General features: G+C 45.2%; 93 protein-coding genes, 3 tRNA genes, 3 rRNA genes and 1 pseudogene (2 of these 100 only partly in view). 45 read left to right on the top strand and 55 right to left on the bottom strand.

Annotation, left to right across the window (positions count from 1 at the left end; genetic code table 11):
- Positions 1 to 828, bottom strand: partial view of a methyl-accepting chemotaxis protein gene (locus CEQ32_RS21650; RefSeq protein ID WP_088586843.1) — the 5' portion only. Its footprint begins 660 nt before the window's first position; only the first 828 of its 1,488 coding nucleotides appear in the window; its start codon is at positions 826 to 828; its stop codon lies beyond the left edge, outside the window.
- The gene (locus CEQ32_RS21645) at positions 828 to 1,817 is read right to left on the bottom strand and encodes a substrate-binding periplasmic protein (protein ID WP_088586842.1); all 990 of its coding nucleotides are present in this window, start codon (positions 1,815 to 1,817) and stop codon (positions 828 to 830) included. Before CEQ32_RS21645 ends, CEQ32_RS21650 begins: the two co-directional genes overlap by 1 nt.
- A gap of 490 nt (positions 1,818 to 2,307) precedes the next feature.
- Here CEQ32_RS21645 and CEQ32_RS21640 point away from each other — a divergent pair, with 490 nt between their 5' ends.
- Positions 2,308 to 3,216 (top strand): sulfite exporter TauE/SafE family protein, encoded by a 909-nt coding sequence (locus CEQ32_RS21640; protein ID WP_088586841.1) that lies wholly within the window; start codon positions 2,308 to 2,310, stop codon positions 3,214 to 3,216.
- Positions 3,217 to 3,276: 60 nt separating this feature from the next.
- Here the strand turns inward: CEQ32_RS21640 and CEQ32_RS21635 are convergent, their stop codons facing one another.
- From CEQ32_RS21635 to CEQ32_RS21625, 3 genes are all read right to left on the bottom strand, one after another.
- Positions 3,277 to 3,966: a SapC family protein gene (locus CEQ32_RS21635; RefSeq protein WP_088586840.1), complete on the bottom strand. Its 690-nt coding sequence runs from the start codon at positions 3,964 to 3,966 to the stop codon at positions 3,277 to 3,279.
- Between the two features lie 35 nt (positions 3,967 to 4,001).
- Complete coding sequence (locus CEQ32_RS21630) at positions 4,002 to 5,525, bottom strand: tryptophan halogenase family protein (protein ID WP_088586839.1); 1,524 nt, start codon at positions 5,523 to 5,525, stop codon at positions 4,002 to 4,004.
- A 96-nt stretch (positions 5,526 to 5,621) separates the two neighbouring features.
- Entirely contained in the window at positions 5,622 to 8,240 is a 2,619-nt protein-coding gene (locus CEQ32_RS21625) for a TonB-dependent receptor (protein ID WP_088586838.1), read from the bottom strand.
- Between the two features lie 426 nt (positions 8,241 to 8,666).
- Between CEQ32_RS21625 and CEQ32_RS21620 the strand changes: the two genes are divergently transcribed.
- The gene (locus tag CEQ32_RS21620; protein WP_037421020.1) at positions 8,667 to 9,683 is read left to right on the top strand and encodes a LacI family DNA-binding transcriptional regulator; all 1,017 of its coding nucleotides are present in this window, start codon (positions 8,667 to 8,669) and stop codon (positions 9,681 to 9,683) included.
- Between the two features lie 165 nt (positions 9,684 to 9,848).
- Here CEQ32_RS21620 and CEQ32_RS21615 read toward each other — a convergent pair whose 3' ends face one another.
- Together CEQ32_RS21615 and glnB are read right to left on the bottom strand one after the other, a co-directional pair.
- Entirely contained in the window at positions 9,849 to 11,138 is a 1,290-nt protein-coding gene (locus CEQ32_RS21615; protein WP_037421015.1) for an NAD(P)/FAD-dependent oxidoreductase, read from the bottom strand.
- 192 nt (positions 11,139 to 11,330) lie between these two features.
- Positions 11,331 to 11,669 (bottom strand): nitrogen regulatory protein P-II, encoded by a 339-nt coding sequence (gene glnB / locus CEQ32_RS21610; RefSeq protein ID WP_011073353.1) that lies wholly within the window; start codon positions 11,667 to 11,669, stop codon positions 11,331 to 11,333.
- 246 nt (positions 11,670 to 11,915) lie between these two features.
- Between glnB and CEQ32_RS21605 the strand changes: the two genes are divergently transcribed.
- Both CEQ32_RS21605 and CEQ32_RS21600 read left to right on the top strand, forming a co-directional pair.
- Positions 11,916 to 12,428, top strand: coding sequence for a GspH/FimT family pseudopilin (locus tag CEQ32_RS21605; RefSeq protein ID WP_069454425.1), 513 nt, complete (start codon positions 11,916 to 11,918; stop codon positions 12,426 to 12,428).
- Between the two features lie 153 nt (positions 12,429 to 12,581).
- Positions 12,582 to 13,061 (top strand): GspH/FimT family pseudopilin, encoded by a 480-nt coding sequence (locus CEQ32_RS21600; RefSeq protein WP_088586837.1) that lies wholly within the window; start codon positions 12,582 to 12,584, stop codon positions 13,059 to 13,061.
- A gap of 121 nt (positions 13,062 to 13,182) precedes the next feature.
- On the opposite strand, the pseudogene CEQ32_RS21595 reads toward CEQ32_RS21600, so the two are convergent.
- The 13 genes and pseudogenes from CEQ32_RS21595 to murJ form a co-directional block, all read right to left on the bottom strand.
- A pseudogene (locus CEQ32_RS21595) lies at positions 13,183 to 13,354 on the bottom strand (IS256 family transposase); the annotation flags it as partial.
- A 147-nt stretch (positions 13,355 to 13,501) separates the two neighbouring features.
- A complete protein-coding gene (locus CEQ32_RS21590) occupies positions 13,502 to 13,804 on the bottom strand; it encodes a TapY2 family type IVa secretion system protein (RefSeq protein WP_088586835.1) in 303 nt (100 codons plus the stop codon).
- On the bottom strand, positions 13,801 to 14,199 hold the full coding sequence (locus tag CEQ32_RS21585; protein ID WP_088586834.1) for a type IV pilin protein: 399 nt from the start codon (positions 14,197 to 14,199) through the stop codon (positions 13,801 to 13,803). Before CEQ32_RS21585 ends, CEQ32_RS21590 begins: the two co-directional genes overlap by 4 nt.
- A gap of 8 nt (positions 14,200 to 14,207) precedes the next feature.
- The gene (locus tag CEQ32_RS21580) at positions 14,208 to 17,702 is read right to left on the bottom strand and encodes a pilus assembly protein (protein ID WP_088586833.1); all 3,495 of its coding nucleotides are present in this window, start codon (positions 17,700 to 17,702) and stop codon (positions 14,208 to 14,210) included.
- Positions 17,703 to 17,716: 14 nt separating this feature from the next.
- Positions 17,717 to 18,145 carry a PilX N-terminal domain-containing pilus assembly protein gene (locus tag CEQ32_RS21575; RefSeq protein WP_088586832.1) on the bottom strand — a complete coding sequence of 143 codons (429 nt, stop codon included), beginning with the start codon at positions 18,143 to 18,145 and terminating at the stop codon, positions 17,717 to 17,719.
- Positions 18,146 to 18,161: 16 nt separating this feature from the next.
- Positions 18,162 to 19,136 (bottom strand): PilW family protein, encoded by a 975-nt coding sequence (locus tag CEQ32_RS21570; RefSeq protein ID WP_088586831.1) that lies wholly within the window; start codon positions 19,134 to 19,136, stop codon positions 18,162 to 18,164.
- Positions 19,137 to 19,688 (bottom strand): type IV pilus modification protein PilV, encoded by a 552-nt coding sequence (pilV, locus tag CEQ32_RS21565; protein ID WP_088586830.1) that lies wholly within the window; start codon positions 19,686 to 19,688, stop codon positions 19,137 to 19,139.
- A 216-nt stretch (positions 19,689 to 19,904) separates the two neighbouring features.
- Positions 19,905 to 20,861 (bottom strand): 4-hydroxy-3-methylbut-2-enyl diphosphate reductase, encoded by a 957-nt coding sequence (ispH, locus tag CEQ32_RS21560; RefSeq protein ID WP_037421194.1) that lies wholly within the window; start codon positions 20,859 to 20,861, stop codon positions 19,905 to 19,907.
- A gap of 1 nt (position 20,862) precedes the next feature.
- Positions 20,863 to 21,285, bottom strand: coding sequence for an FKBP-type peptidyl-prolyl cis-trans isomerase (gene fkpB, locus CEQ32_RS21555; protein ID WP_088586829.1), 423 nt, complete (start codon positions 21,283 to 21,285; stop codon positions 20,863 to 20,865).
- Positions 21,285 to 21,797 (bottom strand): signal peptidase II, encoded by a 513-nt coding sequence (gene lspA, locus CEQ32_RS21550; RefSeq protein ID WP_011623704.1) that lies wholly within the window; start codon positions 21,795 to 21,797, stop codon positions 21,285 to 21,287. The genes fkpB and lspA overlap by 1 nt, the downstream gene beginning before the upstream one ends.
- 9 nt (positions 21,798 to 21,806) lie before the next feature.
- Entirely contained in the window at positions 21,807 to 24,629 is a 2,823-nt protein-coding gene (gene ileS / locus CEQ32_RS21545) for an isoleucine--tRNA ligase (protein WP_088586828.1), read from the bottom strand.
- Between the two features lie 32 nt (positions 24,630 to 24,661).
- A complete protein-coding gene (gene ribF, locus CEQ32_RS21540; protein WP_055648482.1) occupies positions 24,662 to 25,597 on the bottom strand; it encodes a bifunctional riboflavin kinase/FAD synthetase in 936 nt (311 codons plus the stop codon).
- Between the two features lie 65 nt (positions 25,598 to 25,662).
- Positions 25,663 to 27,222, bottom strand: coding sequence for a murein biosynthesis integral membrane protein MurJ (gene murJ / locus CEQ32_RS21535; RefSeq protein WP_037421205.1), 1,560 nt, complete (start codon positions 27,220 to 27,222; stop codon positions 25,663 to 25,665).
- A gap of 252 nt (positions 27,223 to 27,474) precedes the next feature.
- On the opposite strand from murJ, the gene rpsT reads away from it, so the two are divergent.
- Positions 27,475 to 27,741 (top strand): 30S ribosomal protein S20, encoded by a 267-nt coding sequence (rpsT, locus tag CEQ32_RS21530; RefSeq protein WP_037421209.1) that lies wholly within the window; start codon positions 27,475 to 27,477, stop codon positions 27,739 to 27,741.
- 60 nt (positions 27,742 to 27,801) lie between these two features.
- Here the strand turns inward: rpsT and CEQ32_RS21525 are convergent, their stop codons facing one another.
- Positions 27,802 to 28,098: an ArsR/SmtB family transcription factor gene (locus CEQ32_RS21525; protein ID WP_006084975.1), complete on the bottom strand. Its 297-nt coding sequence runs from the start codon at positions 28,096 to 28,098 to the stop codon at positions 27,802 to 27,804.
- Between the two features lie 135 nt (positions 28,099 to 28,233).
- Between CEQ32_RS21525 and CEQ32_RS21520 the strand changes: the two genes are divergently transcribed.
- Entirely contained in the window at positions 28,234 to 29,640 is a 1,407-nt protein-coding gene (locus CEQ32_RS21520; protein WP_055648481.1) for a M28 family metallopeptidase, read from the top strand.
- A gap of 101 nt (positions 29,641 to 29,741) precedes the next feature.
- On the opposite strand, the gene yaaA is transcribed toward CEQ32_RS21520, so the two are convergent.
- Together yaaA and CEQ32_RS21510 are read right to left on the bottom strand one after the other, a co-directional pair.
- Positions 29,742 to 30,515, bottom strand: coding sequence for a peroxide stress protein YaaA (yaaA, locus tag CEQ32_RS21515; protein ID WP_055648480.1), 774 nt, complete (start codon positions 30,513 to 30,515; stop codon positions 29,742 to 29,744).
- Between the two features lie 108 nt (positions 30,516 to 30,623).
- The gene (locus CEQ32_RS21510) at positions 30,624 to 32,090 is read right to left on the bottom strand and encodes an alanine/glycine:cation symporter family protein (RefSeq protein WP_037421222.1); all 1,467 of its coding nucleotides are present in this window, start codon (positions 32,088 to 32,090) and stop codon (positions 30,624 to 30,626) included.
- Between the two features lie 430 nt (positions 32,091 to 32,520).
- Between CEQ32_RS21510 and CEQ32_RS21505 the strand changes: the two genes are divergently transcribed.
- The 6 genes from CEQ32_RS21505 to CEQ32_RS21480 all read left to right on the top strand — a co-directional run bounded on the left by CEQ32_RS21505 (position 32,521) and on the right by CEQ32_RS21480 (position 40,839).
- Entirely contained in the window at positions 32,521 to 34,887 is a 2,367-nt protein-coding gene (locus tag CEQ32_RS21505) for a phosphoketolase family protein (protein WP_037421225.1), read from the top strand.
- 239 nt (positions 34,888 to 35,126) lie between these two features.
- A complete protein-coding gene (locus CEQ32_RS21500; protein WP_172587990.1) occupies positions 35,127 to 36,239 on the top strand; it encodes an OmpA family protein in 1,113 nt (370 codons plus the stop codon).
- A 248-nt stretch (positions 36,240 to 36,487) separates the two neighbouring features.
- Positions 36,488 to 37,444 carry a transaldolase gene (tal, locus tag CEQ32_RS21495; RefSeq protein ID WP_037421238.1) on the top strand — a complete coding sequence of 319 codons (957 nt, stop codon included), beginning with the start codon at positions 36,488 to 36,490 and terminating at the stop codon, positions 37,442 to 37,444.
- Positions 37,445 to 37,464: 20 nt separating this feature from the next.
- Positions 37,465 to 39,102 carry a glucose-6-phosphate isomerase gene (gene pgi, locus CEQ32_RS21490; RefSeq protein WP_037429612.1) on the top strand — a complete coding sequence of 546 codons (1,638 nt, stop codon included), beginning with the start codon at positions 37,465 to 37,467 and terminating at the stop codon, positions 39,100 to 39,102.
- A gap of 216 nt (positions 39,103 to 39,318) precedes the next feature.
- Positions 39,319 to 39,504 (top strand): DUF3545 family protein, encoded by a 186-nt coding sequence (locus CEQ32_RS21485; RefSeq protein ID WP_037421244.1) that lies wholly within the window; start codon positions 39,319 to 39,321, stop codon positions 39,502 to 39,504.
- Between the two features lie 132 nt (positions 39,505 to 39,636).
- The gene (locus CEQ32_RS21480) at positions 39,637 to 40,839 is read left to right on the top strand and encodes an IS256-like element ISSod4 family transposase (protein ID WP_032482388.1); all 1,203 of its coding nucleotides are present in this window, start codon (positions 39,637 to 39,639) and stop codon (positions 40,837 to 40,839) included.
- Between the two features lie 52 nt (positions 40,840 to 40,891).
- Here CEQ32_RS21480 and CEQ32_RS21475 read toward each other — a convergent pair whose 3' ends face one another.
- The 4 genes from CEQ32_RS21475 to CEQ32_RS21460 form a co-directional block, all read right to left on the bottom strand.
- Positions 40,892 to 41,428: a hemerythrin domain-containing protein gene (locus CEQ32_RS21475; RefSeq protein WP_037421247.1), complete on the bottom strand. Its 537-nt coding sequence runs from the start codon at positions 41,426 to 41,428 to the stop codon at positions 40,892 to 40,894.
- Positions 41,429 to 41,641: 213 nt separating this feature from the next.
- Entirely contained in the window at positions 41,642 to 42,370 is a 729-nt protein-coding gene (locus CEQ32_RS21470; RefSeq protein ID WP_088586827.1) for a hypothetical protein, read from the bottom strand.
- Positions 42,363 to 42,965 (bottom strand): sigma-70 family RNA polymerase sigma factor, encoded by a 603-nt coding sequence (locus CEQ32_RS21465; protein ID WP_088586826.1) that lies wholly within the window; start codon positions 42,963 to 42,965, stop codon positions 42,363 to 42,365. Before CEQ32_RS21465 ends, CEQ32_RS21470 begins: the two co-directional genes overlap by 8 nt.
- 44 nt (positions 42,966 to 43,009) lie before the next feature.
- Complete coding sequence (locus tag CEQ32_RS21460) at positions 43,010 to 44,905, bottom strand: vWA domain-containing protein (RefSeq protein WP_088586825.1); 1,896 nt, start codon at positions 44,903 to 44,905, stop codon at positions 43,010 to 43,012.
- Between the two features lie 225 nt (positions 44,906 to 45,130).
- On the opposite strand from CEQ32_RS21460, the gene dauA reads away from it, so the two are divergent.
- The 4 genes from dauA (at position 45,131) to CEQ32_RS21440 (ending at position 50,152) form a co-directional block, all read left to right on the top strand.
- Entirely contained in the window at positions 45,131 to 46,891 is a 1,761-nt protein-coding gene (gene dauA, locus CEQ32_RS21455; protein ID WP_037429656.1) for a C4-dicarboxylic acid transporter DauA, read from the top strand.
- 255 nt (positions 46,892 to 47,146) lie between these two features.
- Positions 47,147 to 47,638, top strand: a complete 492-nt coding sequence (gene purE, locus CEQ32_RS21450; RefSeq protein WP_037421257.1) for a 5-(carboxyamino)imidazole ribonucleotide mutase — start codon at positions 47,147 to 47,149, stop codon at positions 47,636 to 47,638.
- Positions 47,638 to 48,735: a 5-(carboxyamino)imidazole ribonucleotide synthase gene (gene purK, locus CEQ32_RS21445; protein WP_055648474.1), complete on the top strand. Its 1,098-nt coding sequence runs from the start codon at positions 47,638 to 47,640 to the stop codon at positions 48,733 to 48,735. The genes purE and purK overlap by 1 nt, the downstream gene beginning before the upstream one ends.
- A gap of 154 nt (positions 48,736 to 48,889) precedes the next feature.
- Positions 48,890 to 50,152: a sensor domain-containing diguanylate cyclase gene (locus CEQ32_RS21440; RefSeq protein WP_055648473.1), complete on the top strand. Its 1,263-nt coding sequence runs from the start codon at positions 48,890 to 48,892 to the stop codon at positions 50,150 to 50,152.
- Between the two features lie 51 nt (positions 50,153 to 50,203).
- On the opposite strand, the gene CEQ32_RS21435 is transcribed toward CEQ32_RS21440, so the two are convergent.
- The 5 genes from CEQ32_RS21435 to CEQ32_RS21415 all read right to left on the bottom strand — a co-directional run bounded on the left by CEQ32_RS21435 (position 50,204) and on the right by CEQ32_RS21415 (position 56,739).
- Positions 50,204 to 50,821: a lipoprotein gene (locus tag CEQ32_RS21435; RefSeq protein WP_037421266.1), complete on the bottom strand. Its 618-nt coding sequence runs from the start codon at positions 50,819 to 50,821 to the stop codon at positions 50,204 to 50,206.
- Positions 50,822 to 50,977: 156 nt separating this feature from the next.
- Positions 50,978 to 51,421: a hypothetical protein gene (locus tag CEQ32_RS21430; RefSeq protein WP_086024063.1), complete on the bottom strand. Its 444-nt coding sequence runs from the start codon at positions 51,419 to 51,421 to the stop codon at positions 50,978 to 50,980.
- Between the two features lie 17 nt (positions 51,422 to 51,438).
- Positions 51,439 to 53,088 (bottom strand): glutamate--cysteine ligase, encoded by a 1,650-nt coding sequence (gshA, locus tag CEQ32_RS21425; RefSeq protein WP_088586824.1) that lies wholly within the window; start codon positions 53,086 to 53,088, stop codon positions 51,439 to 51,441.
- Positions 53,089 to 53,324: 236 nt separating this feature from the next.
- Positions 53,325 to 56,174, bottom strand: a complete 2,850-nt coding sequence (locus CEQ32_RS21420; protein ID WP_109277785.1) for a M16 family metallopeptidase — start codon at positions 56,172 to 56,174, stop codon at positions 53,325 to 53,327.
- A gap of 139 nt (positions 56,175 to 56,313) precedes the next feature.
- Positions 56,314 to 56,739, bottom strand: coding sequence for a YqaA family protein (locus tag CEQ32_RS21415; RefSeq protein ID WP_088586823.1), 426 nt, complete (start codon positions 56,737 to 56,739; stop codon positions 56,314 to 56,316).
- A gap of 288 nt (positions 56,740 to 57,027) precedes the next feature.
- Here CEQ32_RS21415 and CEQ32_RS21410 point away from each other — a divergent pair, with 288 nt between their 5' ends.
- Positions 57,028 to 58,269, top strand: coding sequence for a dicarboxylate/amino acid:cation symporter (locus tag CEQ32_RS21410; protein ID WP_037421282.1), 1,242 nt, complete (start codon positions 57,028 to 57,030; stop codon positions 58,267 to 58,269).
- A 63-nt stretch (positions 58,270 to 58,332) separates the two neighbouring features.
- Here the strand turns inward: CEQ32_RS21410 and CEQ32_RS21405 are convergent, their stop codons facing one another.
- Positions 58,333 to 58,956 carry a 2OG-Fe(II) oxygenase gene (locus tag CEQ32_RS21405; RefSeq protein WP_069454405.1) on the bottom strand — a complete coding sequence of 208 codons (624 nt, stop codon included), beginning with the start codon at positions 58,954 to 58,956 and terminating at the stop codon, positions 58,333 to 58,335.
- Between the two features lie 225 nt (positions 58,957 to 59,181).
- The gene (locus tag CEQ32_RS21400) at positions 59,182 to 61,332 is read right to left on the bottom strand and encodes a M3 family metallopeptidase (protein WP_088586822.1); all 2,151 of its coding nucleotides are present in this window, start codon (positions 61,330 to 61,332) and stop codon (positions 59,182 to 59,184) included.
- A gap of 698 nt (positions 61,333 to 62,030) precedes the next feature.
- On the opposite strand from CEQ32_RS21400, the gene CEQ32_RS21395 reads away from it, so the two are divergent.
- On the top strand, positions 62,031 to 64,088 hold the full coding sequence (locus CEQ32_RS21395; protein WP_088586821.1) for a bifunctional 2',3'-cyclic-nucleotide 2'-phosphodiesterase/3'-nucleotidase: 2,058 nt from the start codon (positions 62,031 to 62,033) through the stop codon (positions 64,086 to 64,088).
- Between the two features lie 227 nt (positions 64,089 to 64,315).
- Complete coding sequence (locus CEQ32_RS21390) at positions 64,316 to 65,032, top strand: DUF2057 domain-containing protein (protein ID WP_088586820.1); 717 nt, start codon at positions 64,316 to 64,318, stop codon at positions 65,030 to 65,032.
- 236 nt (positions 65,033 to 65,268) lie between these two features.
- On the opposite strand, the gene rrf is transcribed toward CEQ32_RS21390, so the two are convergent.
- The 4 genes from rrf to pssA all read right to left on the bottom strand — a co-directional run bounded on the left by rrf (position 65,269) and on the right by pssA (position 71,849).
- Positions 65,269 to 65,384, bottom strand: a 5S ribosomal RNA gene (rrf, locus tag CEQ32_RS21385).
- 173 nt (positions 65,385 to 65,557) lie between these two features.
- A 23S ribosomal RNA gene (locus tag CEQ32_RS21380) occupies positions 65,558 to 68,450 on the bottom strand.
- Between the two features lie 319 nt (positions 68,451 to 68,769).
- A 16S ribosomal RNA gene (locus CEQ32_RS21375) occupies positions 68,770 to 70,312 on the bottom strand.
- The 16S, 23S and 5S rRNA genes sit together here, the layout of an rRNA operon.
- A 718-nt stretch (positions 70,313 to 71,030) precedes the next feature.
- Positions 71,031 to 71,849, bottom strand: coding sequence for a CDP-diacylglycerol--serine O-phosphatidyltransferase (pssA, locus tag CEQ32_RS21370; protein ID WP_088586819.1), 819 nt, complete (start codon positions 71,847 to 71,849; stop codon positions 71,031 to 71,033).
- 91 nt (positions 71,850 to 71,940) lie between these two features.
- Between pssA and CEQ32_RS21365 the strand changes: the two genes are divergently transcribed.
- The gene (locus CEQ32_RS21365) at positions 71,941 to 72,402 is read left to right on the top strand and encodes a DUF4124 domain-containing protein (RefSeq protein WP_088586818.1); all 462 of its coding nucleotides are present in this window, start codon (positions 71,941 to 71,943) and stop codon (positions 72,400 to 72,402) included.
- A 164-nt stretch (positions 72,403 to 72,566) separates the two neighbouring features.
- Here the strand turns inward: CEQ32_RS21365 and clpB are convergent, their stop codons facing one another.
- The 3 genes from clpB to rluD all read right to left on the bottom strand — a co-directional run bounded on the left by clpB (position 72,567) and on the right by rluD (position 77,006).
- The gene (gene clpB, locus CEQ32_RS21360) at positions 72,567 to 75,140 is read right to left on the bottom strand and encodes an ATP-dependent chaperone ClpB (protein WP_088586817.1); all 2,574 of its coding nucleotides are present in this window, start codon (positions 75,138 to 75,140) and stop codon (positions 72,567 to 72,569) included.
- A gap of 117 nt (positions 75,141 to 75,257) precedes the next feature.
- Positions 75,258 to 76,031, bottom strand: a complete 774-nt coding sequence (gene pgeF, locus CEQ32_RS21355) for a peptidoglycan editing factor PgeF (protein WP_088586816.1) — start codon at positions 76,029 to 76,031, stop codon at positions 75,258 to 75,260.
- A 3-nt stretch (positions 76,032 to 76,034) separates the two neighbouring features.
- Entirely contained in the window at positions 76,035 to 77,006 is a 972-nt protein-coding gene (gene rluD / locus CEQ32_RS21350; RefSeq protein WP_088586815.1) for a 23S rRNA pseudouridine(1911/1915/1917) synthase RluD, read from the bottom strand.
- A 122-nt stretch (positions 77,007 to 77,128) separates the two neighbouring features.
- On the opposite strand from rluD, the gene CEQ32_RS21345 reads away from it, so the two are divergent.
- The 5 genes from CEQ32_RS21345 to CEQ32_RS21325 all read left to right on the top strand — a co-directional run bounded on the left by CEQ32_RS21345 (position 77,129) and on the right by CEQ32_RS21325 (position 80,243).
- Positions 77,129 to 77,890, top strand: coding sequence for an outer membrane protein assembly factor BamD (locus CEQ32_RS21345; protein WP_037421317.1), 762 nt, complete (start codon positions 77,129 to 77,131; stop codon positions 77,888 to 77,890).
- 218 nt (positions 77,891 to 78,108) lie between these two features.
- Positions 78,109 to 78,184 (top strand) — tRNA-Phe (locus CEQ32_RS21340).
- Positions 78,185 to 78,240: 56 nt separating this feature from the next.
- Positions 78,241 to 78,327 (top strand) — tRNA-Leu (locus tag CEQ32_RS21335).
- Between the two features lie 42 nt (positions 78,328 to 78,369).
- Positions 78,370 to 78,456 (top strand) — tRNA-Leu (locus CEQ32_RS21330).
- A 161-nt stretch (positions 78,457 to 78,617) separates the two neighbouring features.
- On the top strand, positions 78,618 to 80,243 hold the full coding sequence (locus CEQ32_RS21325) for a methyl-accepting chemotaxis protein (RefSeq protein WP_088586814.1): 1,626 nt from the start codon (positions 78,618 to 78,620) through the stop codon (positions 80,241 to 80,243).
- 285 nt (positions 80,244 to 80,528) lie between these two features.
- On the opposite strand, the gene CEQ32_RS21320 is transcribed toward CEQ32_RS21325, so the two are convergent.
- Together CEQ32_RS21320 and CEQ32_RS21315 are read right to left on the bottom strand one after the other, a co-directional pair.
- On the bottom strand, positions 80,529 to 81,251 hold the full coding sequence (locus CEQ32_RS21320) for a pseudouridine synthase (protein WP_088586813.1): 723 nt from the start codon (positions 81,249 to 81,251) through the stop codon (positions 80,529 to 80,531).
- A gap of 14 nt (positions 81,252 to 81,265) precedes the next feature.
- On the bottom strand, positions 81,266 to 81,886 hold the full coding sequence (locus tag CEQ32_RS21315; RefSeq protein WP_088586812.1) for a helix-turn-helix transcriptional regulator: 621 nt from the start codon (positions 81,884 to 81,886) through the stop codon (positions 81,266 to 81,268).
- 146 nt (positions 81,887 to 82,032) lie between these two features.
- Here CEQ32_RS21315 and CEQ32_RS21310 point away from each other — a divergent pair, with 146 nt between their 5' ends.
- The 3 genes from CEQ32_RS21310 (at position 82,033) to CEQ32_RS21300 (ending at position 83,755) form a co-directional block, all read left to right on the top strand.
- The gene (locus CEQ32_RS21310; protein ID WP_088586811.1) at positions 82,033 to 82,647 is read left to right on the top strand and encodes an NADPH-dependent FMN reductase; all 615 of its coding nucleotides are present in this window, start codon (positions 82,033 to 82,035) and stop codon (positions 82,645 to 82,647) included.
- 50 nt (positions 82,648 to 82,697) lie between these two features.
- Positions 82,698 to 83,114, top strand: a complete 417-nt coding sequence (locus CEQ32_RS21305) for a VOC family protein (RefSeq protein WP_088586810.1) — start codon at positions 82,698 to 82,700, stop codon at positions 83,112 to 83,114.
- 170 nt (positions 83,115 to 83,284) lie between these two features.
- Positions 83,285 to 83,755, top strand: coding sequence for a YcxB family protein (locus CEQ32_RS21300; RefSeq protein ID WP_037429752.1), 471 nt, complete (start codon positions 83,285 to 83,287; stop codon positions 83,753 to 83,755).
- A gap of 82 nt (positions 83,756 to 83,837) precedes the next feature.
- Here CEQ32_RS21300 and CEQ32_RS21295 read toward each other — a convergent pair whose 3' ends face one another.
- Positions 83,838 to 84,407, bottom strand: a complete 570-nt coding sequence (locus tag CEQ32_RS21295; protein WP_037429751.1) for an acetate uptake transporter — start codon at positions 84,405 to 84,407, stop codon at positions 83,838 to 83,840.
- Positions 84,408 to 85,125: 718 nt separating this feature from the next.
- Here CEQ32_RS21295 and CEQ32_RS21290 point away from each other — a divergent pair.
- The 5 genes from CEQ32_RS21290 to CEQ32_RS21270 all read left to right on the top strand — a co-directional run bounded on the left by CEQ32_RS21290 (position 85,126) and on the right by CEQ32_RS21270 (position 88,980).
- A complete protein-coding gene (locus tag CEQ32_RS21290) occupies positions 85,126 to 85,362 on the top strand; it encodes a hypothetical protein (RefSeq protein WP_037421337.1) in 237 nt (78 codons plus the stop codon).
- Between the two features lie 348 nt (positions 85,363 to 85,710).
- Entirely contained in the window at positions 85,711 to 86,574 is an 864-nt protein-coding gene (locus CEQ32_RS21285) for a MipA/OmpV family protein (RefSeq protein ID WP_037421340.1), read from the top strand.
- A 26-nt stretch (positions 86,575 to 86,600) separates the two neighbouring features.
- A complete protein-coding gene (locus CEQ32_RS21280; RefSeq protein WP_192959136.1) occupies positions 86,601 to 86,993 on the top strand; it encodes a DUF3019 domain-containing protein in 393 nt (130 codons plus the stop codon).
- Entirely contained in the window at positions 86,993 to 87,706 is a 714-nt protein-coding gene (locus CEQ32_RS21275; protein ID WP_011073412.1) for a winged helix-turn-helix domain-containing protein, read from the top strand. Before CEQ32_RS21280 ends, CEQ32_RS21275 begins: the two co-directional genes overlap by 1 nt.
- A gap of 8 nt (positions 87,707 to 87,714) precedes the next feature.
- The gene (locus tag CEQ32_RS21270) at positions 87,715 to 88,980 is read left to right on the top strand and encodes an ATP-binding protein (RefSeq protein WP_088586808.1); all 1,266 of its coding nucleotides are present in this window, start codon (positions 87,715 to 87,717) and stop codon (positions 88,978 to 88,980) included.
- 42 nt (positions 88,981 to 89,022) lie between these two features.
- Here CEQ32_RS21270 and CEQ32_RS21265 read toward each other — a convergent pair whose 3' ends face one another.
- Positions 89,023 to 89,331 (bottom strand): DUF1289 domain-containing protein, encoded by a 309-nt coding sequence (locus CEQ32_RS21265; protein ID WP_037429746.1) that lies wholly within the window; start codon positions 89,329 to 89,331, stop codon positions 89,023 to 89,025.
- Positions 89,332 to 89,478: 147 nt separating this feature from the next.
- Here CEQ32_RS21265 and CEQ32_RS21260 point away from each other — a divergent pair, with 147 nt between their 5' ends.
- Positions 89,479 to 90,015: a DUF4136 domain-containing protein gene (locus CEQ32_RS21260; protein ID WP_088586807.1), complete on the top strand. Its 537-nt coding sequence runs from the start codon at positions 89,479 to 89,481 to the stop codon at positions 90,013 to 90,015.
- A 135-nt stretch (positions 90,016 to 90,150) separates the two neighbouring features.
- Here the strand turns inward: CEQ32_RS21260 and cysM are convergent, their stop codons facing one another.
- On the bottom strand, positions 90,151 to 91,029 hold the full coding sequence (gene cysM, locus CEQ32_RS21255; RefSeq protein ID WP_037429742.1) for a cysteine synthase CysM: 879 nt from the start codon (positions 91,027 to 91,029) through the stop codon (positions 90,151 to 90,153).
- Positions 91,030 to 91,238: 209 nt separating this feature from the next.
- On the opposite strand from cysM, the gene cysP reads away from it, so the two are divergent.
- The 4 genes from cysP to CEQ32_RS21235 all read left to right on the top strand — a co-directional run bounded on the left by cysP (position 91,239) and on the right by CEQ32_RS21235 (position 95,272).
- Complete coding sequence (gene cysP, locus CEQ32_RS21250; protein WP_088586806.1) at positions 91,239 to 92,246, top strand: thiosulfate ABC transporter substrate-binding protein CysP; 1,008 nt, start codon at positions 91,239 to 91,241, stop codon at positions 92,244 to 92,246.
- Between the two features lie 174 nt (positions 92,247 to 92,420).
- The gene (gene cysT, locus CEQ32_RS21245; RefSeq protein ID WP_037421358.1) at positions 92,421 to 93,266 is read left to right on the top strand and encodes a sulfate/thiosulfate ABC transporter permease CysT; all 846 of its coding nucleotides are present in this window, start codon (positions 92,421 to 92,423) and stop codon (positions 93,264 to 93,266) included.
- A 9-nt stretch (positions 93,267 to 93,275) separates the two neighbouring features.
- Positions 93,276 to 94,145, top strand: a complete 870-nt coding sequence (gene cysW, locus CEQ32_RS21240; RefSeq protein ID WP_088586805.1) for a sulfate ABC transporter permease subunit CysW — start codon at positions 93,276 to 93,278, stop codon at positions 94,143 to 94,145.
- Entirely contained in the window at positions 94,142 to 95,272 is a 1,131-nt protein-coding gene (locus CEQ32_RS21235) for a sulfate/molybdate ABC transporter ATP-binding protein (RefSeq protein ID WP_088586804.1), read from the top strand. The genes cysW and CEQ32_RS21235 overlap by 4 nt, the downstream gene beginning before the upstream one ends.
- Positions 95,273 to 95,395: 123 nt before the next feature.
- Here the strand turns inward: CEQ32_RS21235 and CEQ32_RS21230 are convergent, their stop codons facing one another.
- From CEQ32_RS21230 to CEQ32_RS21215, 4 genes are all read right to left on the bottom strand, one after another.
- Complete coding sequence (locus CEQ32_RS21230) at positions 95,396 to 96,541, bottom strand: HlyD family secretion protein (protein ID WP_088586803.1); 1,146 nt, start codon at positions 96,539 to 96,541, stop codon at positions 95,396 to 95,398.
- 1 nt (position 96,542) lies between these two features.
- Positions 96,543 to 96,956, bottom strand: coding sequence for a DUF3302 domain-containing protein (locus CEQ32_RS21225; protein ID WP_037429731.1), 414 nt, complete (start codon positions 96,954 to 96,956; stop codon positions 96,543 to 96,545).
- A gap of 522 nt (positions 96,957 to 97,478) precedes the next feature.
- Positions 97,479 to 97,961, bottom strand: coding sequence for a hypothetical protein (locus CEQ32_RS21220; protein ID WP_037429729.1), 483 nt, complete (start codon positions 97,959 to 97,961; stop codon positions 97,479 to 97,481).
- 238 nt (positions 97,962 to 98,199) lie between these two features.
- Complete coding sequence (locus CEQ32_RS21215; protein ID WP_037421380.1) at positions 98,200 to 99,687, bottom strand: AAA family ATPase; 1,488 nt, start codon at positions 99,685 to 99,687, stop codon at positions 98,200 to 98,202.
- Positions 99,688 to 99,903: 216 nt separating this feature from the next.
- On the opposite strand from CEQ32_RS21215, the gene purT reads away from it, so the two are divergent.
- The 5 genes from purT to CEQ32_RS21185 all read left to right on the top strand — a co-directional run bounded on the left by purT (position 99,904) and on the right by CEQ32_RS21185 (position 107,696).
- Positions 99,904 to 101,079, top strand: a complete 1,176-nt coding sequence (gene purT, locus CEQ32_RS21210) for a formate-dependent phosphoribosylglycinamide formyltransferase (protein WP_037429727.1) — start codon at positions 99,904 to 99,906, stop codon at positions 101,077 to 101,079.
- Between the two features lie 220 nt (positions 101,080 to 101,299).
- Positions 101,300 to 102,793, top strand: coding sequence for a DUF3142 domain-containing protein (locus tag CEQ32_RS21205; protein WP_088586802.1), 1,494 nt, complete (start codon positions 101,300 to 101,302; stop codon positions 102,791 to 102,793).
- Positions 102,783 to 105,062 carry a tetratricopeptide repeat protein gene (locus CEQ32_RS21200; protein WP_088586801.1) on the top strand — a complete coding sequence of 760 codons (2,280 nt, stop codon included), beginning with the start codon at positions 102,783 to 102,785 and terminating at the stop codon, positions 105,060 to 105,062. The genes CEQ32_RS21205 and CEQ32_RS21200 overlap by 11 nt, the downstream gene beginning before the upstream one ends.
- Positions 105,063 to 105,744: 682 nt before the next feature.
- Positions 105,745 to 106,305 (top strand): hypothetical protein, encoded by a 561-nt coding sequence (locus CEQ32_RS21190; protein WP_146128728.1) that lies wholly within the window; start codon positions 105,745 to 105,747, stop codon positions 106,303 to 106,305.
- A 356-nt stretch (positions 106,306 to 106,661) separates the two neighbouring features.
- Entirely contained in the window at positions 106,662 to 107,696 is a 1,035-nt protein-coding gene (locus tag CEQ32_RS21185; protein WP_088586798.1) for a transposase, read from the top strand.
- A gap of 348 nt (positions 107,697 to 108,044) precedes the next feature.
- Here CEQ32_RS21185 and CEQ32_RS21180 read toward each other — a convergent pair whose 3' ends face one another.
- From CEQ32_RS21180 to CEQ32_RS21160, 5 genes are all read right to left on the bottom strand, one after another.
- Entirely contained in the window at positions 108,045 to 108,998 is a 954-nt protein-coding gene (locus CEQ32_RS21180; protein WP_088586797.1) for a D-2-hydroxyacid dehydrogenase, read from the bottom strand.
- 46 nt (positions 108,999 to 109,044) lie between these two features.
- Positions 109,045 to 109,689 (bottom strand): outer membrane beta-barrel protein, encoded by a 645-nt coding sequence (locus CEQ32_RS21175; protein ID WP_011718023.1) that lies wholly within the window; start codon positions 109,687 to 109,689, stop codon positions 109,045 to 109,047.
- Between the two features lie 55 nt (positions 109,690 to 109,744).
- On the bottom strand, positions 109,745 to 110,533 hold the full coding sequence (gene djlA, locus CEQ32_RS21170; RefSeq protein WP_037421400.1) for a co-chaperone DjlA: 789 nt from the start codon (positions 110,531 to 110,533) through the stop codon (positions 109,745 to 109,747).
- Between the two features lie 93 nt (positions 110,534 to 110,626).
- The gene (murU, locus tag CEQ32_RS21165; RefSeq protein ID WP_088586796.1) at positions 110,627 to 111,298 is read right to left on the bottom strand and encodes an N-acetylmuramate alpha-1-phosphate uridylyltransferase MurU; all 672 of its coding nucleotides are present in this window, start codon (positions 111,296 to 111,298) and stop codon (positions 110,627 to 110,629) included.
- Complete coding sequence (locus CEQ32_RS21160; protein WP_088586795.1) at positions 111,295 to 112,386, bottom strand: aminoglycoside phosphotransferase family protein; 1,092 nt, start codon at positions 112,384 to 112,386, stop codon at positions 111,295 to 111,297. The genes murU and CEQ32_RS21160 overlap by 4 nt, the downstream gene beginning before the upstream one ends.
- 115 nt (positions 112,387 to 112,501) lie before the next feature.
- Here CEQ32_RS21160 and lptD point away from each other — a divergent pair, with 115 nt between their 5' ends.
- Both lptD and surA read left to right on the top strand, forming a co-directional pair.
- On the top strand, positions 112,502 to 114,799 hold the full coding sequence (gene lptD, locus CEQ32_RS21155) for an LPS assembly protein LptD (RefSeq protein ID WP_088586794.1): 2,298 nt from the start codon (positions 112,502 to 112,504) through the stop codon (positions 114,797 to 114,799).
- Positions 114,800 to 115,020: 221 nt separating this feature from the next.
- Positions 115,021 to 115,343: the 5' end (the start) of a peptidylprolyl isomerase SurA gene (gene surA, locus CEQ32_RS21145; protein WP_037421411.1), read on the top strand. It continues 982 nt past the right edge of the window; the window shows 323 of its 1,305 coding nt (coding positions 1-323); it begins with the start codon at positions 115,021 to 115,023; the stop codon falls past the right edge of the window.

Raw genomic sequence — 115,343 nt, 5'->3', positions numbered from 1 at the left:
GGTACGTTTAGCATTGATGGCCACTTCATTTGCACTGGCACTCAATTGAGTCACGGCCGTGACCGCGGCTTCGGTTTCTTTAAGCTGAGCTTGCACACGCTGGTTGTTGCTTTGCGACAGGGTTCCAAGCGCCTTAGCATCGCCCAATAGCAGAGCAGAGGTTTCATGCACCCTTGAAATCGTGCCGTGAATGTGTTCGACAAAACCGTTGAAAGCATTGGCGAGTTTGCCAATTTCATCTTCAGTTTCAACGGGTAATCGATGACTTAAATCGCCATCACCATTAGCAATCTCTTCTAACGCGGTGACAACCTTATCTAATGGGGTGATCACTAAACGCTTTAAAATAATGAAAATAACGAAGAGGCTGCCCGCTAAAATCAACAAAGCCTGTATAAAGTAGCTCAGCAACAACTCGGATAACTGCGCTTTTACGGGCAAAATGGAAAAAGTAATGGTTAAGCGTCCGGTAGGATTACCTTGGTCGCTGAACTGTAACTCTCTTGTTTGTAGATAGTTGACGGCAACTGCCTCGGCTTGTTTATCCTCTGCGAGCAGCTTACCGCGATGATCCACAACGGTAATTTGATAAATTTGTTTAGACTTTAACATTACGGATAATACAGCCCGGATCTGTTCGTAATCGTAGGTAAAAATAGGTTGCGCCATAGTGACTTGCAGATTAGCGACCGTATTGTCTTCAAAGGCCATTTCACCGCTCATCAGCTTATCGCTCGCCAACCAATAGGACGCCCCAAACAAGGCGCTCACGATCGTAAATATCGCCGCAGCTAGCCCAATTTGTACTTTTAAGGCTAAATTTTTCATTATGTTGCACCTTGCATACTAAATAGATCTAACCACAGCTCTTGGCGTTCAATCGGCGTTAAGGGATGTAAATCTGGCGTATCTAAGCGGATAATCACGCGCCGCTCAAACTGCGCATCACGGTAGAGCTGCTCAATCTTAAGTTCACGATTAAACATTTCATCGAAGCTACCGTCGCTAATCATGTGTTCAAGCCCCGCTAAGATTGCCTCAGCTAACTCGGGGCGTTTTGGTGAGACAAAAAAATAGGCCGGAGAGCGATATTGCAGCAGGATATGGCTATCAATTTTAAGTGCGGGATCAGGGTGGCTAGTAAGTTCATCGCCGATTTCCTGTGCGCCAAGCGCAAGGTAGTCGAACCGGCCACCTTCTAACATCGGGTATAGATTGGTGTACTGATAGCTCGTTACCAACGGCACACCATTAGCTTCGAGAATGCTCGCATCGGGCCAATAACGGTTTTGCCCAGCGGTTAATTGTTTAAAATCCGCCAATGTTTTTACGTTGGCAAACTTAGCCTCATCACTTTTACGGATAATTAATAATCTGTTACCAAGCAATCCCTTAAACAGTGGGATCCGCACGGGCAGCATGGTTTCCTCAAGCTCTTTGGAAGTCATGCTCCAAAATACGTCAACAGTGCCAGCAAGTGCTTCCTCTGCATTGCGTTTTTGGTTCATCTGCGTCGACATTTGTTCAACTTGATACGGCTTGCCGGAGCGGCGCAGCGCCTCTTTTAGCAGATTAAATTGCCATTGCTGTTGGATGGTGGTCACTATCTTGATAGGAGTGGGATTGCTTGCCGAAGAAGTGCCAGCCGCAAAAGCAGCATTAGTAAGCGCAAACGACGTTGACTCCACAGCGGCTATCGCGGTGAAACTCAAAGCACACAGCATAACGCTCGCCCAGAGTCCCAAGACGGACATCAACAAACGCTTAGCAAAAGTCGCCACTACGCTGCAAAGCGGTGTAGCAATATGAATAACCATGAATCGCAGCCTCTTTTATGACTGGAAAATCCAGCGAGTTTTATTTATTAATGCCGCTAACTTGTCTGCTTATCCTAACAAGGTCACTCTACCTAAAAAAATGGCTGGGCACTGTTTACAGTACCCAGCCAACGCTAGTTTCTGGGGAGAGACTATCAAATATTAAAGACAAACGTACCGCCGCCCGACCAGCAATACTTCTGCCAAACACATGAATAAGGAGACCTCATCCTCTTCATGCAGACCTTACTAAACAACGCATCACACAAGCAGATGACAGCGTTGTCATTCATTAAGTTACACAAGAAAGAACAGGATTTCTACATTTTTTTGACAAATAGCTTTACATTTTTAATGTCAGATGAATTTATTCCTTAAATTTCATAAAGTTAAATTAAAATCTATATTTATCAACCTATGTGACAACGCTGTCTTTGACTGATAACATAGGCGCAACAACTCAAACGCCACACTCAGTTATCTTAAAAAGATGCTCACATATATCCCTACCTTTAAGCGTAAAAACACCTTCAGCGGCCAATATTATCGGTCGTTAACGGTACTGCTCACTCTGCTAAGCACATGGATAGTTTGGTTTATCCAATTCGCACAACCATTTGAGTTAATTAAAGAATATGGCAAGTTTATATTTTTAGGGATAACTGGAGCTATCTTTGCTAATTCAACAGGAGCGGGCGGAGGCGTTATTTTCATCCCAGTGTTCTCTAGTTTAGATTTTACAGAAACTCAAAGCGTTTCAACGTCTTTTATGATCCAGTGTTTTGGCATGACTGCTGGCGCAATTTCATGGTCAAGATACTATCAACGGCATCACCATATGGATAAAACTTGGTGTGGTTTTATTCCATGTATCTTGCTTTGTGCATGCTTTTCAGTACTCGGCCTTTGGAGCAGCGAGTTATGGCAACTGACTTCGCCCTCTTCGCTCCACACCAGTTTTAGCCTTTTCTCTATCGCGCTTGGGATAGCAATCATTTTCAGCAGTCAACGCCGCTATTTGCAAAGTAATAGTCTTAAATCCGTAGACTATTTTTGTTTAGCGGTCATTGGTTACTTCGGTGGGATCATCACCGCTTGGTTGTCTGTTGGTGTAGGTGAACTGATTGTAATCTATCTGATGTTACGGGGTATCTGCGCCAAGATGGCCGTCGCGGTTGGCGTTGTGGTATCGGCCATAACCGTTTGGTCGGCAAGCCCAATACACGTGTTCTCCGACCACAGTCACGCTTTATATGAATTAGTGCTATTTGCAGGACCCGGTGCAATTATCGGAGGATTGTTAGCCCGCAAGCTGGCGTTATTTCTCCCAGTCAAAACCTTAAAACTGTTTTTTGCAAGCTGGATTATTTTGACTGGGAGTGTGATGCTAGCAAACTAAATAGCCCCAGTTATAATAGTTCGTTTTAATATTATTAAAACGAACTATATAAAATTGAGTTTATTTTTCCATCACTAAATCAATTAAATTTAATGAGCAAAGATGCGCATAAATAGCCGAATAGAAACCTCGTTTAGCAAAATCAAGCAATGTCGTATCGTCTAGTTGCTGCAGTTTTTCTTCGTCAATGGTATATATTCCATCAATATTGGTTTTAGTGCCATCAAGTGTAGTCACTGTTAATGTACGTGGTTGCAACAGTCCATGATTGAGTAACACTTTGATAAAGTACTTTGTCATCTCATGATAACTAGCCTGTAAACTCGCCAATTCAAGTTTTTTTGATAAATAAACCGTTTGATTGCCTGAATCATCAAATAAACGATGCGCTTCATGTTCTGCCACTGATGAATTATTGACATCAACACCCAAGATAACGTTGTCGTTATCTATATAACTCATTCCAAATGGATACAATTGAACTTGAATAGGTAAATAGCGACATTGCCACTGACCGTTTTTGAGCAACTTATTAGTGTTGGGCTTAAGCGCAGTAATCGCAATGGAGAGGAACTCACCTGTTTGAGCGTTTTTTGTAAACACGATAGGGAAACTGGTCGCTGCAGACATAAACTCTTGAACCTGAAGAGGGAGCATATGCATAGTCTCAAAAAGGCTGTAATCAACCTTATCTCCAATCGCTAAATTTTTATGACTTGCGTCATTTAAAGGTACAAATTGTGTTTTCATTTTATTTTTCCTTTTTACACATTAAAATAAAGCGCTTAGATAGCTTGCAAGCCATAAGTACAAATCTTATCAATCAATTCTCTATGTTCTGGTAACCCCTCAAACATTTGGCGCTTCATATTCGACATGTTACTCATATAAGCATTCAAATTAGCTTTTGCGACTAAACCTCTATCATGCGGTTGAGTCGGATATTTCATCCCATAAAGAACATATAAGTAATTATCTAAGTTAAACACCTCAAACTTTGAGGGGAAATCCTCTGCAATAGGGCTAAATGACTTCCACATCTTAAGCCGCTCTTTTAACGGCTCAGGAATTGTCTCTTCACGCTGATTATCAAGCCAAAATGCCGAGTCAGTTCTATCTGACAAACAATAATGCAATTTGGCAAATTCGACGACCCTTTCCCATGCGTGGTTAACAGTGCGATTAAAACGCATTGATAAGTAATCCACCTCATCTTTATTCGCAGGGAAACGTTCAGCAAGAAATCGAGCAGAAAAGTCCGTTAATAAAATTGAAGTCGCTTCTATGGGTTCTAAAAAGCCCTGTGCCAGCCCTAATGCAACGCAGTTTTTGACCCAAAATTGTTGACGATAGCCGACCGTCATTGGGATTTTGCGATGTGGAATATCGGCGAGTTTACCACCAAGATAACGGTCAAACTTTTGTTCAGCTTCAGTTTGATTCATATGCGCAGATGAATACACAAATCCTGTACCGCGGCGCTGGGTAAGTGCAATATCCCAAATCCATCCCGCTTGATGGGCAGTTGCTTTAGTATAAGGAGGAATAACATCAGCTGGCTGGGTCGGAATTTGCGCAACTAATGCCGTATCAATAAAAAGTTGCTGCGCTTTACTGATAAATGGCACTTTTAATGCCTTAGCTAACAAAATAGATTCAAAGCCACTGCAGTCAATATAGAAATCAAAAGATAGATTCCCCCGCTCAGTCTGCAATGACTCGATAGCGCCATCTACACCTAAACACACGTCGTGTACTGTCGTTAAAATATGCTCTACATTAAATTTCTCAATGGCATTTTTAGCGAGTAATTTGGCAAACTTTGCTGCATTGAGGTGATAGGCATAGCCTAAAACACCAGCATATTCTGGCGTAGTAATGAGCTTTGGTGCTTTAGCCGCTTCGCAAGCTAAATGCTGCGGGGAAATAAAATCGGCAAAATGTCCGCTTTGTTCGGCTAACCAAGCCGACACTGCGTCACCTTGGTGTAAATTAATGATATCGAATAGATGATGATAGAAATTATGCTTACCGTGACGGGGTTGATCTAACCAGTTCACAAATTTAATCGACTGTTTAAACGTGACATCGCATGTTCGAATAAACTCTGACTCACTGATACCAAAACTCTGTAATGATTTTCGAATCGAAGGCACTGTACCTTCCCCGACACCAATAATTGGGATATCAGGAGATTCAATCACTGCAATAGATAACCCAGAACGCCCCTTCAACGCTCGGCCTAAGTGGTTCGCCGCTAACCAACCTGAAGTACCGCCACCTATGATAGCTATTTTTCTGATTGTCATCACGAGCCTCTAAATTGGAGAAACCTAAGTTTATTATTAAATTTATTGATAATAAAAAGCCTAGCGAATGCTAGGCTTTTTCGTGATTAAATTGAATTAGAAGCGTAACGCTACACCAAGCTTGTAGCGAGCTTCACCATCGAAGCTCCATACTGGGTAGTTATCTTTAAATTCACTAATAACACCTTCTGCATCAACAGGTGAAACACCTTTCTGAATACTGTCTTCTTCAAGTAAGTTAACGACTTCAAATGTTACAGATAGATAATCTGTCACATTATAGTTAGCACTTAAATCTACTGTGCCATAAGCTTGATGCTCGCGGTTACCGTAGAAACCAGGTAATTCACGCATCATATACTCTGAACGCCAGTTATATGCTATACGAGCAGAGAAATCATCCATCTCGTAGTAACCGACTAAGTTTACAGTGTGCTTAGATGAGTCTGAGAACACTCCTACACGATCAGCATAATTTTCAGCAGGTGAGGTTGCATAGGCAAAGGTGTAGTTAGCGGAGTAACCAAAACCGTTATCGAATGAATCTAGTAATTGCAGTTCAATACCATCGATTGAACCACCTGTAGCATTATAGTTTTCACTCACTGTCCAACAGTCATATATACCTGCACCACAGGAGCTACCACCTTGACTCACTAAGTTTGGATCTTCAATACCAATTTGTTGATTTAATTTTTCACGGGTTGAAATAAATGAACTAACATCTTTAATAAAGTAAGTTGCTGCAAATAAACCTTCGCCGCTGAAATACCACTCTAAGCTTAAATCTGCTTGAGAGGCTTTAAATGGCAACAGATTCACACTCCCAGTTACTTTCTTTTCGTTACCTGGAGTACCGTCGTTAAAACCAGGTAATTTAGAAGTCGCAAAAAGATCTGCGTAATTAGGGCGAGACATAACTTGTGCTGCTGATGCTCTTAAAATTAAATCGCTTGCTAAATCAAATGCAATGTTTACGCTTGGTAAAACATCATTATAGCTTGCCTTATCTGTACTTAAATCATCGGCATAAGCACCTTTTGTGCTGAATGCGTAATAATCCGATTCAACATCGGTAGAGATATATCTTAAACCGAAATTACCCCGTACACCTTCACCAGCAAATGTGGCCATAGTGTATAGAGCTAAGTTTTTCTCTTGAAGCGTACCGTAACCAGATTTGTCTAAAGTAAAGCCATCAATGGCGGCGTAAGCATCTCTGATCATATTGTCAAAGATAGGCTTAGGTAAGGTAAAACCTGCACCTGATGATATAGTTCCTGAGTAATATTCAGAGGCGTCTTTTGCAGTAATATTTGATGATTGCGCAGCTTCAGTCGTTTGAGTTACGTCATGATCCGCATAGCTAATACCTGATTTAATTGAGGTAATAACACCAAACTCAACTGGAACAGTTATATCAAAGGTCGCAAATGACTCTTCATCAGTATTAGGTTGTTTTTTCAACGCCCAACCCGCAGTTTCCAACTTGCCATTAAAATCACTGGCATCGAAAGCATTATTAGCGATGTCAATTTTGATAACATCACCAGTTGCATCGTAAATACCCGCAAAATCTGCCGCTTTACCAATAGACTGACCATAGTTGGATGTCAAATCGGTACCACCCTCAGCTTTAGTCTTACCGATACGGCCTTCTAACTTATAGGCATCAGCTTGATATGCAAAATCGAGGTCCACTGTATCAGAGGACATGCTTGCCTTACGAGCCCAAGTTTGTGCCCATGCAAAACCACCTTTATCGGTATGCTCAACTAAAGTACAAACACCTGCGGCATTTTTCTTAAGACACTTGTTTTCACCCTGTTGGGTCGGGAATAAGAAAATTGACGTATTGGCATTGTTTGCATCAAGCTGCAAACTCATAACATTTAGACCGAACTCAAGGCTATCAGTTGGTCTGTATTGGAAAGCAGCATTAACAGCAGTGCGTTCACGGTCTTGTTGGAAAGTTGTTGGAACAATTTCCCCCCAACCAAGTAACGACTCAATACCATTACGTTGGTATTCAGTTTTATCTAATGAACCAGCAACTAAAAAGCCAAATTTTTCGTCTTCAGTTTTCCAGCTATATAAACCTGAAGTCTGCGGATCTGTCGCTTCAGAAACAGTACCGTAATCACCTTTCGCACTTAAAAATACAGAATTAGCTTCTAAATCAAGCGGCTTACGAGTCTTAACTAACACTGTGCCGCCAATACCGCCCTCTGCAACATCAGCCTGAGAAGATTTCTTGACCTCTATACCACCAACTAATTCGGGAGGAAGTAAGCTGTAATTAAAACTGCGATCAATGGCTTGTTGATCAAACCATCCTGTTGAGGCGACAGAATGCCCATTTAATAATGTGCTAGTAAGTTGGCTAGAAGCACCTCGAATAGAAACTTGTTGACCTTGGCCAAACTGACGGTTTACCGCAACACCAGGAATACGGCCTAAAGACTCCCCCACGTCACCGTCAGGAAATTTACCAATATCTTCAGCGGTCACAGCATCAACAACAGCGTCAGAAAAACGTTTGTCGTTAACAGAAGCTTTCATTGAAGCTCTCATACCACGCACTTCAATTTTTTCAATATTTTCAGGAGCGGCAGCAGTTGCTTCTGCAGCGACAGCACTGATTGAAACCGCGCTGCCGAGGAGGATAGCAATGTTTGTAGCTAGTACACTTTTCTTAAAGGATGATGGTCGCATCTCGTTTCCCTTCCATAACTTTATTATCGTTTTAGTATTCATAACCATTCCGATGGAATGACAACGCTGTCATGTCTAGAGCAAACATTACACAATAATTAACAGCCTTGCCACAACAAAATAACTCTGGACGAAAAAAAATGTCATAACACTGACTTTGGCAGGATAGAATCTGAATATATTTAAGCAAAAATAATCACTTAAATAATTTGATGTAAAATTACAACTTATAACGGAGTGTTAACAGTTGAAAAATGCCGCAGTTTGTAACAAATGAGCATTGCTATACGGCATAAATGCTCGCACTATAAGCAACATAATAAAAAGTTAACTGACAACGCTGTCGGCTTGTAAATTACGCTTAAAGGATTGAGGTTCATCAATCTGCTAGCCCTTCGCAAATTCGAATAAAGAGTTTTTAGATCAATGAAAGTCACTATCAACGACGTCGCTAAATATGCTGGAGTGTCAATCAAGACAGTTTCCCGCGTAACCAATAATGAGCCATCGGTGAAACAAGCCACGATTGATAAAGTGAACGAGGCCATTAAAGCATTAAATTATCAGCCCAATCTTGCCGCAAGAAATCTGGCAGGGACAAAATCCTATGCTATTGGTTTTATTTATGATAATCCTAACGCGTATTACATTATTGATATGCAAAATGGGATTTTATCGGCATGTAAAGATAAAGGCTACGAGCTTGTTATCCACCCTTGTAATGCTAAATCTGACACAATTTGTGATGAGCTGACTCAGCTTGTTAAACATTCGAGGCTTGCAGGTTTAGTGTTAACACCGCCACTTTCAGAAGATCCAAAAGTACTGAAATCTCTCAACGAGATCGATGCAAATTATGTCCGCATTATTGCAGGGGAAGGAGTTAAAGAGCCAGATGGGCTCACCATTTTAGTGAATGACAAGTCGGGGGCGGTTGAAATAACCCAGCATTTGATTGATTTGGGCCATAAAAATATCGCTTTTATAAGTGGTGATTTGCACCACGAATCCACGAAAGAACGATTACTTGGCTATAAACAAGCATTAACAAAAAACCATCTAATTCTGAATGAGGATTACATAATTGAAGGGAAATACTCATTTGAATCGGGGGTCGAAGGTGCAAATATCCTGATTAAACTTAAAAACCGTCCTACTGCGATTGTTGCTTGTAACGACGAAATTGCAGCTGGAGCACTTTTTGCCGCTCGTTTAGCTGGGCTTGATATTCCTGGTGACTTGTCGATTGTAGGATTCGAAGATAGCCCATTTTCACGCCAAACTTGGCCGAAGCTTACCACAGTTCATCAACCCAATTCTGAAATTGCCCAAGTTGCGACAGAACTGTTAATCGATAAACGTCGTGAGCTAGATGCTAAATTTGCAAAAACATTTACCCCAGAGCCGGTTATCCGCGATTCTTCTGCCTCACCTAAACACTAGGATATATTGATGTTTTAGACTTATATTCGTAGTGTGTGATGCAAAAGTGGCGCATTGTCGTCGTAGTACGTAAACGGATTCTCTAGTAGCAGTAATATCAAATCCAATATCGAAAAATGCCATACTAAAAACACGAGAGAGCATAGCTCACTCGTGTTTATACCATTAGTGTAATTTCAGCTTTGGTCTTTGCCACTTGAGTAGCTTTTGTGCGATGCGATAAATAATCGCAGAGAACCAACCATATAGGCTCGCTAAATGCCTTTGATATAAAGAGATGTACATCAGCCTTGCGATATGACCTTCAACGAAGAAAGTACCAGAGCGCAGATTCCCCATTAAATTACCCACGGCCGAAAAGCGGCTTAATGAAACTAAGGAACCATAATCTTTATAGACAAAAGCCTTTTCAGCCTTATTTTGTAGCCGGTTCACAATATTCTCATATAGTGTATCTGCCATCTGAGCAGCGGCTTGAGCGCGTGGCGGAACAGGTTGACCAGACTCCAGAATTAATAGGGCGCAATCCCCAATGGCATAAATATCTTGATGGCCTTTCACCCGCATACAGGCATCAACTTCGACTTGGTTTCGCGGCGTAATAGGCAGTTTAGAAAAATTTCGGAAGGCTTTTGGACCTTTAACACCAGCCGCCCAAACCTTTAGGCCAGCCTCAATCACATCACCATCTTGAGTGATGAAGCCGTCACGCGTCACTTCCTTTACCTGCACCCCGATGTGTAAACGAATACCGATTTTATCAAGCACGGCTTGGGCTCTAGCACTTACACGCTCAGGTAGTTGGGGAAGAATTTTGGGAGAGGCTTCAATAAGATGCACATCAAGATGATGTTTTGAGATATTAAGGTAACCATATTCTTTTACTGATTCAATCACATGATGAAGTTCAGCGGCTAACTCAACGCCTGTTGCGCCTGCGCCAACAATGCCTATACTGACTTTCTCTTGTGTTTCATTGAGTTGTAACAAGGCATCCAAGAGCTTTTGATGAAATAAGTTAGCGTTATCTAAACTATCGAGAAAAATACAATGTTGCTCTGCTCCTAGGGTATTAAAGCTATTGGATACTCCACCTAAGGCCAGAACTAAATAATCATATTCAATCTGACGAGGTTCAAGCAATAATTCTCCTGAATCACTATATACAGCAGCAAGCTGAATAGTCTTTGCATCTGGTTCACACTGCTCAATTTCACCACGAATATAACGATATCCATTTTTAAGGCCATGATCTCTGTAAAGTAATCCCTCAATCGACTGATCGATAACCCCCACAGCAACTTCGTGTAATTTTGGCTTCCAGATATGAATAGGGCTTTTATCAATTAAGCAGACATCGACGACATCACCACCGCCCAACTTACGGCCTAATTTTGAGGCCAGCGCTAAACCTGCAGCTCCACCGCCCACAATCACGATTCGTTTCGTAGCCAAAATAACAACCTCACAAGCTCATTTAAGTGGCTAAGTTATACCATGGAACAGATAAGAGATAACTACTTTAGTCTAACTAAGCAGACCATTTTACATTAAAGATATTTCAGAAATCGAACGACTTAATGAGCTACGTGATAAAATTTAGGCAACAAAAAAGGGCCCTCAGGCCCTAATTTTAAAAGAATAGATTTAAACCGCTTCTTCGTTTTCTTCCCCAGTTCGAATCCGGATAACCCGCTCAACATCTGTCACAAATATTTTGCCATCACCAATCTTACCAGTACGTGCAGTTTCAACAATCACATCTATAGCTTGATCAACGAGATCATCTTGGATCACAAGCTCAATTTTTACTTTTGGCAAAAAATCAACCATATACTCAGCACCACGATAAAGCTCCGTATGTCCTTTCTGACGACCGAAACCTTTGACTTCGAGCACAGTCATTCCCGTGATCCCAATCTCAGCAAGTGACTCGCGCACATCATCTAATTTAAAAGGCTTAATAATGGCTTCAACTTTCTTCATCAAACATTCCTCAGCACTTGCTTACAGATAATCAAACAGAATAACACTAGCTTACACGTGGTTAAGGCATTATTGAAGCATTGGCATCGCTTTACTCATAAAACACAGTTTCTATAAAACGGTTCTTAGCACATAAAAATCTAAAAATTACATCGCAGATCCTAGCCTGACATTTATACTTGGAGTTAGCTGTTGATGTTTAAAACCGCCTGCTGGACGCGGGATACTTATGACAAAGGAACTGTTATGAAAACTCAACAACATGGCTTTAGCTTGATTGAACTCATCACTACGGTGTCCATTTCTACCATTCTTTTATCGATTGGTGCTCCCTCGTTAAGCGATTTCAACACGAGATTCAGAGCTGATAGTAATATCAAAGTCATCCAGCAAACATTGATGCTCGCCCGAAACCATGCCATTTCATTCAATCGTAAAGTGACGGTTTGCGCCTTAAGCAACAATCAGTGCTCATCTAACTGGCAGCTTGGTTTAACGGTATTTATTGATGTTAACAGCAATAGTCAACTCGATGGCAATGAACCGACTATTTTTACCACTAACGCTTTTAATGCCAGTGATACTGTCATCTACAATCGAACCTTAATTCGTTTTCAACCTGATGGCCTTGCATCTGGCACCAATGGAACATTGAAGTATTGCCCATCAAGTCCCACAAGCCCTTATTCGCGAGGTGTAGTGGTAAATCAAGCTGGTAGAACAAGACTATCGACTGATGCCAATATCCGCTGCGGATAAACGGCGCGTATTGATTGAAGGCAATATTAACTGACAACATAAGAGGACTGAGACTATCTTTCAGAAACTAACAGCATAAAGGATGCAACTTAGATACTGAAATCCCGCCTATTCTCGCTTATACTTTAGTTTGTATAAGTGAGGGTTGAGTACATGCTAAATAAATTGCTTGGTTTCACACTGGTTGAACTGATGGTTACTATTGTTGTGGCCGCCATATTATTAACCATCGGAGTACCATCTTTAATATCCGTCTATGAGGGTGTGCGCGTTAATAATAATATCAGCAAAATTCATGACATTATGGTTTTTGCCAGAAATCAAGCAATAAGCTATGGAACGCCCGTAAATGTATGTCCCTTTGTTACTGCAACTACCTGTGGAACTTCAAAAGACTGGAGTAAAGGAATTCGTGTATACATAGGGACTGATAAAGAATTGCGGGCTATTGATGGTTTCCATTCGAGTGACAAAATTACAGGGTCTGTTGATTCGTTAACATTCTCAACTGACGGCCTTTCTTCTGGAGGAACATTAATTTATTGCCCTGGAGGAAAAGCCGCGGAATCAAAGGGCGTTATAGTAAATGTTGGCGGTGTTATTTCGTACGGCGCTAATGGCAGTAGCTGTTAACCACTATGAGAAACTCCTTTACATTGAGCTAAATTCATTATACTAGGAGTATTCAAATTCGGCTGTTAATAATTTTGTATCCAGCTCAACCAGTGCCATTAAGGCCGTATTCAAGACGTTTTTTACAATTAGCCTCTTCAATGCTAGCCAAGTGGCCATCCAACTCTGCGGCTAAGGCCGCTTCAGTGAGTTGCTTCATCAAAGGGGTTAAGATGACATCCTTGCCAGTGAGGTTTTTAACTTTCACGTAGTCCTTGAATGACAGCATTGATATCAAAAGTAGGTGTGGTCATAAATCATCTCTTTTTGGTATAGCTGAAAGAAATGACAAAGAAATTTGAACGCTACTACTTGACAGGATAAAGCGTACTACTTTTCAGCAGTTGATTTCTTCTACACAAAAAAATGTCACAGTTATTGTCTAATTCTGGAATAAATACTTACCTAAGCGTAATCTTATCTAGTTGCTTACTCTCGTCACTGGTAAATTCTTGGCTGAGGGAAACGCATTCAACAACATCTTTAATAAAATACTTCTTACCATCTGAGGCAGTTAATTGCTTACCTGGTAAACTGGCAATATTCAGGTTAACGTCTTTTACCTTCCAATGATAAAAAACCACCTTTTCACCTTTAGATGCCATAATGTGACACTTATAGTCCTGTACCAAGGTGTCGCTCTCGGAGGCAACTGAAATAACAGATAGAATACTTAGAACTGCACTAACAAGATATTTAGTCATTTCCAACACTCCGCTGACGGGCCCTTTACGCCCACAGAAGTTATGGTTATAGTTGCACAAGTGGTGTCTCGGCTCGCTTGACTTCCCTTAGCTGTCGCCGTAATGGTATAGGCATCAGTACCTGTAGATCCAACACTGTAATGCCCGTTTTCCGTTAGAAAGGGGTTTGCAGCTAATCCCAACTTGGTCATATCAGTGGCAAAGGTTCGATTATCAAGGTAATACTGCTCTTGCAAATTAACAACTTTCATCACCGCGGCCACCCCTTCTGAACGAGCACTTTTGGTTATATAGTCAATGTACGAAGGGTAAGCAATCGAAGCTAAAATACCCACAATAACAACAGTTATCATCACTTCTATTAAAGTGAACCCTTGCGGTCTATTTTTTTTCATTAATACTCTTACTCATTAATATGGTAATAAATTTTATTGGTATTTAAGCCACCACCTAACCCGATAGTGCCTGTACATTCACCATTTTGACACTCGCCTTTACCAACGCCAATAATATAGGCATCAGCAGGCTTGCCGTCTTCAGGTTTTGGAATGACGATTTGAGGAGTATCAGGCACCCTCTCACCTACCTCATAATAAACTTGGCTGTACGAACGCGTTCCTTTATGCAAGTCGAACACATATAATCGTCCTTGGCCTGAAAAACCACACACTCCGGCATCTAAATCTACAGCTTGGTTTGTGGGGGGAACAAATGAGGTAAAATATACTTTACCATTAAAAACTAACGAGGCAGATAAACTCTTCTCTCCTGCAGCGGTAAAACTGTAATACCACCCTTTGAGTTTTCCAAATGCAATATCTGCTTCTTCATTACTCGGTGCAGAAGTGGTGACATCATACAAATCCGTCGACGTTAAGGTAGCAGGCTTTATCGCAAAATTTTGCGTAACAACATTACGATCTTGGAAAACATAAAATTTATCTTTAATACTTAACCCAAGCGGATTATCACGATTACCCGAACCAATCGTCACAGCATCATAAGGAATTTTTTGATAACTTAAAGCTGTACCATCTGAATGCACATTATTAAATTCAGTCTGAGCAACCACTGGCCCCGCAAAAAACATACGATTATCCGGTGCAGGCCCAGCAATAGATGCGAACTTAAATACTGTCCACTTATCCTTGTCTGTGCCAAATAAATCTATGCGCCAAACATTGCCTGAAATATCACTGGCGTAAATTCTATCGGTATAACCATCATTGTCGCTGTCTAATACGGCAACTTTAGTCACAATGCTCCCCATACCCGCATCGGTAAATTTAGTGATAAATGCGCCAGTATTGGCATTTACAATATACACTGCTTGCCCCGTGCCTTGGGCTGATGCCATGCCGCCACCAAAAATTAGTACCGGATCAGTTATCCCTTTTAAAAATGTCACAACAGGCTCTGACCAAGTTTGCCCTAAATCGTCAAAATTAGCGGTGTCAGAATTAATCATCCATTTAAAGGAAGGTGAATCAGGGGCTGAAATATCCAAAGCATAGTAAGAAGCGCCACCACTTCGCATGCCTAAATACACCCAAGCTTTATCAATCTCCCCGCCACTTTTGGTTTTTACATAAGCAACAGGAGATAAATCCATGCCATAAACGGAATGTATACCTGTTGCAGGATTATCTCTTAGTTTGGGAATATTGTCCCAAAGCTCATTCGGCATAAATGCCCAAGACTCAGCAACTGAACCCACAGAATAATCAGCACTTCCAGCGTCCGAATCCTTAAACATATGCACTAAGCCTTGATTGGTACCAACAATAATACGCACATCCAATGATGTTGCTGAACCAAAATTAATCGCCAAAGGTTTAGAATGTAAAGGATCGCCCATCACATCTTCCCTAGGGTCTGAAGTACTATTGTCATTATCATCGTCATCGACATCAACGCCATATAACCAATCTAAATCCGACTGGGAATAACTAGAGACGAAGGAAGATGCAGGAAAAGTAACTAAGTTACTGCCACTGTTCGTATAAATCTTGCGATTTTTCAGCTGAGTTCTTAATGTAGGTAATACCCCTCCTGTAAGTACTTTGTTACCATCCTTAGCTCCTGAGCAGGTGTTCCAATAGGTACAAGTATCAATTGAAATATTACCATTAGTATCGATAGCATTGGCAGTGCCCCCAGGGCCAACTATTTCACCCGCAGGATTGACTTTAAGTTTTTTAAGGTTGCCACTCCAGCGCGGACCATTGCCAGGTAAAAACATCGCATAATAGGCAGCATTATAGGTTTGGGTCTTATCGAAATTATTACTGGCGATACTCGGTGAGGTAAATGATGAATCAATCGTCAAAATTGATTTTAAGGCATCATCTAACGCCGACACTAAATCTAGCCCATTTTTAGCGACATAATAACCCTTAGATACCCCATTACTGTTACGTGGATTCCCCCCTCTGAAAGCGGTTTCTTCCAACAAGTCTGCGGCCACATCCGCACCATCGGAAAAACCAATAGTAAACACTCTTAGATTTTGCTTATTATCTACCCCTAGCGAATCTTTATTTCCAGTTACAATATCATTATTGTACATGTAGGCAGCTAGAGCTGGCATGTAACTGGTGTCGTTTTCATTCTTTGAGTCTTTAAAGCTAAACACACTATAATCAGCATTTTTATTTGTTGCGCTGGCAGTTAATCCTGCAATCAATTTGTCCGCAGACTTATCTAGTGTTGGTGCACCATCGGTTATATAAATCACATAAGCAGTATCCGGGCACTTTTTAAAAGGCGTAGTATAACTGCCGCTCATTAATATACCTGGTGGTTTATTTGCAGTATAATTAAGCGTATTATTTTTAGTGTCTTTATTACCAAAAGTAACTGAACCACCACTAAAGTATTGGAAGGCCTCATATAAAGTTTCACACAATGGGGTATTAGTTTGTGCTGGCATACCATTAATTAAACTGGTAAGAGTGGCTTTATTGGCATCATTCATCTGAACTAAGTCATACACCACTCGGCCACCATCTGAATCCCCCTCTTTAGGGTAATTTAAGTTAAAAACAGCAAGGCCTGCATCAATGGGTACAGCCAACCCATCCAAGGCCGATATTAGCGCCGATTTTGCAACATCAAGGCGAGTGCCAACACCGCCACTCTCTTGCCCTTCTTTAGTTGTCGTCACCCATTTGTGCCAAACTAGATAATGAGCAGTGTATAGGGTTACCGGCTGACCAGAACCAAGCTTAGTATTTTTCAAACTAGATTGACGGTCGGCCTCAGAAATTCCCGATGTATACATTGCACTGGTATTAATTGGATAACCATCTGCAAATGATGGATTTTTTTTTGTAGAGCCCGGATTTTCAGGATCCGCATTTAAAATATCCTCATAACAATCGACAACTTGCCCTTCGTTAAAGCCTTCATTTTCAGCTAAAGAAACCCAGCTTCCAGCGCTTCCCTTACTCTTAAACTCTCCAAGGTACCCTGTATAACGCCCTTTTGAAACCAAGGCTTTTGCGGCGGTATTACAATTATTATTACCTAGATAAAAACGACGTGAATCTTTTGGTTTATCTGGCGTTGGCATATTATTGGTATTATCAATTCCGCCAGAGTTCCAGTAAGTTCCCTTTTCATTGATATACCCAGAATAATCAGTGAGAAACTTATCAAATCCAGTAGGGTAACTACATTTACCCGCCGTTTTATCAGCTTCTGAGCAATATGATGTTACCGCATTATCTTCAATGGTCGACATACTGCCAGAGTTATCGAAAATAAATAACACCTGCGGACGCTTACCTGTGCGCACCGTTGAGTCCACTAAATAGAGTTCAGTATCATCGGCAAAGGTAACACCTGCCGCGCAGGTGACAACCGTTAGCATTCCTATGAACCATTTGTTTAGCATGATATTTATTCCTATTAAGGCAACACTTGCTGCTCAACACCTGCGACGACCGTTAATCGACCTAAATTATCTCGGCCAAATACTTTGGTGCTGCTAATTTCGACTCGACGACAATTGACTAAATTTGCCCCGGTGGCATTTGCTGTGCGCTGGCATCCAACATTCATTGGTCCAATTGAGGGGATCGGTGTTAATTGTTGTGTAGCGTTAAACAGTGCTTCAGTTTTAGTAGCATTTAAATTTGCAAAGAGTGCCCCCTGATATTTAACTATTACAGCTTGCAAACCACCATCAGCTACTGCTTTAAACTCTACACGCTCTGAACCAGCTCCAGACATCCGTAGCGACTGCGATGAATTCACGGCTAATGCTACGCCAATAACCGTCATAATAATCAATACAATCAATGCAAAAAAAAGCACTATTCCTTGTTGTTTTTTCATTGACAGCCCCCTTCAATTAACGGCGGTTCAACACGGGATTTTCAAGTACAATGGTGGTCGACATCACCTTTCGACGAAAATTATCCTTAATTTTTATCAGCTTATCTCCTAGACGATACTGACTATCATTAGTGTAACTTGCATCTTTTTGAGCCGAGCGCACCAACACATAAACTTTTAAGGCAACAAGTCGCATACTCCCTTGGTTATCCCACATAACATCTGTCACCTTCTGTGCGGGCAGAAACGCATCTGGTGTACCATCGCCATTATTATCAAAACCATAAAGTACACGTAAATTCTCTATCCCCTCGACCAATTGCTCATCATTACTCATACCATTATCAGTTAATGTTTTACGGCGCAAAATGGGGATACCTGCCGCATCATTAGCAATAAAATACACATGGTGCTGATACTCCCAATAGCGAGCATTCGTCATTGCTGGAGCTGTATTACCACTAAAAAAAATTGCCTCGCTGGCATTAGTAGCAACAAAAATTTGATTGCCACTGAGACTCGTTAATGCAGGACCTATCAAACGTTTAATTTGTACTACATCCGTGTTTTTGTTAACGCTGGTTAAACAAGCTAATACCGTACTACTTTCTTGTTCATATCCCCATAGACGACGAAAATGGGCGGGGGCATTATTTGGTAATGTTTTGTTGTTAAGCCCAGCACCTTCACAATCACTGCTCAGCGCGGGGACGGTAACAGTAGTATTGCTCCCCAATACAAAATCCGTACCTGTCATATCCCCCATAAAAGCAACCTGACTCAAATCGCGCTCTAAAATCGCCAAAGCTATACGGCCATTCTCTTGAAGTTGATTAAATTGACTTGTAGTAGTCACATTTGAAGATGACATGCTAAACATAGTAAACACACCAGCAGTTAAAAAGAGACCAATCACCATAGCAACCATTAGCTCAACTAATGACAATCCATTTTGATACATGGTTAAGGTTTTAATAAGCTTTGGTCTCATTTAAATTACCGTCGTCATTGTAAAGGCTCTCCTTCTTTTACTGGCAGTGCCGCAATCAAAAGTACCTGTTACACCACTGATTTCATTAATGCCAAGCCAAGTTATAGTCACTGTAACTATATTGCCATTGAGTTTGATACAGCCAAGAGCGGTCTCTAATCCTCCAACTTGCTGTGCGCCCACTATTTCGTACTCACCCGAAAATGCACTACGCCACTGGTATAAATCCCATAATGCCAGTTGGCTCGGCGTGCATAAGTTGGCCCCCTCACAGGCGGGAGTAACCGGAGTGATTGGTTCTTTTGAGCCGGAGTGATTACCAACATATTTAGCTAACTCACTGGGATTAAGCTTCATACGGTTAACAATATCGTTAGCGTAATAGGATGCTTGGGTTTGTTGGTATGATTCAAAACTAGCTCGCTTAGCCACTATGTGTAAATTAAAAATACCGATCAGGCCAATCACTAAGATCACTAATGCAACAAGCACTTCTATTAGTGAGAAGCCTCGTTGAAATCCTTGATGTGTCAATCGTTCGAATTTAGTCATATTTTTGACATGCTTTTCAGCTATTTACCCTTTTAAATCTTAATCTTACGATAAAACCATTGCTAACAGTTAATAATAGATGAGTAAAATGTAAGTGGCCAGTAACAATAGCATATAAGCTGCAATCTCATTATGCTTTGTTTGAATTTAGTCATACTTAGACAATAAAAAAGAGGCCATTGGCCTCTTTCAATTGACTACTATTTTCTACATTAATTAGCGTAGTTCAGCGGGTACGGCAAAGACAGTATCTTCTTTTCGTCCTTCGACTTCAGTCACCACACTTGGCGCTAATTTCGCTATAGCTTGAACCACTTGCTGTACAAGAACCTCTGGTGCAGACGCGCCAGCTGTTACAGCAACTTTAGTTACCCCCTCAAACCAAGATGAATCAATATCATCTGCAGTATCAACCAAATAAGACTCTGTACCCGTTTTTAATGCTAATTCACGTAAGCGATTAGAGTTAGAACTGTTTTTCGAACCGACCACAATCAACAAATCAACATCGGCCGATAAGTTACGCACCGCATCTTGACGGTTTTGCGTCGCATAGCAAATATCATCCTTACGAGGGCCTTCAATGGACGGGAAACGCTTTAATAAGGCGCTAATGATATCGAGAGTATCATCTACCGAGAGGGTCGTTTGAGTCACGAAGCAGAGGTTATTAGGATCGCGAACTTCTAAAGTCTCGACATCTGCCGGGGATTCAATCAGATAAACCCCACCATTAGGGTTATCATATTGTCCCATGGTGCCTTCAACTTCAGGATGTCCCGCATGGCCAATCAAAATACATTCAATACCCTTGCGACTTGCTCGAGTGACCTGCAAATGCACTTTGGTGACTAATGGACAAGTTGCATCGAATACTCGCAACCCACGCGCTTTAGCTTCGGCACGTACCGCCTGAGAAACCCCATGAGCACTGAAGATAACAATATTGTTATCAGGCACTTGGTCTAACTCTTCGACAAAAACAGCACCGCGGTCTTTCAAATTTTGCACCACATAGCGGTTATGCACGACCTCATGGCGAACATAAATCGGTGGTGAAAATAACTCGAGCGCACGCTCAACGATGCTAATGGCACGATCCACACCAGCACAAAAGCCGCGAGGATTTGCCAGCATAATATTTAAACTTGGGCTGGTAGGATCTAATTTCATCTTAAAATACCTTCACCACGTCGAGTTCAAATGTCACTTTGCGTCCCGCTAATGGATGATTGAGATCGACCGTAATCGAATCGCCCGCAACCTCACGCACAATTCCGGGGATCTCACTGCCGCCAGGACCAGCAAAACTCACGATAACGCCAACTTCAAGCTCCATATCGGCTGGAAAGCGGGTTCTATCCATATAATGAATCGCATCGGGATTTGACTCACCAAAGGCATCGACCGCTTCAAGCGTAAAGCTGTGCTTATCACCTTCATTTAAGGAAGCAAGCTGCGCTTCGAATGCAGGGCTTAAAGTAGCATCGCCGATATTTAAACGTGCTGGCTTACCCGAGGCTTTAGTGCTATCGGCGGTCGAACCATCTTCAAGCACAATATTCATATGGCACAATAACGAACGTGTCACAGTCACTACTTCACCTCTTCGGTTTTATCTTGTTCTGATTTGCTGTTAAAAAACGAATCCCAAATGATTAGCACTGCGCCGATAAAAATCGCGGAATCTGCGATATTAAAGGCCGGATAATGGCTCTTACCCCAATAAAAATCGATAAAATCCACCACAAAACCATGCATCAATCGATCGATTAAGTTACCTAGGGCGCCACCAATCACTAAGGTGTAAGCCAAATTTAACTTCCATAGGGATGCCGATTGCTTGCGCAGCCACACAGTCAACAAGGTACTGAAACCAACGGCCACTAGGGTAAATAACCAACGTTGCCAACCGCCCGCTTCACTTAAGAAGCTAAATGCGGCGCCATAGTTACGTACATAGGTGAAATTAAAAAAAGGTAATAACTTCACCGATTCGAACAAATCAAAATTGGCTAAGACCCATTGCTTGGATAGTTGATCGGCCAAAAACACCAATACAACTACCCAATACCAACGTAAGCCACTGTCTTTCCAAGTTAATGGCATACAGATCCTTTACGCAAACAGACGAACTTCGCCGTCACCTTCAATATTGGTTACGCAGCGATGGCACAGCGTTGGGTGAGCCTCAATCGTGCCCACTTCTTCCCTATGGTGCCAACAACGTTCGCATTTCTCTGCTGTTGTCGCATTTACCACTAACTTCAATGACACAAGTTCGGTTTCAACGGCATCGCTTGTCGCATCCGCCAATGGCAATACTTTGGCTTCAGAGGTCAACAGGACGAAACGAAGCTCATCACCAATGTGCGTTAACTGTTCAGTTAATGCCGCATCAGCAAACAGTGTGACTTCGGCTTCTAAGGAGCCACCAATACGTTTATCACGGCGCGCTTGCTCGATGACCTTGTTGACTTCGTTACGCACAGTCAGCAGATTTTCCCAGTACGCATCGCTGAGATCTGTATCTAAAGTGATAGATTGCAGACCTTGATACCATTCTTGGGTAAACACGTAAGCATCACGCTGGCCTGGTAGTAATTGCCACACTTCATCGGCAGTAAAGCTTAGGATTGGGGCAATCCAACGCACCATGGCCTCAGCAATGTGGAACAGTGCCGATTGGCAGCTACGGCGGGCATGGCCCTCTTGCTTGGCGGTGTACTGACGGTCTTTGATGATGTCTAAGTAGAAGCTACCTAGCTCAACCGAGCAGAACTGCATCAGCTTTTGCGTCACAATATGGAAGTTATATTGCTCGTAAGCTTCAATGATTTCTTGTTGCAGAGCAGCCGCGCGGCGCACAGCCCAACGATCTAACGCCACCATATCTTCTACTGCCACTAAGTCCTTAGCTGGATCGAAGCCATTAAGGTTCGCTAGTAAGAAGCGAGCGGTGTTACGAATACGGCGATAAGCATCGGCGCTACGGTTTAAGATTTCATCCGATACCGTCATTTCACCGCTGTAGTCGGTCGCAGCAACCCAAAGACGCAGAATGTCCGCACCTAACTTGTTGGTGACTTGCTGCGGCGCAATGACGTTACCGATAGATTTCGACATCTTGCGACCTTTACCATCAACGGTAAAGCCGTGGGTCAGCACTTGCTTGTAAGGAGCTTTGCCAGTCATCGCAGTAGAAATCATCAATGATGACATAAACCAGCCACGGTGTTGGTCGCTACCTTCGAGGTATAAATCGACGCCATGACCATGAAACTCTGGACGCGCCCCAACCACAGAGGCAAAGGTTGAACCTGAGTCGTACCATACGTCCAAGGTATCGGTCACTTTGCGGTATTGTTCGGCTTCTTCACCCAGTAATTCGGCGGCATCGAGATCCCACCAAGCTTGAATGCCTTCCTGCTCAATGCGGTTGGCTACACGTGCCATTAACGACACGCTGTCAGGGTGCAGCTCTTCGGTTTCGCGGTGAACGAATAATGTAATTGGCACGCCCCAAGTACGTTGACGGGAGATACACCAATCAGGGCGATTCTCAACCATCTTTTCGATGCGGCTTTGGCCCCAGTCAGGGATCCACTGAGTCTGCTCAATTTCGCTTAATGCTTGCTTGCGCAGGTTGTGGTTATCCATTGAGATAAACCATTGCGGTGTAGCGCGGAAGATAATGGGCGTTTTATGGCGCCAGCAGTGTGGATAGCTGTGACGGTATGCAACATGGTGTAATAGTGCGCCTTTTTCTTTCAGCAGCGCAACCACATTGTCGTTTGCTTTAAATACATGTTGACCGGCAAAAAACTCAGTGTCTGGTTTGTAAACACCGTTATCGCCAACAGGGTTTGCCACTTCTAAACCGTATTTTTGACCTACCACGAAGTCGTCTTGACCATGGCCAGGTGCCGTGTGAACCACTCCCGTACCCGCGTCAGTCGTCACGTGGTCGCCTAAAATCGCAGGCACGTCAAAGGCTAAGAATGGATGCTTAAAGCGAACCAGCTCAAGCGCTGCGCCTTTAACTTTACCTAACACGCTGTGGTTCTCGGCACCGTAACGCGTCATACAAGCTTCAACTAACACGTGGGCCAGAATAACCGCGTGAGTCGCGCCCTCTTTCACAAATTCAACCAAGCTGTAATCCAGCTCAGGGCTGATAGATAACGCCCGGTTAGCTGGCAGCGTCCAAGGTGTGGTTGTCCAAATCACCATAGCGACTGGATGTGAGTAATCGCTTACACCAAACTGAGCGGCAACGGCTTTGCTGTCAGTTGCAGTAAAGGCCACATCGATAGCGGGAGAGGTTTTATCCTCGTATTCCACTTCGGCTTCAGCAAGGGCAGAACCACAGTCTGTACACCAGTGAACAGGTTTAACACCTTTATGTAAGTGACCGTTTTCAATCACTTTTGATAAAGAGCGAACAATATTGGCTTCAGTGGCAAAATCCATTGTTAGATAAGGTTTTTGCCAATCGCCTAACACGCCTAAACGAATAAAATCTTCGCGTTGGCCATCGACTTGCTCGGCAGCATATTTACGGCATTCTTCACGGAATTCGGCCGCAGAAATTTTTTGACCAGGCTTACCGACTTTTTGCTCAACTTTCAGTTCAATTGGCAGACCGTGGCAATCCCAACCCGGCACATAAGGCGCGTCAAAACCTGACATAGTTTTTGACTTAACAATAATGTCCTTAAGAATTTTGTTGACTGAGTGACCAATATGAATGCTGCCGTTCGCATACGGTGGGCCGTCATGCAAAATAAAAGGTGTGCGGCCAATTCGGCTATCACGGATCTGCTGATACAGACCGTCTTTCGTCCAGCGCTCTAACATCTCTGGCTCGCGATTTGCCAAATTACCACGCATCGGAAACTCAGTTTCAGGCAAATTCAAAGTAAATTTATAGTCGCTCATTGATCCTATACCGTTAATTAAACTGATAAATATCAGCCTGCATCGTTACCAAATAAAGCTCTGGCCTCATTTGCATCATTCAAAATTTGTTGTTTTAGTGCATCCAATGAATCAAAAGGTTGTTCATCGCGAAGTTTTGCCACTAACTCAACCTCAACATGCTTGCCATAAATGTCACCTTCAAAATCAAAAAGATGCACCTCAAGCTGACAAACTTGACCATTTACGGTCGGGCGGAAACCAATGTTGGCAACCCCTTCATAAATATCGCTATCTTCCCAATAGAGTTTCACCGCAAACACCCCGCGCACTGGCACCACATTGCGCTTGAGGGCGATATTGGCGGTGGGAAAACCTATGGTTCGGCCAATTTTTTGGCCATGGGCCACACGGCCGCTTAAGGTAAAGGGGTGACCGAGTAGGCGTCTCGCCTGCTCCAGGTTTCCTTTAGCCAATTGTTCTCTTACCGCGGTCGAGCTCACACGTTGCGAGCCCACCATAAAACTCTGGGTGCTGACCACGGTAAAGCCATAACGAACTCCCGCCTGCATCAGCATTTCGAAATTGCCTTTTCGGCCTTGACCGAAGCAAAAGTCATCGCCAACGACGAGGTATTTAACCCCGAGCTTGCGCACCAGCAGTTCTTCGATGAAATGCTCCGCTGGTTGATCTGCAAAGGCACGGTTGAAGTTAACACACACTAACCGTTCAACGCCTAACTCATCGAGCAGGATGATTTTGTCCCGCAATAAGCTCAGACGCGCGGGCGCATTCTCACCTCGGAATAACTCCTGTGGTTGAGGTTCAAATGTCATCACTGTCGGAGGTAATGAAAGCTGTTTGGCCTTTTGCACCAAATTAGCAATCACCTGTGCATGGCCGCGATGCACGCCATCAAAATTACCTATCGTCAGCACACAGCCATGGTGAGATGACAAAATGTTATGTATACCACGGATTAATTCCATAACTTTAGACAACTGCCAAGCGCAAATCGGCTGATTATATAACAGCTAACGATAAGAATCAGCAATCAAACTCCCCGTTTCATTGACCAAGGACGAATTCCTAACGCCAATAAGCCAAGTAAATACGTCATAGCACCAACAGCAATCAAGCCAATCAAAGCCTTAGCACGTAAAGCTAAATGCCATTCTACCCATTGAGATTGCGTGGGTAATAAATAGTACAAGACTACCACCATCAATGCCGTAGAGACCACGGCTTTAAGGAAAAACACCATAGTTGGTTTGGTAATACGATAAACCCCTGCTTTATGCAGGCCGCGATAAAGTAATGTGGCATTAAGCAAGGCTGACATGGATGTAGCAATCGCCAAACCCACATAACCAAATGGGATTGCAAATATTAAGTTAAAGCCCATATTGGTAATCATAGCGATGATGCCATAGCGTACGGGGGTTTTAGTATCCTGGCGAGAATAATATCCTGGCGCTAAAACTTTGATTAACATAAAACTCAGTAAACCGCTTCCGTAAGCCATCAAACTGTAAGAGGCCATTTGCACGTCATTGATAGTAAAGGCGCCGCGCATAAACAGTACCATTAACATAGGCTGCGCGAGCACTATCAACCCCATCATCGCAGGCAAACCGAGTAATAAAATCGCTTTAATTCCCCAATCCATGGTGTTACCAAAGCCATCTCCTTCTGCATTCACATGATTTCGCGATAACGCGGGTAAAATCACGGTTGCAATAGCAATACCAAATAAACCAAGTGGAAACTCTAATAATCGGTCTGAATAATAGAGCCAACTAATAGAACCAGTCATCAAGAAGCTGGCGATAAAGGTATCAAATAACAAGTTGATTTGTGAGACAGAAACCCCAAACAATGCAGGGATCATCAAAGTTCTAATCTTCACAACCCCGGGATGTTGCCAACCCCACGAAGGTTTTACTAACGCTTTCTCTCGGAGCAGAAACGGAATTTGGAATAAAAACTGAATTAAACCACCGCAAAATACTCCCCATCCCAAGGTAATTTCGGGCTGAGAAGACGTCGGCGCGAAAAACATTGCCGCCGCAATAATGGCCACATTTAGAAACACAGGCGTAAAAGCCGATACAGCAAAGCGTCCTCGAGTATTTAAGATTGAGCCCGCTAAAGCAGTAAAGGTAATAAACCACAGATAAGGAAAAGTGATTTTTAGTACGACCGTTGCTAACTCAAACTTAGCGCCATCAGGTTCGTTATTCAGCCAGGCCATAAACCAGCCGCCACCAAATAAGGCTGACAACACAGGAGATGCAATCACACCGACAAGCGTGACAATCGTCACTAAGAGCCCTAAGGTCCCCGCCACCTTACTGAGTAACTCGCGAGTTTCGTCCGAGGTATGCTTTTCTTGATATTCGGTCAGTACGGGAACAAATGCCTGTGCAAAGGCGCCCTCGGCAAATAATCGACGTAAAAAGTTAGGAATTTTATTCGCGAAGAAAAAAACATCAGCGCTTGTCCCTGCACCCATTAAATTGGCAACGACAACATCTCTAACCAAACCTAAAACACGGGAAATCAATGTCATAGCACTAACAATCATGCCTGACTTCAATAATTTTTTACTCAAACGTCCCCCAGACCTATATCGAATGGATTAGGTGATTCATCTCAAAAAATCGACTCAGGCTCTGTCACACTGCGGTAATAGCTGCTAGAATTGCGCCACATATTACACGAGTTGGGTTGAAGATAGCCAAGGCAGGTTGAATTAATTTATCTTTATGATGATTATTCAATCATAGTCATTGACAAAGTGACTAAATGCAGGCATATTCCTCGGCCTTTAAAAGTATCAAATCCAGTTTTTAGGAGTTGCACCTTGGCTAATAGCAAGTCTGCAAAGAAGCGCGCGCTTCAATCTGAAAAGCGTCGTCAGCATAACGCCAGCCGTCGCTCAATGTTACGTACATACGTTAAAAAAGTTATCGCAGCTATCAAAGCTGGTGATCACAAAACAGCAACCGAAGCTTTCGCTGCTGCACAACCAATCGTTGACCGTATGGCGACTAAAGGCCTTATTCACAAGAATAAAGCTGCTCGTCATAAGGCTCGTTTGAACGCTAAGATCAAAGCGCTTGTTGCTTAATTATCTTAGTAAATAAAAAAAACCGGCAATTGCCGGTTTTTTTATATCTGCTGAAAACCATTAATGACAATAAATATTGTTTAGTAAATGGATCATCTCACGCACTTCATCACTCTTCAGTGAATAAAATACGGTCTGCGCTTCTTTGCGTGTGGTTACTAAATTATCTTTGCGTAACCAAGCAAGGTGTTGTGATAGTGCCGATTGACTTAAGCCTAATTTTTTATTCATTTCGCCAACGCACATTTCTCCTTCATTCAGTAAATAACAAAGGATAAATAAACGGCGTTCGTTTGCGAGTGCCTTTAATAGCACCACGGCATGATCGGCTCGCTCCTGCATTAATTCAATATTCATTACGCACATTTTCTCCTAAAACTAACCCCTGCGCTAATATAGCGTTGCCTTACAGATATAGTCGGGACATAAAGCACACTTTTTGCTAGATTGTTTTCAAAAGTGGGACATGCTTAATAAAAACAAAGGAAACCTATGAAACCCTACCAAACAACGTTGATAACAGGCCTTTTTATTAGTGGTTTGAGCGCTTGCCAAACTCATATCGAAACACCAGTCAAAACAGATACCCCTTCTCAATTACAACAAACCGCTTTAGCCTCTTCGATTGGATATGACATTGTCGAATCTCTTACGGTAGAAGTAGGACCGCGCCTTGCTGGTAGTCCAAAAGACATTATTGCCGTGAACTGGGCAATGAATAAGTTAACCAGCCTCGGGTTTGATAAGGTTTATAAAGAGCCAGTACAGGTTCCTATTTGGGAACGTGGAGAAGCCAAAGCCAAGATTATCTCTCCGGTAGAGCAACCTTTGGTGATTACTGCATTGGGTGGCAGCATTGCAACGCCAGTAACGGGCATTAGGGCTAGAATAGCTCGCTTTGATAGCCTAGAAGCATTACAACAAGCCAACCCTGATGATGTAAAAGGTAAAATTGCCTTTATCGATCAAAAAACGGAGCGTCATATAACTGGTGAAGGTTACGGAAAAAGTGTCGGCGGCCGCTCGAAGGGCGCTGTCGCAGCAGCACAAAAGGGAGCCGTAGCAATCGTCATTCGCTCAATAGGCACCGACCATGACCGCATGGCACACACTGGCGTGATGCGTTATCAAGATGGTGTGACTAAAATCCCTGCTGCGGCGATGTCTAATCCCGATGCAGACTTAGTCGATGCCATGTTAAAACGCGATCCGAATGCGGTGCTCGAGCTGCATATGTCACCGAAGGATTTAGGTACGAATACCTCTTACAACGTTATTGCAGAAGTCACTGGCAGTAGTAAACCTAACGAAATCGTGCTGATTGGTGCCCATTTAGATTCATGGGATGAAGGTACAGGTGCAATTGATGATGGTGCTGGTGTTGCGATTGTGACAGCGGCAGCAAAACATATTCAAGATCTTCCACAAAAGCCCGCTCGTACAGTGCGAGTAGTACTATATGCAGCTGAAGAAATTGGCTTAGTGGGGGGTAAGGCTTATGCTGAAGCACACAAAGCCGAGCTACGTCTGCATTATATTGCTGCCGAATCGGACTTTGGCGCGGGTCCGATTTATCAAATCGATACTAAAGTAAGTGACAACGTTTTCGCCCAAGTTCAAGAGAGCATTAAACCAATGACATACAACGGTGTTGCCCTCGGCAATAACCAAGCATCTGGTGGGCCTGACGTCTCTATGCTACCCGCATTAGGCGTACCTGTTGCATCATTAAGACAGGATGGCCACGATTACTTCGATTATCACCACACACCTAACGATACCTTAGATAAAATTGATCCTAAGGCTCTGGCACAAAATGTGGCGGCATATGCTCAATTTGCTTATATTATGGCAAACTCGAATTCAGTGTTAACCCCCATTAGCACTGAATCGAAATAAGCCTCATAACTAAATCATTCACCCATAAAAAGAAAAATGCCAGTCAGCTTAACTGACTGGCATTAAGCCTAAGCAGCTCTTTTTATTTAAGCCGTAATACGTTATTGCGCTTCACGTAAGAATGTTGGCTCATTCGGTTTACTCAATTCTTCACTGTAGTAATAACCTGCCACATCAAATGCTTTTAATTCATCAATCGAACTCACTTGCTGCTCAATAATATATCTTGCCATCATTCCCCGCGCTTTTTTCGCAAAGAAACTAATGACTTTGTATTGACCATTTTTAAAATCTTTAAAAACAGGAGTGATTAATTGTCCTGCTAATTGCTTTGGCTTTATCGCCTTAAAATATTCATTGGATGCAAGGTTGATAATGATCTCATCCCCCTGCGCAGCGACAGCATTATTGACCGCTTCGGTGAGAGTGTTGCCCCAAAAATCGTAAAGATTCTTACCTTTAGGATTGGCAAGGGCCGTCCCCATTTCTAAGCGATAAGGTAAAATTAAATCCAATGGCCGCAGTAACCCGTATAGCCCAGATAAAATGCGCAACTGCGACTGAGTACGTTCAAGCTGTTCAGGTGTCAGGGTATCAGCATCAAAACCTGTGTAAACATCGCCTCTAAAAGCGAAAATAGCTTGCTTAGCATTATCAATACTGTAATCGGGTGTCCACTCGCCAAAACGTGCCGCATTTAAGCCCGCAATGTTATCGCTGACCTTCATTAATGTTGCTATGTCACTGGGAGTTAACCGTTGGCAAACTTGAATGAGCTCTTGGCTATAAGCTAAAAAATCGGGCCGAGTATGGGTTTGAGTCAAGGGAGGTTGCTCAAAATCTAGGGTTTTCGCCGGTGAAACCAAAATCAACATTAACACACTCCAACAAATAAAATACGCCACTATGATACTGAACAAGCATAAAAAAACCACGTACGGATGACGTGGTTTTTCCGATAGCGCTAATCAGTGAACTTGAGCTTAACGACTAACCGCTGATTCAGTACGCGATTTAGCCAACTCATTGGCACTATTGTCCTGCCAAATGCCATCATCAAGTTGTTCCATCAATTCGGGGAACTTACTGCGGTCAAACTCAGGCATTTTGCCACTCTTTAATTGTTCACAGTAATCGTTGATAACCCGTATCGCCAAGCCAGATAACAGCAACAATGCGACGATATTGACCGTTGCCATTAGCCCCATTGACACATCGGCTAAGTTCCACACTAAGCTGATTTTGGCTACGGCACCAAACATCACCATGCCCAATACGCACAGGCGAAATAGCGGTAACGCCTTAGTACTGTTACCCGTTAAGAACATCACATTGGTTTCGGCGTAGGAATAGTTAGCAATGATAGAAGTAAAGCAGAATAGGAAAATGGCTATCGCAATAAAGGCGCCGCCCCAATCTCCAACGTGGTTTGACATCGCATTGATGGTGAGACGAATGCCGTCATCGCTAGAACCAATATCGCCTGAAAGCAAAATAATTGCCGCAGTTGCAGTACAGATAACGATGGTATCGACAAACACTCCCATCATCTGCACAAAGCCCTGAGACGCTGGATGATTAGGATTAGGTGAGGCACTCGCCGCCACGTTTGCTGCGCTGCCCATCCCCGCCTCATTTGAGAACAAACCACGGGCAATACCTGCTTGCATCGCCTGAGCGACTGTATAAGCAACGCCACCTGCTGCTGCCTCTTGCCAACCGAAAGCACTTTTTACAATCAGGCTAATAACTGCGGGTAATTGCTCTAAATTGAACAACACAATAATGAAAGCGATCAGAATATAAGCCAACGCCATAATTGGCACGATAAACTCAGATACTCGCGCAACTTTACGTAAGCCGCCGACGATAACAAAACCACTGGCTAACACTAAGCCGATACCGACATAGGTCGGATCGAAGCCAAACACGCGCTCCATCGCCCCCGTAATGGTATTAGCTTGCACCGCGTTAAACACCAAACCAAAAGCGATGATCAGGAAGAAAGCGAACAACACCCCCATCCATCTCTGACCAAGTCCCTTCTCCATATAATAAGAAGGGCCACCACGAAATTGGCCGTTGGTATCACGCACCTTATAAACCTGCGCAAGAGTGGACTCTACCATAGCCGTTGCCATACCCAACATGGCAATTAACCACATCCAAAAGACAGCGCCAGGTCCGGCGGAGCCAATGGCCACCGCTACCCCCGCCATGTTTCCAGCACCTACACGGGCCGCCATACTCGTACAGAATACTTGGAATGAAGACAAACCACTTTCACAGCCTTGGCGGCTCATTGTCATGACTTTTAGAGAGTGTTTGAAGTGTGTAAGTTGAATAAATACAAGTCGTAAGGTGAAATAGAGCCCCGCACCCACCAGTCCGTAAACGAGCAATTTGCCCCAGAGCAGTGCGTTCAAAAAGTTTACAATCGTTTCTAACATATTATTTTACTTCTTCCCGTAGCAAATGCCCTCCCCCACCTATACTTAGCGAGGTGCAACATTTGTGGTGAATGAATCCTTCCAAATAAAGGTAAGAATATCGGTAGATTTATTCTTTCAAATTATCCTTCCGTGAATTTACAACATCACGGCTACCGAATTCAACGCAGCAAAATAGCACAGTATTCGAAATTACTCATGTGATCAAGCCTAGGTTTACATTGTTAAATAGCTACAAGCTCACGATCATAAAGCTTAGATAAGTCACTGTTAATATTAAATTAACAATTTAACAAACTTCATTCACATGCGTTAACGACAAACACAAGTTTTAAAATTTGGATGTAGGGCACATTTTTGTAATAAAATTACAAATATAGTAACTCCAAGAAAACATTATTTACTTCCGTCTGCTCTAGTGAGGCTTAATATGACGACAACACATGAGATAAATGCTCTTAAAAAATACGTAAGAGCCACTAACTTCCTAGCCACCTCCCAGATTTACTTAAAGCAAAACGTACTTCATAAGCGCCCACTAGCGCACTCGGACATTAAGCCTCGCTTGCTCGGTCACTGGGGAACGTGTCCTGGTATCAACTTTGTCTACGCGAACGTTAACCGACTCATTGTAAAACATAATCGTCCCTTTATTTACTTAGTTGGTCCAGGACATGGCTTCCCTGCCGTACAAGCTAACTTATTCATTGAAGGCTCTCTAAGCCACTACTATCCAGAAACCATTCCTTATAATGAAACGGGCATTGAGGATATTTGTAAAAAGTTCTCAGCAGCATACGGTTATCCTTCACATGCTAATCCTGAAGCACCAGGACAAATTCTGGAAGGTGGTGAATTAGGTTATTCATTATCCGTTGGCTGGGGCGCAGTGCTTGATAACCCCGATCTTATCGCGACAGTATTAATAGGTGATGGAGAATCAGAAACAGGCCCATTAGCCGCATCTTGGTATGCAAACCGATTGGTATCACCCGCCACCAACGGCGCAGTGTTACCAATCGTGCATATCAACGGCTATAAAATTTCTGGCCCAACCCGTATGGGACGCATGAGCCATGAAGAATTAGATCTTGAATTCCGCGGTCTTGGCTACCACCCCATTATTGTGGACAGCGAAGCGGAAGAAGATATCTACGTTCAAATGGCAACCGCCATGGATACCGCTTATAGCATGATTAATGATATCCAAGCCCGAGCACGTAAAGGCGAAGATATTGTAAAACCTCGCTGGCCAGTGATTTTAATGCGCACAGCCAAAGGTTGGACAGGCGTAAGCGAATATAATGGTAAGAAGTTAGAAGGCAACTGCGAATCACACCAAGTGATTGTCAATAAATGCGCGACCGATAAAGGCCATCTAGCCGCATTGGATAACTGGTTAGCTAGCTACCAGTTCCAAGAGCTCTATCAAATCAATGCTCAAGGTGAACTGATTTTTGATGCGGATATTAGCTCATTGATCCCACCAAAACACTTAGCTTGTGGTCGCCAACATCTCACTTATGGTGGTGAAGTTGTTAGAGCTTTATCCAATCCAGATCTAGAAAAACTCAGTTACGGTCCAGAAGTACCACGCGGACACCGCGGTTACTCCATGCTGAAAATGGGTGAATGGATGCGTGACGCATTCAAACTGAACCGTGATCAACGCAATTTACGCATTTTCAGCCCTGATGAAACCTATTCAAACCAACTGCAAGCGGTATTTGAAGAAACCGACCGTGCATGGCAATGGCCAATTGAAAGCTGGGATGAAGATATGTCTCGCGATGGCCGTGTACTAGAGCTCCTTTCTGAGAACTTACTATTTGGTATGTTACATGGCTACACAGTGACAGGTCGTCATGGCATGTTCCCAACCTACGAGTCATTCTCGCAAGTAGTTTCATCCATGGCCGACCAATATTGTAAGTATGTTTATGCCAGTCAAGGGGTGCATTTCCGTAAACCTTTACCAGCGTGCAACGTAGTACTTTCTTCATTATTAGAGCGTCAGGATCACAACGGTTACTCGCATCAAAACCCATCGTTCCTAGGTGCGATGTTAGAAAAACATCCAAAGATTATCTCTGCTTATTTACCAGCTGATGCAAACAGCACCTTAGTGTATACCGAACGTGCTTTTGCGGATCGTGACAAACTGAACATCCTAGTCGCAGGTAAAAAAGAGCTGCCACAATGGCTAAGCTTAGATGAAGCACGTAAACAAGCCAAAGATGGCGTCATGGTGTGGGATTTTGCTTCAGATGAAAATCCAGATATCGTCCTTGCTGGCTGTGGTGATTATGTCACTCAAGAATGTATGGCGTCTTTAGTGATCATTCGGGAAATGCTGCCTCGAGTCAGAATCCGTTTTGTGAGCGTCACCGAATTAAGCAGTGATGGTTTAGGTAGCCGTAAATTTAAAGAAAAACCATGGATGATGGATGAAATATTTACTCAAGATAAAGGAGTAGTATTTAACTATCACGGTTATCCAAATACAATCAAAAAGTTAATTTTTGATTACAAAGGAAGCCGCCGTTTTAGAATTAAAGGTTATGAAGAAGAAGGCTCAACAACTACACCATTTGATATGGGTGTGCGTAATGGAACCTCTCGCTACCACCTTGTTATTGATATGGCTTATAAACTATTCCAACAAGGCGTCATTGATGAGACTAAACACGTTTCAATCACAACAGATATGTTGCAAAGACTTGTTGATCACCGTAACTATATTAAAGCACATGGTGTTGACCCAACTGAAATCGAAAATTGGGTTTGGACTCGCTAGCAGTTAATTAAATTAACAAAATAAATACAATTTAAAGGCATCCGAAAGGATGCCTTTTTAACATCTCAAGTTGATTACAGGATGGAGCCCCATAAAAAAACTTCAGACTAAGCACTGGAAAATTTTAACAAATGCAGTGATAATTAACCGCTGGCTACAATACCAAAGGATCCCCACACTAAGTGCTAGCAATGTTTTGCTTAAAACCCGCAAAGCATATTGGTGGAGAATCATAAACAATGGACTTAGAAAAAATGATGAAGAATACATTAAAAGTAGTTTTACTTACATCAATGCTTCCACTTGCTGCCAGTGCATCTCAAGAGTTAACTCCTTGGTATGTTGGTGCAGGTTTAGGCGTTAATAACTATGAACACATTGCAACTGATAACGGCGATGATAACCCATACGCATGGGACATCTTCGCAGGCTATATGTTTAATGACTACTTTGGTGCAGAAATCGGCTATCGTGATCTAGGTAGTGCAGATTGGACTAATGGTGGCATTAGCAATGATGCAGATGTTAAAGGTGCAACTCTGGGCTTAGTCGGTGTATGGCCACTAGGTAACCGTTGGAGCCTGTCTGCAGAAGCGGGTGCAATGTACTACACCTTAGAAAACAGCCAACATACTGGCACAACTTCAAGCTCATACAGCTCTAACGATTTTGCGCCTTACTTTGGCGCAGGTGTTGGTTATAACTTCACCGATAATCTGAAGTTACAAGCTAAATACCGCCGTTATGAAAACTTAGACGACACAGACTTCAACACAATCGAAGCTGACAGCAACTATTGGGGCTTAGAATTAAGCTACCGTTTTGGTACTCCAGCAGCAGTGGCTCCTGTAGCTGCCGCCGTTGTTGCAGCAGCACCAGTTGACTCAGACAACGATGGTGTATACGACGATAAAGATCAGTGCCCAGCAACGCCTGCAACTCACAAAGTTGACTCTGTTGGCTGTACTATCTATGAAAACGTTAAAAAGCAAGAAGATGTAGGTTCTATCCAGTTTGCTAACGATTCTGCAGTAGTGAAGAAAGAGTACTACAAAGACATCGAAAGACTGGCTAACTACCTGAACAAGAACCCAGAATTCACTGTTGAAATCGCGGGTCACGCTTCTAACGTAGGTAAACCAGAATACAACATGGTTCTGTCTGACAAGCGTGCTGACGCTGTTGCTAAGATCCTTGTTGAAAAATATGGCATCAGCCAAAGCCGCGTAACTTCTAACGGTTACGGTATCACTAAGCCATTAGTGGCTGGTGACTCGAAAGAAGCTCATGCAGCTAACCGCCGCATCGAAGCCATCGTGACAACTACTGAAAAACAACCTGTTCTGAAGTAATTGCACTGTTAAGAATAAAAAAGTCGCTGCTTGCAGCGACTTTTTGTTTTTAAGGCATCTACACTACCTAACCTGATGGCGCTAAGACTGATTAAGTGGCATTCACCACTATGTTCAGCAAGAAACGATATAGTTTTACCATTTTTGTAATTTTTTTACATTGATGGTTGGAAAAGTTGGCAAAATCGCTTCTAATAGTCATCAGTTCATTTCTGAGTTTTGACCGCTATCTGAGAAGGATGTTTTTCATGGCAAATACATTAGAGCAACTCAAGTCATACACTACTATTGTGGCCGATACTGGCGATATTGAAGCAATTAAGCGCTATCAACCAGAAGACGCAACCACTAACCCATCACTCATTCTAAAAGCCGCTCAAATCCCTGAGTATAGCGCTCTAATCGACAATGCTATTGCATGGGCTAAATTACAAAGTGCTGATATTGAGCAACAGATTGATGATGCCAGCGATAAACTTGCAGTGAACATTGGCGTGGAAATTCTGAAACTGGTTCCAGGCCGAATTTCAACTGAAGTGGATGCCCGCTTATCCTTCGATAAAGAAAAATCCATTGCAAAAGCGCATAAGCTTGTTCGTCTATATCAAGAAGCAGGAATAGATAAATCTCGCATTTTGATCAAATTAGCCTCAACTTGGGAAGGCATTTGTGCCGCCAAAGAGTTAGAGCAAGAAGGCATCAACTGTAACTTAACCCTATTATTTAGCTTCGCTCAAGCACGTGCCTGTGCTGAAGCTGGCGTGTACTTAATTTCTCCATTCGTTGGCCGCATCCTCGACTGGTACAAAAAAGACACAGGTAAAGACTATGACGCAGTAAATGATCCTGGTGTCGTTTCTGTAACTGAAATTTACAACTACTACAAGCAGCATGGCTATAACACGGTAGTCATGGGGGCAAGTTTCCGTAATATTGGTGAAATCATCGAATTAGCGGGTTGTGACCGCCTGACTATTGGTCCTTCATTACTTGAAGAGCTAGCAAACTCTCAAGTCGCTATTCAACCTAAACTCATTCCTGCCAGCACTACAGTTGCTGCGGGTGAGCCTTTAACCGAAGCCCAATTCCGCTGGGACTTTAACCAAGATCCTATGGCCGTTGACAAGCTAGCAGAAGGCATCCGTAACTTCGCCATCGACCAAGGCAAACTCGAAGTCATGCTCAAGGCTAAACTGGCAAACTAAGTATCTTCGGAGACGATTCGATGACTATCTTGACCCAAAGCACAACCTGGAAGGCGTTAGCAGCCCATAGCCAGCAGATCCCGCATATGCGGGAACTCTTTGCAGGCGATCCTGCACGCTTTAGCAACATGTCGCTTTCTACCTGTGGCTTATTTTTAGATTATTCAAAAAATAGAGCAACACCTGAGACTCTCAACTTGCTGCTGACACTGGCGCAAGAAGCCAAGCTTGACGCTAAAATCAAGGCGATGTTTGCCGGTGATATCATTAACACCACCGAAAAACGTGCCGTTTTGCATACCGCACTACGCAGTACCGCGGACCAATCCATCATTGCCGAAGGTCAAGATATCGTTCCTGAAGTACAGCAAACGCTGAACAAGATGCAGCAGTTTGTCACTTCAGTCACCTCAGGACAGTGGAAAGGCTACACAGGCAAAGCCATTACCGATATTGTCAGTATCGGTATCGGTGGTTCATTCCTTGGCCCTAAAATTGTTTCCCAAGCCTTACGCCCATACTGGATAACAGGTCTCAATTGCCATTTTGTTGCAAACGTCGATGGCACCTCGATCAGTGAAAAACTCAAGCTGCTCGATCCTGAAACCACGCTTTTTATCATGTCGTCTAAGTCTTTTGGTACACAAGAGACGCTGACCAACACCTTAACGGCCAAAGCGTGGTTCTTAGCTAAAGGTGGTTCACAGTCCGATGTCGCGAAACACTTTGTTGCCGTGACCTCTAACGTGGCAAAAGCAACTGAGTTTGGTATTGATGCCGCTAATATCTTCCCTATGTGGGACTGGGTTGGAGGTCGCTATTCTCTGTGGTCTGCCATTGGTTTACCCATTGCTTTACTCATCGGCATGGATAACTTCCGCTCCCTATTAAAGGGTGCGCACCAAATGGATACCCATTTTGCCACTGCGCCTTTAGCGGAAAATATGCCCGTCATCATGGGACTATTCTCACTGTGGTATGGCAATTTCTTTAATGCTCAAAGCCATGTGGTATTGACCTACGATCATTATCTGCGCGGACTTCCTGCCTACTTCCAACAACTGGATATGGAAAGTAACGGTAAATCAGTCACGCTCAATGGTACTCATGTGGATTACAGCACAGGTCCTGTGATTTGGGGCGGCGAAGGCACAAACGGTCAACACGCTTACCATCAGTTGCTGCATCAAGGTACTGCATTAATTCCTGCTGATTTCATTATGCCGCTGCAAAGCCATAACCCTATCGGTGAACACCATGATCAGTTAGCCTCTAACTGCTTTGGACAAACTCAAGCACTCATGCAAGGCCGTACCTTAGATGAAGCGCTGGCTGAATTGAGCAAGAGCAACTTGAGTGATGAAGAAAAGTTACTTATCGCCAAACACAAAGTCATGCCGGGCAATAAGCCAAGCAACACTCTGTTAATGGATAAGCTGACTCCAGAAACCTTAGGCGCACTGATTGCGCTCTATGAGCACAGAACCTTTGTCCAAGGCGCCATTTGGGACATCAACTCCTTCGACCAATGGGGTGTTGAGCTTGGCAAAACCTTAGGTAACGACGTCCTCGCCCGTATAGGTGCAGATCAAGAAGCGACTGCGTTAGATGCTTCAAGCAATGGCTTAATCAATCTTTATCGACGGGGCAAAATCTGATCGAACAAAAAGCCAGCAATTGCTGGCTTTTTTATTGTATCTCATTAATAAAATAAACATTTCAAGAAGCAACTACCACTAAAGTGATAGTTAAGATCAATGACATATCATCCAAATTTCATTTCAAGTTAACACAAATGAAACATAATTCTTGCACCCTGTTTTGAAAATATGTTATTTAATCGCTGACAAAACATACAACAACAGGAGGTTACCATGGATCGTTTAGATTATGGTTGTGCGCTAGATGAAGTTGTAGAAAGACCCGACCGTTCGCGTGGTGCTAATAAAAAGCGTAAGTGGCGCGAAATCGAGGCGTTAAAGGACAAACATCGTTTACTCAAGGAACTGCAAGAGATTGATAACAACTTTGATTACGATATAGACACCATCCAGTTGTAACCTGCTGTTTTTTTTATTGACAGGATATAGAGAAAAAGCGCTTATGGCGCTTTTTCTGTTTTTACCCTTCAGATGGGTAGTGTTCATAATTCTGTGTCATTTCAGTAAAATATTCAAAAACAGGAATGACACATGACCCAACCTTTTAACTTCGAACAAGCCCTTAAAGATCTGCAATCAGGTAAAAGCCTCACAGGTAAAGACAGCATTCTTGGTCCACTGATCAAGCAACTCACTGAAGCGGCTCTCCAGGCTGAGCTTGAGCAGCATTTAGCGCATGATCCTCAGCCTAATCGTAAAAATGGCAAAACCTCTAAGACCATTAAGTATCCGTCCGGTAACTTTGAGTTAGACGCGCCTAGAGACCGCAATGGCACCTTTGAGCCTCAGTTGATTAAGAAAAATCAAACTACGCTAACCGATGAAATCGAACGTAAAGTGTTATCGATGTTCAGTATAGGTATGAGCTATCGCGATATTAATCAACATGTTGAAGATATGTATGGGCTCAATGTGTCTAACGCAACAGTCAGTGCTATCACTGACAAACTCATCCCCGAACTTAAAGCGTGGCAACAGCGCCCATTAGATAGCCATTATCCTATCGTTTGGCTTGATGCGATACATTACAAAGTCAAAGAGGATGGGCGTTACGTCAGTAAAGCCGTTTACACATTGTTAGCGCTTAATATGAAAGGAAAAAAGGAAATTTTAGGGCTTCACTTGTCCGAAAATGAAGGCGCTAATTACTGGCTATCCGTACTGACCGATCTTAATAATCGTGGTGTAAAAGATATTCTTATCGCCTGTGTTGACGGTTTGACCGGTTTCCCTGAGGCCATAGCCAGTATCTTCCCTCATACGGAAACACAGCTATGTGTTATCCACCAGATCCGCAACTCAATGAAGTATGTCGCCTCAAAAAATCAGAAAGCGTTTATGGCTGATTTAAAGCCTGTGTATCGAGCCGTGAGTAAAGAAGCCGCAGAGATGGCATTGGACGAACTGGAGGCCAAATGGGGTGATGCTTATCCGCTGGTAATCAACTCTTGGCGTCGCAAATGGCATAATTTGTCCCATTATTTTAAGTACCCAGAACATATCAGGAAAGTGATTTACACGACCAATGCGGTTGAGGCTGTGCATCGCCAATTTAGAAAGCTCACCAAAACCAAAGGTGCTTTTCCTAATGAAAATAGCTTGTTGAAGCTACTTTACGCAGGCATATTAAACGCCTCAGATAAATGGACCATGCCAATCCACAATTGGAGCCTTTGTTTATCTCAGTTAGCGATTTATTTTGAAGGACGTTTAGATAGCGTGCTGGAAATTTAAAAATTAGCCTGACACAGAATTTTGAACGCCCTCTTCAGATGACTTACAACCCCTAATCGGACGCTTTTAAATAGGAACGTAAGTCATCAAAGGCTTGCTGCTCTCGGTCAAGGAATAGCGGATCATCAATTAACGATGCTTGGCATTGTTGTTCAATCTCCTTCCAATCTTGCTCGGTTAAAGACTTCGCAAGTAAGGGGAAAATCTCCCGCTCTTCCATTTGCATATGTTTTTCTTGTAAGTCAACATATTCGGCAAAATCGGCAATCAGTTTATCCCTTGCGACAACAATGTCACTTAATATCAGGTTTAAAGTATTCATTAATGCCGATGAAGCCGCAGTCACAACTTGGTGCTCGGCACTTAGCTTGTCGATCTCATCATTCGCCTTATGTGCCAAATAATAAGCATAAATAATATCTTCAACGGGGTGATGGCTACGCTCAGCATATCCTTGCATATACTCAACGATGTCTCTCACAACAATAAAATTAATCGCCTCGCCTTCAACTAATTTCATCTGTTTATTTTTCAAGACATTCAATAGCACTGCTATATGTTTATGATCATGCATGAGTCTTTTGAGCATATCGCCTCCTGAACTTAGGACTGACTATTGATACTAGTCAAGTCGTTTATCAATATCCAATATAACAGGCGAGTTCCTGTGCACTTTATGACCATGATCAAGTAATTAACATTACGATCTGTAAAAAGTGTCCTAGATTAATACGACAACGTTAAGAATAAGATATTAATATCAGTGAGTGGCCTTAATGAGACCAGCCCACTGATTTACGCTTTATTTGCTCACAGAATGAAGCTGATGCTGTAGAGCTTTAAATTTCTCAATTGCCTTTGTGTCATCGGTAGATTCAGCATTGGTTTTAGACAACTCGGGATACTGCTTCACTAAGCTTTGCTCAAGAGCTAAGGCTTCCTGTATTTGCTTCGAGTCTATTAACGCTTGCAAACGTGTTAACGACGCCATCAACACATCTTTATCACGCAGCGCAGCTGTGGCTTCATCACTCTGAGACAATGCACGCGCCCTTTGCGATAATGCTCGAGACTCTGCTTGCTGATTTTCCGGGGCTGACATCTTAGCTTCGGCCCTCATCGCTTCCCTTTGCCTACTTTGTGTTGCGGCATCTTCCATTCTCGCTTGACGCGCCATTTCGGCTTGCTGAGCAGCGTTATCTAACGGTGCTTGAGCGGGCATGGGCGCACTCATCGTCAACGCTGCTGGCGCGACTAACTCTTCCTCAAAATTGCCTCTATTCAGTACGATTAAACCCACAACCAGCACTAAGGAAGCGGCGCTCGATAACGCCCATGGGAAACGGCGCCACACAGGCGTAGCAGCAGGCTTTAGCTGACTCACATTCATTTCAGCCAAATGAGCTTGTGATAGGCGCAAAATATCTTGGTCGAGCCGCTCGGGTGGCATTTCCAGTGCTTGCTTGTGATACCAAGCCGAGACTTCCTGACGTAGTGCCTCTTCTTCCGATGACAGAGTGGAATTACTCATGACCAACCTCCTGCCATTTAGCATTGACACAATCTTTTAAGCTTTGATACGCGTAGCGAATGCGGCTCTTGGTCGCTTCGAGTGTCACCCCTGCGATATCGCTGATCACCGCTGCGGTAAAGCCCATTTCGATATTGAGAATAAAGGCCTCTTTCTGCACTTGGGGTAACAGGGCAATACAGGTTTTCAGTAACAGGCTCTTTTGCGTTTCCTGCCAATGTACATCGGGTTGTTCCTGCTCCGCCCCCACAAAGGTATCTAGCCCTTCCTCATTATCATGGCTAACTAAGTCGACGGGTTTGACAGCTCTGAGGTGGTCAATCAACAGATTATGGGCAATCCGATAGAGCCAAGTAGTAAACTTAGCACTCGGCTCATAATTGGCGGCGGCACGGATCACTCGTCCCCAGGTTTCTTGATATAAATCTTCGGCTAACTGTTTGTCACCGAGTTGGCGCACAAAGTAACGGTACAATGCGCCTTTGTGTTTAAGATAAAGCTGCTCAAACGCTTTGCCATCGCCTTTGGCATAGCGTTGCATTAACTGTTCATCGGTATGCTCATGGGCATGCATTTGCGGTATCGCCAGGGCCATGGCAGCTCCCTAATGGTTAACTAACTGAAACATAATAATTTGGCTCATTGCTGATGCGGTTTATCCTCGGGCGGGAAAGGTTTATCTCCGACATCAAAGGATTTTTTGATTGGCACTCGCTGTGTTTGTGCAAGCATTGCAGCGGTATCCACAAGCTGCATAAATTCATGTCGGTAGCCGCTGGTATCTTCCCCCAGCGCAGAACGAGTGAGCGCACTAAGCTTATTATAATCAAATTGATGCAAATAGTGGCTTTGATTCAGTAACTGTCCTAATCCTGCCACCGCAGCGGCAAAGCGAAAATCATCACTCGCCTGCGCTAAGGATTTCACTTTTTGATCGGCACGGATTGGATAGGTAAGTAACTGGCTTTGAGTGGCATCCGGTAGCTGATAACGTAATTTCAGATAGGCGATTTCATCGCGGCTATATTTTTCATTGCCCGTTTTGGGATTATACCCATAGCGAAGTTGATCATTAGCCAAATTACCCGCATCAACATAACGCAGCTCGTAAAGTGCCGTGACGGTATGCCCTGCGCCTATTTCGCCCGCATCCACCTTGTCGTTATTAAAATCTTCACGCGCTAAGGCGCGGTTCTCATAACCGATAAGACGGTATTCGGCCACAAGAGCAGGATTAAACTCGACCTGCACTTTCACCTCTTTGGCTATGGTGAGCAAGGTTGCACTTAATTGTTCCACCAGCACTTTTCTCGCCTCATTGAGGGAATCGATATAGGCATATTGTCCATTGCCTTTATCGGCTAATTGCTCCATCAAATGGTCATTGTAATCACCCATGCCAAAACCGAGCGTAGTTAACCCAATCCCTTGTTGTTTCTGTGCGCTAACCAAATCGATTAGCTCATCGAGATTGGTCGTGCCGACATTAAAGTCACCGTCGGTCGCAAGTATCACTCGATTAATGCCGCCTTTAACAAAGTGTTTCTGCGCTAACTGATAAGCAAGCTGAATCCCCTGCGCCCCATTGGTTGAACCACCCGCACTAAGCTGCTCTAACGCATAATGAAGAGTTTGACTGTCATTACCCGCCGCGCCATCTAACACCACTCCAGCAGCGCCGGCGTAGACGACAATCGATACCTTATCCTGAGCATCCAGTTGCTGGGTCAGCATTTTCAAGGCAGTTTGCAACAAAGGTAACTTATCGGGCGATGCCATCGACCCTGACACATCCAGCAGAAACACTAAGTTACTGGCGCCCAGTTCAGCTTTACTCTGCTCATACCCCTTCAAACCAATGCGAAGTAACATCATGTCATCGTTATAGGGTGATGGAGCAAGCTCAGTCGTAACACTAAAGGGCGCCTCATTTTTCCCCGGCAGTGGATAGTCATAGGAAAAATAATTCAGCATTTCTTCAACCCGCAGCGTGTCCTTTTGAGGCAATCGCCCTTCCTTTAGCATTCGCCTTAACGTCGTGTAACTGCCGGTATCGACATCAATTGCAAAAGTCGATACAGGGATCTCCCCTGCGACCATGATGCCGTTTTGCACTTGCTTCTCGAATCGATTGCGCTCAGGTCGTACAGCCCCTGGCCAATCGCCGTTTAACGCGGGCGCCGCACTGATACTGGCCGCAGGTTGAGCGATATACGATCGCCCCTCAGCATTCATTGTTTGCAGCCTAGCTAACGAGGCTTGCTCCTGTATGGCGATTGCAGCATCCAATTGCCGATTGGCCTGACGCTTGGCACTTTCCTTAAGCTCTGCGCTTTGCTTAAGTTCTGCACTTTGCTTTAGCGCTGCTTGTTGCTCCGCGGCAATTTTTGCTTGAACGGCTAATTCAGTAGGGTTTTGCTGCTTCGCGGATTTATCACTGCAAGCACTCAAGCCGAGTAGTACAGCGACTGTTAATCCCGAAACAACAAAGCTTAAATGCGTTTTGTGGCGAAAGACTGAAGATGGATATCTCATGATAGTGACCTAGTGATTGTGACCCCAATGGTTGATATCCCTATAAACGCAGCCTAAGCACAAAAGGGTTATTTGATAAGAGAAATCGCCACACTCACTTTACCAAGCATACTATTTATTAAAAACAAAGACATTTAAGCGTCTTTTGCAACCATGATCACACAAGAACATTCTTCTGGACTCTAGAATAGAGCCTTGTAATAAGCCGCGTTTATGGACCCACTCGTGTCACACTCTGCTCATTTGTTTTCATTAAGAATTGCCCACGCCCTTAGCGAAGCGTGCGTAAAAGATAAATATTCGTTTAAACGTTTTGGACAAGATCTCATGGCGGGTCTGACCGTCGGGATCATTGCGATACCACTGGCAATGGCACTGGCGATAGCCAGCGGTGTCGCTCCACAATATGGCTTATACACCGCAATTGTCGGTGGTTTTATTATCGCCATGACAGGTGGCTCCCGTTATAGCGTCTCGGGGCCCACGGCCGCCTTCGTCGTCTTACTCTATCCCATCGCCCAACAATTTGGGTTGGCGGGACTGCTGATCGCTACCGTCATGTCTGGCATGATGCTGGTTGCCATGGCGATGTTAAGACTGGGTAGATTAATCCTATACATTCCTGAATCGGTCACCTTAGGCTTTACCGCAGGGATTGGGGTAGTGATAGCAACCTTGCAGCTAAAAGACTTCTTCGGTCTGCATATAGAGCACATGCCAGAGCAATATTTTGCCAAACTCATGGCACTAGGTCAGGCATTGCCTGCACTTCACCTACCAAGCTTATTAGTGGCTGCTGCTACCTTAGCCACTATGCTACTCTGGCCTAGATTAAAAATCCCAGTACCTGCCCACCTTCCGGCCATCGTTTTGGGTAGTATTCTCGCTTTAGTGTTAAATGCTATGGGCGCTGATATTGAGACCATAGGAACACGTTTCCATTACCAATTAAGCGACGGCAGTGTCGGCACAGGTATCCCTGCGGTTCTCCCCCACTTTGAATGGCCTTGGTTACAAACTGGCGCCAATGGTCAAACCTTTGAATTTAATCTGGCCACTTTTCAAGCCTTACTCCCCGCCGCCTTCGCGATTGCCATGTTAGGTGCCATAGAATCGCTGCTATGTGCCGTTGTGCTTGATGGTATGACAGGCAAGCGCCATAGCGCGAACAGCGAGCTTCTCGGCCAAGGGATAGGCAATATTATCGCCCCCTTCTTTGGCGGGATCCCAGCAACCGCGGCGATTGCCCGCAGTGCGGCAAACGTTAAAGCGGGTGCTCAGAGTCCGATCGCATCGATGATCCATGCCATAGTGGTCTTGGTTGGTTTAGTCGCGCTCGCAGGAGTACTTGCCTACTTACCTATGTCGGCCATGGCCGCATTATTACTGGTTGTAGCTTGGAATATGAGTGAAGCCCCCAAAGCAGTGCACTTACTGAAAACTGCGCCCACCAGCGATATATTGGTGTTTTTAAGCTGTTTTTCACTCACGGTGATATTCGATATGGTGATCGCCATCAGCGTGGGGATTATTTTAGCCGCGCTACTATTTATGAAAGAAATCGCGGAGATGACCAAGCTGTATGATATCAGTAGCAACAAGCGTTATATCGATCAGCCTCTGCCCGCCGACTGGGCCGTGCTCAAAATTAATGGCCCGCTATTTTTTGCCGCTGCCGATCGTATTTTTGCCGAAATCGCCAGCCTCACTCAAGATAAACAAGTGATTGTACTTTACTTAGATGGGGTATCGATTCTGGATGCTGGTGGTCTTGCAGCACTCAATAAACTGATTGAAAAATGTAAGCATAACCATACTAAGTTGATTATTGCCGATTTGCAGTTTCAGCCCATTCGCACCCTTGCAAGGGCTAAAGTGCAACCGATTGAAGGGATACTGAAGTTTTATCCTACCCTGCGGGAAGCCTTAGCCGAAGCGCCATCATTTGAGCATATCGTCGAATCTAATCCAGCAGCAACCCACTAATTGCAAATTGATATTTTATCCCCAACGCACAGTATCTGCGTTGGGGTATAGGGTTTATTTAGGCCAATTCGACGAACACTTTATCCATCCTAAAGGCACTATTTTTACGCGCAAAAAACGCCAGAAATCGGGCTTTACATGGTATTATTCTGCGCCATGATGCTCCCTGCTCTTACAGGAGCCGCGAACATCGACTGTACCCAGACCTGAAACAAGGTCGAAATATAATTAAAATTAGTGAGTTAAGGAGTTATCATGCAAGCCCTTGTTGCTGTTGTTATGGGTTCTAAGAGTGATTGGCCCACAATGGAAGCCGCCGCTGAGATCATGGATAAACTGCAAGTGCCTTACCATGTTGAAGTTGTATCAGCCCATAGAACGCCAGATAAGCTGATGGAGTTTGCAGCCGGAGCCGCTGACCGTGGTTTTAAAATTATTATCGGTGGCGCGGGCGGTGCAGCTCATTTACCCGGTATGATTGCCTCAAAAACTCGCTTACCTGTATTAGGTGTACCAGTACAAAGCAAAGCGCTATCGGGCATGGATAGCTTACTGTCTATCGTGCAGATGCCAAAGGGTATCGCCGTAGGCACACTCGCCATCGGTACCGCTGGAGCCTTTAACGCTGGTCTACTGGCCTGCCAAATTCTCGCCAATAACGATGCAGATCTTGCCGCACGTTTAGAAGCCTTTAGGGAAGAACAAACCCGCGCTGTGCTAGATAATCCCGATCCGAGGGAAGCCTAATGACCCAAGCAAATGCAAAATCAAAGGTTTGGGTGTTAGGGAATGGTCAACTCGGCGCTATGCTGACCCACGCAGGCGAGCCACTGGCTATCGATGTTCGCGCCGTCGATATCATGACGCCAACCGATGAAATCCTGCCGCTAGCGCCTCAGGATATTATCACCGCCGAACGCGAGCAGTGGCCCGAATCAGCCTTAAGCTTACAACTCAGTAGCCATCCGCATTTTGTTAACGGCCCAGTATTTAGCCGTTTGGCCGACCGTTACAGCCAAAAAAGCTTACTCGATCAGCTCCAAGTCCCAACGGCACCTTGGACACTTGTCGATGATAAGACCAACGTCGAAAACTTGTATCAAGCCTTTGGCCCACGCGTGTTGATGAAACGTCGCACGGGCGGTTACGATGGTAAGGGCCAATATTGGTTAAAGCAAGCCGAAGCAGGTGACATCCCCCATGATTGGCGCAACTTAGCCATTGCCGAGCAAGCAATTAACTTCGATGAAGAAGTCTCCTTAGTCGGCGTACGTACCCGTGAAGGTCAATGCGTGTTTTATCCATTAACACTCAACCTGCACCAAGATGGCATTTTGATGGCCTCAATTTCGCCACTGACTCGTCTGAATCACCTGCAAGCGCAAGCGGAAGGCATGCTGAGCGCTATTATGCATGAGCTGGAATATGTCGGCGTGATGGCGATGGAATGTTTCCGAGTTGGCGATAAGCTGCTGGTTAACGAGTTAGCGCCGCGGGTACACAACTCAGGCCATTGGACCCAAGCGGGTACCCATATGGATCAATTCCAACTGCATTTAAGAGCTTTGAGTGGGATTGCTATTCCGCAGCCACAGGTGAACTTTCAATGCGTGATGGTCAATCTGATCGGTATTGATAACGATCCTCGCTGGTTAAGCTTGCCTAATGCTGAGCTCTATTGGTACAACAAAGAGGTTCGCCCAGGCCGTAAAGTCGGGCACTTAAATCTTTCAGTGCCTAATACGGGCGTGTTAACAGATAGTATTAGCGCGTTGCAAACTTGGATGCCAAGCCAATACCAAGCGCCCCTTGCGTGGATTTTAGCCGAGTTTGCTAAAGCCTAACCGAGCCGCGCAAATCACTGATAAGGGAATATATTTATTCCTTTATCAGTGAATTTATCAACTTCGTTATATACTTATTCTTACTCAGCGTGAATGAGTTAGTGATGTGGCGATTCAATCAGACTAACCGGAGCACGAATAAAGGAACTGCCGAGTGAAATTAAGGGATAATTTTAAACGTAAAACTATTGACCGCTTAGACTATCGCTATCACCTCTTATTGTTGATTGTACCGATAGCGCTTTTCGTTTCATTGTTCGTTTTTAATGCTCCGACAGAAGGCTGGACTATTCTCCCTCTGCTGTTTGTGTGCCTAATCTATGTCATTGCCTACAGCTTAATCTACTATCTCCACCAAGGGCGTTTAACTCGCCTATGGCAACATCTAGAGCAAGTCGTGAACATTAACGATGCCATTTACGAACTTGCCCACCTGTCGAGTCAGTATAAAAATGAACATGCATTTCTCGATGCCCTGTTGAATAAAGCCGTCTCTATTATTAACGGTGCAGAAATGGGCAGCATTATCAAAGTCAATGAAGATAACCATAGACTGCATTTCGAGTCAGTAGTTGGACTCGATCTTAATAAGCTAAAACAATTGAATTTTTCCCTTGAACAATCCTTCGAGTATCGACTCACCAAGGGTAAATGTGACCGTGTAGTCGTTGTGGATGATATGAAAAATATCAATGCCGCAAGCACGCTAACAGATGAACAGCAACAGGTGCTGCTTACAGCAGCCAAGCAACCGATACGCTCCACTCTCTCCAGCCCAATACGGATTGATGGCAAACTTTACGGTATGCTGAATCTCGATAGCAGTAGTGTTGGCGCCTTTAACGACTACGACCGTAATTTGGTCTCTATTCTTACCCACGAGGCCAGCAACGCCATTGCCCTGTATCAAAAGTCATTACAAATCACTAAACTCGCCAACTTCGACAACTTAACCGGACTCTATAACCGTAAAAACTTCGAAGATGCCCTGCAACATTGGCAACCTAAGGCTCAATTAGGCAGCTTTTTAGTGATCATTGATATGGATAATCTCAAAATTATCAATGATCAACAGGGACATCAGGTCGGCGATGTGGCAATAAAAGAAGTCGCTAAAACAATCCTAGGTTTCTGGAAACACAAAGGCATTATCTCTCGGTTTGGTGGCGATGAGTTTGTCGCCCTATGCCATGGCCCGCTTGAATTACTCGAAAACGATCTGGATGCCATGCGCCTTAAGTTACATCATGAGTCGCCGCTAAATCTCAATTTTAGTGTAGGCATCGCCCCTTACGATAATGATTGGGCTAAGTCTTTTAAACAGGCTGATAATGCAATGTATGAGCAAAAGCGCGGTAAAAAACAGGCCGTTAATGCACTCGAAGCCATAGCGGCTAATAATCAGCTGCCGCAATAAACATTCGGCAACAGCTTATAGTCAATAAGCTCCTCGTACATGGGCGCAAGGTTAATCAAAAAATAGTCGCCATAACCAAGAAGAATCTAAATCCTCCTTGCAGGTTTTATACTGAGCCGCATAACGTTTGGCTCTATCATCCACCTTAGCTGCAACCTTGACTAACCAAGCCTTAGACTTATAAGAGCCTCGACGATAACCTCCCCAACCTTCGTGGTAATTGAGGTACTGCGCCTTCGCATCCCATTTAGAAATTCCATTGATTTTATTGGTCTTGTAAATAAACCAGCCCATAAAATCCATGGCATCATCAAAATTACTGCGCGAAGACCAACTATTACCAGTCTCGCGAACATAGTCATCCCACGTCATGGATTTGGCTTGCGCATAACCATAGGCATCACTGGCTCGGCCAATGGGAATAAAGCCTAAAAAGTACTGCATAGGCGGCGCCGCATTATGTTTAAACGAGCTTTCTTGATACATCATTGCCAGAGGCACATGCACGGGTACGCCCCATTTATCGCGGGTATCCTTAGCGGCCTCGTACCATGAACGATGTTCTTGAAAAATATCGCAAAGGTTGTCAGGAGATTTTGGCGGAGAAGTGGCGCAACCAGACAGAAAACCTATGGATGCACATAACAGAGTTGTCGAAAGCCATTTCATTAAGCGCTTGTTCTCCAAAGAAGTAAAACTTGCCCATCATCGCACAGTGATAGAATGAGGCAAAGCACCAATCCTGTTTTTGGCGCTAAGATCACCTTCGCGCCTATTTCCAGGTCATACTCATTAACAGAAATGACAATCCATTGTTAAAACGAACTATTTTGTTTCAGGACTTAAATCAAACTGACATTCATGATTTTCTTGTTGCCACACACCAGGCTCCCAATAGTTGGTATCTTTACCCATGTAGCGTTTATCCGTGTGGAATAATGCCCCTATGTGGTAACGCTGGTGCCCTTCGACCACTAACGTAAAGGTTTTTGGCGTTCGCGCACTAAGGGACACCCCAAGGGATGGAGCATCAATTAACTCGGCAACGGTAAACTCATATTCCCCAGGTGCTAATTGATAATTAGGCTTTGAGACCACAGGCTTACCATCTAGATGAGTCACCACCACTCGATACCAATGGGTACTAGCATCGGGTTGTAAATAGCCCGATACCGTACCACAACTTAAATCATCTTCAGGGGATGAAGCGCAACCTGAGAGTAACGCAGTAGACCCAAGCAAACTGGCAGCGAGAATAAATGTCCGCATCTTCACACCTTGACTCATTAGGCTGGCGCGCCGAAATAGTCAGTCAGATAATCATCAAAGGATACCGCACTTTGCGCCGCTTCGATGTCCGCTTGCTTGTTAAGCGATGCTTGTGCCTCAGCTTGATAATCGCTGACAACCTCAGCAGATAAGGGGTAATCCATAAAATATTGATGATATTGCTGTGCCAATGACATCACCCACTGCCCATGATCTTGCCCCTTGGTTACCAATTGCTGAAGCACTTGGCCCGACAAGGTTTTGTGTGGGTCATTTACAGCTTCACGCCAATGGGCTAAGGCCACTTGGTAATCGTGTTTATCACCATCGAGTAACTTAGCCAATGAGTCCAAATGCTCAAAGAGATCCAAGAGCCACGTCTGCAATGGCCGCGTACCCGAATCGGTCATCAGTTCAAGCCCTAGCTTGCGGCCTTCAAGTACAACTGATTTTAAGTTAGCACTTAAACGAGCTTCCTCTGCCGCATCTGATTTAGGAGAATCTGTTAATAAACAATAGAGTAAGAACAAGTCAAGGAAACGCACTTGGCTAGCCTCTATCCCAATCGGGCTAAAAGGGTTCACATCTAATGCACGCACCTCAATATACTCAACCCCTGCACGTGCAAGGGCTTCGGAGGGCTTCTCACCACTTTTGGTGACGCGCTTAGCGCGGATAGGCGAGTAAAATTCGTTTTCAATTTGCAGCACATTAGCATTGAGCTGGCGATATTCACCATCCACTTTCACGCCGATATTGGCAAAGTTGGCCGATGGCATCTTAATCGCCGCTTTAATCCCCGCCAGATACTCGGGCAGGGAGTTATAGCTAATGTTAAGATCTTCTTGCTCTTTATTGGTATAACCCAAATCGCTCATCCGTAGCGACGTTGCATAGGGTAGATACAGTGTGCCGCGTCCCGACTTTTCAAAACGTAAATCGGTCTTTTGACCCTTGATAAATGAGCTACACAACGCTGGAGAGGCACCAAACAAATAAGGCAACACCCAGACCAAACGGCGATAATTGCGGATAAGTCCGAAGTAAGACTCGGAGATAAAATCCTCAAAGCTCAAGCCTTTATCGCTCAGTTCATAGAGGCGTTGCCACAATTCCCGCGATACCGAGAAGTTAAAATGTACCCCAGAAATAATCTGCATCAAAGCGCCGTAACGATAAGTTAAGCCCTTACGATACAAGGTTTTCATCTTACCCGTGTTCGACGTACCGTACCGAGCAATGGGGATATTCGCCTCATCTTTTACATAGCAGGGCATGCTCACTGGCCAAAGACGCTGACCATGCAAATGCCGCACACTATAGGCATGGGTCTGGGTCAAGCCTTGCAATAGCGGCTCAACCTGATTATTCACCGGAGTAATAAATTCAAGCAGTGCTTCACTGTAGTCAGTTGTAATACGCGAGTGAGTCAAGGCCGACCCTAACTCGATGGGGTGACCATCTAGCGCAAGGTAGCCAGATTCATCAATACGTAGCGCCTCACGCTCAATTCCACGTTGCATGCCAAGGAGTGCGGCGCGCCCTTGAGCGTCCGAGAAATGTTGTACTAATTCATTGAATGGCTTCAATTTGCGCTTCTCTGATTGGTGGTTCGCTATCGCGACAAGGTTAACAGTCAGACCTTTATTTTGAGGCTTATCTTTCAAAATACGCCTCAAAATAAATCTAAACCTGTCCATGGGGCAAGCCAAATTACATTCTTCTGCGATTAAACGCAGACGGTGACAGCTAATGCTGTCACCGCCATACACTTTAACACTTTAGACAACAGCCACTTTGTGCTGCACGATTAACTTGTCTGCAATTTATACCCAAACAACCTAAAGAGGTTGAAACTCGTATCTTTGGGTTTGTTAGGTATATATAAGGCCAAAAAGCTAATTTACAATACTAAAGTTTCAATTGGATAGCCTAAAGTTGCCAAATCCGCTTCAATTTTAGCCTTGTCACCCACAACCAAGATGATCATTTGTGAGATATCTAGCTCGGAAGCCGCGAGGGCATTGAGTTCATCTTTTGTTACAGTATTTATAATTTTGTCCTGCTCGGTAGTAAAATCTTGGCTTAATTGATAACGCTGAATCATCCGCATAAAACCCGCCTTCTGATAAGGCGTCTCATAATCCAACGCCTGCCCTTGGGAAACCGAGTTTCGCATAAAGGTCAGCTCCGCATCAGTCATCCCTTGCTGCTGATAAGCTTTGATTTCTTTAATAAACTCATTTAAGGCTTTAGCAGTGACATCAGTACGCACATCGCTAGAGGCGATAAATTCCCCCGCTTCACCCGCTCCCGAGAAGCTTGTACGCGCGCCATAGGTATAGCCCTTATTCTCACGTAGGTTAAGGTTAATACGACTATTAAAAGCCCCCCCTAGAGGGTAGTTCATTAAATACGATTTAAAATAATTGCCTGTTGCATCATAGGGTAAGGCGCGTTTCGCAATATTGATCACCGACTGGGCAGCGCTGGGTTTATCAATCACATAAATAGTGCCCCCTTTAAGTGCAGGGAATGATTTTAGTGGCGGCAATACACTGGCCTCACCTTGCCATTTACTTAATCCTGCAAGTTTTGGTAGCAATGCGCTTTCAGGCAGATTTGCCACAGTAATAATTTTGGCATTAGCACCACGATACTGCTCGGCGTAAAATGCCTTCACATCCGCAAGTGTCAGCGCGGCTACTGAATCTAACGTTCCCGCATCACTCACCCCAAGGGCGTTATTGTTACCATAGAGCAAGCTATACAGCGCAGCACTGGCCTGATAACTCGGATTAGACTGCATATGCTGAATTTGCTGGAGTTGTTGCTGTTTAACCCGAGCAAAATCGGCCTCATTGAAGGCTGGCATAAATAGCTTTTCTTCTAAGATGGCTAAGGTTTCATCCAAATGCTCGGTGAGTGCTGAAACTTTAATCGTGCTTTGATATTCCGAAGCACTAAAATCGACCGTACTACCTAACATCTCAAGCGCCTGTGACAATTGTTCACTGCTACGCTTTTGGGTCGATTCATTGAGCATTTCCGCAGTTAAGCTTGCCAGTCCCGCCTTTTCGACGGGGACGAGTCGATGACCACCGTTAAGATAAATCACCAACTCAACCGTTGGTGTTTCGGCGCTTTGAGTGCCCATCACTTCAATGCCATTGGCTAACTTACTGGTCCAGATTTGCGGCACTTTCAGCACAGGCGCAGCCCCCGTTGCGGGCATTTTTGAACGATCAAAGCTTGAAACCAATTTAGCGGTAGGTAATTCACCTTCAACCGCCGTTTGGGCGACCGGCAGCGTTTGGGCAGTGAAGTTATCGGGATGGGCAACTAAGGCCTTCATACCCTGCGGCACCACACTCATCACCACCATAGGTTTGTCTTTGATGTATTTTTTAAATACGCGCATCACATCGTCTTTAGTGACATTAGCGTAACGAGCAAGGTCAGAAGCTATTTTATTCGGCTCACCAAACAAGGTTTGATTTAGCGCCAAAGTCGATACTTTTCCTTTGACACTTTGCAGACCAAATATGCTATCGGCCTCAAACTGGACTTTTACTTTTTGCAAGTCTTCGTCGGTCACGCCGCGCTGCTCGAACTCATTAATAGATGCCAAGATCCGCTGCTCAAGCTCAGCAAGCGTCGTCTCTTTTTGTGGATTAGCTAGGGCGTAAATCGACATCTGGCATGCCAACTCCTGACAAGGTTGGCTCACGCTGGCCTGCACTGCATAACCATCCTTCACCAGATTTTTATAGATTAATGAGGTTTTCCCCCCACCTAAAATATTGGCTAATAAATCCAGCGCAGCCTCATCGGGATGACTGGCATACACAGTCGGAAAACCTATACGGATCAGTGGTAAATGTACGTTATCTTCCATCGAAATATAGCGGGTCTTATCAAGCGTAACTAAGGTCTTAGGTTCGGACTGAACCTCTGGGCCTCGGGGGATTTCGCCAAAGTATTTATTAACCCAAGCTAAAGCTTGCTGCTCATCAAAATCGCCACCAATCGTCAGCGTTGCATTATTAGGGCCGTACCAGCGCTGGAAAAAGTGCTTAACATCATCCACTGTGGCGCGGTTAAGATCCTCAGGCCAGCCAATAACAGGCCAGGAATATGGATGCCCAACTGGAAACATAGCTTGATTAAAACGCTCGCTCATTCGGCCATAGGGTTGATTATCAATCCGTTGAGCGCGCTCATTTTTTACCGTCTCACGCTGCACTTCAAATTTCTCACTGGTCAGCGCTGGCAATAAAAAGCCCATACGGTCAGACTCAAGCCACAGCATTTTTTCGAGCTGATTGCTAGGGACTGTCTCAAAATAGTTGGTTCTATCAGTATTAGTGGAACCGTTAAGCATTCCACCCGCCTCGGTCACCACCTCAAAATGCTGCTCATCGGCAACGTGCTCTGAGCCTTGGAACATCATATGTTCAAACAAATGAGCGAACCCAGAGCGACCAGCGAGTTCACGGGCTGAGCCGACATGATAAGTCACATCAACATGCACTAGAGGATCAGAGCGATCCTGATGCAAAATTACGGTAAGGCCATTAGCAAGCTGATATTTTTTATAGGGAATACCGACTTGTGAATCTGTGAGTTGCACATTTTCAATTAACCTTATACCTGTAGGTATTTGGGTTGAAGTTTCAGAGGCGCAGCCTGCAAGTGCAGCGGAAATCGCAACCGCTAGTATCCATTTTTTCAAAGTATTCCCCTTATACATCAATGGGCTAAAAATTAGCTCAGCTCAAAACCTTTTATCCACAATCACTTAAGACGCTTAAATATCAGTAAAGTTCCAAGTAATACAATGACTTCCTTTACTAAATCCCGCCCTTTAACCGAACAACTGCGTTAATAAATCAACCAAGCCAGTGTAATGTCACTGCAGCTACCATAAGATAACGAACTATTTTACCGATAAAAATCATACTCAACGCGGGTAACATGGGTAGCTTTAACCAACCCGCAAGTAAACATAATATATCCCCGATAATCGGTGCCCACGACAGTAATAAGGACCACACGCCATAACGCTCGATAAGTGTTAAGGCTTTGGCATGTTTGCCTTCACTCAATGCCTCTGGGGACTTCGCAAACCGCCCTAAACGTCCAAGATAAAAACTTGTCATCGCCCCTAAGGTATTACCAATACTGGCTACAGCAACTAATGCTAACCAAGCTTGCGGGGCTTTATTTAACAGGGCGACGAGCAAAACTTCAGATCCACCCGGTAACAAGGTGGCCGCCAAAAAAGCTCCCGAAAACATGACAATTAAGTCCGACATAAAAACTTACTCTATGAAATTAATAATTTTTTACATTAAATATTGGGTTACAACCTTGACGTTAAAACGATGTAAAAACCAACTGTTTCACAACAAACTCATTTATCACAATAAGTTATAAGAAAATCGGTTTGTTATAACCCTGTCACTGCCGATACAATGCCTTTTAATGGCAGAAATTGTCCTGTACCTGACGCGCCGCTTGGTATAAGTTCATTTACTTCAAGTGGATACACATACTAGCATCTCAGGTCTATGGGCTTGTAATGATATATTTTTGGAAAACGCATGATCCTTCAAACTATTAGCCGCATCCCTTTTTGGCAAAAAGTCCTCACAGGCTTTATCTTAGGTGCGCTCGTTGGCGTGTTATTAGGCGAAAGCGCAACTGTGCTTAAACCGCTTGGCGATCTATTTATTAGCGCGATAAAGATGCTAGTTGCGCCACTGGTCTTCTGCGCTATCGTGGTAAGTATTACCTCGCTAGGCTCTCAAACCAATCTAAAACGCTTAAGCCTTAAGACCTTAGGCATGTTTATGCTAACAGGTACAATCGCCTCGTTAATCGGCTTAGCCGTTGGTTCGCTTATTGATATGGGCGGCACGATGCAACTGGCCACCACTGAAGTGCGTGAGCGCAATATACCAGGGTTTGCGCAGGTGCTACTCGATATGATCCCTGTCAATCCATTTGCCTCACTGGCCGAAGGTAAAGTACTGCAAATTATTGTGTTTGCCGCTTTAGTCGGGATTGCCATCAACAAGGTTGGCGAGAAGGCTGAGCCGCTTAAACGCACAATTGAAGCGGGCGCCGAAGTGATGTTTCAACTGACTCGCATGGTGTTAAAACTCACCCCAATTGGTGTATTTGGTTTGATGGCTTGGGTGGTGGGTGAATATGGTTTATCGACCCTATTACCTCTAGGTAAGTTTATCGCCGCAATCTATATTGCAGCCCTGATACATATGATTTTTGTGTATGGTGGCTTTGTGAAATTTGCAGGCTTAAGCCCTATGCAATTTTTCCGCAAGGCTATGCCTGCGCAATTAGTGGCTTTTAGTACCTCTTCAAGCTTTGGCACGTTGCCTGCCAGTACTAGAGCAGTTGAAACCATGGGCGTTTCTAAGCGCTACAGCGCCTTTGTTATGCCGCTCGGTGCCACCATGAACATGGATGGCTGTGGTGGTATCTATCCTGCAATTTCGGCTATTTTTATCGCGCAGATTTACGGCATTCCACTCGATACCTTAGATTATGTGATGATTGCCGTCACCGCCACGGTTGCCTCTGTCGGTACTGCTGGCGTGCCAGGCAGCGCAATGGTGATGTTAACAGTGACCTTAGGTGTGATTGGGTTACCGCTCGAAGGTATTGCCTTTATCGCCGCAATCGACCGTATTATCGATATGATCCGCACCGCGACGAACGTAACTGGCGATATGATGACTGCCGTTGTGATTGGTAAATCAGAAAATGAGTTGGATATTGAACAGTTTAATGCCAAAGATACTCAAGCATCTTTAGCCTAATACCTTGGATTGAATCACTGTATACAAAAAACCACCTTAACTAAGGTGGTTTTTTTAGCCCTTTTAAAAGCCATGCATGCTGGTGCTCACCCTAAACCAACCGGCAATACTGTTACGTTGCGCCAAGGTTTTTGTCACCTCATGGGGAAAACGCTCGCTTAAGAAAATCACAAAGTGCCCCATTTTTGGCGCTATACGTTCAATCACATTATCGGCTTCATCGTAAATAATCAGCTCGCCGCAGTCTGCTGGCGTCCAATCCGGATTTAAGAAAAACACCGTGGTTAAGATGCGGTTTTGACTGCCTTTTAGCGCATCCACATGCTTCTTATAAAAAGCGCCGGGTTGATACACAGCATAATGACTTTCATAGTCAAACAACCCCATAAATAAGCGACGATTGAGCCCATCCTTTAATTGCATCATCAAATCCAAATAGAGTGAATCAGGCTCATGCTGCTCCTCTAACCACTGAATCCGATCACGACGAATATCGGGGTTAAGTTGTTGTTCTGCACCACGTCCGATGGAGGCCGCTTTCAACTCATGTATTTCTGTTGTTCGAACTTTTTCCAGCAATACTTGGCTTATATGACTAGGAACTAACTCGGGTAAAAAGATATAGCCTTTGTCTACCAAGGCGTCAGCGATCACATCCAGCACTGCTTCACTTAATTGCGAAACCATTAATGCTACATCCAATATAAAGAGGCTACGCTTTAGCTGTACTCAAGGGCTCAAAGGAGGGGAAACTGAGCCTGATTTTCGAGGGGCGTCGATACGGGATAAAGAAGTTATCCCACAGTCAAATGTGGCGGGATTTTAGAGTAAAGATTATCGAAAAACAATAGCGTAAAAAAAGGCTTGATAGGTTGCCCTACCAAGCCGTTGGCCCTTTTTACAATGACTCGTTTAGTCGACTAAACCACGACGTTTTAATAAGGCATCGGTCGTAGGTTTTTGACCAGTAAAGTGGATGTAATTCTGCATTAAATCTTCGCTGTTGCCTTTAGACAATACCGCTTCACGGAACTTATCGCCGTTTTCAGCTTTTAAGCCCCCATGTTGGCCCATATAGGCGAAGGCATCGGCGGCAAACACTTCTGTCCACAGGTAAGCGTAATAACCGGCTGAATAGCCACCCGAGAAGGCATGGCTAAAATAGCTCGACTTATAACGCGGTGGGATCGGCGCGAAATCGAGGCCATGTTTGGCTAACACTTGATGCTCAAACTGTTCCACATCCTTGATTTGGGTGTCGGCACCAATCGAGTGCCATTCCATATCCAGTAATGCAGCCGCTAAATACTCAACAGTATCAAAACCTTGACCAAATTTATTGGAGGCTAAGATTTTATCGAGTAAGGCTTTAGGAATAGGTTCACCAGTTTGATAGTGCTTGGCGTAATTGGCAATGACTGCTGGGTCAATGTTCCAATCTTCGTTAACTTGAGATGGAAACTCTACAAAGTCGCGCGCCGTAGAGGTACCTGCCACGCTCGGGTATTTCACCTTGGAGAATAAACCGTGCACCGCATGACCAAATTCATGGAACATAGTGGTCACTTCATCGAAGGTCATCAAGGTTGGGCCGTCAGCAGGTTTCGGGATATTCAGGGCGTTATACACAACCGGTTTAGTACCGAGTAGTCCGCTCTGAGTGACAAACTCATCCATCCACGCGCCGCCGCCCTTACCTTCACGGGCATAAGGGTCAAGATAGAACAGGCCAATTGAGCTGTTGTCTTTATCGAAAACCTCAAAGGCGAGCACATCGCTATGCCATACTGGTAAATCGGTGCGAGGTTTAATGCTAATGCCGTAGAGTTTGTTCATTGCGAAGAACAAACCATCCTTGAGCACTGAATTGAATTCAAAATAAGGTTTGATGCTGCTCTCGTCGAGGGCATACTTTTGTTGGCGCACTTTCTCGGCGTAATAAGCCCAATCCCAAGGTTGCAATTCAAAATTGCCGCCAGCTTTTTTGATTTCAGCTTGGATATCCGCCGCATCGACCTTAGCGTGAGCCAACGCCTTAGGCGCCAAGTCATCTAAAATTTCATACACTGCGCTTGGCGTTTTAGCCATTTGGTCGGCCACGGCATAGGCAGCCCAAGTATCAAAGCCGAGTAAATTAGCTTTCTTGGCGCGCAGCTGCGCCATCTTCACGATTAAAGGGCCATTGCTAGCAACGGCGCGGTGGGCCGAGGTTTCCCAGACTTTTTGGCGCAGTTCACGATTATTTAAACTGGCTAAAATAGGCTGACGCGTCGTGTTCACTAAGGTAATCAAGTAACCCGTTTTACCCGCTGCTTGCGCTGCGGCCGCTAAGGTCGCGATTTCACTGTCAGATAAACCGTCTAGCTGTGCCTTGTCTGTCACGACAATCACATCGTCTTTAAATGACTTTAAGCTGTTTTGGGAAAACTCAGTCGCAAGGGTGGCCAACTCAGCGTTGAAATCACGCATTTGGGCTTTATCGGCATCGGATAATTTGGCCCCAGCACGCACAAACTGCTCGTAATAAAACTCGACTAGGCGCTTATCTTCAGCATTTAACGTGTCACGTTGTTGATACACGGTTTCAACACGTGCAAATAAGCTTGGATCTAAATAAATGTTATCGCGATGAGCCGATAACTTAGGCGCTAAATCCGCCTCCGTTTTTTGAAAATTATCATCGGAGATCAAACCCGCCAGGTTAAAGAAGGTGCGTGACACTCGAGTCAACAACCCACCCGACGTTTCCATAGCTAAAATGGTATTCTCAAAGGTCGGTGCCTGTTTATTGCCAATAATGGCGGCGATTTCAGCCTCGTGCTCTTTTATCCCCTGCGCAAAGGCGGGGGCATAATCCGAGCTCTTGATCAAATTAAACTGCGGAGCTTGATCTTGTAATGGACTCTTGCTTAATAACACATTGGTCGCATCTATTTGAGCTGATGTTGAAGCAGCTTTGGCTGCAACAGCATTAGTCGCTTCAGAATTTACAGCAGAATTTTCAGAACAGGCGCCCAATAACAACGCCGCGGTAACAGCGGTAAAAATAACAGACTTACGCATATTAACTCCCTTAAGTGTCACTGCCCTGTCTTTATATTTTTTAAGTGAAAGGTGCGAGTAACGGATTTTGGCTTCTCTTCCAACGAGTGCATCTTCAAGGCACTGTCGTCGATGCACAACCTTAGCAAGTTAACCGCCATTCAGCCAAGCTTTCGACCAACGTATTCAAGGCTAAATTGTATCGCTTTATGTGTGACGAACCTCAAATAACATCATCAAGCGAGCACCACTGCCATGCCCACATTACATCTGAATAACAAAAATTATAAACAACATGATAAATATAAAAATAATTTAATTTAAAAATAATAAGTTACCTAAGAACAATTATAAAAACGCTAAAGGTTAACGCGATAACGATATAAAAATCGGCTTAAAACCAAACCATTTAAATAACAAATATTAATTATTTTTAACAAACAACCAATCCAAGTGTTTATCCAACAGACAAACAAAAATCACGTCATATATCGACTGTAATTTAACCAATCAAATTCATTGTCACAATTTAATACAGCCTTTATCCAATTAATGTCACATTCAGATCATCAAATGTCTTTATAATCCTGCTCGTTAACTTAATGCTTCTGTAACTAATCGTTTTCAGAACAGTTTTCAGAATATGAGTTAACTGGATGATGGACATGCTCAAAAATAGAGCATGTATTAGGGTCACATAAATATAAATAGAGAAAACTATGTTAAATAAAAAACTACTCGCAGTGATGATCACTGCCGCCCTTGGTGTAAGCGCCTGTGGCTCAGATGATGAGCCAATTGTTCAAGCGGATTTACGTGTACTAGAAACCACCGATCTGCACACGAATATCATGGATTTCAACTACTACAACGGCAAAGTCGATCCAACAATTGGTCTCGCGCGTACCGCAAGTTTAATTCATGCGGCTCGTCAGGAGTCCAAAAACAGTGTGCTCGTTGATAACGGTGACCTACTTCAAGGCAGTCCAATGGGCGACTATATGGCTAAAGTCGGTCTGCAAATGGGTGATGTTCACCCGGCTTATAAAGCGATGAACCTACTAGATTATGAAGTGGGGAATATCGGGAATCACGAATTTAACTATGGCTTAGATTTTTTAAATAAATCACTTCATGGTGCTAAATTTCCTTATATTAACGCCAACGTATATTGTGCTGATGAAAACGGTTGTTGGAATAATGTGAAAAAAGGTGAGCATTTATTCACCCCATATATCATTAAAGAAAAACAAATTATCGATAACGAAGGAAATAACCAAACCATTAAGATTGGTTATATTGGTTTTGTGCCGCCACAAATCTTATTGTGGGATAAACAAAATCTTACTGGCAAAGTTAAGGTTGAAGATATCGTCGAGACAGCAAAGAAATATGTGCCTGAAATGAAGGCGAAAGGCGCTGATTTGATTATCGCGATCCCCCACTCTGGTATCGGTTCAACAGAGAATCCTGGCGATCCCATGGCGGAAAACGCTACCTACGCGTTAACGAATGTAAAAGATATTAATGCCATTATGTTTGGTCACAGCCACTCCATCTTCCCCGATGCCAAATATGCCGACCTACCTAATACAGATGTGACCAAGGGTCTATTAAACGGCGTCCCAGCCGTCATGCCTGGACGTTGGGGTGACAACTTAGGTGTGGTTGACTTTAAACTAGAGCGTAAAGACGGTAAATGGATGGTACTTAGTGCAACGACTAAGGCTCGTCCTATCTATGATGGCGCAACTAAAACGCCATTAGTCGACCGTGACCAAGAAATTATCGATGCCGTAGCTGAAGAGCACCAAGGCACGCTTGCCTTCGTGGATGAGCCAATTGGGGTTGCTGCCGCCGATATGTATAGCTTCTTGACCTTAGTGCAGGACGATCCAACGGTGCAAATCGTTTCCGATGCACAAATTGCCAACGTCAAAGCCAAACTCCCTGAAGCGCTAAAAGATCTGCCTGTATTATCGGCCTCTGCGCCATTCAAAGCCGGCGGACGCCATGGCACAACCAGCGATGCAGACCAATACGTACAGGTGGATAAAGGCGCATTAACCTTTAAAAATGCTGCTGATCTTTATCTCTATCCTAATACCATGGTGGCGGTAAAGGCCACAGGTGCAGAGCTGAAAGACTGGCTGGAATGTTCCGCTAACCAGTTTAAGCAAATCGACCCAAGTAAAACAACGCCACAGGAGTTAATCAACTGGGACGGTCATCCAACCTACAACTTCGACGTACTCGATGGTTTAACTTATAAAATTGATGTCACTCAACCAAGTAAATTCGACCGTGACTGCGCTGTTGTCAACGCCAATGCTAACCGTATCGTCGATTTAAGCTATACCGATGAAAATGGCAAAGTATTCACTGGCGAAGAATTTGCAGCCAAAGAATTTATCGTGGCCTCAAATAACTATCGCGCCTTTGGTGGTAAGTTCGCCGGTACAGGCAGTGACCATGTGGTTCTGGAACTGCCAGATACCAACCGTGAAGCCTTAGCGGCCTATATCACAGCGCAATCTAAGTACAATGAAGCAACAGGCAAGTACGAAGGCATGGTAAACCCAAGTGCTGACTACAACTGGGATTTCAAAACCATCAACACGAATGTGACCCTTGATATTCGCTTCCAAACCCAAGATAGCGATAAAGCCGCAACCTTTATCGAAGCGAATAAACAACGCGAAATGACCAAACTGAGTAAAGATGAACTCGGTTTTGCCGTGTACCGCATCAACCTAAGCCAAGATAAAGCAAAGTAATTTGCATTACTTCCACTTAGATTAAGTTAAAGAGAATTAGGTTTAACCTAGCTTCGTGCTTTGGATCAGAAAAGGCTCTTCGTGAGCCTTTTCTTTTAGTTTCATCCCTGCATGCTCTAAACCTTAACAAAATAAACTAAATGAGTTTATTCCTTTGCCATCTAAGGTTTTGTGTAATCCGCTATCTCACTTATCATTAATACGTGATATAAACGAAGAGAAAGCTTATGAAATCCCCTTCTATACTGTGTGCATCAACCCTATTGCTTGCCAGCCTACAACCCGTTTGTGCCGAAATCATTCTAAAGCTTCCAAGCGATGTCGAGCTGCTCACCGTAAATGGACAAAAGCCATTAAACACCTCACCTGTTACGCTAAGTAATGGATTGAACCAAATCGCTTTTCGCTACAATGCTCAATACCGTAAACAGGCAAATTCAGTACGCTATCAATCGGACGTGCTGGTCATTCGCTTTAATCAAACAGACCAAGAATTACATCTCAAACTGCCCAATATAGATTCGGCTAAGGCTGCAAAGCAATTCGATGAGTTACCATTACTCATGCTTTTAGATAAGCATAATCAAGTGATTGCGTTCGACCAAGATAGATTAGTGAAAAACGGGTTACAGATAGGCCGAAACTTCGAGCAGGAAATCTTTCAGTATAATCAGGGACAACATCCCGCCTCGATAACGTTTACCACTCAGCAAAGCCTGCCTCAAGTATCAGCGACAACGAGTGCACCAACTCTGCCTGCCACCTCTTCTGCGACGTCCACTATAGTTACCACCACAGCAGTCGCATCCACAGCTGCAATAACACAAAGCACAGCGCCTGATTCACCAACTCAAGCCGAAATCAGCCATATGCTGGATTATTGGTATCAACTCGCCGATGACGTCACTAAAGCAAAGTTCAAAGCCAAAATTAATGGGCAATAAGCTTATTCGTTACTTTTTGCGCAGCAGCAAACTAGCATGGTCACGCTAACCCCAATTCAGAATAGAGCAGCCTAGGTTGCTCTTTTTATTGGCCTGATGTTATGTACCTAAATTTTTAGAGTAACCCAATCTGAAATGGTATCTAAGGGAGAATGTAAAAGTGAAAAAAGCAAGAACTGAAAACACTAAATGCAAAAAAGCCAGCTTATTCAGCTGGCTTCATTGTTTAGTTAGGCGCTTGGCGATGACCTACTCTCACATGGGGAGACCCCACACTACCATCGGCGCGATTGCGTTTCACTTCTGAGTTCGGGATGGGATCAGGTGGGACCACAATGCTATTGTCACCAAGCAAATTTGGTATCTACTCCCCATCTTATGTGGGCAGTAAATGAATTTGGAAAGCTGTTTGAGTTCACAAGTATATGGAGGTACTTGATGTCATAAATGCAGGAGCATTTTATGACCACTTCTTAAGTGTTTGTATTCGTCTAAGTGCTACTTAGCAAAACCCATCTGGGTTGTATGGTTAAGCCTCTCGAGTCATTAGTATCAGTTAGCTCAACGCCTCACAACGCTTACACACCTGACCTATCAACGTCCTAGTCTCGAACGGCTCTTTAGTGGACTTATAGTCCAAGGGATGACTCATCTTGGGGCTCGCTTCCCGCTTAGATGCTTTCAGCGGTTATCGATTCCGAACATAGCTACCGGGCAATGCCATTGGCATGACAACCCGAACACCAGCGGTTCGTTCACTCCGGTCCTCTCGTACTAGGAGCAACTCCCCTCAATCATCCAACGCCCACGGCAGATAGGGACCGAACTGTCTCACGACGTTCTGAACCCAGCTCGCGTACCACTTTAAATGGCGAACAGCCATACCCTTGGGACCGACTTCAGCCCCAGGATGTGATGAGCCGACATCGAGGTGCCAAACACCGCCGTCGATATGAACTCTTGGGCGGTATCAGCCTGTTATCCCCGGAGTACCTTTTATCCGTTGAGCGATGGCCCTTCCATTCAGAACCACCGGATCACTATGACCTACTTTCGTACCTGCTCGACGTGTCTGTCTCGCAGTTAAGCTGGCTTATGCCATTGCACTAACCGTACGATGTCCGACCGTACTTAGCCAACCTTCGTGCTCCTCCGTTACTCTTTGGGAGGAGACCGCCCCAGTCAAACTACCCACCAGGCACTGTCCTTACCCCAGATAATGGGGCCAAGTTAGAACATCAACACTACAAGGGTGGTATTTCAAGGACGACTCCATCAGAACTAGCGTTCCAACTTCATAGTCTCCCACCTATCCTACACATGTAGGGTCAATGTTCAGTGCCAAGCTATAGTAAAGGTTCACGGGGTCTTTCCGTCTAGCCGCGGGTATACGGCATCTTCACCGCAATTTCAACTTCACTGAGTCTCGGCTGGAGACAGCGTGGCCATCATTACGCCATTCGTGCAGGTCGGAACTTACCCGACAAGGAATTTCGCTACCTTAGGACCGTTATAGTTACGGCCGCCGTTTACCGGGGCTTCGATCATGAGCTTCTCTTGCGATAACCCAATCAATTAACCTTCCGGCACCGGGCAGGCGTCACACCGTATACTTCCTCTTGCGAGTTTGCACAGTGCTGTGTTTTTGATAAACAGTTGCAGCCACCTGGTATCTGCGACTCCCGTCAGCTTAGAGAGCAAGTCTCATCACCAACAAGAGCGTACCTTCTCCCGAAGTTACGGTACCATTTTGCCTAGTTCCTTCAGCCGAGTTCTCTCAAGCGCCTTGGTATTCTCTACCCGACCACCTGTGTCGGTTTGGGGTACGATTCCCGCTAACCTGAAGCTTAGAAGATTTTCCTGGAAGCATGGCATCAACTACTTCATCCCCTTGGGGACTCGTCATCAGCTCTCAGTGTATAGTGACCCGGATTTGCCTAAGTCACCCACCTACCACCTTAAACGCGGACTACCAACGCCGCGCTAGCCTAGCCTTCTCCGTCTCTCCATCGCAGTTAGCGGAAGTACAGAAATATTAATCTGTTTCCCATCGATTACGCCTTTCGGCCTCACCTTAGGGGTCGACTCACCCTGCCCCGATTAACGTTGGACAGGAACCCTTGGTCTTTCGGCGAGGGGGTTTTTCACCCCCTTTATCGTTACTCATGTCAGCATTCGCACTTCTGATACCTCCAGTGTGGGTTACCCCTTCACCTTCAACGGCTTACAGAACGCTCCTCTACCGCGCAACTCTAATGAATTGCACCCGTAGCTTCGGTGGTATGTTTAGCCCCGTTACATCTTCCGCGCAGGCCGACTCGACTAGTGAGCTATTACGCTTTCTTTAAATGATGGCTGCTTCTAAGCCAACATCCTAGCTGTCTAAGCCTTCCCACATCGTTTCCCACTTAACATACACTTTGGGACCTTAGCTGACGGTCTGGGTTGTTTCCCTTTTGACGACGGACGTTAGCACCCGCCGTCTGTCTCCCGAGTAGTACTCATTGGTATTCGGAGTTTGCAAAGGGTTGGTAAGTCGGGATGACCCCCTAGCCTTAACAGTGCTCTACCCCCAATGGTATTCGCTCGAGGCGCTACCTAAATAGCTTTCGAGGAGAACCAGATATCTCCCGGTTTGATTGGCCTTTCACCCCCAGCCACAAGTCATCCGCTAATTTTTCAACATTAGTCGGTTCGGTCCTCCAGTTGATGTTACTCAACCTTCAACCTGCCCATGGCTAGATCACCGGGTTTCGGGTCTACGCCTTGCAACTAAACGCGCAGTTAACACTCGGTTTCCCTACGGCTCCGCTATTCGCTTAACCTCGCTACAAAACGTAAGTCGCTGACCCATTATACAAAAGGTACGCAGTCACGGTCTCAAGAACCGCTCCCACTGCTTGTACGTATACGGTTTCAGGTTCTATTTCACTCCCCTCACAGGGGTTCTTTTCGCCTTTCCCTCACGGTACTGGTTCACTATCGGTCAGTCAGGAGTATTTAGCCTTGGAGGATGGTCCCCCCATATTCAAACAGGATATCACGTGTCCCGCCTTACTCGTTTTCATCAAAGGTTAGTTTTCGTGTACGGGGCTATCACCCTGTGCCGCTGGACTTTCCAGACCATTCCACTAACACCCCTCTGACTTAAGGGCTAATCCCCGTTCGCTCGCCGCTACTAGGGGAATCTCGGTTGATTTCTTTTCCTAAGGGTACTTAGATGTTTCAGTTCCCCTCGTTTGCCTCATTAAGCTATGTATTCACTTAATGATGACCGCTTATGCGGCCGGGTTCCCCCATTCGGACATCGTTAGCTCAAATGCTTGTTACTAGCTCGCCAACGCTTTTCGCAAGTTACTACGTCCTTCATCGCCTCTGACTGCCAAGGCATCCACCGTATACGCTTAGTCGCTTAACCATACAACCCAAATAGGTTTCACTTGCGTGAGCCACTTGAGTCGTTGCGACCAGCTGGTTTTACTTGTCTCATCTTCGACCAAGAAGATGGACTCGCCTTAGACTTGAATATTCAAGACACTTAACAAGTGTTTTAAGAACTCAATTTTTTTCGTATTAACACAACGACAGACATCATTGCGTTAATTACTATCAGCTTTCCAAATTGTTAAAGAACAATGCATACCGGCTCGCGGTGCATGTCGCTCTCCCTTCCTTTACAGGAAGTTCAACAAGCCATCTGTGTGAACACTCAACAAACATCGAGTTAGTCGTATAGGTAAGGAGGTGATCCAGCCCCAGGTTCCCCTAGGGCTACCTTGTTACGACTTCACCCCAGTCATGAACCACAAAGTGGTGAGCGCCCCCCCGAAGGTTAAGCTACCCACTTCTTTTGCAGCCCACTCCCATGGTGTGACGGGCGGTGTGTACAAGGCCCGGGAACGTATTCACCGTGGCATTCTGATCCACGATTACTAGCGATTCCGACTTCATGGAGTCGAGTTGCAGACTCCAATCCGGACTACGACGAGCTTTGTGAGATTAGCTCCACCTCGCGGCTTTGCAACCCTCTGTACTCGCCATTGTAGCACGTGTGTAGCCCTACTCGTAAGGGCCATGATGACTTGACGTCGTCCCCACCTTCCTCCGGTTTATCACCGGCAGTCTCCCTAGAGTTCCCACCATTACGTGCTGGCAAATAAGGATAGGGGTTGCGCTCGTTGCGGGACTTAACCCAACATTTCACAACACGAGCTGACGACAGCCATGCAGCACCTGTCTCACAGTTCCCGAAGGCACAACCGCATCTCTGCAGTCTTCTGTGGATGTCAAGAGTAGGTAAGGTTCTTCGCGTTGCATCGAATTAAACCACATGCTCCACCGCTTGTGCGGGCCCCCGTCAATTCATTTGAGTTTTAACCTTGCGGCCGTACTCCCCAGGCGGTCTACTTAATGCGTTAGCTTGAGAGCCCAGTGTTCAAGACACCAAACTCCGAGTAGACATCGTTTACGGCGTGGACTACCAGGGTATCTAATCCTGTTTGCTCCCCACGCTTTCGTGCATGAGCGTCAGTCTTTGTCCAGGGGGCCGCCTTCGCCACCGGTATTCCTCCAGATCTCTACGCATTTCACCGCTACACCTGGAATTCTACCCCCCTCTACAAGACTCTAGTTCGCCAGTTCGAAATGCTATTCCTAGGTTGAGCCCAGGGCTTTCACATCTCGCTTAACAAACCGCCTGCGCACGCTTTACGCCCAGTAATTCCGATTAACGCTCGGACCCTCCGTATTACCGCGGCTGCTGGCACGGAGTTAGCCGGTCCTTCTTCTGTAGGTAACGTCACAGATGAGCCGTATTAAGACTCACCCTTTCCTCCCTACTGAAAGTGCTTTACAACCCGAAGGCCTTCTTCACACACGCGGCATGGCTGCATCAGGGTTTCCCCCATTGTGCAATATTCCCCACTGCTGCCTCCCGTAGGAGTCTGGGCCGTGTCTCAGTCCCAGTGTGGCTGATCATCCTCTCAGAACAGCTAGGGATCGTCGCCTTGGTGAGCCATTACCTCACCAACTAGCTAATCCCACCTAGGTTCATCCAATCGCGGAAGGCCCGAAGGTCCCCTCCTTTCCCCCGTAGGGCGTATGCGGTATTAGCAGTCGTTTCCAACTGTTATCCCCCTCGACTGGGCAGATCCCTAGGCATTACTCACCCGTCCGCCGCTCGCCACCTCAGAAGTAAACTCCCTTGTGCTGCCGCTCGACTTGCATGTGTTAGGCCTGCCGCCAGCGTTCAATCTGAGCCATGATCAAACTCTTCAATTAAAGTTTTGTTGTTCGACTTACGTCAAACGGCTCAATGAATTCTGATTGTTGTTTCAACATTTCCTAGTTAAAAGAAGTGCCAAAACAAACTGTACATATTGCTATGAACACTCATTCATTGATTTAATTCTTTGATTACTTACTCGAAAGTAAAGTAATTTCGATTAACTCAACACCTGTGAGTGTCCACACAGATTTCTTGTTTAGATTGTTAAAGAGCATTTGACCTCATCGCTTGCGTTACCGCTCACTGGGTCAGGGCTGCGTATTCTACGCATTTCCCTTGTCGCGTCAAGGCGTTTTTGCAAACTTCTTGAGGCTTTCGAATCAACTGCACATTTTGCATTCGATTCGCACTGAAACCGCGCTCGCTTTCGCTGTCTGCCGTGTCAGTGGATGCGCATTATAGGCAGCAGAACTTTTTGTGCAAGCGCTTTTTTAACAAAACCTGCCGAGTGAACAAATAACCAACAAATCTTCAAGTGTTGGCTGGATATGCTGCTATTTTTCTCACTTGGGCTGGTAAGTTTGGCATATGTAGAAAGGATGTGCAGGAAATTCTATAGATCGAATAGCCTTAAGAAAGGGCGCTTTAAAACTTTTACATATATAGATGAGTATGTCCGGTGCAGAGAAACGGTTCAAGAATAGGGAATGGCGACTCTTGAACCGTAGAACTAACATGGCATAAAAGATTGAGAATGTAGGAACTGTCGGACTAAGGATTATCCGTAGAACTTTTTGAGCTCTTGGTGCCCTCTGCTGTTTCTTGTTCCTTTTCATGCTCTCCATCACCCACAATATGGGCTACTTTTAGCTTTCTCACGGTACGAATAGTGATCACTGGCCCCGAAATGGCGTAGAGATAAAAACCAATGCAGAGGATTAAAGCTGGCTGAACCGAAACCACAACAAATACACCCACAACGAATAGGATGGCGATAAAATTCACTTTGCCGCGCCAGTCAATCTCCTTGAAAGAGTGATAACGGAAATTGCTCACCATTAATAACCCCGTGATTGCTGTAATCAATCCGGCAATCCAACTGATATTCTTACCATCGAGATAGTACTGATTACCAAGCCAAATACTGCCGGCAATAACGGCCGCAGCAGCAGGACTTGCTAAACCTTGGAAGTAACGTTTATCCGCAACACCGACTTGAGTATTAAAACGTGCCAACCTTAATGCAGCGCCCGCACAATAGATAAATGCTGCGAGCCAACCAACCTTGCCTAAATCTGCAAGCGCCCAATTGTAGGCGAGTAACGCAGGCGCCATACCAAAAGACACCATATCCGCCATACTGTCATATTCAGCACCAAAGTCACTTTGCGTATTCGTTAATCTTGCCACTCTACCGTCTAAGCCATCGCAAATCATAGCCACAAAAATCGCGATTGCTGCCGCTTCAAAGTTGGCATTCATCGAGGCAATTACAGCGTAGAAACCGGAAAACAAGCCTGCGGTTGTGAATAAATTTGGCAGTAAATAGATACCCTTATTCTTTACTGTTTGATTAGAAGAATTTTGCATACACTTATAAAGCTATGAACAGGAATGGAAGTAGGCTTCAAGATAGCATATTTTACTATCATGTCGATGGGTGCCCTAAGGGATGATGTTTATGTTAATGAAAACAAATTTGAGCGTGGTATTTTTAGGTTTTGTATGCCTAGTGTTGCTCACACAAACCGTGCTGGCGGGCGCTATTTACACTTGGGTCGATAAGAACGGGGTAACTCATTACAGTCAACAACCACCGACTCAGGAACAACAAGCGCAGCAGTTGAATAGCAATGATCTTGAACCGAGTAAAATTGGCTATATAGCTCCCGTTAAAAAGGAAGCGCCTCCTGAAATGTCTGAGTCCGAAAAATCGGCGGCTTTAATTAAAGAGAAAGATGCCAAGCAAGCAGAAGCAATTTGTGAAAACGCTAAACATAATTTAGATGTGTTAACGACCCATACAAAACTCACCCGCCAAGAAGACGGTAATAAAGAACCTGTCGCGATGACAGAAGAAGAGCGCCAAGCAGCCATTACTGAGAATCAACAGCGGATCAAACTATTTTGCAATAAAAAATAACGCCCAGAGTTTGTAATAGGCACCACTAAAAATCTTGATGGCAATGCCATACTATTGCTAACCGCTATTTTATCTGTAACCGATATAGGCAAAAAACCGAAGTCCAAGACTTCGGTTTTTTGTTTAGGTTAAGCAGCATTTTGCACGGCAAAGATTGTCGTAAATTATTGCTCGAATACCAGCTCACGACCAGCGCAACTGACCTTGATAGGTTTGCCGGGCAGTAACTCGCCACGCAGTAATTTTTGCGCTAATGGATTTTCCATCTCTTGCTGCAAGGCTCGTTTCAGTGGTCTTGCACCATAGACGGGGTCGAAACCAATTTCAGCGATCAGCGATAATGCCTCGTCGGTGATCTCCAGCGTATAGTCTTTCTCTGCCAAACGCTTACGCAATGAAGCAATTTGGATAGAAGCAATATGCTTGATATTTTCTGCATCCAAGGGATGGAATACCACAGACTCATCGATCCGGTTTAAAAACTCGGGTCTAAAGCTATGGGTCACCACATTCATCACCGCGCTCTTCATTTCGCTATAACTTAAGTGACCGAATCCTTCTTGGATAATGTCAGAGCCTAAGTTTGAGGTCATGATGATCACCGTATTTCTAAAGTCGACGGTACGGCCTTGACCATCGGTTAAGCGGCCATCATCCAGCACCTGCAGCAAGATGTTGAACACGTCTGGGTGCGCCTTCTCCACCTCATCGAGCAGAATCACCGAATAAGGCTTACGACGCACCGCTTCGGTTAAGTAACCGCCCTCTTCATAGCCGACATAACCAGGAGGCGCCCCAACTAAACGGGAAACTGCGTGTTTTTCCATAAACTCTGACATGTCGATGCGCACTAAGGCCGATTCTGTATCGAATAGGAACTTAGCTAACGACTTACACAACTCGGTTTTACCCACACCGGTTGGTCCTAAGAACAAGAAAGAACCAATCGGACGGTTAGGATCGGCAAGCCCTGCGCGGCTACGACGAATCGCATTAGCGACCGCATCTACCGCTTCGTTTTGGCCAATCACACGCTCATGCAGTGCCACTTCCATTTGTAACAGTTTTTCACGCTCGCCTTCGAGCATCTTAGAAACCGGAATACCCGTCGCCTTTGATAACACTTCGGCGATTTCTAAGTCAGTAACTTTATTGCGCAGCAGTGTCATATCCTGCATTTCAGCTTGCGATGCCAAGTCCAATTGCTTTTCAAGCTCTGGAATACGGCCATATTGCAGCTCGGACATACGCGTTAAATCACCGGCGCGGCGCGCGACTTCTAAATCCATCCGCGCTTGCTCAAGGTCAGCTTTAATATGCTGAGTACCTGCCAACGCCGCTTTTTCGGTGCGCCAGATTTCATTGAGCTCCGACGCCTTAGCTTCAACCTCATGCAACTCGACACGTAAATGTTCGAGTCGACGGCGGCTCGCCTCATCGTTTTCTTTGGCCAATGCCTGCTCTTCCAGTTTCAACTGGATAGCACGGCGCTCCAATCTGTCGAGGGATTCAGGCTTAGAATCCATCTGCATACGGATGCTCGATGCCGCCTCGTCAATCAAGTCGATGGCTTTATCGGGTAATTTACGGTCCGACACATAACGGTGTGACATAGTGGCCGCCGCAACGATCGCCGGATCGGTAATTTCCACATGGTGATGCAGCTCATAACGCTCTTTCAAGCCACGCAAAATCGCGATGGTGTCTTCAACGCTTGGCTCATCCACTAATACTTTTTGGAAACGACGCTCAAGGGCGGCATCTTTTTCAATATATTGGCGATACTCGTCAAGAGTCGTCGCGCCTACACAGTGGAGATCGCCACGGGCTAAAGCAGGCTTTAACATGTTACCCGCATCCATGGCGCCATCGCCTTTACCCGCGCCCACCATTGTGTGCAGCTCGTCGATAAAGAGGATCACTTGGCCCTCTTCCTGCGCCAGCTCGTTAAGCACGGCTTTTAAACGCTCTTCAAACTCACCACGATATTTAGCGCCGGCAATCAGTGCACCCATATCTAAGGATAAAACACGTTTATTTTTAATCCCTTCAGGGACTTCGCCGTTCACAATGCGCTGAGCAAGACCTTCAACAATCGCGGTTTTACCCACGCCAGGCTCACCAATCAGCACTGGGTTGTTTTTGCTACGACGTTGCAGTACTTGAATGGTGCGGCGGATTTCATCGTCACGACCAATGACAGGATCGAGTTTGCCCTGCTCGGCACGTTCAGTAAGATCAACGGTAAACTTTTTGAGCGCTTGGCGTTGATCTTCCGCATTGGGATCATCCACATTCTGACCACCACGCATTTGCTCAATGGTTTGTTCCATTAGCTCTTTGTTCGCACCGGATTTTTTGAGGCATTGTGCTAGCGCATCGCTGCCCTCAAGCGCCGCGAGAACGAACAACTCACTGGAGATATATTTGTCTTTGCGCTTTTGCGCCAACTTATCGCACAGGTTTAATAAACGAATTAACCCTTGGGATAATTGTACATCGCCGCCAGTGCCTTCGACCTGCGGTAGACGTTCAAGCTCTTGGCTCAAGAGCGAGCGCAGCGCACTCACCCGAATGCCAGCTTGGGTTAATAAGGGATGGATAGAACCAGAATCCTGGTTGAGCAGCGCCATCATCAAATGTAGCGGTTCGATAAACTGATGATCACGCCCAAGTGCTAACGACTGGGCATCTGAGATGGCAAGCTGAAATTTATTAGTCATACGATCGAGTCGCATACAGCCTCCTAAAACTCACAAATAAGGTACAGCATTTTGTTAGTTAAAAGATGGGGGCTATTTGACCAATTTCAAGCTAGATGGCTAGAAATAAATACAAATTATAGGGGAATAAACTTAAGACTTAAGCCAGATCAAGGAAGCCATACGACCAGTGATTTTATCGCGGCGATAGGAGAAATAATCCTGATTCAATACAGTGCAAATATCGGCGCTGTGGATCTGTGTAATACCCAGTTGCTTTAAGCGTAATTTGGCTAATCCGATAATATCGGCGAGGTATTTATCGCCTCGCGCAATAAAACAACTTTCCGCATTAGGATCTTTTGCCATAAAGGCGGCACGCACTTCGGCACCGACTTCAAAAGCGCTAGGGCCAATAGCCGGCCCTAAGTAGGCGATAAGTTCGTTTGGCTTTGAGGTAAAATGCGCCACGGTCGCCTCAATCACCCCATCACACAGTCCGCGCCAACCGGCATGGGCAGCAGCAACTTCAGTCCCTAGTTGATTACACAAAAGCACTGGCAAGCAATCAGCGGTCATCACTACGCAAACCCGTCCAGCGAGGTCGGTATAGCTGGCATCAGCGACCAAAGGTGGCGTATTTTGCAAGGCCACACACTCTGATTGAGCGTCTTGAGTAAGATTAATTGGGGCGATATCGGCCAAATCAATCACTCGAGTACCATGGACTTGCTCCAACCACACCGGCTCAGTCGCAAGCTGTAACTGCTGTGCTAGTAAGCCACGATTAACCAATACTTGCTGCGGTATGTCACCCACGTGCAACCCTAAATTCAGGCTATCGTAGGGGGCAAGGCTCACGCCGCCATGGCGATCTGTCATTGCAATTGCCACATTGTCAGGTACTGGCCAATCGTGCATCAACATCAGTTAGTACTCGATCGGATGTTCTAAAGTGTCTTGACGCAGCGCTTTAGTCAAAATCACCATATCTTCTGGGATCGGCGCAGTCCAGCTCATGATTTCACAGGTCACAGGATGCGCTAACTCCAATCGCACCGCGTGCAGTGCTTGGCGTTTAAAGTTTTTCAAAATCTCAAAAAACTCAGGACTTGCTGCTTTCGGTGGTTTTGGACGGCCACCATATACAGGATCGCCCACCAGCACATGGCCGATATACGCCATATGCACACGAATTTGATGAGTACGTCCAGACTCTAAACGTAATCTTAAACGGGTATGATTACGGAATTTTTCCGCCACACGGTAATGGGTTACAGCCGGTTTACCCGAATGATGCACCGCCATATGAGTACGTTTCGTCGGATGACGACCAATAGGCTCATCAACAGTGCCGCCTCCGGTCATAGTACCCAGCACTATCGCCTCATACTCACGGGTAATTTCACGGGCCTGCAAGGCAGCAACCAAATGAGTTTGTGCCTCTACTGTTTTGGCCACGACCATTAAACCAGTAGTATCTTTATCCAAACGGTGCACAATACCCGCACGTGGCACATGCTCAATATTTGGGCAATGATGTAGCAATGCGTTCATCAGCGTACCATCGGCATTGCCTGCACCAGGATGCACCACTAAGCCAGCTTGTTTATTGATGACTAAAATATCATCATCTTCATAGACAATATCCAGCTCAATGGCTTGCGCAGCCGCATGCACTTCTTCTTCGAGCGTGGCGTTAATTTCGATTTGCTGCAGCTCAAAAACTTTTTCGCGCGGCTTGTTTACCATTACGCCATCAACATAGACTGCATCAGATAGGATCCATTCCTTGATGCGCGTGCGCGAGTAATCAGGGAACAACTCAGCCAGTGCTTGATCCAATCTCAAACCAGTTTGTGTTGCCGAAATCTCGCTTTTTAGATTAATCTCTTGTGTCATAGGAACCGTATCCCCATTTTGGGGTCAAAAAATGTGTGCTATCTGTTACAATCGAATGCTTTCTATTTTATCGTGAAATGGAAAAATTCTTAACTACAACTTATAAAGAATTGAATTCAAGTATGTATAAATTCTCCAAAGGCTTAACCTTAGTCCTATTTTCACTAGCGTTATCAGCCTGTAGTAGCAGTCCTGAAGATAACGATATTGCCGCCAAAACCTCACCTGATGAGCTTTATTCTCAGGCAAGAACCTCCATGGAGCTTGGCAATTACTCTAAAGCTGTCCGTTCATTGGAGGCGCTAGACTCTCGCTTCCCGTTTGGACCACATAAAACTCAGGTTCAATTGGATCTGATTTATGCTTATTACAAAATGGACGATGTTGCCTCTGGCATTGCTAACATTGACAGATTCATCCGTCTCAACCCAACGCACCCCAATATCGACTATGTCTACTATATGCGAGGACTCGTCAATATGCAGGCGGATAGCTATCTTTTCCACGATATGTTGAATATCGATAGAACCGATCGTGATCCGAAAAATGCCCAAGATGCCTTTAAGGATTTTGACCGTCTAATCAAAACCTACCCCAACAGCAAATATGCCGCTGATGCACAAAAACGCATGTTATCGCTAAAAAACCGTTTAGCAAGATACTCCATTCAAGTTGCTGAATACTATATCAAAATGAACGCTTGGAGTGCTGCTGCTGTTCGTGCACAATCTGTGTTAGAAACGTATCCCGGTACACCATCAACTGAGCGAGCACTGGAGATTATGGCAGAAGCTTATGGCGAGTTAGGTCAGAACCAACTGAAGCAAAACGTGCTAATGGTAATGCAAGCTAACTTCCCAAACAATGAAATCTTATCAAACTAAGTCGAAATGCCCCTTTTAAAGGGGCATTTTTTCGTCTTCTACGGACATTTTTTACGTTTATCCCCTTTAAGTGGCACTGAGTATTTTCTCTTGTCATTCCCGCTAGGACTCAATAAATACACGATTCGAGTAAAACTTACCCAACCGCATCACTTTTTACATTATTTAGTAAAAATCAGTTGACTCAAAAGCCGAAAAGCCTTTAAATTGCGCCCGTCGCCCGAATAGCTCAGTCGGTAGAGCAGAGGATTGAAAATCCTCGTGTCCCTGGTTCGATTCCGGGTTCGGGCACCATCTTTAAGTTGGTTGCCTTAGCGACCAGTGTTAAAGGATTGCAATTAAAGTACAGTGCAGGTGTGGTGGAATTGGTAGACACGCCAGCTTCAGGTGCTGGTGCCCTTACGGGCGTGGAGGTTCAAGTCCTCTCACCTGTACCAAATTGCGATTCAATTTAGTTCGACAACCTGTCGAATACCAATGCAGATGTGGTGGAATTGGTAGACACGCCAGCTTCAGGTGCTGGTGCCCTTGCGGGCGTGGAGGTTCAAGTCCTCTCATCTGTACCAACATAAAGACCTCGCTAAGCGAGGTTTTTTTGTTTCTGCAATTTTATTTCCTTAAATCACCAACCTCATTTGGCATATTTGCTATAACTATTCATACAGACTCATCATGGACTGCTCGAGCTCTGCCTAAAAGCCTCCCTGAATATACTGAGGAAATCCATATGAATGGTCTTCAAATAAAACAAAAAATGTTTATTGGCATTCTCGTGCCGCTCCTAATGCTAGTAACCATTGGTTTTATCGCCATTTATATGATGGGAAAAATCGAATATGGCGTCGAGCGTATCTATAACGATAGAGTGGTTCCTTTAGACGATCTTAAGGTTATCGCTGATAAATATGCCGTTGATGTAATTGACGCGATCAATAAAGCCAATGCTGGCGGATTTAGCGCTTCGCAAGCGGCTAATGCGCTTGAAAATGCCAGCAAAACGATCAATCAGTACTGGCCCAAATACCTTGCAACTGAACTTACCCAAGAAGAATCTCGACTTGCACAACAAGCTGAACAGTTATTTTCACCAGCTAATCAACAAGTCGAGTTGCTCACCTCATATCTTAGGGGGGTTAATGGCGATGTAGCTTACCAACTGAATGACAAAATATTACCGCTTTACCAAGCAATCGATCCGATAAGTGGCAAAATATCAGAACTTATCGCACTACAAATCAAAATTGCAGGTCAGGAAAGAGCTACCGCTAACGAGATTTATCACTCATCGATTGCCATCTTTGCCACTCTTGCAGGGCTTGCAATGCTGACCAGTATTTTGATTGGACTTTGGGTTAATCGCAGTGTGATGAATCCCATCAATGATATTGTGCGCAATTTAAAAACGATCCGCCAAGATTCCGATCTTACCGTTAAATTCCGTACTTTTAATGATGATGAACTCGGACTTATTTCGACTAGCCTCACTCAAGTTATTGAACATTTGAGAGGGATTTTGCACTCCATCGCTGAAGCAGCAAATACGGTTAATAGCTCCGCGACCGAGCTAAGTAGTTTTACCCAAGAAACCAATAAACGCATGCAACAGCAACAAGCTGAAACTGAACAAACAGCAACAGCAATGAATGAAATGACGGCGACTGTGGCAGAGGTCGCTCAGAGTACTTCAGCCGCTGCGGATTCGGCAAAGGATGCTGATAATTATGCGGCGAATGGTAATCGTATCGTTATTGACTCAATTAGCAGCATGTCTCAACTTTCAGAACAAATTCAAAAAACGGCGCAAGTGATTGGCTTTTTATCCAATGAAAGCCAAAGTATTGGTCGAGTTTTAGATGTGATAAAGAGTATTGCCGAACAAACCAACCTATTGGCATTAAACGCTGCGATCGAAGCTGCTCGCGCAGGCGAACAGGGGCGAGGTTTTGCCGTTGTCGCCGATGAAGTCAGAACGCTAGCTCAACGAACTCAAAAGTCCACCCAAGAAATTGAAGCGATGATCGCAACGCTACAAAAAGGGGTTAAAGAAGCAGTTAATGCAATGGAAGTTGGTATCAAGCAAGTCGATGATGCCAATAATAAAGCCAATGAAGCAGGTCAGGCCTTAAAAGAAATTGTAGCGTCAGTAGATAACATTGCTGAGCTCAATGCCCATATTGCGACTGCGGCTGAAGAGCAAAGTAGTGTGGCCGAAAGTATTAACCGTAGCATTATTGCGATCAGTGATATTACCGATGACTCGACTCGCTCAGCACATGAGCTCAGCGAGTCTGTTATAAACCTAACCAAACTGGCTAGCAGCATGCGTAATCAAGTCAGTGCATTCAGGCTCTAACACATTTTCACTGGCACAGCCGTAGCCGTGCTGTGCCAGACTAATGTTATCCTTACGTGTTTGTTACAGCGTCCTTCAAACAATCGTATGCCGAGGTGTATTGACGTTTCAGGATTATTTTTGCAACCCTTTGGTTCACGATCTATGCAAGATAAAGTCCGCGCAGTATCGCTATTTTACTTAACCTAATGAGCGAGCCAGAACGAAATTCAATCTCAAAACGTCAACATGCTCTTAAGGGTTATGTTTTTAAGTGCATATCAGCGCTTTATGCACCGTCTCGAGTTACTTCATTTTTGAATGATAGATAGAGGCGACTTCTTGTGCAGTCAACATCCGGCTATCACCAGGGCTTAAGTGTTTATCTAGGGTAATCTCACCAATGGAAAGGCGGTGTAATCCCACCACTGGATTACGGAAACGACCAAACATCCGCTTGATTTGATGGTACTTCCCTTCCCTTAAAGTAACCTCTGCAATATGAGTGTCGAGGATAGTCAACTTTGCAGGCTGTGTGGTGATATCTTCAAAGCCAAAATACATGCCCTGCGCGAATGCCGCGACATAGTCCTCACTCAAGGGATAGGCTAAAGTCACTCGATACACTTTATCCACTTTTTGCTCGGGTGACATTAACGCCTCGGACCAACGACTATCATTGGTCAGTAACAATAAACCCGATGAGTTTAAATCTAACCGCCCAGCAATATGCAGCTCATGGCGAGCTTCGCAATCGAGTAAATCAATCACAGTGCGGTGCTCCTTGTCTTTGGTCGCACTCACTACCCCAACGGGCTTGTGCAACATCAAGTACACGGGCTGGTTGGCCTGTAAGACTTGCCCATCAAACACAATGTGGGAAAATTCATCCACCAGCAGATCGAGCGCTTTCGCAGGCGTGCCATCCACATATACTCGCTCCGCCAGCAAGAGTTCTCGCACGGCTTTACGGTGAATTTGTAACTTAACAGCTAGGTATCTATCGAGACGACCGCGTTTTGATTGCATCACACCATCCTGCTCTAAGATAAAGGCGCAATGCGATAGGCACAGCGACGAGCACCATCGATGATATGCTCTTCACGGCTTACAGTAGCAATATCGGCAAATAATTGCTGGAACTGTTGCAGTTCGGAGCGGCAAAAGTTTTGGCACTTAGTCGCTGCGCTGCAAATTGGGCAGTGATTCTCAAGCAACCAGAAAACCCCATCGGCTTGTTCCTGCGTCGCCATATAGCCTTCGAGGGTACGTAACTCCACCAATTTAGTTAAACGGCTGGTAATATCCGTCATACCTTGCATCGCGCTGCGATACTGCTGCATAGCAGTTTGCTCTCTATGCTCAATCAGTTTATCCAACCCCTGATCACCAAATATCATTTTTACGGAATCAATCAATTGCAAACTAAGCTCACTGTGGCGATCGGCAAAGTGGGTTCTACTCTGCTCCGTTAACCCCCAATACCGGGTTGGGCGTCCGCGGCCTTCAACTCTGTCTTCAATATCGACATCACCCGCCTCTTCTAAGGCTTGCAAATGCTGGCGAACGCCCATAGTGGTCAACGCAAGCTCTTCCGCTAGGGTCTTAGCCGTTAACGGGCCATGCAATTTGAGTAATTGAATAATCTTATCAGTAGTTTTCATATGCGCTCTCCGCTCTTCGCCTCGGATTATCCCTTAATCGCCCACCTTTTAACAGAATAAATAAAGTTTTTTATTTATTTTATCCTTTACAAGATTAAGTAAAGAAATTACCTTATAAATAATTTATAAACAAATAGGTTTACATAATGAACTTACTCATCATCAGCACCAGTCAAAGAGCCCACTCGCAAAGCGCTAAAGTCGCGAAATACATAGCCGAAACCAGTTTTTTATCGCCCCATAATGTCGGTTACGACGCTATTCATCACTTAGAACTTTGCCAGTTCAATCTGCCATTTTGGGACGGTGAAGAGGACAACAAGGGCGAACATTGGCCTGAGATTGAGCGAAAAGTCGATGCCGCGGATGCCCTCGTTTTGATTACGCCCGAATGGGGTGGAATGGCATCGCCACTGCTTAAAAACTTCCTATTGATGTGTAGCCGTCAGGAAACCGCCCATAAGCCAGTGTTGCTGATTTCAGTTTGTAGCGGCATTAGCGGCGCCTACCCCATTGTAGAAGTCAAAATGAATGCACTCAAAAACAATAAATTGGTGCCGATCCCCGACCATTTGATCATCCGTAATGTCGAGAATGTACTCAACGCCACGCCCCAAGGCACACGGGATATCGCCCTCAGGGAAAGAGTGCAATATAGCCTATTTATGTTGCATCAATATGCCCAAGCCTTAGCGCCGATACGCCAACGCCATATTCATCAACCCTACCCCAAGCAGCAGGAATACTGCTACGGTATGTAAGCAGCTTGGATGTGAATCACACTGATTAAAATCATTACAAGGAACGCATTATGATCCATTTAGAGCACATCAACCTAGTCGTCGACGATATCCCTAAAGCACTCACTTTTTATCAAGCCGCCTTCCCACATTGGCGTGTCCGTGGCGGAGATAAAGGGACTTGGTACGGCAAGCCGCGCAATTGGATTCATTTTGGCGATGATTATCAATACATTGCCTTTAGCGATAACGGTGAAGGGGAAAACCGCGACTTAACGGGCCATCAAATTGGCTTAGCTCATTTTGCTTTTGTCGTAAGTGATTTAGATGCAATCATCACCAGACTGACTCAAGCAGGCTTTCAGATAGCAAAAGAGGGCATGGAAGATCCCTATCGCCGCAATATCTACTTCTTCGATGCCCATGGATTTGAAGTCGAGTTTGTTGAGTATCTGAGTGATATTCCCACAGAGCGAAACCGCTATTAAGTCATAAGCAAACTATGGTGCAGGAACGGGCGCAGGTACGATAACAGGGTATTTTGCGCCGTATCGCTACTGCAGACTTATCCCAAAAATCGTTACTTTACGCAGCTAACCCGCTAAACTAATGTGCTATCCAGCTTTAGATAATTAAACTTTTGATTAGTAAATAAGACATGACCACACCCTATTGTTATTCCACAACTTACATCTTAGATAAAGCGCATTTTGACGAGTGTTATACCCAGTCCGTCAAACCCGATCCCACTCTCAAACCTTATTATAAAGCCATAGGTTTCGGGCTCATTGGCATTGCGCTGATTTTTGCGGATGTCAGCCTCTATCTGGCCTATTTCTTTGTTGGGCTCGGGGTGATTGAAGCATTAAATGTAAAATACAACAAAGCGTGGTGGTTGATGCGGCAAATGATGAGCAAAGCCGCCAATAATGAAGTCACCCTTATCATTGATGAGCAAGGTATCCACACAAAATCACAATATGTTAACGCTCAAATTCTCTGGACGGATATTTATCGTATTGTGCAAACGGATAAAGGGTTCCTAATCACCCATAAAACAGGGACCAGCTATATCTCTAACCGTAGTCTAGATAATGCCTGTATTGCATTTATCCAAACTAAAATCTGATGTTGTAAGTTTTAATATTACTGACCCGTCAAAAATGCAAAAGGCTGAATGATTCAGCCTTTTGCATAAACTAAGAACTCAGTTAGACCTTAGCTTTAAGCTCGCCTATCGGTAAAATAGTGCGGCCATATTCATTATTGAGCACTTGCGCCATGGCAAAGTAAATTGCACTCGCACCACAGATAATCCCTTCAAAACCCGCGATGGTGCCAATAAGCGCGCTGCCAGTAAAATCTCTCGCCGCCAGAAGGAAGAATAGAATCGTCAACGAAGCAAACACAAACTGCTTAGCCCTTGGATAACGTAACGATCCCACAAACATAAAGGCTGTAAAAATTCCCCAAAGGGTTAAGTACCACCCCATAAAATAGGTTGGACTCGCCGCAACCCCAGCATTTGGCATTAAAATAAGCCCAACTAAGGTCAACCAGAATAAACCGTAAGAGGTAAAGGCGGTTGTACCAAAGGTATCACCACGCATAAAGCACATAATGCCCACGATAATTTGACCCATTCCGCCATAGAAAATCCCCATAGCTAAGATCATCGAGTCAATCGGAAAGTACCCTGCATTATGAATGTTTAGCAGGATAGTCGTCATACCAAAGCCCATTAAACCTAATGGAGCCGGATTCGCCAGTTTTGTCGACACAGAAAGTCCCCAAAATGATAAGTAAATTTCAGTACAATAATTTGCACTTATAGTTCGATAAAAAGCGGCGAAGTTTAGATAACAACAAAGAAGATCACAATCTAAATCTTATAATCATAACAAATAAACAAATTAACCATTAAAATCATCAAGATAAAAAATTAATAAATAAAAAAATCTACAGGCTAAAAATTAATCTCTTAAGATTCAAATATCTATAAAACATGGGTAAAAATAGTGCGCTAAATCTTATTTATAGGGCAATTTTGCTATAGTTCAAACTTTCTACTCTCTCATCAACAAATGCACTCTCTAGTAATCCGTAAAAACCATCAAAAAGATTAACTTCATCCCATAAATAGACCAAAGTTGAGATAAGTCTATTTTTAAACATATTAATTACAAATATGCCGCTCAGGATGATGAAACTTAAGGGTGGTAAGAACGTCATAGTAAAATAAGCTCAGCTTGGTAGTGGAAAATCAGGGGGATTCGCGCGGTTTACGAAGGATGAGATCGGTATTTTTGACTGGCTTAGGCACTTAAGCCTGCCCATAAAACAACCATGATAATTCGACAAAAAATAGCTTACAAAATGAGTGAAAAATTATTTATATCTAAAAAATAATAGCAATGATAAATTGCTATCTGTTGACGCAGCGGCATGATGGGAAACCAGTTAGGCTGTTGTTAACTATCAATAACTAAAGGAAATAAAATGAAAACGTTATCAGCTGTTATCACCCTGTCGGCGCTAATCAGTTTTGCTAGCTTTGCCGATGAATCAACACTTCCTCCGGCACCTGCAAATGATATCGCTCAACTGACCGAAGTATGCCAACAGATGGCATCTGAAGATCAGATTGAAAATGCCGAGCTTAAACAATATGTCCTCGACTGCGTGAATGACCAGCTAACAGAAATGGGCTATCAGACACTAAAAGAACTCAACTGATCGGTTTTACTTCCTTTAGCTCCTGGCTGTAATCAGGTTTCATCGAGTTTTACGAATGCCATTCCGACAATGAATGGCATTTTATTTGCTGCACCAACCCAAATTAGTAACACCAGCACCCAAAAAGCAAAACAGTATAAATACAACACACCAACGTCGACAAAAGCGCTAAGCAAGTGCATTTTATGCTTTTATGATGTCTTTCAATTGATTACGAGATCTACATATATGCTATTTGTATGATATCTGTATCATTTTGCATCCCTTCAGGTGAAAGCACTGTGGAATTAAGCATAAAATGCTAATCTGTTGCCCATTACCGACTGTCATTAAATCCGAACGCATATCATGTATCGAACATTATTAATCTTACTCACCGCGCTTAGCCTACCTTCAATTGGAATGGCCAAAGAACCGTGCGTCACTAAAGATGAATGTATTGAAATGCGCAACTGGGATTTAGGCGTGGCGGTCGGTTGGGGACAAAAAACCAATCCTCTTAGGGATTTTGATGATATTCCGGTCTTTTTTATCCCAACTGTAGCTTACTATGGTGACCATTGGTTTTTTGATAACGGTAACTTAGGCTATAGCTTAGTTGAGCAACAATATTTCAGCGTCAACTTAGTGACCAGCTATAGCATGGATAGAGCTTATTTCTATCGCTGGGACCCTTCGAATATCTTTTTGGAGCGAAGTTCACAGGATGGGGCGAGAATGCTCTCGACCAAGACAGTTCTCAGCAGTGAACCCGAACCCGTGTTTAATTCCTTAGAATCGCGTAACTTTACGTTATTAGGTGGCGCTGAAGCATTTATTTATACCCCATTAGGCGTAGTTAGGTTAGCCTACACCCATGATATGTTTGATGTGCATCAAGGCGCTGAAGCGCAAATTAAATGGACCTATGGTTGGCATTTAACCCGCTGGGTAATGGATATGTCACTCGTATTTGATTGGAAAAGTACCAACGTCGTCGACTATTACTATGGTGTACGCCCGAGTGAAAATGATTATTGGAGCAAACATTACCATGCTGATGCTGGCTGGAATAAAGGGGTCGAAATGACAGCCCGTTATATCTTAACTGATAACTGGGATATGCTCTTTGCGTTCCGCTACACACAAATTGCAGATGAAATAGCCGCCAGTCCCTTGCTCAATCAAGACTATAGCAGCACTTATTTTATTGGCGCAGCGTATAGGTTTTAACAAGAGTGACGCCCCTTCATATTAGGATGCTATGCATATTCGGTCAAAGCGTTAGCTTAATGGGACCGACTCATGCACTTGCCGCTCCAAATGAAGAGTCAAAATTAAAACTGACCCCTGAAATCTGTATCACGGGGGATGAAAATCAAGCCTGTGAAATCCGTGTAGAGTTGCAGTGGCAACTCGCTAAAAATGAGCTGGTTTGTATCTTATCTGACAACAATGCCTATCCTAAATGGTGCAGCGAATCGCTAGAACAACATGAAATCACATTGAATGTCAGTACGCTAAACGATATTCACTTTGTTCTGGTCAGTAAGGATACCAACCAAACACTGGCTGGAGCCAAATTAAAAATCACGTCGACCTCGCAGCCTCAGGTGCGCAGACGTTACCGTAACCCTTGGAGTTTATTTTAATGACGAATCCACAATCACCCCACAGAGTGTTATTGGTTGAAGATGATGTCCGTCTTGCGAATTTAATCGTAGATTATTTGAAATCCCACGGCATGCACGTTGAAGTAGAGCGTCGTGGCGATACAGTGTTAACCCGCTTAATCAACTATAAGCCTGATATCATCCTGCTAGACATTATGTTGCCAGGAATTGATGGTCTTAGCCTGTGCGAAAAGTTACCCGATTACTTTGCCGGCCCGATCCTGTTGATGAGTGCCTTAGGCTCGAGCGAAGATCAGATCAAGGGACTAGAACTCGGTGCCGACGACTATGTGGTTAAACCCGTTGATCCTGCCCTGCTGGTTGCCCGTATCAACAACCTATTACGCCGCCAAAACCAACCGCCTCAGGCCGAATCCCATTGCCTGACTTTTGGTAAACTCAGTATCGATCCCCATACCCATGCAATTCGACTCGACAACAAAGAAGTCGACCTCACCAGCCATGAGTTTGAACTCCTGTGGTTACTGGCATCACAGGCAGGACAAGTACTGAGTCGTCAATATATCTATCAATTACTGCTCAATATTGATTTTGATGGTAAAGACAGAAAGATCGATGTGCGGATCTCAAGACTTCGCAAAAAGCTCAACGACAATATTGAGACCCCCTTCAGAATCAAAACCGTTTGGGGACAAGGCTATCTCTTCGCCCCTGAGGCCTGGAACAACTAAGAACTCCCGTGAAACGTCTCTTTATCAGCTTATATTTACTGCTGAGTCTCAGTTTTCTGGGCATAGGCTGGACACTGGACAGCCTATGGAAGAAAAATGTAGATGAAAATAATCCCTTAGATGCTCCTCTGGTTGCATTTGCCCAGCTGTTGACCCAGCTTCCAGAGGAGAGCCGCCACGATTACTTAGAAGTACTCACAACCGATAATCAGCTGCCGTTAAATCTACTCAGTCCAGATCAAATTGCACTGGCGAAAGATCAAGTTCTGACGCCCAATCATGTAGTCACCACCACGACCAGTGAGGGCGAACAATTCCAGTTTATTCAGGTAGGTGAACAAGTATTAATGGCGGGTCCTATTGAGATAGACCCCAGAGCCGATCTGCGTAATTTATTCACTCTGTTTTTCTATTTGTCACTCGCACTCGTCGCTTTGATTTGGGTTGGACCACTCTCGCGAGACTTAAGCATATTGCGTAAGGCCACAAAGGATTTTGGCGAAGCCAAATGGGACACTCGCATCAATCTCTCGAACCGCTCTCAGGTAAAACCCTTAGCCAATACCTTTAATGAAATGGCGCGACATATCAGCGCATTGATTGAAAACCAAAAACATTTGTCCAATGCGGTTTCCCACGAGATTCGCACGCCCCTTGCGCGACTTAAATTCGCCCTCGCCTTAATGCCCATGTACTGCCAACCTGACTCTGACGAACAAAAGCGTCAGGATTTTCTCAATGAAATGCAGCTCGACATTAAGGAAATGGAAAACCTACTGCAAGAATTACTCACCTACGCCAGTTTAGAATCCCAGCGTGAAATGCCTCTAGATGAATACGATCTTATCACCTTGATTAATCAATCCATTAAACGTTTAAGTGCATTGAGTGAAACCCCAATAACCTTGCATACAGATATAGAGACCCTGCCCTTATTTGGCGAACCAGCATTGATTGAGCGAGCACTGCAAAATCTACTGACCAATGCACAGCGTTTTGCTCGCCATCAAATCTTGATTGAAGTCAGCCAAACCCAGCAACGGGTAACACTAAGTGTGAGCAATGATGGAGAGCCTATCCCAGAGGTGGATTTACCTAAAGTGTTCGAGCCCTTTTACCGCAGCCAATCGGTGCAAAATGGTAATAAGGGTCATGGTTTAGGTTTAGCGATTATCAAGCGGATCATGCAGCGTCATCAGGGTGAGGTCAATGTCACCAGCCATCCAGCCCAGACGCGTTTCACCTTAAGCTGGCCGAAAAAGCGGCAAATTTAGCGCCTCTAGTTTGTATCATCTTATCAAAAAGGCTCATAGAGATTATTCGTCGAGAGCAAGATCGCCTAAATCCAACTCTGCGGCGGTCTGTGGCGCAAAATCAAGCTGTGGATTAAGCGCCGCTCTCTCCTGCTCAAGCGCTTGCTGACGCGCCTTATACAAGGCCAGCTCCCGCCGACGTTTCCGTTGATGACATAAACGGATCACATCATGTTTTTCTGCATCGGTAAAATGCAACCAATTAAACCGCTCATCACGACTGCGTAGGCAACCTTTACAATAGCCCCGCGCATCGGTTTGGCACACACCTATACAAGGGCTTGGAATATCGAAAAAGGCTAACTGTTCCATGATCTTGGGCTACTCTGCCAGTTTAAGTACGTAAAATGTGTGACCTTCTATACTTAACAAAAATCAAACACTTTTCACTAAATTACTTGCAGTCTTACTGTTAATCAAGGCACATTGAATACTGTTCGTACAATTTGGAGTGCAATGATGAGATACAAATACATCGCCAGTTTGTTCATCGCCACGGTCTTTTTAAGTGCTTGCAGCACTAAGCCGAAAAACGATTACGATCTCAATTATAACTTTAAGGCATTGCAGAGTTTCTCGCAGCTTGCTCCACAGCCCAACAACGATCCGCTCAGTGCCCAGCGTATTCAAACCGAAATCACCCAGCAATTAAGCCAAAAAGGCTTTACCGAAAATGCTTCTTCCCCCGATTTTAAAGTCGCCTATGGCTTACTGACCCAAGACAAGCCTAAAGACTCAGGTCTATCTATAGGCTTAGGCACGGGCAGTTTTGGCCGTTCTGGCGGCATTGGCATAGGCACCAGCGTTGGCGTGCCTCTTGGCAGTGACACAGCAAAAATTCAAACCATTCAAATTGATATTATCGATGCTAAAACCAATAAGCTGATTTGGCGCGGTACCGATAGTTTCGATTTTGATGCGGGCGGCGATAAAAAAGCCCAAGACACCGCTAAGGCGGTAAGCCGGATTTTGGCGCAGTTTCCACCGCAGCCATAATCATTGGGCCATGATGATTTAAGCGATGCTTGAAACTATGAGGGCTTAAGCAATAAGTGATTAAAATGGGCGATACACGCCCATTTTTATTGCAGAAGAAATCCCAAATGCGAGGAACAGTGGATAAAACGCGGCTTAAGAAAATAGCCCAGATGATAGATAACGGTCGCCCCTATCGCACACAATCGCAACCACAACGGCCCCCGGATTCTGCCTCGCTATCTCAAGCGCTGCAAATACCGCGCCTCCAGAACTCACGCCAGCACAAATACCTTCTTCACGCGCTAAAGTTCTTGCCATGGCTTTGGCATCTTGCTCTTCTATATCCATCACGGCATCGACACGGGCGGCATCAAAAATACCCGGTAAATATTCCTGCGGCCAGCGGCGAATCCCCGGAATAGAACTACCATCAGCGGGTTGTAGCCCGACAATGGTGATATCGGGGTTGCGGCTTTTTAGGTATTTCGACACGCCCATAATGGTACCTGTGGTACCCATGCTGGAAACAAAGTGAGTGATCTTGCCTTGGCTCTGCTGCCAAATCTCTGGGCCAGTTGTGAGAAAATGCGCATTTGCGTTATCTTGATTATTGAACTGATCCAGTACCTTACCTTTGCCTTGAGCCTGAAGATCTAAGGCCAAATCCCGCGCAGCTTCCATATTGTCCACCAGCAGCAGCTCGGCGCCATAAGCCTGCATGGCATCCTTACGCTCTTGGGTCGAATTCGACGGCATAATCAGGATCATCTTGTAGCCTTTAATCGCTGCGGCCATCGCTAAGGCAATCCCAGTGTTACCACTGGTGGCTTCAATCAAAGTATCACCAGGGGCGATTTCTTGGCGAAGCTCCGCCTGGTTAATCATATTCAGTGCGGCACGATCCTTTACCGAGCCAGCAGGATTATTGCCCTCTAGCTTTAACAGTACCGTAGAGCTCCCGCAATCCAACCGTTGCAGACGAACTAGCGGCGTTTGCCCGATACAGGCTTCAATAGTCATAAAGTCAGACACAGGGTTTATCCTTTATTTGATAAAAGCAACTCGCATAGGGATATTTTAAGGGGCTTGGCCACAACAAACACGATGAATATCACCTATGGCATACAATTAATTGCTCATAGTTATTCAAAAAAGTTCTATTTAACTAGCTTTTTATAAGTAAAAACTTCAATTACTCTATCTCTATACCCTGACACAGTTGCCAGATTAAGGAGCACAAAATGCCAGTAAAATTCACTAAGGCCCTGCTAGGAACCCTATTACTGGGCGCTTCCCTCAATGCCGCAGCCGCCGATCAGACCTTACTTAATTCCTCTTACGATATCTCACGGGAATTATTTAGTGCCTATAACCCAGTATTTGCTAAACATTGGCAAGAAAAAACCGGTAAAACGGTTGAAATCAAGCAATCCCATGCAGGTTCTTCAGCGCAGGCTCGCTCGATTCTGCAAGGCTTACCCGCAGATGTGGTGACTTTTAACCAAGTCACCGATGTACAAATTCTGCATGATCGCGGCAAGTTGATCCCTGAAAACTGGCAACAACTGCTGCCTAATGCCAGTTCACCTTACTACTCTACCATTGCGTTTTTAGTGCGTAAGGGCAATCCAAAACAAATCAGCGACTGGAATGATTTAGCTAAAGATGACGTTAAGCTGGTGTTCCCGAATCCAAAAACCTCGGGTAATGCTCGTTACACTTATTTAGCCGCCTTAGGTTATGCCCAGAAAAACTATGGCAAAGATAATCAGGCTTCTTTAGATACGTTTTTGAAAAAGTTCCTTGGTAACGTTGCCGTATTTGACACAGGCGGCCGTGGTGCAACCACTTCGTTTGTTGAGCGTGGCATCGGCGATGTGTTGATCACCTTCGAATCTGAAGTTAACAATATTCGTCAGCAATATGGCGCCGATGATTACCAAGTTGTCGTGCCTAAAACCTCGATTCTGGCAGAATTCCCCGTTGCCGTAGTAGAGAAAAATGCTAAGCGTAACGGCACGCAAGAATTAGCGACCGAGTATCTAACCTATCTCTACAGTGAAGAATCGCAACGTTTGTTAGCCGGATTTAACTACCGCGTTCACAATGAGAAAGTGGTTGCCGAATTTACCAAACAGTTCCCTGCGGTTGAGTTAATGACCGTTGAGCAAATCATTGGTAACTGGGACAACGCGATGAAGACCCAATTTGCCAATGGAGCTAAACTGGATCAGTTATTAAAGCGTTGATCATCCGCTTGGGTACCTAAGTCATCAAACCTACAACCCGGGCAATGTCCCGGGTTTTGTGGTTATATCGCAATAAAGATAAACATCAGCAGTCTTTATCGCGATTGAGCAATAACGTGCTAATGGCATAATAATATTGGATTAACTCCATTAACCTTATCGGGTGGTTATTCAGTGATATTTAATAATGGGCGCTTACGCCACAAGCGGGTTTTGCCGGGGTTTAGTATCAGCCTGGGTGTGTCTTTGCTGTTTGTCAGCTTGATTCTCTTGCTCCCCACCACAGGCCTGATTATGCAAACCAGCCAGATGAGCTGGGCCGAGTATTGGGGCGTGATTACCGATCCCCGCGTACTAGCAAGCTACAAAGTCACTATCTTGTCGGCACTGGCCGCCTCCCTATTTAACTGTCTTTTCGGGCTATTACTCGCCTGGGTATTGGTTCGTTATGAGTTTCCAGGTAAACGCCTCCTCGACGCCTTAGTCGATTTACCCTTTGCCTTACCGACAGCCGTCGCGGGTATTACCTTAGCCACTCTCTATGCTGAAAATGGTCAGATTGGTAGCCTATTGGCCGAAATTGGCATCAAAGTGGCCTACACACCATTGGGGATTGTGGTCGCGATGATCTTCACCAGTATTCCCTTCGTGGTGCGCACCGTCCAGCCCGTATTGGAAGAGTTATCCAACGATGAAGAAGAAGCTGGCATGACCTTAGGCGCAACCGATAGCGCGGTGTTTTGGCGGGTGATTTTGCCCTCTCTGTGGCCAGCTTTAATGGTTGGCACAGCACTGTCTTTTACCCGCAGTCTTGGAGAATTTGGCGCGGTAATTTTTATCGCCGGTAATATGCCCTACATCAGTGAAATCACCTCATTGATGATCTTTGTTCGCTTACAGGAGTTTGATTTTGCTGGCGCAAGTGCCATTGCATCTATCGTGCTGATAACATCTTTACTGCTGTTACTGTTGATTAACCTGTGGCAAGCGCGTTATTTACGCCGTATTCACGGCCGATAAGGAGCCACCATGAACTCATTTAAACCTTTAAGAGTCGGTGAAGCGCCCCTGATAAAATGGAGCCTGATCACCCTTGCAGTCTTCTTGGCCATGGTGTTATTACTGCTGCCGTTAGTCAGTATTTTCCAGCAAGCCTTTGTCGGTGGCTGGGAGCGTTATATCGAGCATCTGAGCCAACCCGACTCACTCCACGCCATCGGGCTGACCCTGATAGTCGCGGCGCTCACTGTGCCGATAAACTTAGTGTTTGGGGTACTGCTCGCTTGGAGCGTGACACGCTTTGAGTTTCCGGGGCGTAAGTTACTGATCACCTTAATTGATATCCCCTTTGCGGTATCCCCCGTGGTCGCAGGCTTACTCTACTTATTGCTTTACGGCAACAGCGGCTGGCTTGGCGCTTGGCTGTTCGAACACGATTTACAAATCATGTTTGCTTGGCCAGGGATTTTACTGGTAACGATATTTGTCACTTGCCCCTTTGTTGCCCGAGAATTAATTCCCTTGATGCAGCAACAGGGTGCATCGGAGGAAGAAGCCGCAGTCATCCTTGGTGCCTCATGGTGGCAACTGTTTCGCCGCGTGACTCTGCCCAATATCAAGTGGGCACTGATTTATGGGGTGATCCTCACCAACGCTAGGGCTGTGGGTGAATTTGGTGCTGTTGCCGTGGTATCTGGCAATATCCGTGGTGAAACCAACACCTTACCTTTGCATGTGCAATTACTTTACGAAGATTATCAGGCCGAAGCCGCCTTCGCGAGCGCGTCACTGCTTGCCTTGATCGCCCTATTTACCTTACTGCTAAAAGCCTTAGTAGAGTGGCGCCAACAACGCAGCTTATCCGCCAATGACAACCAAGAGCAGAGCCAATCATTATGAGTATTCGTTTAACTAATATTTCCAAAAAATTTGGCCAATTTCAGGCGCTCTCGCCGCTCAATCTGGATATTCAAGAAGGCGAGATGATAGGTCTTCTCGGGCCTTCCGGCTCGGGTAAAACCACCCTATTGCGGATTATTGCTGGCCTTGAGGGCGCAGATAGCGGCCAAATCCATTTCGGTAATCGCGATGTGACCCAAGTGCATGTGCGCGACCGCAGAGTGGGGTTTGTATTCCAAAACTACGCCTTATTCCGCCATATGACGGTCGCCGATAACGTCGCCTTCGGGCTCGAAGTGATTCCCAAAAAACAGCGCCCGTCTAAGGCTGAAATCCAAAAACGCGTCAGCCATTTACTCGAAATGGTGCAACTTGGGCACCTAGCCCAGCGTTACCCTGAGCAGCTCTCTGGCGGTCAAAAACAGCGTATCGCCTTGGCCCGCGCCTTAGCGACTCAACCCGAAGTACTGTTACTCGATGAACCCTTTGGCGCCCTCGATGCCAAGGTGCGTAAAGAACTCCGCCGCTGGTTACGCAGTCTTCACGATGAGCTGAAATTCACTAGCGTGTTTGTTACCCACGATCAGGACGAAGCCTTAGAGCTTTCCGATAGAGTGGTAGTGATGAGCAACGGCAATATTGAGCAAGTGAATACTCCCATTGAGTTGTATGCCCAACCCAACAGCCGCTTTGTGTTTGATTTTTTAGGTAACGTCAATCGATTTGAGTCGAGCTGGCAGCAAAACCGTTGGACCAATGGTGACGCCTTCTTAGTGCCTCCTGAGCAAACAGCATTGCAACAAAACGGCGCGCTCTATGTACGCAGCCATGAGCTAGCACTGGCGGATAAGCCTAACAGCCAAGCGCATATTCCGTTTACGATTGTAGCGATAACCCCAATTGGCGCTGAAGTGCGTGTCGAGCTGGCGCCTATCGGCTGGCAGAGTGAAGAATTATGGGAAGCCAAATTTACTCACCACCACCTGCAGGAGTTAGGCTTACAAAAAGGCCGTGTGGTCTACGCCACCCCTAGAACGGGTTATTTCTTTGCTGAACAAGGTGATGGTTCGCCTATCCGTCAAAGCTGGCCCTTCCTGCCACCGGGCAGCTTAGCCTTTGATATTTAATCACAGCCCGCATTTACCTGCGGCATACAACAAAAAAGCGCTGACAGTCTTATCAGCGCTTTTTATTAACTCTCGAACAGCTTAAAAACGAGATTCAAGCAAAGTAGTTAGATTAAAACTCCACTAGTGCCCATCGAAGAACAGGTAATTTAGCCAGCCTTGCATCCGCAGCAGCACTTTACGCATCACAGCCACATGGTGAAAATGCTCTGTATACACAGCCACTTGTCCAGCAACCCCTGCAGGGAATTGACGGCGTATCGCATCGTCCTCAATATCGATTAATACGATAACCCGACCCGTTTGGAATAGCTGATTCGACGACTGCAGCATGCCATTCATCTGAATTTCCCCTTCGGCCATCGCGGGTAATACCTTAGCGACTTTACCCTTAAACACTTGTCCAGGCGCCGCATCGAGCACGACTTCAGCCTCATCACCTTCCTGCAAACGTAGCAGTGAATTTTGCCAGAATGCACCGGCAAAATACCGCTGCTCATCGGGGATAAAGCTCATCACGGGCCGCAAAGGTAAGGGAACCGCCATCGCCCCTGGGCGCAGCGCCATTTGGGTGACGATGCCATCGGCTGGAGCGCGCACAATGGTTTGTTCCAAATTATATAAGGCATTATCAAGATCGCCCTGCAACCCAGCAACCTTTGAATTCACCCCATCCACATTTGACTCATAGGCAAGACGTGCACGTAACTCTTCCGCTTGCGCCGCGGTAAGTTGTGCTTCAGAGGCTAAATACAGTTGACGTCGATTGTCTAACTCCAGCGCAGTAAAGGGAGAGTTAGCTCCACCTTTACGGTGACCTTGCTCATAACGATCGTAAGCCGACTTATTGCGCTCTCTATCAGCAGCAACTCTTACCACGTTTGCCCTGGCTGTTTCCCATGCGGCCGCAAGTTGTGGCACTTCCTGCTCTGCCGCTAACAACGCCGCTTTTTTCGTTTTAACAACAGCTTCGTAAGGGGTTGGGTCAATGCGAAACAGCACATCCCCTTGTTTAATCGACGTATTTGATTTGACTTCAACAGACGTTACTATGCCTTTCACTGCGGGCGTAATAGGGATAGTCACATAGTATTCCCGTGCAAAACGTGAATAGGGGTGGTTGTAATTCATGATCAGCAACAGCGCCCCAATGAGCACCACACCACCAAGTACTGCGGTTGGCACTGTCCATTTATTCATCGGGATCTTAAACACTTTAAAAATCACAATGCAAAAGGAGGCATAGGTTAATATCAATAGTAAATCCATGTTATACCTCCGCTTTTTGGCTTACGACAGTGGAAGTTGCAGCAATGGTCTCAACGCTTGCAGCTGTCGGGGTGGCAATGGGAGCCGATTCAAGTTGCTCAAGTTTTGCCTGTAATGCCAATACCGTTTCTCTTAGCGCTTTTACATCATCCTCTAATGCTTGTTCGCGCTTCATCACAGTGCTAAATCCCCAGCCCCGATCCTCTCGATACAAGGTCGCCCAAATCCATAAAAAAGGCCAAATGGCATGTAGCGTGAATAAACTGACCCAGCCCGCAATATGCAATGCATCCTGCTGGGGATGATTGCGCTTTTTCGCAATTTCATAGGGAATGTCGTGAATGGCAATCACGCCATAAAAAATCACCACTATGACAAAAAACAAAATGCCTAAGGCAAAATAATCCAGAAACATGCTGAGCTCCCACTCCCTTCCCATTCCTTATTTCGGTAAAACATCCTTTACCAAAATCGCTCTTTGCCACACAGTGTCTTTCAATTTGAGACACCATATAGTTCTACACCAGAATGACAAATTCGCAACAAAACCATCCAAATAGCTTGATCAAAAACACAATGGTTTATTGCGATGCGACAAATGGCATCCAAGGAAAGGTGGCCAGTGTCGACAAATTACTATCGCCAAGATATGAATTATGGCTTGCCAAATACAGCAAGCGACGAGACTGGGATAGCTCAAAAGCCTAGGCCTTTATGTCTTGTATCGAAAAAAGGCTAGCGTGAGTGAGCAACGCGTAAAGTAAGCAAAGACGAGATTTGCAGATAGGTAATGTCAGCTTAGATTTCTATGGGGTTACTCCCGATGTAGAGGCGAGCAAACCAAGGCTGGATAACGATATCACGGCTTCAGTCTGAGCATTAACCCAAGAATCACAACATCCAAGCGTTTGATTTAAAAGCTTTAACTTCAAGCGAGTTAGCATCGTTCTTGCCACTGACTTTCAACTAAATTGAACTCATAGTGGCTGTCATGGGGAGCGATATGAGCTTTTAATTTAAAGCTTTGGCCACCTGCCGCAATCCAGCACTTGGAGAACCATTCGATAAGCGCGTTGGTTGCAATCTGCCAAGGGTCAAGATCTTCATCCTTGTCGATATATTCCTCTTCAAACTCATCGGGATAGACATGGTCGATATCGAGCAAACTTGGATTGACTGGTGATGGGTATGCAGCCTTGCCATCGAGTTCCACAAAATACTCGATGTTATCTTTATCCATAAAAAATACCCGCACCGGGAATTGGGATGAAAAACGATCGACAAAGACTTCAAACGCCAGCGTGGCCACCTCTTGGGGATAGTCATGCTCAATCAGTTGCTTAAGAATGGGCTGTAACTTATCGGTGAGCTTGGCTAAGTAGCCACCGACTTTTTCTGTAAACTCTTGCTCGAAACTCATCTCTATCCCTGCTTATCATGCTGTACAACACAAACGGCAAATATTACTCACACTAAAAACTTGCCATTAGAAACTGAAAAATAATCCATATTCACCAGCAAGTTAACATCGACTGTGATGATACCCAACTCTTTCCCCAATCAAAAGCCAACACTAAAATCTAAAGTCGCTTTATGGCGGATAAGAAGCGATGCCCCACAAGCCGCCACATATAAATCAGCGATTATCAGCCCAATTGCTACTCATGTGCATTGACTGTGCGCCCCGCAGCCCATTGTCTTAGGGCATTAATCTTATCGCCCATCACTATGGATAACGGTTTGGTTTTGGTCAGTTCTTCTAACAACATGTCTTGATCAAGCGTTCGCGCTAAACTGCGGGCGCTGTACATAGCGGCGATCACCGCCTGCTCGATTTCAGCCCCCGAAAACCCTTGGCTATGGCGTGAAAGCTGCGCAAGGTCGAGCCGAGTCACATCGATACCGCGGCGCTGGCAATGGATCAAGAAAATTGCTTTGCGTATAGCCTCATCGGGTAAATCGACAAAGAAGATTTCATCCATTCGCCCCTTACGCATCAGCTCGGGCGGCAGGGCTTGAATATCGTTAGCGGTGGCGACCACAAACACCTCAGACTTACGCTCCGCCATCCAAGTTAATAGTGTGCCAAGAATGCGGGTCGAAGTGCCCTCATCACTGCTACTGCCGCTTAAGCCTTTCTCTATTTCATCAATCCAAAGGATGCAAGGAGACATCATATCGGCCAATTCGAGAGCGTTACGCAGATTCTTCTCTGTTTCACCTATGTATTTGTTATATAAGGCGCCCATATCGAGTCTGAGCAAGGGCCGCTGCCACACACCCGCCACCGCTTTGGCCGCAAGACTTTTGCCACTGCCCTGCACTCCGAGTAATAACACCCCCTTTGGCGCATCGGGTTGTACCGCAGCCTTGGCATCGGTGGTTACCTGCACCGCTGGCGCGCGCTGTTTTAACCATTTTTTGAGATTATGTAATCCAGCAATCTGCGAAAAATCACTGGTGTCGTACTCAAATTGCAATATGCCATTAAGATCGAGCAGCTGGAATTTGGCTTTATTAATCAGATCCACATCTGAGTGAGTAATGGCGCCATCATCCACAATCGCTTTATGGATCAATCGTCTGGCATCATCTAAGGTCACACCGCGCAGGTTTTCCGCCAGTTTAATCACGGCTTTATCATCCACATTCAATGGCATGCCTTGGGTGCGCACTTTATCCACCTCAAGATAAATCAGGTTCTCAAGCTGCGAGGTACTCGGCAGGGTAAGCTGAAAATAGGCGCAGTAACGCTTAATTTCGGGCGGGATCTCAAAGGCATGACTCACTAGCACCAGCGTATGTTGCAGCGCATCGTATTCGAGGGCGATTTCTTTCAGCAGACGGACATTCTTTGGCGCATCAATCACAAAGGGATGAAAATCACAGAGCACATAAATCCCCTGCTGGGTCGTCGCTTTAATCTGCCCCAAGATATCGCTGGGTTCAGTATTAAATTTCTGTGCAGGCATCGGCTTATCAACCCGCGTAAGCCCTTGGGTAATACTCCAAGTAAATAGCGGCTGATAGAGTACATTCGCGATTCGCTTAAGCATGTCAACAACACGATATTCTTCATAGGTTTCAATCACCACTATGGGCGTTTTAGAGCGTAGTACAGCGGTCAAATCGCGAATGTCTTGCATATCTTAAGTCCATAATCCGTTATGAAACCAAAAGTTAACATAAAACCAGCGACTGAACAGGACTTTTACCATGTCAAGCACTAATCCCCCTTAAATAGCTTGATCAAAAACACAGTTGTTAATTTCAGTCTCATGCTTTGCCGCCAATCGGGGTAGACTATGGCGTAAGAACGTCCCAAGGCGTCAATTATCCCAATATAAAAAGGTACCCACACCATGATAGGAACTCCTTACACCGAGGGCGCTCGACGCGCCATGTTGCTTGGCTGCGGTGAGCTAGGTAAAGAAGTCGCCATTGAGTTACAACGCTTAGGTGTTGAAGTGATAGGCGTTGATCGTTATCCCAATGCCCCCGCCATGCAAATAGCCCATCGCTCCCATGTAATCAATATGCTCGATGCCAAGGCCCTTCGCGCCGTTATTGAGCTAGAAAAACCCCACTTAGTGATCCCCGAGATTGAAGCTATTGCCACTCAAACCCTAGTTGAGATGGAGGCCGAAGGCCTCAATGTCGTGCCGACCGCGCGCGCAACTAAGCTCACTATGGATAGAGAAGGCATTCGCCGCCTCGCCGCTGAAACCTTAGGTTTACCGACGTCGCCCTATTTCTTCTGCGACACTGAAACCGAATTTAATCAAGCGATTAGCAAAATTGGCGTGCCCTGTGTGGTCAAACCCGTGATGAGTTCATCGGGCAAGGGCCAGAGTGTTATCCGTGATGTATCCCAAAGCGCCAAAGCTTGGCAATACGCCCAAGAAGGCGGCCGCGCGGGCGGTGGTCGTGTTATCGTTGAAGGCTTTATCCCCTTCGATTACGAAATCACCCTATTAACTATTAGTGCAGTCAACGGTATCCACTTCTGCGCGCCAATTGGTCATCGACAAGAAGACGGCGACTACCGCGAATCATGGCAGCCTCAAGCCATGTCGGCCGACGTGCTGGCAAAATCCCAAGCAATCGCCAGCAAAGTAGTCGAAGCCCTCGGTGGTTACGGCTTATTTGGGGTCGAGCTGTTTGTGAAGGGCAGTGATGTGTACTTCTCAGAAGTCTCACCTCGTCCGCACGATACCGGCTTAGTCACCTTAATTAGCCAGGATTTATCCGAGTTTGCACTGCATGTCAGGGCGATTCTTGGCCTGCCGATCCCGAATATCCACCAACATGGCCCCAGCGCCTCGGCGGTAGTATTGGTGGAAGGCAAATCGAAAAACATTCGCTATCAAGGTCTTGCCGATGCCTTGGCAGCGGAGAATACTCAGCTCAGATTATTCGCTAAGCCTGAAATCGATGGTCGCCGCCGTTTAGGGGTTGCCCTCGCCCGCGATAAAGATATCGAAAGCGCAGTCAACAAAGCGCTGGATAGTGCATCTAAGGTAAAAGTGATTTTCTAGGCATGAATGCTTAACAACTGCCAATACCTTGGCGATAATGACTGCGCCCAGCCTGTTGCTGGGCGCGTTATTAAGGCATTTTAGCCGAGTTAACCGCCATCTCTTATTCAGTCAAATTGATTTCGCGTCTAATGCAAAAGCCTGATGCAATCCAAGGTGGTTTTGAGGCATAGTAGCCCTCTATTTGGCACAATCCACGCTAGGCTTTTACTCTTATCCCATGGATTTACGTAGTCGTTATTCCACTCTCTTTCACTCTAAGCGCTTTCACTCTAGACGCTTTCAGTCCAAGCACTTTGAGCCCAAGCACTCAAAATCCTTGCAAGCGATACATCGCACCCTTTTCCTTTTGCTCAGGTTATCCCAGTTACTGGCGTTATCCTTTGGCTTAGTTTTCCTTAGCGCCTGTCAACCTGCGAATCAAGATACATCGAGCATCAAAACAGCCACCACCGCCCCGCGTGAATTAACCCAAGAGGTATATGTGTGGCAGCGGCAATGGCGCGATGCCAATCAAAGCGCCTTGGTCGAAAGCCAAAACACCTTTAATGGCGTTCGCATCCTAGCATTGCAAGCCCATCCCAAACCCAATGGCGCGGATATCTGGTTTGAAGTGCAGGTCAACCATACCTGGTTACAGGCCGATCCTCGCCCTAAAGTGGCGGTGATAAGATTAGATGGCCAACTAACGCGCCTTAATAATCGCGAAGCTCTCCAAAAAATCCTCGCGCTCATTCAAGACTGGCAGGCAAAGGGCACAAGGCTTGCGGGAATTGAAATCGATCACGATAGTGCCAGCAGTAAACTCGCTGCCTATAACGCTTTTTTACGCGAGTTAAAAAGCCAATTACCCCACACGCTTAAACTCAGCATTACCTCATTGCCCGCTTGGTTGAGCAGCCCAGAATTTCCGGCGTTGTTTGACAATATTGATGAGCTGGTACTGCAAATTCACAGTGTCAGCGACCCACGTTTAGGGCTGTTCGACGCCACCCAAGGTTGGCAATGGGTCGAGCAGCTGTCACGGTTAGCTAAGGTGCCCTATCTCATAGCCCTGCCCTCCTACGGCTCGGCGGTGTATAGCACGGCAGCGGGTTATCGAGTGGAGAGTGAAGTGCCGATGCAAATGCCTTTGGCAGACACTGCATCTTCGCAGCATATTGCGCGGCAGGAGTTGATGGCCGATCCTCTGGTGTTGCAGTCCTTCGTTAAAAAACTGCACACCTTTGCCGACCCAAGGCTTAAGGGAACGATTTGGTTTCGATTGCCCCTCGAAGGGGATAAACGGGTTTGGCCACTGTCGACCCTGATTGCGGTCGCCCAGCAGCAACCGCTCGCCCCGCACATTGAGCTAGAAATCTTAAGCCAAGCCAATACCGAGTCGCCCCAACAGGAGGCGCCGGGAAGCCGCTTATTTCAACTGGTGTTAGTCAATAAGGGCAATCTTGCGGGCAAGTTACCGAGCCAGTTGTCCCTAGCGGCGCAGGCGTGCAGCGGGTATGATGCCCAAAACGGTTATCAAGCCAAATTAACCCAAGGAATATTAGTGTGGCAGTTACCGCAAGCCACCTCAAAGGAGCGCGCAGCCGCACCAGCCTCCTCGCAGTTTGCGCCGAATTTAATCTCAGCGATCGAGCTAAGCCCAAATGGACGCAGAGTCATAGGCTGGGCACGTTGTAAGTCATTACATTTACAGGGAATTTATGCGCCATAAGTCAAATTCATTGCCAGCGAAGGCTATTCCTCGCTGGAAAACCAAATTAAAACAAACCAGCCTGATTGGGTTAAGTCTTTTCTCCCCTGCGCTATTAGCCTGCGGCCCAGACTTTCCGCTGCAATTAACCCAAGACAGGCAATACAACTTAAGCTATTTACCGCAAACCAGCTTTAGCCAGCAAATCAATGGGCTTGCTAAGCCGTTAGCTTGGCAATTTCAAGATGAGCCTGCGGCGCAGGAGTATCTTTGGGATGAGGCACACAGTCGCTATCTTTCCCAGACTCGCGCTTATGAAAACAGTGAGTTATCCGAGGCTCAACTTGCGCAAGTTAATAGCCTGCGTGATGCGCAAAGCTTGGCAGAAGCCGAGCAAATCGCCGCGCAGTTAAAAGAAATCTTACCATCCGCCTTAACGTGGTACAGCCTTGGCGCCATGGCGTTTGATGCCAAAGAGTACGATAAAGCCAGCGATTACTTTAAAAAGGTCATCGCCCTACCTGAGAGTGAGCGTGCGGGTCGCAGCCTGTGGGCGCTGTATAGCTTGTCTCGTATCGAGCTGATAAAGAGCAAAACCGCCAACGATAATAGCCATTTTGTCCAAGCCAATGCTTACTTGCAGCAACTACAAACTGAGGTGACTCAAGGTGCCGCCGATCCGCTGCGCTTGAGCTTAGCCGGCCTTGGCGAGCAGGCTTATATTCTGCTGCATCAAGGCCAAGCTCAAATTGAAGTCACTCGTGGGGAATATGAGCCGCCAAAAATTGATGTGGCCTTAAATCCCGCCACGCTGGATAAGATTATTGAGCTATATGCCACTCAATCGGCCGAGGGCGACAGCAGCGGTTATGATTCGCTGTTGATGTTAAGCCGCACCTTAATGGCGAAAGATATCACTGAGATTAAGCCCTTATTGCAGCAACCAAGTGTGCAGCAGTTGCTTATCGCCTACTGGCAGAGCAGCGCCAATGACTTCGCCTTTGATGGACAGCTTACAGAAATGGGGCAACAGGTCGCTAAAACGCTGACCGTCTTCCCAACCGATGGCCTCATGCTGAGCCAAGGCGATAAGTTAGCCGCGATTTACTATCAGTTGGGCGACTATGCCAGTGCCGAGCGCCTCATTGCCCTCGCTAAACCCAGCGGCCTGACTTGGTGGCTCACGGCCAAATTAATGATGCAAAAGGGTGATCAAGCCCAAGCCGCTAAGGCCTATGCCGAAGCGGTGCGCCATTTCCCAACGGATATGAACGCTGCTACCGCAACTACCAGCCAACAGGATGCTCAGCAGCAGGCCATTGAAGCCGATGCAGAGCAAGCCACCTATTGCCGTATTCGCGCCGAGCAGGGCGTGCTATCCCTTGAACGGGGCGAATATGTCGATGCCTTAAACCAACTGTTCGCCAGTGGCGATGAGTATTGGCAGGATATCGCCTATGTGGCCGAGCGCGTGCTCACCACCGCCGAGCTTAAGCTGTTTGTCGACGAGCATGTGCCGGTAATGAACTTCGAGTATCCCAAGGACAGCGATTGGTACGACAGTGTCGAGCCACTCAATAATCGCCTGCGTTACTTACTGGGTCGTCGCTTACTGCGTGAAGGCGCGATTGCCGAAGCGCCAGCTTATTTCAGTAATCCCACACTTAATGCCAATGTGCAGGAGTATGGCAAGGCATTGACCACAGCCAAGAGTAGCAAGGGCATTGAGAGTGCCCGCGCCTATTGGACTGCCGCCGAACTCGCGCGTCATCAAGGAATGGAAATCTTAGGCTTTGAATTAGCGCCGGATTATTCGATTTATGCTGGAATGTTCGACCTAAGAGATTGGTATGCAGCGGATAAGCTCAGTGATAAAGAGCAGCAACGCATCAGTGCCAGCCAAGCGATTCCCGACAAACGTTTCCACTATCGCTACCAAGCCGCCGAACTAGCAAGCAAGGCCGCCGATCTCGTGCCCCACAACAGCCAAGCCTATGCGGCGTTATTGTGCCAAGCCACAGGTTGGGTGTTATATCGCGATGATGAACTCGCCCAACGCTACTATAAAAAATACGTCGCCAACGGCCCCTTTGTGCCTTGGGCGGAGAATTTTGGTACTCAGTGTGAAACCCCAGACTTTGACCGCGCCGTCGAACGGGAAAAGGCCAACCAAATCGCCGAGTGGAATGCGATTTACCACAAACTGAAAAAGCCTGTGGCCGTTAGTTTTGCCATCATAGCCGCCCTACTCGGCGCTTACGCGTGGCGCAGAAGAAAGCGTAAACAGTAAAAACACAAAGCGCCTTTCTTATCACCAAAGAAAGGCGCTAAAGCAGAGCTGATGAATTGCTGGAGTACAGGGAGAATTGCCATTGTTTTCCCAGTGACACGCCATGAATATGTCCTTATAGGCTCGACGGCGGCATCTGTAACACATGTAAGTGTAAATGTCGCGTTCACATGGATGTGAAAGAGTGGCCATGCCGCCAACGGTCACTGTTGCAACAATGGCAATCTTTACGACCATCGAACTGTTCATTTGGCTAAAAAGCTAATGCCCCATTTAGTGTTTCGGCTCGTTAGCTCAATCGAAAATTCCCACACCTGATGCCATACATATTCTTATCTATTTGCCTATGTTTGGCCTTACCAAAAATCGGCTAACAATGATGGGTATACAGTCATATTTAAATTTAGGTGTTTTGGTATGATTTTTAGACAATATCAGTGCACATTAACTCCATCTGCAAAAATAAAACGCTATAAAATCAGGTGAATATAGTAACTGAATTTTAGTTAATAGGTTTGGAAAACGCGCATGCGCGTTTTTCCAGATAGTGTATTTGGCAGAAAGCTGATAAGTTCTTTGCATACAGGTAGTTAACAGTGCGCGTTTTTGCTGGTCTAACGAGATAAACAGCGCAGCGCATAAATACTAAGAAGTTAGCTAAAAAGGTAAAGTTATGTCTCACATGTTTGATATAGCAGAGTTAAGGCAAAAAATATTTCTTGTACAAAACTTAATACATGCTAGCGAGCCCTTTGTAAAAAAGCATTGTATTGGCGTAAAACAGTACGAAGAAGTTTATGATAGGTCGTCTTATTTAGTAATGCTTAAGTCAATGATTAGCAGTAGTGTAGTTGAGATATCTATCAAGCTAAGAAGCTTGGATGACTCAATGAAGCGTAACGATAAGTCTTATTCAATTGATCATTCACCCAAAGACTTTGTTTTATGTATTTGTGGAGATAAAGAGGTTAGTTTTCGAGAGTCATGCAATAAAATAATCCATGCTGATGGCTTTTATTTAGATATTCAATCATCTAATAGTTGCCATGAGGATTTAAAGTGGTGGGGTGGTTTTATTCGTGTTCAGGGTTTTAAGTTTCAAAACGAGAAAAATGAACAAAAATGGGAATATTTAGTTTCTCTTTATGATTGGTGTAATGAGGCGCTACGTTTCATCAATAAAATTGAACCGAAAGCAATTAGTATTCAAGTACAGTCAGAAGATGTGGCATATTTTAGCTAACAAACGCCTCAAGAGGGACTGTCAACGCGTTGCGTTTCCAGTCCCATTGAGCCGCGGTGGTTATGGCTGTTGTGTTTGAGTTTAGGCGGGCGTTAGCCAAAATGATATCCGAATATGCAGCAAGTTGAGTTTGTGTTAGGTTTAACTTCATATACTCTTGAGATGTAAAGGTTGATATGGATTGTTTTGGTGATGAAGCCAGAGAGAGAATGGTAAGACGGTACGATATAACAGCTATTGCGCATGTTAAACTTCTTAATAATTATTAATAGCGGGGACAGCCATATCTTTTTGTGTTATTCAGCACCTTCAACTAGGCTTTAAAATATCCTGATTTTGTCTGTGTGGAGTTTGCGATGACTTCGGCAAGAAGACAGCTAATTGATGCTAATTCAACGCCCTTCTACCATGTGATAAATCGCTGTGTTAGAAGGGCTTTTTTGTGCGGCGAGGATAAGTTATCTGGACGTAGTTACGAGCATCGACGTGGCTGGATAGTTGATAAAATCAAAGCCTTGTCTGCGATATTTTGTATCGATATTTGCGCCTACGCGGTGATGAGTAACCATTACCACTTAGTGCTTAAAATAGATGTCGATAAGGCCAAATCCTTAACGCAAAAAGACATTATCAGCCGTTGGTGCCAAATCACTAAAGGCCATGCAATTGCTACTAAGTATATGCATGGTGATGCTTTAATCGAAGGTGAACGCATGTTACTCGATGGCTTAATTACCGAGTGGCATGAACGATTAAGCAGTATTTCTTGGTTTATGCGTTGTTTAAATGAGGAAATTGCTCGTAAAGCCAATCGAGAAGATGAGTGTAAAGGCGCCTTTTGGGAGGGGCGTTTTAAATCGCAAGCACTGTTAGATGAGCAAGCCCTGCTCGCGTGCATGATGTATGTGGATTTAAATCCCATTCGAGCAGGAATTGCCGATTCTTTGCAATCCTCTGATTTTACATCGATTCAGGAGAGAATTAACTCGCTAGATTCACCCAATCGCCCATTAGCTATCTCAAAGCTACAAACTGACTTCTCAACTAATGAAGCTCATATTCCCCACAAGTCTCTGGTCCAATTCGATGGCGCAGCTCACCTGAATCAGCAAGTGGGTATTCCGTTTCACTTTGCCGATTATCTCGAACTGATTGATTGGACAGGCCGCGCCATCCGCCTTGATAAGAAAGGCTATATCGATAATCAACGACCTAAGCTACTCAATGAATTAGGTATTGCGCCCGATGCGTGGCTCACATCAGCCAAAGAGTTTCGTCGTCAATACAGTGGCATAAGTGGTCGATGGGATAGCATGTGTGAATTTAAAAAGCAGCATAACAGCGGCAAATGGTGTAAAGGTAAAGCCTCAAGCCAAGCGTTACATCCTTAAGTTGCTCACGACTCAGCGTTTAGGATTATTTTTGTTTATCCGAAATGGAGATAATTTCGCGCAAAACATAGCACGCTTTTGTCCAAAAAGCGTGCTATGTATTTCTTTAAAACTTACAGATTACGCCGATGCTAAATAGGTGAGCCATGGAGGTTTGCGAGACGACCGTCCGCCCCACGGACGGGGCGGTCGAGCATCCAAGGATGGACTTGCTGCGTGTCGGTGAGCGAATGCCATGGCGCACCTATCAGTTGGTGCCAACATTTTTAACTACCTACGATCCCTGCATAATTTACGCTGGAGTAGCAGCCTATTCCCTTTAAACAGAAACAAGCTAACCCACAGGCCTTATGGATTCACCCAATTAACTCGCTCGCCAGCTAGATAAGCGCTGAGATTTGCCGTTGCGATATTAAGTAGGTTCTGCCGTGCTTCTTTGGTCGCCCAAGCATTGTGGGGGCTGATACTGATATTGGGTGCTGTTAGTAGCGGATTATCTGCACTTGGTGGTTCGGTTGAGAGAACATCGACGCCGGCAAAGACTTTGCCCTGCTTTAATGCCGTAGCCAGCGCGGCCTCATCGATTAAGCCGCCGCGTGCGGTGTTGATCAGTAGCGCCTGCGGCTTCATTAATTCAAGGGTTTGGGCATTAATCAGCTCGGTGGTTTCAGGGGTAAGTGGACAGTGGAGCGAGAGAATATCGGACTCCTTGAATACCGTATCGCGGGATGTCCAACTCACGCCTTGAGGCAAATCGCTAGGTTCAGTGCGGGTATTTACTAATACCTTCATGCCGAAAGCTAAAGCGAGTTTAGCCACCTGCTGACCAATATCCCCATAACCAATTAAGCCTAAGGTTTTGCCTTTGAGGGATTGCAGCGGCATTAAGGTAAAACAAAAGTCACTGCAATTGCTCCATTGCCCTGCGGCAACGGCTTGATGGTGCGCCGCAACCGCTTGCGTGTGATGCAAAATATGGGCAAACACCATTTGTGCGACGGCATCGGGACCATAGGCGGGCACGTTGGTGACCACTATGCCTAACGCTTTTGCGGCGGCAAGATCTACCACGTTAGTGCCGGTGGCGAGCACGCCGATATATTTAAGCTTAGGCAGTTGGGCTAAGGTGTTGGCATCGAGGGGCGTCTTGTTGGTGAGCACGATCTCCGCATCCTGAGCACGGGGGATAATCTCCGCCGAGGGCGTGCGGGCAAAACAGCTAAATTCCCCTAATGCGCTGACCGCTTGCCAGGTTAAATCCCCTGGATTTAAGGTTTCACCATCGAGTACGACTATTTTCATCTTTACCTCTTAACTGCGTTTGCGCCTTGCCCATAAAGCAGGAAAATTAAAAACTGAGTTTGACCCCAAGATTGGCTTGCACTTGCCACATTACATCCGATGTGACATGCCATAAGCATTGGTCTTCATTACAAAAAAGTGAGGTGTCACTGTCGATAAAGGTCGCGTAGCCACGCAGATCCGCAAACAACGCAAAGTTTTGCATCATACGATATTCGACGCCACCACCAATGCCCATGGAGAAACGGGTTTCCGTTGACCAATCATCGGGCATCATCCGAGTCACCCCGGCACTGGCGGTAATGTAGGGCTGAAAATCGCCACTTGGGAAGAATAAAGTGCCGCCAAGGTGGATATAGTCCACATCTAAGGAGGCGACTAAGTCTGGGGTAAACAGGCCCCCGCTTTTCAGCTCGGAGGATTGGCGACTGTAGAGCAGGTAAATATTGCCGGGATCGTTAGTGCCAATCCCTAACATGAGGCCGTAATGGCTCGCCTCTTCGATACCCACACTCTGCTTATTATTGGTTTCAGCGTTGTTAGCATCGAGTTCATTGATATCGAACGAGCTGCCGCCAAAGCTGTAACCACCGTAGGGGGCGACAAACAGCTCGGGTTCGGCATAGGTTGGTAATGCGAGGGTTAGAGGTAATAAACCTGCAATCACACTTAATCGGTTAACGTATTTCATCTTAATCCCTTATCTATCGTTATTATTCCTTGCGTCGACAACGTTAACCGAAGCATTAGCGCATGCCGCGCTCCGATTTCACTCTGTCGTACGCAGCTTGGATATCCTGCGCCTTACGATTGGCAATTTCCATCATCTCGGGTGGTAACCCCTTAGCAACCAATTTATCGGGATGATGTTCGTTCATCAACTTACGATAAGCCCGCTTGACCTCTTGATCCGTTGCCTCGGCATTAATGCCGAGCAAATGATAGGCGTCGGTAATCGAGGTTTTATTTCCATTAGAGGTTTGGTGGAAACGGTATTCCGCTTGCCAACGTTTAAGTAATTCATCGAGTTGCCCACGACCATAACCTAACTCTTGGGCCACCGTCATCAGAATTGCATGTTCTGCGGCATCGAGCTCACCGTCCGATAGGGCGGTTTGAATTTGGATCTCGATAAACATTTGCACCAGTTCTTGACGGCCTTGGGTCACAGCGCGAAAGGCTTGCAGGCTGCTACGCAGGTCAAAGTCAGGCTCTTTACCCTCACGGAACGCCTGCTGCGCCTCTTTACGGGCTTCACCTGTTAAGCGCATCTGATCCATCAACATAGTCGCGATACGAATATCGGTCTCAGTCACTCGACCAGACGCCTTGGCCACATGGCCCATCACGGCGAAGGTGGTGTTAAAGAATATCCCCTGTCGATTCTTGGCTTGACCTAGGATCTGACTAAAACTGGCGCCACCACTGGCGCGCTTGTCGTAGAGATGACCAAGCCATAAGCCCAGTAACGCACCGAAAATACGGCCAAACATAAACCCGATAACAAATCCAAAAAACTTACCCCAAAGGCGCATCTTAATTCCCAATTTGATAATTTATTCAGTCACTCAATCGACATTGCGAGTGAAACCGTTCACTCAGGGCGCTAAACGTTAGTCGATATGCCATTACGCTAGCGCGGACTCCAATGCTTGCAGACGCGCAATCGTCCCAACATCGCACCAGAGTCCATTAAAGTGTGCTCCGGTGATCAGGCCATCGGCCATTTTAGCCCGCAGCAAAGGCCCAAGGGCAAAGGCACCATTCGGCGTGCCATCAAATAATGATGGGCGATATAAGCCCATGCCAGAGAAAGTGTATTTTTGCTCACCCTGTTCACGTACAAGGCCCTGCTCCAAGGCAAAGTCACCGTTAGGATGTTGCTCGGGATTCGGCACCAACCATAAATGCGCCAGAGCTGTATCCGCTAAGGGGACAATCGTCGGCAAGGCATCGATAAACACATCACCATTGAGCACTAAAAACGGTGCATCCGAGTCGCCATCCGTTATCAGCAGAGGCAAGGCTTGTTTAATTCCGCCACCGGTCTCGAGTGCCGATGCTTCGGCGCTATATTGGATCTTGACCCCAAAGGCATGACCATCCCCTAAGGTTTCGACAAGCTTATGCCCAAGCCAAGCGTGATTTATCACGATATCCACGATACCCGCCGCAGCTAACTTCTCGATATGGTACACAATCAGCGGCTTACCTAACACCGGTACTAGGGGTTTTGGTAAAGAGTCAGTCAATGGGCGTAAACGCTCTCCCCTGCCTGCCGCCAGGATCATCGCCTTCATTGCTTGTCTCCCTGCTGAGTATCCTTTCCCTTGGCCGCAAACGCAGGCACAACGCGCGATTGCACCCAAGCGGAAAACGGTGCCAACTCAGGATAAACACTGGCAATATCCACAATGTAGGACAAGGTTAACGGAATATCGGCCATATAGGCGGGCTTGTTATCACGATAGTGTAAACGGGCAAAAATACCCGCGGCCTTGATATGGCGCTGCAGCCCCATTAAATCAAACCAAGTTTGGTACTGGGTAAAGGATGTCTGCGCCGGAATTTGCCCTAATTCAAGCACTTGCTGATAATGCTGCTGCATTAATTCCAGCACCATGGTTTGCGGCCAACGGATATAGCAATCCCGCAGTAAAGACACAGCGTCATAGGTCACAGGGCCTAACACCGCATCTTGAAAATCAATTACGCACAGCTCACCCTCTTTTAGCATCAAGTTACGGCTATGGAAATCCCGGTGCATCCCCACTTTTGGCTGAGCGAGGGCATTTTCTACTAAGAGGCCAAAACTCTTCTCCAGCAGTAAGCGTTCCTCATGGCTAAGTTCGAGCTGTAAATGCCTCTCTAACAGCCACTCGGTAAAGATCCCCAGCTCACGGCGCACAAACGCCTCGTCATATAAAGGCAAGGGCTGCGTGTTGCCTGTGACAGGATCAAAGCTCTCAACCACTGAGGCGACTTGAGGCAATAATGCCAATGCGCGGCGGTAATAATCGGCGACATTATCGTCCGTAAGTACAGACAATAACTGAGTATCCCCCAGATCGCTCAGAAGCATAAAACCTTGCTCGGCATCGGAAGTAATCACTTTTGGAACTGTCAGTCCCGCCGCCGCATAGCCACTGGCGAGGGCGATAAAAGGCGCGATAGGCACTAAGGCGGGCGGAGAATCGGCGACAATATAGCTAGCATCACGCGCAACGACGCGGAAATAGCGTCTAAAACTAGCATCACCCGAAATCAATATCGGGGTCACATCATAGGAAAAATAACGGTTCAGCCACTGATTAAGGGAAATAAATCTCGGATCGGATAAAGTCATTTCATGGCTCTTATAGAAAAATTGCTTTATTATAGCTGGCATATAATTTGGAAACAGCTAAGAAATTGAGAGATTTATTTGCTGCGTTGCACTTGTAGTTTGCAACTTTCCCCGTCGATACTTGTCCAGACTAAGAAATCATTATTATTGACCTAAGATGCAGATCCGTTACCTTCTGGCCTTGAGCCTGTTACCTAAATTAGTCCTGGCAGACGAATCTCCCGCAACCTCAGCATCACAATGCCTAATCGAACCGCCAGTACCTCGTATCGTATCTCAACCGGGGTTGAGTGCGGCTGAACAAGCAAAAATTCGAATAGCTTCAGACCGCTCAAAAGCTGAAATGGGTAAGCAAGCGATTTTTACCGGTGATGTGGTCTTCAGCCAAGGCGATAGACACATCGCTGCCGATGAAGCCATCCTCGATCAAGCCACAGAACAATTTGATGCTAATGGCAACTTAGTCTTCCAAGACAGCAATTTTACCGTTACCGCAGACTCGCTACAGGCGCAAATGCGCAGCAATCGTGCCACCCTCAAAGGCGCACAGTATTGGCTGCACGGGCAACAGGTGCACGGTGATGCAGAAAAACTGCAAATCACCATAAACAACAACCTGATTTTAACCAATACGAACTTTACCACCTGTCCGCCTGACAACGTCTCTTGGTTGCTTGAAGCCGAAAAAATTAAGATCAACAGCGAAGAAGAATGGGGCGAGATCTGGAATGCCAAGCTGCGAGTGGCCGATATTCCGGTGTTCTACATCCCTTATATGACGGTTCCGGTTTCAGACAAACGTAAAACAGGCTTCCTCTATCCAAGCTTTAGCACCAGCACCACCAACGGTTTTGAGGTGTCAGCGCCCTACTATTGGAATATTGCACCGGAATACGACCTGACATTTACGCCAAACTATATGACTAACCGCGGGTTATTCACTAAAACTGAGTTTCGTTATCTCGCGGGTGAAGCTCAAAATGGCCGTTTGAATTTTGAATATCTAGGCAGTGATCGAATGATCGGCGGCAGCCCAAATCGTTACCTGTATAACTGGCAACACCAGGGAGCTATCGATAAAAACTGGCGAGTATTGACTAACTTTACTGAAGTTTCGGATAACAACTATTTCAACGACTTAAAGTCTGATGTTAACCGTGCGACCGATAACCAATTATCACGGATTGGCGAAGTCAGTTACTTCGAACGTGATTGGGATATCAGCACTCGGGTGCAGGATATTAAAGTTCTGGGCGAAGATGAAAAGCCATACCAAGTGATGCCACAGGTTAACTTTAACTACCGTGCCGCCGACTTTTGGAACAACTTGGACTTTGGTTTTAACTCAGAGCTGACCAATTTTGCCCACCAAGATGACGATGTAAACACGGCAACCCGTTTGCATATGGCACCCAGCCTAACACTGCCAATCCATGGTCCTTCAGGCTCACTGACTAGCCAATTAAAGTTAATGCAAACTAACTATTGGCAGGACAAAAATAACACTAAATTTGATACCTTAGATGACACTGTGAGCCGTACCATTCCTCAGGTGCGTATCAACGGACAAATCAACTTCGAACGTTTTACCGAAATATTTGAGCAAAATTATCGCCAAACACTCGAACCTCAATTCCAGTATCTGTATGTAGGTTATGAGGATCAACGGGGTATTGGTATTTACGATACCGCCCAATTGCAGGACGACTACTTTGGTCTATTCCGAGATCGCCGCTTCTCTGGCCTTGACCGTATCGCCGATGCCAACCAAGTGACTCTTGGTATTACAACTCGTTTCTTCGATGACCATAACCAAGAAGCGACCAAATTCAGTCTCGGACAAATCTTCTATCTTCAAGACAGTAAGCTAGGCTTCGAAGATAATATTTTTGAGCAAAATCAATCAACTTCAGTATTGGCGGCCGAGTTAGATACTCGTTTAAGCCAAGACTGGTATTTAGGCGCGGCCATTCAGTACGATACCAACACCAGTGACAATAAAAAGACCGAAGTCACCTTAGACTTCCGTCCTGAAGCCAACAAACTACTGCAATTAAGCTATCGTTATGTACCCGATCTACTGAACTCCAACACTAACGATTTGGTTAATATCTCCCAAGCAGGTGTTCGCGGAGCTTGGCCTATCAATGACAGCCTCTATTTTGTTGGCAACTGGTACTATGACCTCAACGAGAGTCGTAGCATAGAAACCTATACAGGTTTCCAATATGAATCATGCTGTTATGCAATCCGCCTCAGTTATCACTATCGCATTAAAACCAACTACGATGACAACATCGGCTCAGCCATTATCGATGAGCGCGAGCAATTTGAACGTGGTGTGTACCTCAACTTAGTCATCAAAGGGCTCGGTGGTTCTGGTCCATTAGGTGTAACGGATATGCTCAATGATGGTCTGTTTAACTACAGAAAACCGCTTTATCTGAGGAATTAGCAAAGAATTGTGGTAGATTGCTGAACCTCAACAAGGACTGAGAGTCCAAACAAGTTAATGAAAGCTGTGCGTTCACCCAATAACTGAATTGAGTGACGCATCTTTTAAGAGTTACCAACAAAAGAACATTTAGGCAACTCACTGTAATTTCGATATAAATGGTAAAGTTAACTTAAATAAGCCGTCGAATCTGACCTTAGAACGTGCCAAGGATTTTGTGGATGAAACCCAGTAAACATCTGATTTTTGCTTTATTTGCACTCGCTATCAGCCAGCCAACCATGGCAGCTCCCCAGCCACTCGACCGTGTTGCCGTTCAAATCAACGACGGTATTGTGCTCGAAAGTGAAATCACCAATATGATTGACACGGTTAAAGCCAATGCTAAGGCCGCGAATCAATCGTTACCCTCCGACAGTGCACTGCGCACCCAGGTTATCGAGCGATTAATTTTGACTCGTCTGCAATTACAAATGGCGGATCGCATTGGTCTACATATTGGTGACCTACAGTTAGACCAAGCAATTGAAAACATTGCGCGCGA

The sequence above is a fragment of the Shewanella sp. FDAARGOS_354 genome, from assembly GCF_002209245.2.
In the GTDB taxonomy this organism is placed as follows: domain Bacteria; phylum Pseudomonadota; class Gammaproteobacteria; order Enterobacterales; family Shewanellaceae; genus Shewanella; species Shewanella xiamenensis.
Note: the sequence above shows the minus strand (reverse complement) of the source record. Positions and strands in the feature narration are given on the sequence as shown.

Coding starts and splice junctions, on each gene's coding strand:
- CEQ32_RS21645 (WP_088586842.1), bottom strand. CDS start 1,817: ATGGTTATTCATATTGCTACACCGCTTTGCAGCGTAGTGGCGACTTTT.
- CEQ32_RS21640 (WP_088586841.1), top strand. CDS start 2,308: ATGCTCACATATATCCCTACCTTTAAGCGTAAAAACACCTTCAGCGGC.
- CEQ32_RS21635 (WP_088586840.1), bottom strand. CDS start 3,966: ATGAAAACACAATTTGTACCTTTAAATGACGCAAGTCATAAAAATTTA.
- CEQ32_RS21630 (WP_088586839.1), bottom strand. CDS start 5,525: ATGACAATCAGAAAAATAGCTATCATAGGTGGCGGTACTTCAGGTTGG.
- CEQ32_RS21625 (WP_088586838.1), bottom strand. CDS start 8,240: ATGCGACCATCATCCTTTAAGAAAAGTGTACTAGCTACAAACATTGCT.
- CEQ32_RS21620 (WP_037421020.1), top strand. CDS start 8,667: ATGAAAGTCACTATCAACGACGTCGCTAAATATGCTGGAGTGTCAATC.
- glnB (WP_011073353.1), bottom strand. CDS start 11,669: ATGAAGAAAGTTGAAGCCATTATTAAGCCTTTTAAATTAGATGATGTG.
- CEQ32_RS21605 (WP_069454425.1), top strand. CDS start 11,916: ATGAAAACTCAACAACATGGCTTTAGCTTGATTGAACTCATCACTACG.
- CEQ32_RS21600 (WP_088586837.1), top strand. CDS start 12,582: ATGCTAAATAAATTGCTTGGTTTCACACTGGTTGAACTGATGGTTACT.
- CEQ32_RS21590 (WP_088586835.1), bottom strand. CDS start 13,804: ATGACTAAATATCTTGTTAGTGCAGTTCTAAGTATTCTATCTGTTATT.
- CEQ32_RS21585 (WP_088586834.1), bottom strand. CDS start 14,199: ATGAAAAAAAATAGACCGCAAGGGTTCACTTTAATAGAAGTGATGATA.
- CEQ32_RS21580 (WP_088586833.1), bottom strand. CDS start 17,702: ATGCTAAACAAATGGTTCATAGGAATGCTAACGGTTGTCACCTGCGCG.
- CEQ32_RS21575 (WP_088586832.1), bottom strand. CDS start 18,145: ATGAAAAAACAACAAGGAATAGTGCTTTTTTTTGCATTGATTGTATTG.
- CEQ32_RS21570 (WP_088586831.1), bottom strand. CDS start 19,136: ATGAGACCAAAGCTTATTAAAACCTTAACCATGTATCAAAATGGATTG.
- pilV (WP_088586830.1), bottom strand. CDS start 19,688: ATGACTAAATTCGAACGATTGACACATCAAGGATTTCAACGAGGCTTC.
- ispH (WP_037421194.1), bottom strand. CDS start 20,861: ATGAAATTAGATCCTACCAGCCCAAGTTTAAATATTATGCTGGCAAAT.
- lspA (WP_011623704.1), bottom strand. CDS start 21,797: ATGCCATTAACTTGGAAAGACAGTGGCTTACGTTGGTATTGGGTAGTT.
- ileS (WP_088586828.1), bottom strand. CDS start 24,629: ATGAGCGACTATAAATTTACTTTGAATTTGCCTGAAACTGAGTTTCCG.
- ribF (WP_055648482.1), bottom strand. CDS start 25,597: ATGGAATTAATCCGTGGTATACATAACATTTTGTCATCTCACCATGGC.
- CEQ32_RS21525 (WP_006084975.1), bottom strand. CDS start 28,098: ATGAATATTGAATTAATGCAGGAGCGAGCCGATCATGCCGTGGTGCTA.
- CEQ32_RS21520 (WP_055648481.1), top strand. CDS start 28,234: ATGAAACCCTACCAAACAACGTTGATAACAGGCCTTTTTATTAGTGGT.
- yaaA (WP_055648480.1), bottom strand. CDS start 30,515: ATGTTGATTTTGGTTTCACCGGCGAAAACCCTAGATTTTGAGCAACCT.
- CEQ32_RS21510 (WP_037421222.1), bottom strand. CDS start 32,090: ATGTTAGAAACGATTGTAAACTTTTTGAACGCACTGCTCTGGGGCAAA.
- CEQ32_RS21505 (WP_037421225.1), top strand. CDS start 32,521: ATGACGACAACACATGAGATAAATGCTCTTAAAAAATACGTAAGAGCC.
- CEQ32_RS21500 (WP_172587990.1), top strand. CDS start 35,127: ATGGACTTAGAAAAAATGATGAAGAATACATTAAAAGTAGTTTTACTT.
- tal (WP_037421238.1), top strand. CDS start 36,488: ATGGCAAATACATTAGAGCAACTCAAGTCATACACTACTATTGTGGCC.
- pgi (WP_037429612.1), top strand. CDS start 37,465: ATGACTATCTTGACCCAAAGCACAACCTGGAAGGCGTTAGCAGCCCAT.
- CEQ32_RS21485 (WP_037421244.1), top strand. CDS start 39,319: ATGGATCGTTTAGATTATGGTTGTGCGCTAGATGAAGTTGTAGAAAGA.
- CEQ32_RS21480 (WP_032482388.1), top strand. CDS start 39,637: ATGACCCAACCTTTTAACTTCGAACAAGCCCTTAAAGATCTGCAATCA.
- CEQ32_RS21475 (WP_037421247.1), bottom strand. CDS start 41,428: ATGCTCAAAAGACTCATGCATGATCATAAACATATAGCAGTGCTATTG.
- CEQ32_RS21470 (WP_088586827.1), bottom strand. CDS start 42,370: ATGAGTAATTCCACTCTGTCATCGGAAGAAGAGGCACTACGTCAGGAA.
- CEQ32_RS21465 (WP_088586826.1), bottom strand. CDS start 42,965: ATGGCCCTGGCGATACCGCAAATGCATGCCCATGAGCATACCGATGAA.
- CEQ32_RS21460 (WP_088586825.1), bottom strand. CDS start 44,905: ATGAGATATCCATCTTCAGTCTTTCGCCACAAAACGCATTTAAGCTTT.
- purE (WP_037421257.1), top strand. CDS start 47,147: ATGCAAGCCCTTGTTGCTGTTGTTATGGGTTCTAAGAGTGATTGGCCC.
- purK (WP_055648474.1), top strand. CDS start 47,638: ATGACCCAAGCAAATGCAAAATCAAAGGTTTGGGTGTTAGGGAATGGT.
- CEQ32_RS21435 (WP_037421266.1), bottom strand. CDS start 50,821: ATGAAATGGCTTTCGACAACTCTGTTATGTGCATCCATAGGTTTTCTG.
- CEQ32_RS21430 (WP_086024063.1), bottom strand. CDS start 51,421: ATGCGGACATTTATTCTCGCTGCCAGTTTGCTTGGGTCTACTGCGTTA.
- CEQ32_RS21420 (WP_109277785.1), bottom strand. CDS start 56,174: ATGTATAAGGGGAATACTTTGAAAAAATGGATACTAGCGGTTGCGATT.
- CEQ32_RS21415 (WP_088586823.1), bottom strand. CDS start 56,739: ATGTCGGACTTAATTGTCATGTTTTCGGGAGCTTTTTTGGCGGCCACC.
- CEQ32_RS21410 (WP_037421282.1), top strand. CDS start 57,028: ATGATCCTTCAAACTATTAGCCGCATCCCTTTTTGGCAAAAAGTCCTC.
- CEQ32_RS21405 (WP_069454405.1), bottom strand. CDS start 58,956: ATGGTTTCGCAATTAAGTGAAGCAGTGCTGGATGTGATCGCTGACGCC.
- CEQ32_RS21400 (WP_088586822.1), bottom strand. CDS start 61,332: ATGCGTAAGTCTGTTATTTTTACCGCTGTTACCGCGGCGTTGTTATTG.
- CEQ32_RS21395 (WP_088586821.1), top strand. CDS start 62,031: ATGTTAAATAAAAAACTACTCGCAGTGATGATCACTGCCGCCCTTGGT.
- CEQ32_RS21390 (WP_088586820.1), top strand. CDS start 64,316: ATGAAATCCCCTTCTATACTGTGTGCATCAACCCTATTGCTTGCCAGC.
- pssA (WP_088586819.1), bottom strand. CDS start 71,849: ATGCAAAATTCTTCTAATCAAACAGTAAAGAATAAGGGTATCTATTTA.
- CEQ32_RS21365 (WP_088586818.1), top strand. CDS start 71,941: ATGTTAATGAAAACAAATTTGAGCGTGGTATTTTTAGGTTTTGTATGC.
- clpB (WP_088586817.1), bottom strand. CDS start 75,140: ATGCGACTCGATCGTATGACTAATAAATTTCAGCTTGCCATCTCAGAT.
- pgeF (WP_088586816.1), bottom strand. CDS start 76,031: ATGTTGATGCACGATTGGCCAGTACCTGACAATGTGGCAATTGCAATG.
- rluD (WP_088586815.1), bottom strand. CDS start 77,006: ATGACACAAGAGATTAATCTAAAAAGCGAGATTTCGGCAACACAAACT.
- CEQ32_RS21345 (WP_037421317.1), top strand. CDS start 77,129: ATGTATAAATTCTCCAAAGGCTTAACCTTAGTCCTATTTTCACTAGCG.
- CEQ32_RS21325 (WP_088586814.1), top strand. CDS start 78,618: ATGAATGGTCTTCAAATAAAACAAAAAATGTTTATTGGCATTCTCGTG.
- CEQ32_RS21320 (WP_088586813.1), bottom strand. CDS start 81,251: ATGCAATCAAAACGCGGTCGTCTCGATAGATACCTAGCTGTTAAGTTA.
- CEQ32_RS21315 (WP_088586812.1), bottom strand. CDS start 81,886: ATGAAAACTACTGATAAGATTATTCAATTACTCAAATTGCATGGCCCG.
- CEQ32_RS21310 (WP_088586811.1), top strand. CDS start 82,033: ATGAACTTACTCATCATCAGCACCAGTCAAAGAGCCCACTCGCAAAGC.
- CEQ32_RS21305 (WP_088586810.1), top strand. CDS start 82,698: ATGATCCATTTAGAGCACATCAACCTAGTCGTCGACGATATCCCTAAA.
- CEQ32_RS21300 (WP_037429752.1), top strand. CDS start 83,285: ATGACCACACCCTATTGTTATTCCACAACTTACATCTTAGATAAAGCG.
- CEQ32_RS21290 (WP_037421337.1), top strand. CDS start 85,126: ATGAAAACGTTATCAGCTGTTATCACCCTGTCGGCGCTAATCAGTTTT.
- CEQ32_RS21285 (WP_037421340.1), top strand. CDS start 85,711: ATGTATCGAACATTATTAATCTTACTCACCGCGCTTAGCCTACCTTCA.
- CEQ32_RS21280 (WP_192959136.1), top strand. CDS start 86,601: ATGCTATGCATATTCGGTCAAAGCGTTAGCTTAATGGGACCGACTCAT.
- CEQ32_RS21275 (WP_011073412.1), top strand. CDS start 86,993: ATGACGAATCCACAATCACCCCACAGAGTGTTATTGGTTGAAGATGAT.
- CEQ32_RS21265 (WP_037429746.1), bottom strand. CDS start 89,331: ATGGAACAGTTAGCCTTTTTCGATATTCCAAGCCCTTGTATAGGTGTG.
- CEQ32_RS21260 (WP_088586807.1), top strand. CDS start 89,479: ATGAGATACAAATACATCGCCAGTTTGTTCATCGCCACGGTCTTTTTA.
- cysP (WP_088586806.1), top strand. CDS start 91,239: ATGCCAGTAAAATTCACTAAGGCCCTGCTAGGAACCCTATTACTGGGC.
- cysW (WP_088586805.1), top strand. CDS start 93,276: ATGAACTCATTTAAACCTTTAAGAGTCGGTGAAGCGCCCCTGATAAAA.
- CEQ32_RS21235 (WP_088586804.1), top strand. CDS start 94,142: ATGAGTATTCGTTTAACTAATATTTCCAAAAAATTTGGCCAATTTCAG.
- CEQ32_RS21230 (WP_088586803.1), bottom strand. CDS start 96,541: ATGGATTTACTATTGATATTAACCTATGCCTCCTTTTGCATTGTGATT.
- CEQ32_RS21225 (WP_037429731.1), bottom strand. CDS start 96,956: ATGTTTCTGGATTATTTTGCCTTAGGCATTTTGTTTTTTGTCATAGTG.
- CEQ32_RS21220 (WP_037429729.1), bottom strand. CDS start 97,961: ATGAGTTTCGAGCAAGAGTTTACAGAAAAAGTCGGTGGCTACTTAGCC.
- CEQ32_RS21215 (WP_037421380.1), bottom strand. CDS start 99,687: ATGCAAGACATTCGCGATTTGACCGCTGTACTACGCTCTAAAACGCCC.
- purT (WP_037429727.1), top strand. CDS start 99,904: ATGATAGGAACTCCTTACACCGAGGGCGCTCGACGCGCCATGTTGCTT.
- CEQ32_RS21205 (WP_088586802.1), top strand. CDS start 101,300: ATGGATTTACGTAGTCGTTATTCCACTCTCTTTCACTCTAAGCGCTTT.
- CEQ32_RS21200 (WP_088586801.1), top strand. CDS start 102,783: ATGCGCCATAAGTCAAATTCATTGCCAGCGAAGGCTATTCCTCGCTGG.
- CEQ32_RS21190 (WP_146128728.1), top strand. CDS start 105,745: ATGTTTGATATAGCAGAGTTAAGGCAAAAAATATTTCTTGTACAAAAC.
- CEQ32_RS21185 (WP_088586798.1), top strand. CDS start 106,662: ATGACTTCGGCAAGAAGACAGCTAATTGATGCTAATTCAACGCCCTTC.
- CEQ32_RS21180 (WP_088586797.1), bottom strand. CDS start 108,998: ATGAAAATAGTCGTACTCGATGGTGAAACCTTAAATCCAGGGGATTTA.
- CEQ32_RS21175 (WP_011718023.1), bottom strand. CDS start 109,689: ATGAAATACGTTAACCGATTAAGTGTGATTGCAGGTTTATTACCTCTA.
- djlA (WP_037421400.1), bottom strand. CDS start 110,533: ATGCGCCTTTGGGGTAAGTTTTTTGGATTTGTTATCGGGTTTATGTTT.
- murU (WP_088586796.1), bottom strand. CDS start 111,298: ATGAAGGCGATGATCCTGGCGGCAGGCAGGGGAGAGCGTTTACGCCCA.
- CEQ32_RS21160 (WP_088586795.1), bottom strand. CDS start 112,386: ATGCCAGCTATAATAAAGCAATTTTTCTATAAGAGCCATGAAATGACT.
- lptD (WP_088586794.1), top strand. CDS start 112,502: ATGCAGATCCGTTACCTTCTGGCCTTGAGCCTGTTACCTAAATTAGTC.